Annotated in this window: 107 protein-coding genes and 1 pseudogene (1 of these 108 cut by a window edge); 56 read left to right on the forward strand and 52 right to left on the reverse strand. The window is 69.9% G+C overall.

Features of this window, described 5'->3' with window-relative positions; all coding sequences use genetic code 11:
* Positions 1 to 40: 40 nt before the first annotated feature.
* From ACSC1Q_RS28660 to ACSC1Q_RS28670, 3 genes are all read right to left on the reverse strand, one after another.
* Positions 41 to 1,267 carry a methyltransferase domain-containing protein gene (locus tag ACSC1Q_RS28660; protein ID WP_436761795.1) on the reverse strand — a complete coding sequence of 409 codons (1,227 nt, stop codon included), beginning with the start codon at positions 1,265 to 1,267 and terminating at the stop codon, positions 41 to 43.
* Between the two features lie 164 nt (positions 1,268 to 1,431).
* On the reverse strand, positions 1,432 to 2,415 hold the full coding sequence (locus ACSC1Q_RS28665; protein ID WP_436761796.1) for a Gfo/Idh/MocA family protein: 984 nt from the start codon (positions 2,413 to 2,415) through the stop codon (positions 1,432 to 1,434).
* Positions 2,412 to 3,794 (reverse strand): NDP-hexose 2,3-dehydratase family protein, encoded by a 1,383-nt coding sequence (locus ACSC1Q_RS28670; protein WP_436761797.1) that lies wholly within the window; start codon positions 3,792 to 3,794, stop codon positions 2,412 to 2,414. The genes ACSC1Q_RS28665 and ACSC1Q_RS28670 overlap by 4 nt, the downstream gene beginning before the upstream one ends.
* Before the next feature lie 285 nt (positions 3,795 to 4,079).
* On the opposite strand from ACSC1Q_RS28670, the gene ACSC1Q_RS28675 reads away from it, so the two are divergent.
* Positions 4,080 to 4,532: a sugar 3,4-ketoisomerase gene (locus ACSC1Q_RS28675; protein ID WP_436761798.1), complete on the forward strand. Its 453-nt coding sequence runs from the start codon at positions 4,080 to 4,082 to the stop codon at positions 4,530 to 4,532.
* Positions 4,529 to 5,626, forward strand: coding sequence for a DegT/DnrJ/EryC1/StrS family aminotransferase (locus ACSC1Q_RS28680; protein ID WP_436761799.1), 1,098 nt, complete (start codon positions 4,529 to 4,531; stop codon positions 5,624 to 5,626). Before ACSC1Q_RS28675 ends, ACSC1Q_RS28680 begins: the two co-directional genes overlap by 4 nt.
* A 312-nt stretch (positions 5,627 to 5,938) precedes the next feature.
* On the opposite strand, the gene ACSC1Q_RS28685 is transcribed toward ACSC1Q_RS28680, so the two are convergent.
* The 6 genes from ACSC1Q_RS28685 to ACSC1Q_RS28710 form a co-directional block, all read right to left on the reverse strand.
* Entirely contained in the window at positions 5,939 to 6,919 is a 981-nt protein-coding gene (locus tag ACSC1Q_RS28685; protein WP_436761800.1) for an NAD-dependent epimerase/dehydratase family protein, read from the reverse strand.
* A gap of 5 nt (positions 6,920 to 6,924) precedes the next feature.
* Positions 6,925 to 8,277, reverse strand: a complete 1,353-nt coding sequence (locus ACSC1Q_RS28690) for a nucleotide sugar dehydrogenase (protein ID WP_436761801.1) — start codon at positions 8,275 to 8,277, stop codon at positions 6,925 to 6,927.
* Positions 8,278 to 8,298: 21 nt separating this feature from the next.
* Positions 8,299 to 9,453, reverse strand: a complete 1,155-nt coding sequence (locus tag ACSC1Q_RS28695) for an ABC transporter permease (protein ID WP_436761802.1) — start codon at positions 9,451 to 9,453, stop codon at positions 8,299 to 8,301.
* A complete protein-coding gene (locus ACSC1Q_RS28700) occupies positions 9,450 to 10,619 on the reverse strand; it encodes an ABC transporter permease (protein WP_436761803.1) in 1,170 nt (389 codons plus the stop codon). Before ACSC1Q_RS28700 ends, ACSC1Q_RS28695 begins: the two co-directional genes overlap by 4 nt.
* Positions 10,620 to 10,664: 45 nt before the next feature.
* Positions 10,665 to 11,606: an ABC transporter ATP-binding protein gene (locus ACSC1Q_RS28705; RefSeq protein ID WP_436761804.1), complete on the reverse strand. Its 942-nt coding sequence runs from the start codon at positions 11,604 to 11,606 to the stop codon at positions 10,665 to 10,667.
* Between the two features lie 254 nt (positions 11,607 to 11,860).
* A complete protein-coding gene (locus tag ACSC1Q_RS28710; RefSeq protein WP_350974439.1) occupies positions 11,861 to 11,956 on the reverse strand; it encodes a class III lanthipeptide in 96 nt (31 codons plus the stop codon).
* Between the two features lie 345 nt (positions 11,957 to 12,301).
* Here ACSC1Q_RS28710 and ACSC1Q_RS28715 point away from each other — a divergent pair, with 345 nt between their 5' ends.
* From ACSC1Q_RS28715 to ACSC1Q_RS28740, 6 genes are all read left to right on the forward strand, one after another.
* Complete coding sequence (locus tag ACSC1Q_RS28715) at positions 12,302 to 13,111, forward strand: helix-turn-helix transcriptional regulator (RefSeq protein ID WP_436761805.1); 810 nt, start codon at positions 12,302 to 12,304, stop codon at positions 13,109 to 13,111.
* 125 nt (positions 13,112 to 13,236) lie between these two features.
* Entirely contained in the window at positions 13,237 to 13,860 is a 624-nt protein-coding gene (locus ACSC1Q_RS28720) for a GNAT family N-acetyltransferase (protein WP_436761806.1), read from the forward strand.
* A complete protein-coding gene (locus ACSC1Q_RS28725; RefSeq protein WP_436761807.1) occupies positions 13,857 to 14,543 on the forward strand; it encodes a flavoprotein in 687 nt (228 codons plus the stop codon). The genes ACSC1Q_RS28720 and ACSC1Q_RS28725 overlap by 4 nt, the downstream gene beginning before the upstream one ends.
* A gap of 75 nt (positions 14,544 to 14,618) precedes the next feature.
* Positions 14,619 to 17,393 (forward strand): class III lanthionine synthetase LanKC, encoded by a 2,775-nt coding sequence (gene lanKC / locus ACSC1Q_RS28730; protein ID WP_436761808.1) that lies wholly within the window; start codon positions 14,619 to 14,621, stop codon positions 17,391 to 17,393.
* 1 nt (position 17,394) lies between these two features.
* Complete coding sequence (locus ACSC1Q_RS28735) at positions 17,395 to 18,582, forward strand: ATP-binding cassette domain-containing protein (RefSeq protein WP_436761809.1); 1,188 nt, start codon at positions 17,395 to 17,397, stop codon at positions 18,580 to 18,582.
* Positions 18,569 to 19,426 (forward strand): ABC transporter permease, encoded by an 858-nt coding sequence (locus ACSC1Q_RS28740; RefSeq protein ID WP_436761810.1) that lies wholly within the window; start codon positions 18,569 to 18,571, stop codon positions 19,424 to 19,426. Before ACSC1Q_RS28735 ends, ACSC1Q_RS28740 begins: the two co-directional genes overlap by 14 nt.
* Positions 19,427 to 19,506: 80 nt before the next feature.
* Here ACSC1Q_RS28740 and ACSC1Q_RS28745 read toward each other — a convergent pair whose 3' ends face one another.
* Positions 19,507 to 19,950 carry a MarR family winged helix-turn-helix transcriptional regulator gene (locus ACSC1Q_RS28745; protein ID WP_436761811.1) on the reverse strand — a complete coding sequence of 148 codons (444 nt, stop codon included), beginning with the start codon at positions 19,948 to 19,950 and terminating at the stop codon, positions 19,507 to 19,509.
* A gap of 96 nt (positions 19,951 to 20,046) precedes the next feature.
* On the opposite strand from ACSC1Q_RS28745, the gene ACSC1Q_RS28750 reads away from it, so the two are divergent.
* The 3 genes from ACSC1Q_RS28750 (at position 20,047) to ACSC1Q_RS28760 (ending at position 22,712) form a co-directional block, all read left to right on the forward strand.
* A complete protein-coding gene (locus ACSC1Q_RS28750) occupies positions 20,047 to 21,780 on the forward strand; it encodes an ABC transporter ATP-binding protein (RefSeq protein WP_436761812.1) in 1,734 nt (577 codons plus the stop codon).
* 279 nt (positions 21,781 to 22,059) lie between these two features.
* The gene (locus ACSC1Q_RS28755; protein WP_436761813.1) at positions 22,060 to 22,305 is read left to right on the forward strand and encodes a hypothetical protein; all 246 of its coding nucleotides are present in this window, start codon (positions 22,060 to 22,062) and stop codon (positions 22,303 to 22,305) included.
* Positions 22,305 to 22,712 (forward strand): hypothetical protein, encoded by a 408-nt coding sequence (locus tag ACSC1Q_RS28760; protein ID WP_436761814.1) that lies wholly within the window; start codon positions 22,305 to 22,307, stop codon positions 22,710 to 22,712. Before ACSC1Q_RS28755 ends, ACSC1Q_RS28760 begins: the two co-directional genes overlap by 1 nt.
* 51 nt (positions 22,713 to 22,763) lie before the next feature.
* Here ACSC1Q_RS28760 and ACSC1Q_RS28765 read toward each other — a convergent pair whose 3' ends face one another.
* The 5 genes from ACSC1Q_RS28765 to ACSC1Q_RS28785 all read right to left on the reverse strand — a co-directional run bounded on the left by ACSC1Q_RS28765 (position 22,764) and on the right by ACSC1Q_RS28785 (position 26,853).
* Positions 22,764 to 23,534, reverse strand: a complete 771-nt coding sequence (locus ACSC1Q_RS28765) for an arylamine N-acetyltransferase family protein (protein ID WP_436761815.1) — start codon at positions 23,532 to 23,534, stop codon at positions 22,764 to 22,766.
* Between the two features lie 153 nt (positions 23,535 to 23,687).
* Positions 23,688 to 25,112 carry an MFS transporter gene (locus tag ACSC1Q_RS28770; protein ID WP_436761816.1) on the reverse strand — a complete coding sequence of 475 codons (1,425 nt, stop codon included), beginning with the start codon at positions 25,110 to 25,112 and terminating at the stop codon, positions 23,688 to 23,690.
* Between the two features lie 683 nt (positions 25,113 to 25,795).
* Entirely contained in the window at positions 25,796 to 26,149 is a 354-nt protein-coding gene (locus tag ACSC1Q_RS28775; protein WP_436761817.1) for an ArsR/SmtB family transcription factor, read from the reverse strand.
* The gene (locus ACSC1Q_RS28780) at positions 26,146 to 26,592 is read right to left on the reverse strand and encodes an SRPBCC domain-containing protein (protein ID WP_436761818.1); all 447 of its coding nucleotides are present in this window, start codon (positions 26,590 to 26,592) and stop codon (positions 26,146 to 26,148) included. The genes ACSC1Q_RS28775 and ACSC1Q_RS28780 overlap by 4 nt, the downstream gene beginning before the upstream one ends.
* Before the next feature lie 99 nt (positions 26,593 to 26,691).
* The gene (locus ACSC1Q_RS28785; RefSeq protein ID WP_436761819.1) at positions 26,692 to 26,853 is read right to left on the reverse strand and encodes a hypothetical protein; all 162 of its coding nucleotides are present in this window, start codon (positions 26,851 to 26,853) and stop codon (positions 26,692 to 26,694) included.
* A 349-nt stretch (positions 26,854 to 27,202) separates the two neighbouring features.
* On the opposite strand from ACSC1Q_RS28785, the gene ACSC1Q_RS28790 reads away from it, so the two are divergent.
* A complete protein-coding gene (locus tag ACSC1Q_RS28790) occupies positions 27,203 to 28,000 on the forward strand; it encodes an alpha/beta fold hydrolase (RefSeq protein ID WP_436761820.1) in 798 nt (265 codons plus the stop codon).
* Positions 28,001 to 28,123: 123 nt separating this feature from the next.
* Here the strand turns inward: ACSC1Q_RS28790 and ACSC1Q_RS28795 are convergent, their stop codons facing one another.
* The gene (locus ACSC1Q_RS28795; RefSeq protein ID WP_436761821.1) at positions 28,124 to 28,723 is read right to left on the reverse strand and encodes a TetR/AcrR family transcriptional regulator C-terminal domain-containing protein; all 600 of its coding nucleotides are present in this window, start codon (positions 28,721 to 28,723) and stop codon (positions 28,124 to 28,126) included.
* 183 nt (positions 28,724 to 28,906) lie between these two features.
* Here ACSC1Q_RS28795 and ACSC1Q_RS28800 point away from each other — a divergent pair, with 183 nt between their 5' ends.
* From ACSC1Q_RS28800 to ACSC1Q_RS28850, 11 genes are all read left to right on the forward strand, one after another.
* A complete protein-coding gene (locus ACSC1Q_RS28800; RefSeq protein WP_436761822.1) occupies positions 28,907 to 30,076 on the forward strand; it encodes an alkaline phosphatase PhoX in 1,170 nt (389 codons plus the stop codon).
* A gap of 178 nt (positions 30,077 to 30,254) precedes the next feature.
* On the forward strand, positions 30,255 to 30,818 hold the full coding sequence (locus ACSC1Q_RS28805) for a hypothetical protein (RefSeq protein ID WP_436761823.1): 564 nt from the start codon (positions 30,255 to 30,257) through the stop codon (positions 30,816 to 30,818).
* A complete protein-coding gene (locus ACSC1Q_RS28810) occupies positions 30,815 to 31,702 on the forward strand; it encodes an SDR family oxidoreductase (RefSeq protein ID WP_436761824.1) in 888 nt (295 codons plus the stop codon). The genes ACSC1Q_RS28805 and ACSC1Q_RS28810 overlap by 4 nt, the downstream gene beginning before the upstream one ends.
* A 42-nt stretch (positions 31,703 to 31,744) precedes the next feature.
* On the forward strand, positions 31,745 to 32,578 hold the full coding sequence (locus tag ACSC1Q_RS28815) for a helix-turn-helix transcriptional regulator (protein ID WP_436761825.1): 834 nt from the start codon (positions 31,745 to 31,747) through the stop codon (positions 32,576 to 32,578).
* Positions 32,579 to 32,956: 378 nt separating this feature from the next.
* Positions 32,957 to 34,417 (forward strand): glycosyl hydrolase, encoded by a 1,461-nt coding sequence (locus tag ACSC1Q_RS28820; RefSeq protein WP_436761826.1) that lies wholly within the window; start codon positions 32,957 to 32,959, stop codon positions 34,415 to 34,417.
* Positions 34,418 to 34,746: 329 nt separating this feature from the next.
* The gene (locus ACSC1Q_RS28825; RefSeq protein WP_436761827.1) at positions 34,747 to 35,292 is read left to right on the forward strand and encodes a GNAT family N-acetyltransferase; all 546 of its coding nucleotides are present in this window, start codon (positions 34,747 to 34,749) and stop codon (positions 35,290 to 35,292) included.
* Positions 35,293 to 35,469: 177 nt separating this feature from the next.
* Entirely contained in the window at positions 35,470 to 35,964 is a 495-nt protein-coding gene (locus ACSC1Q_RS28830) for an NUDIX domain-containing protein (protein ID WP_436761828.1), read from the forward strand.
* 71 nt (positions 35,965 to 36,035) lie between these two features.
* Positions 36,036 to 36,365 carry a DUF5709 domain-containing protein gene (locus ACSC1Q_RS28835; RefSeq protein WP_436761829.1) on the forward strand — a complete coding sequence of 110 codons (330 nt, stop codon included), beginning with the start codon at positions 36,036 to 36,038 and terminating at the stop codon, positions 36,363 to 36,365.
* A 975-nt stretch (positions 36,366 to 37,340) separates the two neighbouring features.
* The gene (locus ACSC1Q_RS28840; protein ID WP_436761830.1) at positions 37,341 to 38,465 is read left to right on the forward strand and encodes a pectate lyase family protein; all 1,125 of its coding nucleotides are present in this window, start codon (positions 37,341 to 37,343) and stop codon (positions 38,463 to 38,465) included.
* Positions 38,466 to 38,476: 11 nt separating this feature from the next.
* Positions 38,477 to 39,520, forward strand: a complete 1,044-nt coding sequence (locus ACSC1Q_RS28845) for a pectate lyase family protein (protein ID WP_436761831.1) — start codon at positions 38,477 to 38,479, stop codon at positions 39,518 to 39,520.
* 254 nt (positions 39,521 to 39,774) lie between these two features.
* Positions 39,775 to 40,809 carry a pectate lyase family protein gene (locus ACSC1Q_RS28850; RefSeq protein ID WP_436761832.1) on the forward strand — a complete coding sequence of 345 codons (1,035 nt, stop codon included), beginning with the start codon at positions 39,775 to 39,777 and terminating at the stop codon, positions 40,807 to 40,809.
* Between the two features lie 45 nt (positions 40,810 to 40,854).
* Here the strand turns inward: ACSC1Q_RS28850 and ACSC1Q_RS28855 are convergent, their stop codons facing one another.
* On the reverse strand, positions 40,855 to 41,502 hold the full coding sequence (locus ACSC1Q_RS28855; RefSeq protein ID WP_436761833.1) for an HAD family hydrolase: 648 nt from the start codon (positions 41,500 to 41,502) through the stop codon (positions 40,855 to 40,857).
* Between the two features lie 245 nt (positions 41,503 to 41,747).
* Between ACSC1Q_RS28855 and ACSC1Q_RS28860 the strand changes: the two genes are divergently transcribed.
* Entirely contained in the window at positions 41,748 to 42,365 is a 618-nt protein-coding gene (locus ACSC1Q_RS28860) for a Uma2 family endonuclease (RefSeq protein ID WP_436761834.1), read from the forward strand.
* Between the two features lie 9 nt (positions 42,366 to 42,374).
* On the opposite strand, the gene hrpA is transcribed toward ACSC1Q_RS28860, so the two are convergent.
* The 3 genes from hrpA to ppgK form a co-directional block, all read right to left on the reverse strand.
* On the reverse strand, positions 42,375 to 46,271 hold the full coding sequence (hrpA, locus tag ACSC1Q_RS28865) for an ATP-dependent RNA helicase HrpA (protein ID WP_436761835.1): 3,897 nt from the start codon (positions 46,269 to 46,271) through the stop codon (positions 42,375 to 42,377).
* Between the two features lie 357 nt (positions 46,272 to 46,628).
* Positions 46,629 to 48,929, reverse strand: coding sequence for a glycoside hydrolase family 6 protein (locus ACSC1Q_RS28870; RefSeq protein ID WP_436761836.1), 2,301 nt, complete (start codon positions 48,927 to 48,929; stop codon positions 46,629 to 46,631).
* Positions 48,930 to 49,406: 477 nt separating this feature from the next.
* Positions 49,407 to 50,138, reverse strand: a complete 732-nt coding sequence (ppgK, locus tag ACSC1Q_RS28875) for a polyphosphate--glucose phosphotransferase (RefSeq protein WP_436761837.1) — start codon at positions 50,136 to 50,138, stop codon at positions 49,407 to 49,409.
* A gap of 130 nt (positions 50,139 to 50,268) precedes the next feature.
* On the opposite strand from ppgK, the gene ACSC1Q_RS28880 reads away from it, so the two are divergent.
* The gene (locus ACSC1Q_RS28880; protein WP_436761838.1) at positions 50,269 to 50,799 is read left to right on the forward strand and encodes a hypothetical protein; all 531 of its coding nucleotides are present in this window, start codon (positions 50,269 to 50,271) and stop codon (positions 50,797 to 50,799) included.
* Positions 50,800 to 50,844: 45 nt separating this feature from the next.
* Here ACSC1Q_RS28880 and ACSC1Q_RS28885 read toward each other — a convergent pair whose 3' ends face one another.
* From ACSC1Q_RS28885 to ACSC1Q_RS28900, 4 genes are all read right to left on the reverse strand, one after another.
* Entirely contained in the window at positions 50,845 to 51,792 is a 948-nt protein-coding gene (locus ACSC1Q_RS28885; RefSeq protein WP_436761839.1) for a COG1361 family protein, read from the reverse strand.
* Positions 51,793 to 51,853: 61 nt separating this feature from the next.
* Positions 51,854 to 52,405 (reverse strand): hypothetical protein, encoded by a 552-nt coding sequence (locus ACSC1Q_RS28890; protein ID WP_436761840.1) that lies wholly within the window; start codon positions 52,403 to 52,405, stop codon positions 51,854 to 51,856.
* Positions 52,406 to 52,878: 473 nt separating this feature from the next.
* Positions 52,879 to 53,859, reverse strand: coding sequence for a LacI family DNA-binding transcriptional regulator (locus ACSC1Q_RS28895; protein ID WP_362871686.1), 981 nt, complete (start codon positions 53,857 to 53,859; stop codon positions 52,879 to 52,881).
* An 85-nt stretch (positions 53,860 to 53,944) separates the two neighbouring features.
* Positions 53,945 to 55,582 (reverse strand): ABC-F family ATP-binding cassette domain-containing protein, encoded by a 1,638-nt coding sequence (locus tag ACSC1Q_RS28900; protein WP_436761841.1) that lies wholly within the window; start codon positions 55,580 to 55,582, stop codon positions 53,945 to 53,947.
* Positions 55,583 to 55,936: 354 nt separating this feature from the next.
* On the opposite strand from ACSC1Q_RS28900, the gene ACSC1Q_RS28905 reads away from it, so the two are divergent.
* Together ACSC1Q_RS28905 and ACSC1Q_RS28910 are read left to right on the forward strand one after the other, a co-directional pair.
* The gene (locus tag ACSC1Q_RS28905; protein ID WP_436761842.1) at positions 55,937 to 56,671 is read left to right on the forward strand and encodes a hypothetical protein; all 735 of its coding nucleotides are present in this window, start codon (positions 55,937 to 55,939) and stop codon (positions 56,669 to 56,671) included.
* Between the two features lie 160 nt (positions 56,672 to 56,831).
* Positions 56,832 to 57,983: an acyl-CoA dehydrogenase family protein gene (locus tag ACSC1Q_RS28910; protein WP_436761843.1), complete on the forward strand. Its 1,152-nt coding sequence runs from the start codon at positions 56,832 to 56,834 to the stop codon at positions 57,981 to 57,983.
* 126 nt (positions 57,984 to 58,109) lie between these two features.
* On the opposite strand, the gene ACSC1Q_RS28915 is transcribed toward ACSC1Q_RS28910, so the two are convergent.
* The 4 genes from ACSC1Q_RS28915 to ACSC1Q_RS28930 form a co-directional block, all read right to left on the reverse strand.
* Positions 58,110 to 59,150, reverse strand: coding sequence for a family 2 encapsulin nanocompartment cargo protein polyprenyl transferase (locus tag ACSC1Q_RS28915; protein WP_436761844.1), 1,041 nt, complete (start codon positions 59,148 to 59,150; stop codon positions 58,110 to 58,112).
* A 51-nt stretch (positions 59,151 to 59,201) separates the two neighbouring features.
* Positions 59,202 to 60,587 (reverse strand): family 2B encapsulin nanocompartment shell protein, encoded by a 1,386-nt coding sequence (locus tag ACSC1Q_RS28920; RefSeq protein WP_436761845.1) that lies wholly within the window; start codon positions 60,585 to 60,587, stop codon positions 59,202 to 59,204.
* A gap of 474 nt (positions 60,588 to 61,061) precedes the next feature.
* Positions 61,062 to 62,261 carry a glycosyltransferase family 4 protein gene (locus ACSC1Q_RS28925; protein ID WP_436761846.1) on the reverse strand — a complete coding sequence of 400 codons (1,200 nt, stop codon included), beginning with the start codon at positions 62,259 to 62,261 and terminating at the stop codon, positions 61,062 to 61,064.
* Positions 62,258 to 63,058 carry a sulfotransferase family protein gene (locus ACSC1Q_RS28930; protein WP_436761847.1) on the reverse strand — a complete coding sequence of 267 codons (801 nt, stop codon included), beginning with the start codon at positions 63,056 to 63,058 and terminating at the stop codon, positions 62,258 to 62,260. The genes ACSC1Q_RS28925 and ACSC1Q_RS28930 overlap by 4 nt, the downstream gene beginning before the upstream one ends.
* A 306-nt stretch (positions 63,059 to 63,364) precedes the next feature.
* Here ACSC1Q_RS28930 and ACSC1Q_RS28935 point away from each other — a divergent pair, with 306 nt between their 5' ends.
* The 3 genes from ACSC1Q_RS28935 (at position 63,365) to ACSC1Q_RS28945 (ending at position 66,608) form a co-directional block, all read left to right on the forward strand.
* Positions 63,365 to 63,787 carry a hypothetical protein gene (locus ACSC1Q_RS28935; RefSeq protein ID WP_436761848.1) on the forward strand — a complete coding sequence of 141 codons (423 nt, stop codon included), beginning with the start codon at positions 63,365 to 63,367 and terminating at the stop codon, positions 63,785 to 63,787.
* Positions 63,788 to 63,919: 132 nt separating this feature from the next.
* Entirely contained in the window at positions 63,920 to 64,783 is an 864-nt protein-coding gene (locus ACSC1Q_RS28940) for an NAD(+)/NADH kinase (protein WP_436761849.1), read from the forward strand.
* Between the two features lie 358 nt (positions 64,784 to 65,141).
* Positions 65,142 to 66,608: a pectate lyase family protein gene (locus ACSC1Q_RS28945; protein ID WP_436761850.1), complete on the forward strand. Its 1,467-nt coding sequence runs from the start codon at positions 65,142 to 65,144 to the stop codon at positions 66,606 to 66,608.
* Positions 66,609 to 66,849: 241 nt separating this feature from the next.
* Here ACSC1Q_RS28945 and ACSC1Q_RS28950 read toward each other — a convergent pair whose 3' ends face one another.
* On the reverse strand, positions 66,850 to 67,086 hold the full coding sequence (locus ACSC1Q_RS28950; RefSeq protein ID WP_436761851.1) for a glycosyl hydrolase 53 family protein: 237 nt from the start codon (positions 67,084 to 67,086) through the stop codon (positions 66,850 to 66,852).
* 7 nt (positions 67,087 to 67,093) lie between these two features.
* On the opposite strand from ACSC1Q_RS28950, the gene ACSC1Q_RS28955 reads away from it, so the two are divergent.
* Positions 67,094 to 67,369, forward strand: a complete 276-nt coding sequence (locus tag ACSC1Q_RS28955; protein ID WP_436761852.1) for a type 1 periplasmic-binding domain-containing protein — start codon at positions 67,094 to 67,096, stop codon at positions 67,367 to 67,369.
* On the forward strand, positions 67,366 to 67,845 hold the full coding sequence (locus ACSC1Q_RS28960) for a LacI family DNA-binding transcriptional regulator (protein WP_436761853.1): 480 nt from the start codon (positions 67,366 to 67,368) through the stop codon (positions 67,843 to 67,845). Before ACSC1Q_RS28955 ends, ACSC1Q_RS28960 begins: the two co-directional genes overlap by 4 nt.
* Positions 67,846 to 68,101: 256 nt before the next feature.
* Here ACSC1Q_RS28960 and ACSC1Q_RS28965 read toward each other — a convergent pair whose 3' ends face one another.
* On the reverse strand, positions 68,102 to 69,343 hold the full coding sequence (locus ACSC1Q_RS28965; protein ID WP_436761854.1) for a hypothetical protein: 1,242 nt from the start codon (positions 69,341 to 69,343) through the stop codon (positions 68,102 to 68,104).
* Between the two features lie 322 nt (positions 69,344 to 69,665).
* Entirely contained in the window at positions 69,666 to 71,246 is a 1,581-nt protein-coding gene (locus ACSC1Q_RS28970; protein WP_436761855.1) for a vWA domain-containing protein, read from the reverse strand.
* Positions 71,247 to 72,250: 1,004 nt separating this feature from the next.
* On the opposite strand from ACSC1Q_RS28970, the gene ACSC1Q_RS28975 reads away from it, so the two are divergent.
* A complete protein-coding gene (locus ACSC1Q_RS28975) occupies positions 72,251 to 72,508 on the forward strand; it encodes a hypothetical protein (protein ID WP_436761856.1) in 258 nt (85 codons plus the stop codon).
* 258 nt (positions 72,509 to 72,766) lie between these two features.
* On the forward strand, positions 72,767 to 74,278 hold the full coding sequence (locus ACSC1Q_RS28980) for a pyridoxal phosphate-dependent decarboxylase family protein (protein WP_436761857.1): 1,512 nt from the start codon (positions 72,767 to 72,769) through the stop codon (positions 74,276 to 74,278).
* A gap of 277 nt (positions 74,279 to 74,555) precedes the next feature.
* On the opposite strand, the gene ACSC1Q_RS28985 is transcribed toward ACSC1Q_RS28980, so the two are convergent.
* On the reverse strand, positions 74,556 to 74,864 hold the full coding sequence (locus ACSC1Q_RS28985) for a hypothetical protein (protein ID WP_436761858.1): 309 nt from the start codon (positions 74,862 to 74,864) through the stop codon (positions 74,556 to 74,558).
* A gap of 203 nt (positions 74,865 to 75,067) precedes the next feature.
* Here ACSC1Q_RS28985 and ACSC1Q_RS28990 point away from each other — a divergent pair, with 203 nt between their 5' ends.
* Positions 75,068 to 75,322 (forward strand): hypothetical protein, encoded by a 255-nt coding sequence (locus tag ACSC1Q_RS28990; protein WP_436761859.1) that lies wholly within the window; start codon positions 75,068 to 75,070, stop codon positions 75,320 to 75,322.
* 112 nt (positions 75,323 to 75,434) lie between these two features.
* Here the strand turns inward: ACSC1Q_RS28990 and ACSC1Q_RS28995 are convergent, their stop codons facing one another.
* A complete protein-coding gene (locus tag ACSC1Q_RS28995; RefSeq protein ID WP_436761860.1) occupies positions 75,435 to 77,015 on the reverse strand; it encodes an RICIN domain-containing protein in 1,581 nt (526 codons plus the stop codon).
* A 237-nt stretch (positions 77,016 to 77,252) separates the two neighbouring features.
* Here ACSC1Q_RS28995 and ACSC1Q_RS29000 point away from each other — a divergent pair, with 237 nt between their 5' ends.
* The gene (locus ACSC1Q_RS29000) at positions 77,253 to 78,503 is read left to right on the forward strand and encodes an amidohydrolase family protein (RefSeq protein WP_436761861.1); all 1,251 of its coding nucleotides are present in this window, start codon (positions 77,253 to 77,255) and stop codon (positions 78,501 to 78,503) included.
* A 641-nt stretch (positions 78,504 to 79,144) separates the two neighbouring features.
* Positions 79,145 to 79,615 (forward strand): hypothetical protein, encoded by a 471-nt coding sequence (locus tag ACSC1Q_RS29005; protein ID WP_436761862.1) that lies wholly within the window; start codon positions 79,145 to 79,147, stop codon positions 79,613 to 79,615.
* A gap of 522 nt (positions 79,616 to 80,137) precedes the next feature.
* Here the strand turns inward: ACSC1Q_RS29005 and ACSC1Q_RS29010 are convergent.
* The 3 genes from ACSC1Q_RS29010 to ACSC1Q_RS29020 all read right to left on the reverse strand — a co-directional run bounded on the left by ACSC1Q_RS29010 (position 80,138) and on the right by ACSC1Q_RS29020 (position 83,057).
* On the reverse strand, positions 80,138 to 80,494 hold the full coding sequence (locus tag ACSC1Q_RS29010) for an MmcQ/YjbR family DNA-binding protein (protein ID WP_436761863.1): 357 nt from the start codon (positions 80,492 to 80,494) through the stop codon (positions 80,138 to 80,140).
* Between the two features lie 54 nt (positions 80,495 to 80,548).
* Positions 80,549 to 82,606 carry a phosphocholine-specific phospholipase C gene (locus ACSC1Q_RS29015; RefSeq protein WP_436761864.1) on the reverse strand — a complete coding sequence of 686 codons (2,058 nt, stop codon included), beginning with the start codon at positions 82,604 to 82,606 and terminating at the stop codon, positions 80,549 to 80,551.
* Positions 82,607 to 82,760: 154 nt separating this feature from the next.
* Entirely contained in the window at positions 82,761 to 83,057 is a 297-nt protein-coding gene (locus tag ACSC1Q_RS29020; RefSeq protein ID WP_436761865.1) for a hypothetical protein, read from the reverse strand.
* 211 nt (positions 83,058 to 83,268) lie between these two features.
* Between ACSC1Q_RS29020 and ACSC1Q_RS29025 the strand changes: the two genes are divergently transcribed.
* Entirely contained in the window at positions 83,269 to 83,577 is a 309-nt protein-coding gene (locus tag ACSC1Q_RS29025) for a hypothetical protein (RefSeq protein ID WP_436761866.1), read from the forward strand.
* A 42-nt stretch (positions 83,578 to 83,619) separates the two neighbouring features.
* Positions 83,620 to 85,623: a hypothetical protein gene (locus ACSC1Q_RS29030; protein ID WP_436761867.1), complete on the forward strand. Its 2,004-nt coding sequence runs from the start codon at positions 83,620 to 83,622 to the stop codon at positions 85,621 to 85,623.
* Positions 85,624 to 85,630: 7 nt separating this feature from the next.
* Here the strand turns inward: ACSC1Q_RS29030 and ACSC1Q_RS29035 are convergent, their stop codons facing one another.
* A complete protein-coding gene (locus tag ACSC1Q_RS29035) occupies positions 85,631 to 86,107 on the reverse strand; it encodes a hypothetical protein (RefSeq protein WP_436761868.1) in 477 nt (158 codons plus the stop codon).
* Positions 86,108 to 86,598: 491 nt separating this feature from the next.
* Here ACSC1Q_RS29035 and ACSC1Q_RS29040 point away from each other — a divergent pair, with 491 nt between their 5' ends.
* Complete coding sequence (locus tag ACSC1Q_RS29040; RefSeq protein ID WP_436761869.1) at positions 86,599 to 87,339, forward strand: helix-turn-helix domain-containing protein; 741 nt, start codon at positions 86,599 to 86,601, stop codon at positions 87,337 to 87,339.
* 77 nt (positions 87,340 to 87,416) lie between these two features.
* The gene (locus ACSC1Q_RS29045; protein WP_436761870.1) at positions 87,417 to 87,623 is read left to right on the forward strand and encodes a DUF397 domain-containing protein; all 207 of its coding nucleotides are present in this window, start codon (positions 87,417 to 87,419) and stop codon (positions 87,621 to 87,623) included.
* A gap of 39 nt (positions 87,624 to 87,662) precedes the next feature.
* Here the strand turns inward: ACSC1Q_RS29045 and ACSC1Q_RS29050 are convergent, their stop codons facing one another.
* The 3 genes from ACSC1Q_RS29050 to ACSC1Q_RS29060 all read right to left on the reverse strand — a co-directional run bounded on the left by ACSC1Q_RS29050 (position 87,663) and on the right by ACSC1Q_RS29060 (position 89,699).
* Positions 87,663 to 88,340 carry a hypothetical protein gene (locus ACSC1Q_RS29050; protein ID WP_436761871.1) on the reverse strand — a complete coding sequence of 226 codons (678 nt, stop codon included), beginning with the start codon at positions 88,338 to 88,340 and terminating at the stop codon, positions 87,663 to 87,665.
* Positions 88,341 to 88,498: 158 nt separating this feature from the next.
* Entirely contained in the window at positions 88,499 to 88,927 is a 429-nt protein-coding gene (locus ACSC1Q_RS29055; protein ID WP_436761872.1) for a PadR family transcriptional regulator, read from the reverse strand.
* A 31-nt stretch (positions 88,928 to 88,958) separates the two neighbouring features.
* Complete coding sequence (locus tag ACSC1Q_RS29060; protein ID WP_436761873.1) at positions 88,959 to 89,699, reverse strand: CPBP family intramembrane glutamic endopeptidase; 741 nt, start codon at positions 89,697 to 89,699, stop codon at positions 88,959 to 88,961.
* A gap of 148 nt (positions 89,700 to 89,847) precedes the next feature.
* Here ACSC1Q_RS29060 and ACSC1Q_RS29065 point away from each other — a divergent pair, with 148 nt between their 5' ends.
* Positions 89,848 to 90,786, forward strand: a complete 939-nt coding sequence (locus tag ACSC1Q_RS29065) for a MerR family transcriptional regulator (protein ID WP_436761874.1) — start codon at positions 89,848 to 89,850, stop codon at positions 90,784 to 90,786.
* A gap of 290 nt (positions 90,787 to 91,076) precedes the next feature.
* Here ACSC1Q_RS29065 and ACSC1Q_RS29070 read toward each other — a convergent pair whose 3' ends face one another.
* On the reverse strand, positions 91,077 to 91,298 hold the full coding sequence (locus tag ACSC1Q_RS29070) for a helix-turn-helix domain-containing protein (RefSeq protein WP_436761875.1): 222 nt from the start codon (positions 91,296 to 91,298) through the stop codon (positions 91,077 to 91,079).
* The gene (locus ACSC1Q_RS29075) at positions 91,298 to 91,789 is read right to left on the reverse strand and encodes a DUF2975 domain-containing protein (RefSeq protein ID WP_436761876.1); all 492 of its coding nucleotides are present in this window, start codon (positions 91,787 to 91,789) and stop codon (positions 91,298 to 91,300) included. The genes ACSC1Q_RS29070 and ACSC1Q_RS29075 overlap by 1 nt, the downstream gene beginning before the upstream one ends.
* Positions 91,790 to 91,995: 206 nt before the next feature.
* Between ACSC1Q_RS29075 and ACSC1Q_RS29080 the strand changes: the two genes are divergently transcribed.
* From ACSC1Q_RS29080 to ACSC1Q_RS29100, 5 genes are all read left to right on the forward strand, one after another.
* Complete coding sequence (locus tag ACSC1Q_RS29080; protein ID WP_436761877.1) at positions 91,996 to 92,706, forward strand: carbohydrate ABC transporter permease; 711 nt, start codon at positions 91,996 to 91,998, stop codon at positions 92,704 to 92,706.
* Positions 92,707 to 92,708: 2 nt separating this feature from the next.
* Positions 92,709 to 94,313: an FAD-dependent oxidoreductase gene (locus ACSC1Q_RS29085; protein WP_436761878.1), complete on the forward strand. Its 1,605-nt coding sequence runs from the start codon at positions 92,709 to 92,711 to the stop codon at positions 94,311 to 94,313.
* A 42-nt stretch (positions 94,314 to 94,355) separates the two neighbouring features.
* Complete coding sequence (locus tag ACSC1Q_RS29090; RefSeq protein ID WP_436761879.1) at positions 94,356 to 95,375, forward strand: glycoside hydrolase family 1 protein; 1,020 nt, start codon at positions 94,356 to 94,358, stop codon at positions 95,373 to 95,375.
* A complete protein-coding gene (locus ACSC1Q_RS29095) occupies positions 95,333 to 95,722 on the forward strand; it encodes a family 1 glycosylhydrolase (RefSeq protein WP_436761880.1) in 390 nt (129 codons plus the stop codon). The genes ACSC1Q_RS29090 and ACSC1Q_RS29095 overlap by 43 nt, the downstream gene beginning before the upstream one ends.
* Positions 95,723 to 95,874: 152 nt before the next feature.
* On the forward strand, positions 95,875 to 96,330 hold the full coding sequence (locus tag ACSC1Q_RS29100) for a GNAT family N-acetyltransferase (protein ID WP_436761881.1): 456 nt from the start codon (positions 95,875 to 95,877) through the stop codon (positions 96,328 to 96,330).
* Between the two features lie 231 nt (positions 96,331 to 96,561).
* On the opposite strand, the gene ACSC1Q_RS29105 is transcribed toward ACSC1Q_RS29100, so the two are convergent.
* The gene (locus tag ACSC1Q_RS29105; protein ID WP_436761882.1) at positions 96,562 to 96,993 is read right to left on the reverse strand and encodes a hypothetical protein; all 432 of its coding nucleotides are present in this window, start codon (positions 96,991 to 96,993) and stop codon (positions 96,562 to 96,564) included.
* Positions 96,994 to 97,422: 429 nt separating this feature from the next.
* Here ACSC1Q_RS29105 and ACSC1Q_RS29110 point away from each other — a divergent pair, with 429 nt between their 5' ends.
* Positions 97,423 to 98,841 (forward strand): M20/M25/M40 family metallo-hydrolase, encoded by a 1,419-nt coding sequence (locus ACSC1Q_RS29110; protein ID WP_436761883.1) that lies wholly within the window; start codon positions 97,423 to 97,425, stop codon positions 98,839 to 98,841.
* A 102-nt stretch (positions 98,842 to 98,943) separates the two neighbouring features.
* Here the strand turns inward: ACSC1Q_RS29110 and ACSC1Q_RS29115 are convergent, their stop codons facing one another.
* Entirely contained in the window at positions 98,944 to 99,312 is a 369-nt protein-coding gene (locus ACSC1Q_RS29115; RefSeq protein WP_436761884.1) for a DUF5997 family protein, read from the reverse strand.
* A 55-nt stretch (positions 99,313 to 99,367) separates the two neighbouring features.
* On the opposite strand from ACSC1Q_RS29115, the gene ACSC1Q_RS29120 reads away from it, so the two are divergent.
* A complete protein-coding gene (locus ACSC1Q_RS29120) occupies positions 99,368 to 100,114 on the forward strand; it encodes a LysR family substrate-binding domain-containing protein (RefSeq protein ID WP_436761885.1) in 747 nt (248 codons plus the stop codon).
* A 222-nt stretch (positions 100,115 to 100,336) separates the two neighbouring features.
* Positions 100,337 to 100,693 carry a helix-turn-helix domain-containing protein gene (locus tag ACSC1Q_RS29125; protein WP_436761886.1) on the forward strand — a complete coding sequence of 119 codons (357 nt, stop codon included), beginning with the start codon at positions 100,337 to 100,339 and terminating at the stop codon, positions 100,691 to 100,693.
* 27 nt (positions 100,694 to 100,720) lie between these two features.
* Here the strand turns inward: ACSC1Q_RS29125 and ACSC1Q_RS29130 are convergent, their stop codons facing one another.
* Complete coding sequence (locus tag ACSC1Q_RS29130; protein WP_436761887.1) at positions 100,721 to 101,308, reverse strand: ClpP family protease; 588 nt, start codon at positions 101,306 to 101,308, stop codon at positions 100,721 to 100,723.
* Positions 101,305 to 101,931 (reverse strand): ClpP family protease, encoded by a 627-nt coding sequence (locus ACSC1Q_RS29135; protein WP_436761888.1) that lies wholly within the window; start codon positions 101,929 to 101,931, stop codon positions 101,305 to 101,307. The genes ACSC1Q_RS29130 and ACSC1Q_RS29135 overlap by 4 nt, the downstream gene beginning before the upstream one ends.
* Before the next feature lie 247 nt (positions 101,932 to 102,178).
* Between ACSC1Q_RS29135 and ACSC1Q_RS29140 the strand changes: the two genes are divergently transcribed.
* The 4 genes from ACSC1Q_RS29140 (at position 102,179) to ACSC1Q_RS29155 (ending at position 104,041) form a co-directional block, all read left to right on the forward strand.
* Entirely contained in the window at positions 102,179 to 102,505 is a 327-nt protein-coding gene (locus ACSC1Q_RS29140) for a PadR family transcriptional regulator (RefSeq protein ID WP_436761889.1), read from the forward strand.
* The gene (locus ACSC1Q_RS29145; protein WP_436761890.1) at positions 102,502 to 102,858 is read left to right on the forward strand and encodes a DUF1048 domain-containing protein; all 357 of its coding nucleotides are present in this window, start codon (positions 102,502 to 102,504) and stop codon (positions 102,856 to 102,858) included. Before ACSC1Q_RS29140 ends, ACSC1Q_RS29145 begins: the two co-directional genes overlap by 4 nt.
* Before the next feature lies 1 nt (position 102,859).
* Positions 102,860 to 103,186: a DUF1048 domain-containing protein gene (locus ACSC1Q_RS29150; protein ID WP_436761891.1), complete on the forward strand. Its 327-nt coding sequence runs from the start codon at positions 102,860 to 102,862 to the stop codon at positions 103,184 to 103,186.
* Positions 103,187 to 103,423: 237 nt separating this feature from the next.
* Positions 103,424 to 104,041, forward strand: coding sequence for a hypothetical protein (locus ACSC1Q_RS29155; RefSeq protein WP_436761892.1), 618 nt, complete (start codon positions 103,424 to 103,426; stop codon positions 104,039 to 104,041).
* A 263-nt stretch (positions 104,042 to 104,304) separates the two neighbouring features.
* Here the strand turns inward: ACSC1Q_RS29155 and ACSC1Q_RS29160 are convergent, their stop codons facing one another.
* Both ACSC1Q_RS29160 and ACSC1Q_RS29165 read right to left on the reverse strand, forming a co-directional pair.
* Positions 104,305 to 106,374 (reverse strand): translocation/assembly module TamB domain-containing protein, encoded by a 2,070-nt coding sequence (locus ACSC1Q_RS29160; RefSeq protein ID WP_436761893.1) that lies wholly within the window; start codon positions 106,372 to 106,374, stop codon positions 104,305 to 104,307.
* Positions 106,364 to 106,729, reverse strand: coding sequence for a hypothetical protein (locus ACSC1Q_RS29165; protein ID WP_436761894.1), 366 nt, complete (start codon positions 106,727 to 106,729; stop codon positions 106,364 to 106,366). Before ACSC1Q_RS29165 ends, ACSC1Q_RS29160 begins: the two co-directional genes overlap by 11 nt.
* A 623-nt stretch (positions 106,730 to 107,352) precedes the next feature.
* Here ACSC1Q_RS29165 and ACSC1Q_RS29170 point away from each other — a divergent pair.
* Positions 107,353 to 107,934: a hypothetical protein gene (locus tag ACSC1Q_RS29170; protein WP_436761895.1), complete on the forward strand. Its 582-nt coding sequence runs from the start codon at positions 107,353 to 107,355 to the stop codon at positions 107,932 to 107,934.
* A gap of 185 nt (positions 107,935 to 108,119) precedes the next feature.
* Here ACSC1Q_RS29170 and ACSC1Q_RS29175 read toward each other — a convergent pair.
* The 4 genes and pseudogenes from ACSC1Q_RS29175 to ACSC1Q_RS29190 form a co-directional block, all read right to left on the reverse strand.
* Positions 108,120 to 108,239: pseudogene (locus ACSC1Q_RS29175) on the reverse strand (GntR family transcriptional regulator); the annotation flags it as partial.
* Between the two features lie 323 nt (positions 108,240 to 108,562).
* Positions 108,563 to 108,901, reverse strand: coding sequence for a helix-turn-helix domain-containing protein (locus ACSC1Q_RS29180; protein WP_329084198.1), 339 nt, complete (start codon positions 108,899 to 108,901; stop codon positions 108,563 to 108,565).
* On the reverse strand, positions 108,898 to 109,260 hold the full coding sequence (locus ACSC1Q_RS29185) for a type II toxin-antitoxin system RelE/ParE family toxin (RefSeq protein ID WP_436761896.1): 363 nt from the start codon (positions 109,258 to 109,260) through the stop codon (positions 108,898 to 108,900). The genes ACSC1Q_RS29180 and ACSC1Q_RS29185 overlap by 4 nt, the downstream gene beginning before the upstream one ends.
* A 571-nt stretch (positions 109,261 to 109,831) precedes the next feature.
* Positions 109,832 to 110,407, reverse strand: coding sequence for a hypothetical protein (locus tag ACSC1Q_RS29190; RefSeq protein ID WP_436761897.1), 576 nt, complete (start codon positions 110,405 to 110,407; stop codon positions 109,832 to 109,834).
* 562 nt (positions 110,408 to 110,969) lie between these two features.
* Between ACSC1Q_RS29190 and ACSC1Q_RS29195 the strand changes: the two genes are divergently transcribed.
* Positions 110,970 to 111,016, forward strand: partial view of a hypothetical protein gene (locus ACSC1Q_RS29195; protein WP_436761898.1) — the start only. Its footprint extends 256 nt past the window's final position; 47 of the gene's 303 nt are visible here — the first part of the coding sequence; its start codon is at positions 110,970 to 110,972; the stop codon falls past the right edge of the window.

The raw sequence follows: 111,016 nt of genomic DNA on the forward strand, positions 1-111,016 counted from the left end.
GAAGGGGTGGGGCCGGAGGCGGCCTCCGGGCCCCACGGGATCAGACGACGTGCACCTCGGGCACGTACAGGATCCACTTGCCGCCCGCCTCGCGGAACGCGCGCTCCTTGGCCATGATCTCCTCGGCGTGGTTCCAGGCGAACAGCAGCGCGTAGTCGGGGTACGGCTCGGCGAACGCCGACGGCTCGCGGACCGGGATGTGCGACCCCGGGGTGAGCCTGCCCTGCTTGGCGACGGTGGTGTCACAGATGAACGGGACCAGGTCCGGGCCGATGCCGCAGTAGTTGGTCACCGTGGCGCTCTTCGCGGTCGCCCCGTAGCCCACGACCCGCTTGCCGTCGTCGCGCAGCTCGCGCAGCAGGGCGGTGAGGTCGTCGCGGATCTTCTCGACGCTGCTCGCGAAGCCCGTCAGCGTGGGCATCGCCGCGAGGTTGCGCTTGTTCTCGTCCGCCAGCAGCTCGGCCACCGCCTCCGTCGGCGTCCTGGCGCCGGTGTGGGCCAGCGTGTAGCGGACCTCGCCGCCGTGCACCGGGAGCCTCTCGACGTCGACGAGCTCCAGGTCGAAGCGGGTCGCCATGGCCTGGACCGCCCGGACGGTGAAGAAGTAGAAGTGCTCGTCGTAGATCTGGTCGAAGGAGGTGCGCTCGACGATCTCGGAGAAGTACGGGTCCTCGAACACGAAGACCCCGGTCGGGGCGAGCAGCGCGGTCACCCCGCGCAGGATGGACTCCATGTAGGGGATGTGGCAGAGGGTGTTGGCGGCGTAGATGACGTCCGCCCGCCCGTCGGTGGCGAGGATGTCCCTCGCGGTCTCCTCCTCGAAGAAGGACTTGCGGACCCGGATGCCCTTGGCGTGCGCCATCTCCGCGACCCCGCCGGACGGCTCCACGCCCAGGTGCCGCACCCCGGCGTCGGCGATCGCCTTCAGCATCACCCCGTCGTTGCAGCCGAGCTCGACCACGAACGGGTCGGCGCCGGTCAGCTCGGTGGCGAGCAGCCTGCGGGCCAGCTTCTCGAAGTGCGCGCGCATCACCGCCGAGCCCGACGACACGTAGGGGTAGTCCTCGTGGAACATGCGGTCGCGGGGGATCTCCTCCATGAGTTGCACCATCGTGCACGACTCGCATATCCCGACGGCGAGCCGCACGAAGAATTCGTCCGCGAAATCGCCGGGGTGGACGAACGCGTCGGAGAGCGGCTGGCGTCCGAAGTCGAAGAATTCGGCAAGGGGACCGGCACAGACACGGCACCGCGACATGGCAGACATACTTGGCTCCTCGATTCTGGGTGGCGCGGGGATTCTGGATGGCATGGGGGAATCAGTGGTAAATCGTGTCGAGTACTGTTATGAGCACGCGAAAGAAAAGGCGGGACGAGCGTTTCCCGGCGCACGCGCGTGTGTCCGGCGGGCACTTCTTCCGCTTTTCATGGTCATATCGTTATCCGCCGGGCCCGCTCGCGGATCGCGTCGACGAGCCCGGCCTGGGCGAGGGCCGGTCTCGTGTGCTCGGCCTGGCCGCCACCCTCCCTGACGGACCGCGCGAAGGACTCCAGGATGTTGACGAACTGGCGGTCGGCGGCGAGCGTCCGCTCCTCGACCCGGTCCTGCCGCTCGATCCGCACGACGGGGCGCATCGAGTCGGGCGGGGTGTAGGCGCGGTCCAGGATGATCGACCCCTCCGAGCCCCACAGCGCGTACGAGCTGCGGTAGGAGTGCTCGAACCCGAAGCGGATCTGCGCGGTGACGCCCCCGGCCGAGCAGAGCAGCGCGCTCCCGTCGACGTCCACCCCGGTGGCGGCGTCGTAGCGCAGGAACGCGCCGCAGACCTCGATGTCGCCGCCGAGGAGGAGCTGCGCGGCGCGGATCGGGTAGACGCCGACCTCGAACAGGGCGCCGCCGCCGAGGTGGGGCTGGTAGCGGAAGTCGCCGGGGTCGCGCGGCGGGATGCCGAAGTCTCCGGAGAAGGACCGCAGCCGCCCGATCGCCCCGCCGTCGAGCAGCCGGCGTACCTCCTCGTGCTGCGAGTGGTGCGGGAAGACCAGGTTCTCGACGAGGAGCAGACCGCGCTCCTCGGCCAGGGTGAGCAGTCCCTCCGCCTCCGCGCGGCTGGTGGCGAGGGGTTTCTCGGCCAGCACGTGCTTGCCCGCCCGCAGCGCGCGGCCGACCCACTCGGCGCGCAGCCCGGTGGGCAGCGGGATGTAGACCGCCTCCACGTCGGGGCGCTCCAGGAGGGCGGCGTACCCGGTGACCGCGTCGCAGCCGAAGCGGCGGGCGAAGGTCTCGGCCTTGGCCGGGTCGCGGCTGGCGACCGCGACCGGCAGCACGGCCGGGGCGGCGGTCATCGCGGGGAGCGTGCGCCGCCAGGCGATGTCCGCGCACGAGAGCACGCCCATGCGCAGCGGTGAGGTCGTCAACGCTCCCCTCCCCAGAGTCCCTGCAGGCAGGCGACGAGCGTGCGGGCCTGGACGTTGAGGTAGTAGCTGTGCCGCAGCAGCCCGGACAGCTGGCCGACGGTGACCCAGGTGTAGTCCTCGGGCACCTCGACCGGGAAGTCCTCGCCGGCCTCGACCACCAGGTATCTGATGACCGCGCCCATGAAACGCCCGCCCTCCTCCGACAGCAGCGCCTCGAAGCGGATCCGGGACGGGTCGGCGTTCAGCACGTAGTCCATGAAGCGCGGGCGGCGGCCGGCGGGCACCCCCTCGTAGCTCTCGGGCGCGCACTGCAGGGTGGCGGCGAGCTCCACCATGTCCGGCAGGCCGCCCTCCATCCGGGCGTGGACCAGCACGTGCAGCACGCCGTGGATCCGCTTGACGACGAACGCGACCACGCCCTGGCCCACCGGCACGAACAGGGGCTGGCTCCACGAGCCGACCTCCCTGCCCGCCCCGCTCACCGCGACCGCGGCGACCGTGAAGTACTTGCCCTCCTCGTGGGCGATCTCGTCGCGGGACCGCTTCCAGCGGGTGACCTGCTCCAGGTTCACGCACCAGCGGTCGACCAGCTTGGTGCTCCTGGCCGCGGTGAACCAGCTCAGCAGGCCGGAGGTGGTGTGCAGGGCGGCCCCACCGCTCACCACCGAGCGGCGCAGCGCCCCGCGGAAGCCGCCGTCGTCGTGGTCGTCGTCGCAGTCGAGGATCGTGCCGTCGAACGGGACGCACGCCAGCACGGTCCTGGAGTCCATGTTGACGAGGTTGTCGGCGCGCAGCAGCTCCTGCAGCTGGCCGACGGTGAGCCAGCAGAAGCCGTCGCGGACCTCGACGTCCTCGGTCACCTCGACGACCATGTTGCGGTTGCGCTTGCACCAGAACCAGGCCCCGTGCTCGGACTGGAGCACGTCGACGAGCACGCCGCCGGGCCGGGGCCGGGTGAAGTACTCCAGGTAGGGGACGCCCGCGCCGTGGTGGACGCCGACGTAATTGCTGTGCGTGGCCTGCACCGTGGGCGACAGCTGCACGGAGTTGACGTTCCCCGGCTCCATCTTGGCCTGCATGAGGAAGTGGACGACGCCGTCGATCTCCTTGGCGAGGATGCCGAGGATGCCGATCTCGGACTGGTTGATGATCGGCTGCGACCAGCCCGCCGCCGGGTCCGAACGGGTGCTGACCCGCAGCCCCTCCACCGAGAAGAACCGCCCGCTGCGGTGGACCAGGTTGCCGCTGCCGGGCGCGAAGCTCCAGCCGTCCAGGTCGGCGAAGGGGATCCGGGTGACCTCTGCGCGCTCCGTGCGGTGGCGTTCGGCGAACCACTCCCTGAACTCGGCGAGCGGGAGGACGGCGCTGTCCCTGGCCATCGCCGATTTCGTCAGGCGGGCTCTGAATTCGTTATTCTCCCGGCGCAGAGAATGTGATATCTGGGGGAGGCTGGTCATATTCCGACCCTCCGGTCTTTGGATCGCACGGCCTTCGCCGGAGAGTAATTATATAAATCTCGTTAGTCCATTGCATTCGTTCTTCACGGGCAGTCCCGTGGGGCCGGGAATCGCTTGACCGCCGGGTTTCCTGAAAATAGCGTTTGTCCCGCTGGCGAGACGGAACGGGGCCGGACGACCCCTCGTCCGAGGGAGGGTGGAGGCTCGATGAGTTCTTCTGTGAACGGCGACGCGGACGTCGTGGTCGGCAGGATCGAACCGTGCCGCGTCGTCGAGCTTCCGGAGATCGTCGACGCCCGGGGCAGCCTGTGCGTGGTCGAGTCCGGCAAGGAGATCGACTTCGACGTCAAGCGGGCCTACTACATGTTCGGCATGCCGCCCGGCACCCGGCGCGGCGGGCACGGCCACCGCCGCCTGCGGCAGCTGATCATAGCGGTGCACGGCCGGTTCGAGGTCAAGGTGGACGACGGTTTCAGCACGCGCACGTTCGTGCTCGACCACCCCCGGCTGGGGCTCTACATGACCCCGATGGTCTGGCGGGACATGGTCGACTTCACCCCGGGGACGGTCGGCCTGTGGCTGGTCTCCGAGCCCTACGACGAGTCCGACTACTACCGCGACTACGACGAGTTCCTGCGCGACGCGCGGAGCGGGGCGTGAAGGTCCCCTTCCTGGACCTGCGGGCCCCGTACGAGGAGCTGCGGGCCGACCTGGACGCGGCGGTCCAGCGGGTGCTGAGCTCGGGCTGGTATCTCATGGGCCCCGAGCTGGAGGCGTTCGAGGCGGAGTTCGCCGCCTACTGCGGCAACACGCACTGCGTGGCGGTGGGCAGCGGCTGCGACGCGCTGGAGCTGTCGCTGCGCGCCATGGGCGTCGGTCCCGGTGACGAGGTGATCGTCGCGTCGCACACGTTCATCGCGAGCTGGGTGGCGGTCTCCAGGACCGGCGCGCGGCCGGTCCCGGTCGAGCCGGACGAGCACAGCACCCTCGACCCGGCGCGGATCGAGGAGGCCGTCACCCCCCGCACCAAGGTGATCATGCCGGTGCACCTGTACGGCCACCCCGCCGACCTGGGCGCCATCGAGGAGATCGCGGCCAGGCACGGCCTGCGCGTCCTGGAGGACGCGGCACAGGCCCACGGTGCCCGCGAGCACGGCCGGCGGGTGGGTTCCGGCTCCACCGCCGCGTTCAGCTTCTACCCCGGCAAGAACCTCGGCGCCCTCGGCGACGGCGGCGCCGTCGTGACGGGGGACGCGGAGCTGGCGGCGCGGGTGCGGCTGCTGCGCAACGTCGGCGCCCGCGAGAAGTACCGGCACGAGGTCGTGGCGGCCAACTCCAGGCTCGACGAGATGCAGGCCGCCACGCTGCGGGTCAAGCTGGCGCGGCTGGACGAGTGGAACGACCGCCGCCGGGCCGTGGCCGCGCGCTACCTGGACGAGCTGAAGGGCGCGGGCGACCTGGTGCTGCCCGCGCCGGCCCCGTGGGCCGAGCCGGTCTGGCACCTGTTCGTGGTACGCACCGCGCGCCGGCAGGAGCTCCAGGAGCGGCTCGCCGCCGCCGGGATCGCCACGCTCGTCCACTACCCGATCGCGGTGCACCTCTCCCCCGCCTACGCCGGCGACGGGTACGCGCCCGGATCGCTGCCGCTGGCCGAGCGGCTCGCCGACGAGGTGCTGAGCCTGCCGATGGGCCCCCACCTCGACGCCCGCGCGGTGGACGCGGTCGTCGCCGCGACCCGCGAGGCGTGCGCCTGACACCCCGTCCCGGCCGGTCCGGCGACCGGCGGCTCTGACGGCTCCATCGGCTTCAACGGCTTCAACGGCCGGAAAACGACGGCTCCGACGGTGACGGCCGACCTCGCCGGGCTCCGCCGGACGGGTCGGCGGGAAGAACCTGACCGGACCGTACGGCCCACGGCGCGCTTGAGAGACGGGCGGAGAGGGCCTGATCGGCCGGGCGGCACCCCGGCCGATCAGGCCCCGGCCCATGAGGACGTGAGGACCGTGAGACCTCAGGCCGTCCAGACCTCAGGCCATCAGACCTCAGGCCGTCAGGCCGTCAGGCCGTCAGGCCGAGCCGCTGTCGGGCTGTTCCAGCCACCAGGGGTTGGCCCGCGCCCAGGCGATCGTCCTGGCCAGGCCGTCCCGCAGGGCGGTGGTGCTGTGCCACCCGAGCACCTCGCGCGCCTTGGAGGTGTCGGGGACGCGGCGCGACAGGTCCTGGTAGGCGGCGCCGAAGCCGTCGCGCGGGTCGACCGGGACCGCCCTGTCGCCGCCCGCCAGCTCCACGACGAGCTCGATGACGTCGCGGACGGGCGTCTCGACGGAGCTGCCGATGTTGAAGCACTCCCCCAGCGCCGGGGCGGCGGTGCCCGCCTCGATCGTGGCGGCGATCGCGTCGTCGACGAAGGTGAAGCAGCGCGTCTGCCCGCCGTCGTCGTACTGGACCGGCGGCAGGCCGCGCAGGGCGCGGTGGACGCTGCGGCTGACCACGAAGCCCGGCCGCTGGCGGGGACCGTAGACGTTGAAGTACCGCACGATGGTGGCGTCGAGCCCGCGCTGGCGCATGTAGGCGAACGTCAGGTGCTCGGCCAGCGCCTTGCTGGAGGAGTAGCTCCACCTGTCGGTGGCGGTGCTGCCGAGGACGCGGTCGTCGTCCTCGGCCCACGGGACGTCCGGGTTCTTGCCGAAGACCTCGCTGGTGCTGGCCAGCACCACCCGGGCACCGGCCTTCTCGGCGAGTTCCAGGACGTTCTTCGTGCCCGACAGGTTGATGTCGATGACGTCGAGCGGCCGGTCGATGTAGCGGTCGACCCCGACCACGGCGGCGAGGTGGTACACGGTGTCGACGTCGCCGGTGATCGCGCCGGCGAGCGCGTCGGCGTCCCTGATGTCGCCGCCGACGTGCCGCCGGGGGGAGGCGCCGTTCAGGTCGGGCGGGGGCGGCCCTCCGTCGAAGACCGTCACCTCGTCCCCGCGCCTGACGAGGGCCTCGGTGAGATGGCTGCCGAGGAAACCGAAACCGCCGGTGACGACCACGTTCGCCATGACCCCTACCTCCCGATCCCGCGGTAGGCGAACCCGGTCTCGCGCAGCAGGTCTATGGTCTCGCGCGGGTAGTAGGCGCGGCCGTCGACGACCGCGCACGAGGGGGCGACCCGCTCGCGGAGCTCGGTGAAGTCGACGTCCTGGAACTCCCGGTGCCAGGCGAGGATCGCCAGGCAGTCGGCGCCGCGCACCGCCTCCTCCAGCGAGGGGGCCTGCGGCAGCCCGAAGAGCTTCTCCGCCTCGTCGCCGTCGACCAGCGGGTCGTACAGGGTGACCTCGGCGCCCGCCTTGCGCAGCTCCTCCACGACCGGTCTGACCGGTGTCTCGCGCAGGTCGCCGGTGTTGTTCTTGAAGGCGAGCCCGAGGACGGCCACCTTCGCGCCCACCGGCGATCTGCCGAGCTTGGCCAGCTCCTCCACGATGAGGTCGCTGGTGTATCCAGGCATGGAGTCGTTGACCTCGCGGGCGGCCGGGATGGTGAGCAGGTCGATGCCGCGATCCTGGGCGGCGCGCCAGACCATCCAGGGGTCCTTGGTGAGGCAGGAGCCGCCCACCCCCACGCTCGGCAGCAGGATGTTGACGTTGCCGTTGCCCTTGGGGATCGAGTTGGCCGCGGAGATGATGTCGAGGACGTCGACCTCCAGCGCAGCGCAGAGCCGGGCGAGCTCGTTGGCCAGGGCGATGTTGTGGTCGATCCACCAGTTGTCGGCGAGCTTGACCATCTCGGCCGCCTCCAGGGAGGCCACCGGGATCACCTCGACCCCGACGGCCCGGCGCCAGAACTCCACCGCGGCCTGCGTGCTGTCGGCGCACCACCCGCCGACGATGATGGGAAAGCTGCGCAGCTCGCGCAGCGCGGTCCCCTCGGAGAGGCGTTCGGGGCAGAAGACGACGCCGAAGTCCTCGCCGCAGACCAGGCCGCCGCGCTGGAGCAGCGGGAGGGCCAGCGCGCGCGTCACCCCCGGCGGGACCGTGCTCTTGAAGACCAGGAGCTGGCCCGGCCTGATGTGCCTGCCCAGCTCCTCGCAGGCGCCGCGCAGCTGGCTTTCCTTCATCACCCCGCGCTCGCCGGTGGGCGTGCCGACCGCGACGATGACGACGTCCGCCTCGGAGACGCTCTCGTAGTTCGTGGTGACGCGCAGCCGGTCGGTGCCCGCGTGGCGGGCCACGAGCTCGGGCAGCCCCGTCTCGCTGAACCGGCAGTGCCCGGCGTTCAGCTCGTCGACGAGTACGGGGTCGGTGTCCACCCCGATCACGTTCACGCCGCGGTCGGCCAGGACGGCCGCGACGCACGACCCGACGTACCCCAGGCCGAGGACCGCGGCCGTGATGTTCTCCCGCTCGGGCAGGAAACGCATGTCATCTCCAAAGGTCTGGCGTTACCGGGTGAGGACACGACGCAGGCGCCAGACGCCGAGGGCGAACAGGACGGCGGCGTAGCAGCTCAGGATGCCGAACTGGGGCAGGATGTCGACGATGGTGCCGTCGTGCCTGACCAGTTCGGCGAAGGCCTCGTAGGCCCACGCGTGCGGCGTCAGATGGGCGATGGTCCGCATCGTGCCGCTGAACGACTCCAGGGCGACCATGGAGCCGCCGAGCGCGGCGAGCCCCAGCCCGAGGACCATCGCGACGGAGATCGCCGCCCCGGGAGTCTTGAACGCCGCCCCGAGCAGCATCGCGGCCCCGCTCCCGACCAGGGAGAAGACCAGGACGAGGGCGCCCGCGGCGAACGGGTCGCCCCAGTCGACCCCGAAGATCAGGGCCGAGCCGAACATGATCAGCAGGGCCTGGGCGAGCGCGATGACCAGACGGCCGAGGGCCTCGCCCACGACGATGGAGCGCGCCGAGATCGGGGTCGCGTACATCCGGCGCGCCACCCCGAGCAGCCGCGTCTCGATGAGCCCGATCGCGGCGGTGAGCGAGGTGAGGAAGGTGAACAGCAGCAGCAGGGGCGGGGCCGAGGCGCCGAAGGGGTTGAACCCCTCGGGGAAGATGCTCTCGCCCGCGGTGGTGACGCGCACCCGGACCGTCGCGACGCTCGCCTGCCCGGCCCTGCCCAGGGCCTCGTCGAAGCTTCCCGCCCCCTCCTGCTGACCGAAGCGGGCGGCGCGCAGCAGTCCGGCCTGCTGGGGGACGACGGAGCGGATCCAGGTGCCGATCTCGGCCGCGCCGGGGTCCTCCTGGCGGGTCAGGTAGCGCACCTCGGCCTCGCCTCCCGCGCGCACCCGGGTGTCGTAGTCGGCGGGGACGACCACACCGGCCCGCACCGTGCCGCGTTCCACCCCGGTCCGCAGCGCGGACTCGTCGGCGACCCGCTCGACCGCGATGCGCTTGCCCGAGCCCAGCGCCTGGACCAGCTGCTCCGACAGCGGTCCTGAGCCGCTCACCACGCCCACCGTCAGCTGCTGGTTGCCGCCGAACATCTGCCCGAGCACGAAGACCATCAGGAACGGCGAGACGACCACGAAGAAGATGTTGGTGCGGTCGCTGAAGACCCGGCGGAGGTTGACCATTGCTATGGCGAGGGCCTTCACGCGTGCACCATCCTTCCGACGCGGGCCAGGGCGAGCGCGCCGCCCAGCACGGCGAAGCCGAGCAGGGCCGCGACCGGGACGGCCACGGCCTGCGGCGACCCGCCGCCGGCCAGGTCGGCCAGGCCCTGCATGAACCACTTGTGCGGGGTGAGGTAGCCGAGCGCGGTGAGCCCGCCGAGCTGCGCGCTGGGGAAGAACACCCCGCCGAAGATGCCCAGCACCATCGCCACCACCGACTGCCAGTTCGACGCCTGCTCCGCGGTACGGGCGAACGTGGCCAGCGCGGTCATCAGCCCGGTGGCGGCGAGCACCGCCGCGACCACCAGCGCGGCCACGCCGAGCGGGTCGCCCCAGCGGGCGCCGATCACGAGCGTGCTGACCACGATGAGGATGGCCATGCTCACGATGCCCACCAGGACGCCGCTGAGCAGCTTGCCCAGCACGATCGCGGGCCGGGAGATCGGCGCGGCCAGCATCCGGGTCAGCGTGCCGGCCCTGCGCTCGTCGAAGATGCTGCTGATGCTGAAGACCACGGCGAAGAACAGGAAGAACATGGCCATGCCGGCCGAGTAGTAGGTCGTGATGTCCAGCTGCCGCCGCACCGCGGAGGCGTCCTCGCGCAGCGAGATCGGCATCGGGAGCGAGCCCGCCCGCTCGGCCAGCTGAGCGGCCCGCTCGCCGTCGGGCGCCGTCCCCGCCGGGGAGGCCGCGACCACGGCCAGCTGGACCGAGCGCAGCCCGGCGGCGTACGACTGCCCGACCTCGCGGGCGACCTGGACCGCGACCGGGGCCGCGACGCTGCCGATGATCTCCAGGGTGGCGGGGCGTCCGGCGCGCGCGTCGGCGGAGAAGTTCGCGGGGATGACGAAGACCGCCTCCACCTGGCCACTCTGCGCCAGCGCCCGGCCCTCCTCGGCGGTGGCCACCGGCCGCAGGGTCACGACGCCCGACTCGCGCATGGGCTCCAGGACCTGGCCGACGAAGCCTGCGTTGCCCGCCCCGCTGTCGGCGTCGGCCACGGCGTACCGGGCCTTGAACTCGCCCCCGGCGCCGCCCAGGACGGCGTTGAGGATGAAGGCCATGCCGAGCGGCAGCACGATCGCGAAGACGATCAGGGTGCTGTCCTTCGCCCGCTGCCGCAGGTCCTTCACGAGGATGGTGATCATTCCGCGCACCGCGGGCCTCCGTTCCCCTCAGTCACGAGGCTTCCCTCAGTCACGGAGCGCCTTGCCGGTGAGGTGCAGGAAGACCGCTTCCAGGTCGGGTTCGCGCACCTCCGCCGAGCGGATCGCCGCGCCCGAGCCCGCCACGACCTCGAAGAGTCTCGGCAGCACCGCCCTGGCCCCGTCCACGAGCAGGTCGACCCCGGACCCCTCGCCGCTCACCTGACGCACCTGCGGCAGCTCGGCGAGCGCGTGCCGCGCGCGTTCCAGGTCCCCGTCCACCTGAAGGAGCACCTGGTCGTTCTCGCCCACCAGGTCCACCAGCTCGCGGCGGGTGCCCTCGGCCTTCATCTGGCCCAGGTCGACGATGCCGACCCGGTCGCAGAGGCGCTCGGCCTCCTCCATGTAGTGGGTGGTGTAGAGCACGGCCACCCCGTCGGCGGCGAGGCGCCGCACGCTCTCCAGGATGGAGTTGCGGCTCTGCGGGTCGACGCCGGCCGTGGGCTCGTCCAGGATCAGCAGGCGCGGCCGGTTCAGCAGCCCCACCCCGATGTTCAGGCGGCGGGCCATGCCCCCGGAGTAGCTCGACACCGCCTCGTCGGCGCGGTCCGCCAGCCCGATCGTCTCCAGCACCTCGCCCACCTTGCTCTTGCCCTGTCGTCCCCGCAGACCGTAGAGCTGCGCGAAGAACCACAGATTCTGACGTGCCGTGAGGTCCTGGTAGAGCGCGAGCTCCTGGGGTACGTAGCCGATCAGCGCCTTGGTCCTCGTGTTCCGCGCGTCGTGCGGCTGCCCGTCGATGACGACGGTGCCCTCGTCGCGCTCGACGACCCCGACAATCATGGAAATCGTCGTGCTCTTTCCGGCGCCATTCGGCCCGAGCAGGCCGTAGACTTCGCCTTCGGCGATGGAAAAACCGATGCCGTCGACCGCGACTATCTGGCCATAACGTTTACGGAGTCCTTCGCACACCAGAATGATGTCGCTCATACGGACAGATTCAACACGTCCCCTTCTCCCCGCACAAGATAATCGGAGAAGGACCGCGACGGCCTTGCGCTCCGTCCCCGAATAGTCTGCGGTGTTTGCCGCCGCGCGGGAAGCCCGCTCTCGGGACTCTTGAGGACTCTTGGAAAAAGCCCGCGAGACGCGTTCGCCCGGGGCGGCCCCGGTCACCCGTCGGGTGCGAGGGGACCGCGAACGCGGGGGAAGACACCGGGCCTCCCCCCGCGAACGCGGAGGAATCAGCAGGTGCTGCTGCTGATCGTGCTGCTGGGCAGCTCGGCGTACTCGGGGGCTACGTCGATCTCCTGCAGCTCGAGAATGTTGGACAGATCCATTAAGACACCTCCTTCGCGGGCTCGAACATCAGACCTGCCGTGTGGCGGTCCGGGCCGGCCGGAATTTTTTCCCCTGTGGTGCACCGTCGTCCTCGCCGGTTTCGGAAGGTGAACCGCTCGCATTCCACGAATTTCACGGAGTCTGCACCGTGACACCTCTACCGAAAAACGATGACGAAACGAAAGCGCCATCGAAGCGTCAATCCCGGCCGCTCCGCTGACGAAACATAGTTATGGATCCCCGGAATGCGCAACGGCCTGTCCTAAAACGGCCATCCGGCCGGTGTTTCCATAAGTCGGAAACGACGACGGGTCCGAGACTTTAGCCGTGACATTATGTTTTTCATGCACCACGCCGAGCCGAATGTGAGCGGAGACCGGATAATCACGCTCCAGGAACTGCGCGAAGTGTTTCACCGGATGGCGGAGAGCCGGTTCCGTGAGGTCCTCACGGTGCTCTCCGAGGACCCGCTGGGCCGGTTCCTGTCCGAGCGCGCGGGCGAGCTCCGCGCCGACGAGAACCGCTCGGTGTCCGTCGTACGCGCCGGCGAGGGCCGCTCGACGTCTCCCGTACGCACCGAACCCCTCGTACGCGCCGACGAGAACCGCGCGGCGCACCTCGTACGCGCCGAGGCGGGCGGCGAGGAGCAGGGTTCCCTCGCGGACGGCTCCCGGATCCGGACGCTGGCCTCGGCGCCGCTCTCCGCGCTGATCACCGACCGGCGGACGGCGCTGCTGAGCCTGCGGATCCCGCAGGGCGAGGCGGCGGGCCCGATCGTCCTGGTGACGCGGCCCGGCCACGTCTCCACCCTGCTGTCCGTCTTCGACCACCTGTGGGACACCGCGTCCGTGACGCCTTCCCCGGAGGGAGCCTCGCCGGGGGGCATGTCCCGCAGCCGGGCCGTGCTCGATCTCCTGGCGGAGGGGCTGACCGACAACGCCGTCGCGGCCCGGCTCGGCATCGCGGAACGAACCGTCAGGCGCGAGGTCAACGGGCTGATGCAGTCGGCGGGCGCGACCAGCAGGTTCCAGCTGGCACTACGGGCCCAGGAGCTCGGCTGGCTGCGTCGTCCCGCCGGCGAGACAACGCCGGACGCCGGGCCGGAAGGCGGGCCTGTTTCCGGCCGCCTACCGCTTTCCCGTGACCGTGGATAACAACGTTGACTATCCAGGAACCCCAAACCTAATGTCCAACCGTCAGCGAGATCCGACGGTTCGATCACACGGGATCATTGCGCCCCGGGACCATCGCCGCCGAGAGAATTCAAGGTGACAGAATCGTGCTCATTCCCCATGTCGAGACTCAGCGGACGACGCTCGCGATCGCGGACCTGTCGGACGGGGTCGCCCTCTACGAGCTCCTCCTCGGCCTGGGACTGCACAGCATGCCTCCGCTCAAGGTCTTCGTTGAGCAGATGAAAAAGCAGGATATTTCCGCGCTTTTTGCGATCAAGCTGCGGCACAGCGGAGAGACCGTGGGGTTCGGGACCCTGCACGAGATGGACCCCGCCGGGCACATCCAGGTCGGCATATTCACCGACACGGACAAGGCGCGATACGGTCTCGGCGGCGAGGCGATGATGCTTCTCGTCAATTACGCGTTCGCCACCTGGGAGAACGTGCGGAAGGTTTATTTCGTCACCACGGACGCCAGCATCGACCGGCTCGGCTGGGTCGGGGGCCTCATTCCCAAGGAGGCGACCCTTCCCGAGCACATGTTCTTCCGTGGATGCCTGTGGGACGTGCATTTCTACGCCATCTACCGGCAGATGTGGGAGAAACAGGGCGCCGACGTCCTCAACCGGCTGGTCGAGGGGCCGGACGCCGACCGGCCGAGGGGCCTGCGCGCGCTCGTCCGCCACCTCAGGAAACTCGTCACGAGGCCCAAGGAGTACGCGCGTTGACGGACACCCCGCCCGACCGCAGGCCCCCCGAGTTCGGCGGCGAGCGGCTGCTCGTGATCGGCACCGGCGCCATCGCCGCGATGTACCTGCCGTTCTGGCTCAACTGGCTGACCACGGCGTACAGGACCCTTGAGGTGCAGGTCGTCCTCACCTCCAGCGCGGCACGTTTCGTCAGCGCGCAGGCGTTGAGCGTGCTCGTCCGCCGGGAGGTCGTGATGGACCGCTGGCCCGAGGAGAACCGGCCGGACGCGCTGCACGTGCGGCTGACCGAGTGGAGCGACAGCGTCGTCGTCTACCCGGCGTGCGTGAACTTCATCTCCAGGCTCGCCCTCGGGCTGGCCGACACCCCCGCGCTGCTCACCCTGCAGTGCACCTCGGCCCCCATCGCGGTCGCCCCCTCGCTGCCGCCGGGCGCGATGGACAACCCGACCCTGCAGCGGCACCTCGCGACCCTCGCCGAACGGCGCAACGTCGTGGTCTCGCCGGTGCGGGCGGTGACGAGCCTGACCACCGGACGCCGCGACGCGGCGGGGGCGCCGCCGCTCTCGACGCTGATCGGCATGCTGGAGGAACTGCGCGGCTCCCTGTCCGGCGAGGGTGCACGGATGACCGAGGGCGTACGGACCGCCGAGGGCGTACGGACCGCCGAGGGTTCGCGGACCGCCGAGGCCGAGGCGGTCTGAGCCGGAACGGCACGAGCACCGGGACCGGGACGGCACCGCACGGCAGCAGCGGGCACGCGATAGGGAGCACCACGCATGCAGGACATGATGCAGATCTACACTCTGGCCGACCCGCTCTTCTTCGAGGAGCCCACGCGCTGGTCGGGAGGGGTCGGCTTCATCGGCGACGCCGGGCTCGCCGTGTCGCGCGAGGCCGTCCCCGAGGGCTGGGTGCGCAAGGAGCGCGGGGTCTGGGTCTCGCTGCGACCGGCCGGTCAGGCCACCGCCGAACAGGGCTGGAAGGTCCACCTCTCGGCGACGCTGGACAACGCCGACCGGCTCTGCTCGGCCGCCTGGGACTACTGCGTCGGGCGCGGCATCCCGTTCAAGCACCTGCGCGACCGCAACATGCTGCTCGTCTTCAACGCCAAGTACTCACCTCGCGGCTCCAGCGGGAAGCTGGTCACCATCTATCCGCGCGACGAGGAGGAGCTGCGGGCGGTGCTGACGGACCTCTCGGCCGAGCTTGAGGGCGAGCCGGGCCCGTACATCCTCAGCGACCTGCGCTGGGGCGCGGGGCCGCTGTTCGTCCGCTACGGCGGCTTCATCGAGATGACGTGCGTGGACGAGCACGGCGAGACCGTCTTCGCGATCCGCCACCCGGACGGCACCCTGCTGCCCGACCGGCGCAGGCCGGTCTTCGACCCGCCGAAGTGGGTGGAGCTGCCGGAGTTCCTCCGTCCGCACCTGGACTCCCGCCGCGACGGCGCGGGCGCCGAGCTCCCCTACCTCGTACGGAGGGCCCTGCACTTCTCCAACGCGGGGGGCGTCTACCTGGCCACCCGGCGTACCGACGGCCGGGAGGTCGTGCTCAAGGAGGCCCGCCCGCACACGGCGGTGGACGCCAACCACCAGGACGCGATCACCAGGATGGCCCGCGAGAGCTGGGCGCTCACCGCGCTGCGGGGCATCCCGGGGATTCCCGAGCTGTACGACGAGCTGGACGTGGCCGGTCACCGCTTCCTGGTCGAGGAGTACATGGACGGGCAGCCGCTGAACGTCTGGTGCGGGACCGCCCACCCCTGGGTGACCAGGGCGGAGCCGACCGAGGAGGAGATCGCGTCCTACACCCGCAGGGCGGTGCGCGTCGCCGACCGGATCGAGGCGCTGATCGGCGCCGTGCACGAGCGCGGGGTGGTGTTCGGCGACCTCCACCTGGGCAACGTCATCGTCAGGCCGGACGAGTCGGTGGCGCTGGTCGACTTCGAGCTCGCGTTCGACGCCACGGACGCCGACTGGCGGCCGGGACTGTCCGCGACGGGGTTCGGCAGCCGGAACAAGAGCGGGACCGACCGCGACCTGCACGCCCTGGCCGCGGTGCGACTGGCCATGTTCCTGCCGTACAGCAAGATCACCGCACTGCAGCCGGACAAGGTCCACGGGTTCGTCCGGATGATGTGCGACGGCTTCCCTGTCCCTCAGGACTGGGCCGGGACGATCCTGTCCCACCTGGCTCCCGGCTCCTCGGTCTCCACGGCCTCGCCCGCTGGAACGCGGCGGCCGGACGAGGACCCCGTCGGCCTGGACGAGCCGGTCGTGGACTGGGGGGCGGTGCGCGCGTCCCTGGCGAAGGGGATCCTCGGCTCCGCGACCCCCGAGCGGGAGGACCGCCTCTTCCCCGGCGACGTGCACCAGTTCCTGTCCGGCGGCCTCGGCTTCGCCCACGGCGCGGCCGGGGTGCTGTGGGCGCTGGACGTGACCGGCCACGGCCGCCACCCGGAGCACGAGCGCTGGCTGATCGACGCCGTAGGGCGTACCGTCCCGCGCCGCCCGGGTTTCTACGACGGTACGGCCGGCCTCGTTTACGTCCTCGACCACCTGGGGTACCGGGACGAGGCGGCCGAACTGCTCGACCGGCACCCGGTGCCGGATCGCGCGAACATCTCGATGTTCTCCGGGTTCGCGGGCATCGGGGCTGCGCTGGCCCACCTGTCGGGCGAGCGGGGCCTGGCACCGGGCGGGCGCGACCACCTTGCGGGCGAGCGGGACCGCGCGCCGGGCGGGCGCGACCACCTGACGGCGGCGCTCGCCATCGCCGACCGTCTGGCGGACGCCGTACGGCGCGGCGATCCCGGCACGGCCCGCGGCCCCGGCCTGCCCGCGCCCACCCGCCCGGTGGAGCCCGGCCTGATGCGCGGCTGGTGCGGGGTGGCCCTGTTCCTCATCCGGATGTTCGAACGGACCGGCGACCCCGGCCACCTCGACCACGCCGCGCTCGCCGTGGGACTCGACCTCGACCGGTGCGTGACGACCGCCGACGGCGGCCTCGTGGCCGAGGAGGCGGGCGTGCGCACGATGCCCTACCTCGACGTCGGCAGCGCGGGCATCGCCCTGGTCGCCGACGAGTTCCTCGCCCACCGCGAGGACGACAGGCTCCGCACGAGCCTGCCCGGCCTGCTGCGCGCCTGCCGGACGCGCGTCGCGCTGCAGTCCGACCTCTTCCGCGGCACGGCCGGCCAGGTGGCCGTACTCTCCCGGCTCGCGGACGGGTCGGCGGACGGGTCGGCGAACGGGTCGGCGGACGCGCCCGGGAACGACACCGGGGAGAACGCCCACCCCGGCGGCTCCCCGGGCAGCCCTCCGGACGGCTCCCGGAGCGGCCCCGAGGGCGAGGCGCTGGACCGCCGGCTGCGGGACCTGTGCCGGCACGCCGTCTCCTTCCGGGGGCACCTCGCCTTCCCCGGTACCAACGGCTTCCGGCTCTCCATGGACCTGGCGACGGGCGGGGCGGGCGTCCTGCTCGCCATGTCGCAGGCGGCCGGGACCGGCACCCCCTTCCTGCCGTTCTTCTCGTCCCGCGGGGAGCGGTGAGGTGGACGACGGCGCGGCGGTGTCCGTCAGGGGACTGCGCAAGGAGTACGGGCGGATCGAGGCCGTGAAGGGCGTCGACTTCGACGTGGCGCCCGGCGAGGTGTTCGGCCTGCTGGGCCCCAACGGGGCGGGCAAGAGCACCACGATCAACATGCTGTGCACGCTGGTCCGGCCCAGCGGCGGCAGCGCGACCGTCGGCGGGCACGACATCGTGCGGCGGCGCGACGAGGTGCGGCGCGACATCGGGCTGGTCTTCCAGGAACCGACCGTCGACGGATACCTCACCGGCGCGCAGAACCTGAGCTTCCACGCCGAGCTGTACGGCCTGCCCAAGAACGCCATCGCGGACCGGATGAGGCGGGTCCTGGACATCGTCGGCCTGTGGAAGCGCCGCGACGACCGCGTGCACACCTACTCCGGCGGCATGCGGCGGCGGCTGGAGATCGCGCGGGGCCTGCTGCACTCCCCCCGCGTGCTGTTCCTGGACGAGCCCACGGTAGGGCTCGACCCGCAGACCAGGGTGGCCATCTGGGGCTACATCGCCGAGCTGCGCGAGCTGGAGAAGATCACGGTCTTCATGACGACGCACTACCTGGAGGAGGCCGAGTACTGCGACCGCATCGCGATCATCGATCACGGTTCCGTCGTGGCGCTGGACACCCCCGAGGCGCTGAAGGCCACGGTGGGCAGGGACCGGATCCGCATCCACACCGACGACGACGAGGCCGCCGCGGCGGCGCTGCGGGAACGCTTCCAGGTGGAGGTCACGGCACGCGACGGCGGGCTCGCCTTCTCCGTGCCCAGCGGCGAGGAGTTCGTGCCGCGCCTGTTCTCCGGGCTCGGCGTGCCCATCAGGTCCGTGCAGATGACCAGGCCCTCCCTGGACGACGTCTTCCTCTCCTACACCGGCTCGACCATCCGCGACGCGGAGGACGGCGCGAACGGCACGAGCGACGACGCCCCCGGAGACCTCGAAGCCTCAGGGGAGGCCGGAGAGGCCGTGAAGGACACGACCCGCGAGAACGGCGAGAGCGGCGGCACGAGCGGTGAGAACGGCACGAGCCACGACGCCCCCGACGAGATCCGCGATGACATCCGTGACGGCACTCACAGTGGCACCCGTAACGGCCGCGACGGCACCCACGGCGACACCCACACCGAGGAGGTGACGGTCCGTGGCCGCGATTGAGACGCCCCCCGCCCGTGTCCCGCTGCGCGGCCTCGCCCACAACCTGCGCGCGGTGCGGGTGGTGCTCAGCAGGGAGATGATCCGCTTCGCCACCGACGGCAGGCGGGTCACGGCCATGCTCTTCCAGGCCTTCATGTGGATCTTCATCATCGGCACCGGGTTCGGAGCCCTGATGCCGGGGGTCCCCGACGGCGTCGACCTGAAGACCTTCATGTTCCCCGGCGTCATCTCGATGACGGTGATCCTGACCGCGATGTTCTCCGCCTCCTCGATCGTCTGGGACCGCGAGTTCGGCTTCCTGCGGGAGATGCTGGTCGCGCCGGTGAGCCGTACCGCGATCGTGTTCGGCAAGGTCCTCGGCGGCGCGCTGGTCGCGACGCTCCAGAGCCTGGTGATCGTGGCCATGGCCGGGCTGGTCGGGGTCCCCTACGACCCGGTCCTCATCGCCGGGCTCGTCGGCGTGATGTTCCTGACCGGCTTCACCATGTCGGCCTTCGGGGTGCTGGTCGCCGCGCGGATGACCAGCATGGAGTCGTTCCAGGGGATCGCGCAGATGGCGATCATGCCTCTGATGTACCTGTCGGGGGCGCTGTTCCCGCTCACCAACCTGCCCGGGTGGATGCACACCCTGACGCTGCTCAACCCCCTGACGTACGCGGTCGACCCGACGCGCCAGGTCGTCTTCGCCCACCTGTCCGTCCCGCCCGAGGTGATGGCCGTGTACGGCCCCGGGGTGTCCTGGTCGGGGTGGACCGTCCCGGTGGCGCTGGAGCTGCTGCTGGTCGGCGCGGCGGGCCTGGTCATGCTCGCCCTCGCCGTCGCCCGCTTCAACCGGAACGACTGACAACCGGAACAGGAACGGGAACGGCAGAGAGGCAGAACGGCCGAGAGGCGGACGGCGGCCACCACCCGCCTCCGGGGCGGTCAGGCGGACTGGGCGTCGACCGTGCCCAGCAGCTCCCTGAGCCTGTCCTGCTGGTCGGCGGTGAGCACCGAGAACAGCTCCTCGGCCACCCGCCTGCGCGCCTCGCGCACCTGCTCGTACCTCTCGCGGCCCTCGCCGGTGACCACGAGCAGGGTGGAACGGCGGTTGGCGGGATCGACCTCGCGGCGGACCAGCCCGGCCTCCTCCAGGGCGTCGACCACCGGGGTCACCGAGCGCGGCACGATCCGCAGCCTCTCGGCGAGCTGCACCATCCTCAGCGGCGGCTCGGAGTCGACGATGACCCTGAGCGCCCGCGCCTGGCCGGGGCTCAGGCCGAGCGGGCCGAGCCGCTCACCGTACCCCCGCCGCAGTCGATGGCCGACGCCGTGCACCAGGTCGGCCAGTTCCGTCTCCACAGCGCCGAACTTATCCCAGTGCCGCACGGAATGAATGTGAGGTAACCTCTGTTTGAGTAAACATCGTAAAGGAGTTCAATGATCAAACAAACCGAAAGTGCCGTACGGCACGAAACACCCGGTATGAACGACGAACCTCGCGCGCCCCTGCGGCGCGTCGTCGGCCTGTTCCGCCCCTACCGGGGCCGCCTCGCCGTCGTGGGCGCCCTCATCGGGCTCTCCTCGCTCGTCTCGCTCGCCTCGCCGTTCATGCTCCGCTCGGTGCTCGACGACGCCATCCCGCACGGCAGGACCGGCCTGCTGACGCTGCTCGCGCTCGGCATGGTCGCGGTCGCCGTCGTCACCAGCGTGCTCGACGTCGTCCAGACGCTGATCTCCACCGGGGTCGGCCAGCGCGTCATGCACGACCTGCGCACCGGCGTCTACGGTCACCTGCAGCGCATGTCCATGGCCTTCTTCACCCGCACCCGGACCGGCGAGGTGCAGTCGCGCATCGCGAGCGACATCGGCGGCATGCAGCTGGTGGTCACCTCCACCGCGGCCTCGATGGTCTCCAACCTGACCACCGTGATCGCGACGATCGTCGCGATGCTGGTGCTGGACTGGCGGCTCACCATCGTGTCGCTGCTGCTGCTCCCGGTCTTCGTCATGATCAGCCGCAGGGTCGGCCGGGAACGCAGGAAGATCACCTCCGAGCGGCAGCGGAAGATGGCCGCCATCTCGTCGATGGTCCAGGAGTCGCTGTCGATCAGCGGCATCCTGCTGGGCAGGACGATGGGCCGCGGCCCCGAGCTCACCGGGCGGTTCTCGGCCGCCTCGGACGAGCTGGCCGACCTGGAGGTCCGTTCCAGCATGGCCGGGCGCTGGCGGCAGTCCACCATCCAGATCATCATGGCGGCGATGCCCGCGGTGATCTACTGGGCCACCGGGCTCACCTCGGCCGTCTCCATCGGCACCGTCGTCGCCTTCACCACCCTCCAGATGAACCTGTTCCGGCCCGCCGTGTCACTGCTGCGGCTCGGCGTCGACGTGCAGAGCTCCCTGGCGCTGTTCGGCCGGATCTTCGAGTATCTGGACCTGCCGGTGGACATCCACCCCGGCACCCGCGCCCCGGAGACCGTACGCGGCGAGATCCGCTTCGAGCACGTGGACTTCTCCTACGGCGAGGTCCCGACCCTCTCGGACGTCGACCTGACCGTCCCCGCGGGCACCACCCTGGCGGTGGTCGGCGAGACCGGCTCGGGCAAGACCACGCTGAGCTACCTGCCGCCCCGGCTGTACGACGTGACGAGCGGCCGGGTCACGATCGACGGGGTGGACGTGCGCGACCTCACCTTCGAGTCCCTGGCCGAGACGGTCGGCGTGGTCTCGCAGGAGACCTACCTGTTCCACTCCTCCATCGCCGACAACCTCCGGTTCGCCAGGCCGTCGGCCTCCGACGAGGAGATCGTCGCGGCCGCGCGGGCCGCCCGCATCCACGACCACATCGCGTCACTGCCCGACGGGTACGACACCGTGGTCGGCGAGCGCGGCTACCGCTTCTCCGGCGGCGAGAAGCAACGCCTGGCCATCGCCAGGACCCTGCTGCGCGACCCGCCCGTGCTCATCCTCGACGAGGCCACCAGTTCCCTCGACACCCAGACCGAGCGCGCCGTCCAGGAGGCCCTGGACACCCTGTCGCACGGCCGTACCACCATCACGATCGCCCACCGCCTGTCGACGATCCGCGACGCCGACCAGATCGTGGTCCTCGACCACGGCCGCGTCGTCGAGCGCGGCACCCACGACGAGCTCCTCGCGGCCGACGGCCCCTACGCCGCCCTCGTCAACCGCGACCGCTCCCTCACCTCCGCCTGACCCGGGTCGCGTTCCGCCGTCCACCGGGGAGTCCGCCAGGCCGGTCGTTCCCGCCGGATTCTCACTTCGGTCACCAGGCCCGCTTCCGGTCTCGCGTGATCGACCGGACCTGTCGGCCCACTCGGCGGGGACTTCGCGGTGAAAAAATTCAGCGGCAATCTCGCGACAAAAAATGATCCGGTTGTCCTGGAATGACCGACCGTAAAGGGCGACACACCATAACGAACATGCCGACAAGGGGCATTGTCGCTGGTGGGCAAGGGGTATAGTCTGCCGCGTGTGGTGGAACGAGACGACTACGCGGCGATCCGTGACCGGATCACGGCCCTCGCCCGTGACCACGGGCTGCGTTGCGGCTGGGCCGAGACGACCAGCAGGCAGCGCTTCCTGCTGCTGTGGGATGCCCAGGGCCGCGTCGCGGCACGCGCGATCGTCCCGCTGTATCCGAGCGAGACACCTCACATCGTGGAAAATCTCGAACGCGGGCTCGCGTCCCTGTTCGGCGATGACTGGCTGGAGGACTGATGGGCGCCCAGGACAGCGTTGACGTTCACATCACCAAAACCGGCGTGTTGTGGCTCGCGGCCGTACACGGCGTGGCGGGCGGCATGTCCGCACGCTCCCTGAGGGAGCTGCACGGTGATATCGCCGAGGGATTGCCCTTCCTCTTCGCCGACCGCGACCAGCCGCCTGTTCCGGTGTTCCACTACACCCTGCCCGGTCTTACCGAGGACGACCTGAACGATTTCGCCGAGCTTCAGCGACGGGCCGCCGCGATCGCCGACGACTACACCAGAACGGCGAGGGCTCGCGTCGACCAACTCGCCGGGCTCGGCCTGACGGACCCCGACATCGGGGAACTGCTGGGCCTGAGCAAGCAGCGGATCCAGCAGATCCGCACGAGCAGGAGCGAGGGCCGCCAGAACGCCTGACATCGCGCGTCGCGACCCTCCCCCACCGCCCCGCTCTCGTCGAACGGGAGATCACGCTCCGGCGGAGGGGATCCGGTCGAGCGTGATGCCGAAGTGGTCGCGGTAGGCGGGGAGGAGTTCGGTCTCGTCCAGGACGCGTTCGGTGCGCTCGCCGTCCACGGTCAGGATCAGCTTGCGGTCGCGGAGCGTGGTCCTGCCCCGGGCCGTACGCATCGAGCAGACCGGCGCCCTGGTGAAGTGCGACCGCGGGGAGGTCGCCTGCCACCAGCACGTCGGGCCGAAGTCCGCCAGCTCGTACGGCCGGGAGGTCAGCCGGTAACCCGGGTCGCCGTTGTGCGTGATGTCGAGGTCACCGTGGCCACCGGGAGCGAGCCCGATCTGGAACACGCCCCCGCCGTCCTCCTGCTCCGCGCGCCCGTCGAGCCGCAGCGGCCCGTCGGAGAAGTCACCGAATCCGACGTCGACCAGCCACGGCTCGTCGAGATCGACGCGCAGCGCCAGGTGGTCGAAGAGCGGCCCCGGCGTAGCGCCGTTGAAGACCCGGGCGGCCAGCAACGTCACCCGGTAGCCGAGCGCGGTCAGCAACTCCGCGAACAACCCGTTCAACTCGTAGCAGAAGCCCCCGCGACGACGGCTCACGACCTTGTCGAACAGCGCGTCGGATTCGAGCGAGATCTCCTCGCCGAGATGGATGCTCAGACTCTCGAACGGCACCGCCCTCAGGTGCGCGAGCTGCAGGGCCCGCAGGCTCTGGACATCCGGCTCCGCGGGCCGGGTCGCGCCCAGCCTGTCCAGGTATTTAATGATCCGCGCCTCGTTCACAGGGCAAGTGAACCACGCCGCCGCCCGCACGCCGACGCCCGTCCGATCCCGCCACCGGCGTACCCCCTCCCCCAGGCGCGGGCACGGTGATCGCCTCGCCACCGGGCTGTCCCACCGACGCACATCGGACGGCGACGGGTCCGGCGCGCCGCCTCAGTCCGAGGACGCGGCCGGTTCCCTCCCGGCCTCCTTCGGCACCGGTACGGTCACCGCCGCCTCGCCGCGCTCGCCGCGCGGGCGCAGCCCGAACCAGATGAGGACCACGCTGACGAGGGTCACGGCCACGTTCACGCTCAACCCGAGGTGGATGCCGTCCAGCTCCACGCTCCGCGTCGCGGCGACCGAGCCCAGGATCGGGATACCGACGGTCAGGGCCACCTGCTGGGTCATCGAGGTCAGGCCCGTGGCCAGGCCCTGCTCCTCGTCCGGCAGGCCCGAGGTCCCAGTCACCGTGTACGCCACGATGCAGGTCACGTGCCCGAAGAACCCGATGAACAGCGCGGGGACCACGACCGCGAGCGCCATCGGGTCGGTGCCGAGGAACACCAGCGGCAGGGTCGCCAGGCCCTGCACGGACAGGCCCGCGGCCAGAACCCGGCGGCTGCCGAAGCGCCCGATGAAGCGCCCGGCGATCACTCCCGCGGCCACGGACGCCAGCCCGGGGATGCCGAAGATCAGACCGGTGGTCAGCGGAGAGAAGCCCAGGACCTTCTGCAGGTAGAGCGTCATCAAGAAGATCATGGCGGTCTCCATGGTGAAGACCACGAATCCCGCGTAGTTACCCCACTTCACCGTGGGCCGCTTGAGGATGCGCACCGGAACGAGCGGGGCCGGCGAGCGCAGCTCGATCATCCAGAACGCGGCCAGCAGCAGCGCGCCGACGACGGCCGAGGGGACGTTCTTCTCGATGACCGCGTAGATCACGGCCAGCAGGCCGCCGGTCACGCTCACCGCTCCGGGCAGGTCCGGCCTAACCCGGTCGGGCAGACGGCTCTCGCCGATCAGGAATGGGGTGAGCAGCAGGATGACCAGGGCGACCGGGACGTTGATGAAGAACGCGGCCCGCCAGCTCAGCAGGCTGACGAGGGTGCCGCCGACCAGGGCGCCGATGGTGAAGCCGCCGGAGAGCAGCGCGCCGTTGAGACCGAGGACGCGGTCGCGCGTCGCGCCTTCCGTGAAAGTGGTGGTGAGCAGTGACAACGCCGCGGGGATCGCCATGGCGGTGGCGAAGCCCTGCAGCACCCGGGCGGTCAGGAGCATCTCGGGGGTGAACGCGAAGCCACCGAGCATCGAGGCCCCGGTCAGCAGGACCACACCGGACAGGAACAGCCTGCGGCGGCCGAACAGGTCCGCCAGCCGGCCGAAGAGAAGCGTGAAACCGGCCGCGGGCAGCGCGTACGCGGAGGTGATCCAGGGGAGGCCGGTCAGTCCCAGCCCGACGCCCGCGCCGACCTCCGGCAGCGCGACGTTCAGGATCGAGAAGTCGACGGACATCATGAACCCGGCACCGAGCAGAACGAGCAGGATCAGCCGCTGCCTGCCGCTGAAACGCGGGGGCGCGGTCGTGTAGGTGGTCAAGAGACGATTCCTATTCCTCGAATTCCTCAAAAGCCCGAAGTCGTCAACGATCAGCACGCCGCCCGCCGACGGCCGAACCACCTGACGACGTATTCCTGTTTCCGTGGGTCGTCGCGGATCTCAGCGGATCTCAGCGGATCTCATTCGAATCCCGTCGACGCCGGGGCAGCTGCCGCCGCGGCTCACATGGCATGGCCCGGGCGATGCGGCACGACTGTCGCGGCACCGCCGATGCGGCACGACTGTTCTGGCGCGGCCGGTGCGGCACGGCCGATCGACGGCCCGGCGGGGCCGCGTGTTCTTCCCGTGTGTTCTTCCTGTCGACCGGACCGGGCGGCCCACACCCGGCCCGAAATCCGGCCCGAAGTTCGCTCCGGAGTCCAGTCCGGAGTCCGGTCCGAAGTGCGCTCCGGAGTCCGGTCCCGCGTCCGCCGCCGCGCCTCGATGCCCCCGATGGCTCATCCAGCCGCGACGGCGGCGACTCCGGCTCCCCTCCCTATGACCTCCGACCTCGCGCCGGTACGCGTTCTCGTGGCGGGCTCGACGCGCCCAGCCGGGCGGGGCGCGATCGGATGGGGCGTGACCGGATGGGGAACGACCCCTGCCGGCCGACGAGCCGTCAGCCCGTTACGCACGCGAGAAGGTGTTCCGGCCGGGGAAGACGCCGAACCCCGGCCGGAGTGCTAGCGCGAATCCCGCTCCGCCTCCTCGGCGACGCGCTTGATGTTCGCCAGCCGCCTGTCCCAGTCGGCCGCGAGCGCGGTCATCCATCGCCCCGTCGCGTCCAGGGCCGCGGGCCGCACCGCGTACCGCACCTCGCGTCCGACCCGGCCGCCGGAGACCAGCCCGGCGGTGTCCAGGACGGCGAGGTGCTTGACCACCGCCTGCCGCGAGACGGGGAGTCCTTCGGCGAGCGTCGTCGCGGTGGCCTCGCCTCGCTCGGCGAGCAGATCGAGCAGCAGGCGCCGGGTCGGGTCGGCCAGCGCGACGAGGACGCTGTCGACCGGCTCGACGGGGCCGCGACGCTCGTCCGTCACCCGGAGGGCTGCTCGACACGCGTCTTGAGCGCGTCGAGCTCCAGGGGCCAGCCGTCGGTGTTGTTCTTCAGCGCCTGGCCGCGCAGTTCCTCGGACCCGGCCAGCGCCGCGAACCCGCTCTCGACGACGCGAAGCCGCGTCTTGCCGCCCTCCGGGGTCAGTGTGAACTCCACGAGGGTGCTGTTGTCCTCGCGCAACTCCTCTCCGGGGAACGCGCTGGCCCAGCGGTACGCCAGGTACGTCGGCGGCTCGACCCTCTCCACGCGCACCGGGAAGTCGCCGTGCTCCGCGTTCTTCGCCACCATCGACTCGCCTTCCCTGGCCTCGGTGCCGGGCAGGCTCGCCTTGTCGGCCACCCAGAACCCGGGCTGGGCAACCAGCGACCAGACCCGCTCCGGGGATGCCGCGATCAGGGTTTCGCGTTCGATCCGATCCTCGCTCATGCGGAGACTCCTTCGTCGTCGCCATTCGATGCAACCCTAGAGTTGCACATCAACCCTTCAGGAGCAACCCTGGAGTTGCGCATTGATCGACCGACAAGATCACGAATCGCCTCGGGAAGGTCCGTCGGCCAGGCGGATGGCGAGCTCGACGCGCCAGCGGGTCTTCATCCGCCCTGAGCGCGGGTCGGTGAGATAGGCCTCGTACCGGCAGCCGAACCGGTCACCGGCCGGGTCCTCCCTGCCGGGCGGAGAGGCGGCCACCGTCGGCGTGACCGCCCGGGGGTTCGGCAGCTGGCGGAGCGCCGACAGCGCCGCGTACCGGCTCCACTCCGATCTCGTCTGTCTCGGAGAAAGCGACGGATGATTCGGAGTGCGTCGGCGCCGGATGGCTCACGGCGTGACCACTCGGTATCGGGAGAACGGCCGGAAGCGGACCCCGGGGCGGCGGAGCGCGTCAGCGGGCCTTGAGAGTTGGTCCGCGATGGTGGCGAGGCGCGCAGGTGGTCACCCGATCGGCTCTGGGCCGGAGATCGGGATCGTGGCGTGACGGCTCCTGGGGCCGCGATGCGAGGATGGAGGAATGGTCAGTTTTGCTTCGTATGACGGGACCGTGCTCGTCTGTCATGAGCGGGGAGAAGGGCCGGCGCTGGTCTGCCTGCCGGGCGGGCCGGGGCGGTCCTCGCGCTACCTGGGAGATCTCGGCGGTCTGACGGCCCGGCGCCGGCTCTTCCTGCTGGACAACCGGGGGACCGGCGAATCCGCGGCGCCACTCGATCCGGACACGTACGCGATGGGCCGCATGGTCGCGGATGTCGAGGCGCTGCGTGCGCGCCTGGGGCTGGAGCGGATGGACCTGCTCGGGCATTCGGCGGCCGGAGGGCTGGCGTTGCTGTACGCGGCCCGGCACCCCGAACGGATAGGGCACCTGGTGCTGGTCACACCGAGCGTGCGTCCGGCGGGGATCGAGATAACCGACGAGCAGTGGTGCGCCCAGATCGAGCGCCGAGCCGACGAGAGCTGGTACGAGAGCAGACTGCCGGACCTCAAGGCGTGGGACGAGGGCGACGAGAGCCGGCGCCCGGGGGCTCAGCCGTTCTTCTACAGTCCCTGGAACGAGACCGCCGAAGCGCACGCCGCACAGTTCGCCGAACGTTCGGCCGAGGCGGCGGAGCGCTTCCACACCGACATGCCCGCCGCCGAGAAGACCCGGGCGGGCCTGGCGAAGGTCACCGCGCCGGTCCTGGTGATCGCGGGAGAGCGGGATCCAGGACCGTTGCCCGCGCACGCGGCCGAGCTGGCCGGGATCTTCCCTCGCGGGACCAGCGTCGTGCTGCCCGGGGCCCACTACCCCTGGGTCACCGCTCCGGAGGCCTTCGCCGAGGCGGTCGGCGGATTCCTCGACGGCTAGCCGACCGGCGGCACGGGAGGACTAGCCGTCCGGCGGCACGGGAGGACTAGCCGTCCGGCGGCACGGGAGGGCTAGCCGTCCGGCGGCACGTCCGAGGGTGTCGTGGCCGGGCGGTACGACGCGTCATCGTCCGCGCACGAGGTCGTCGCCGTCCGGGCTCGCGCGGACATCGGCCAGGTTCGCGCGGAGACCGGCCAGGATCGCGCTCAGCCCGTACTCGAAGTCGGCGTCGGCGGCCTCGCGGGACTCCCCCGGTGCCGGGCGGTCGGCGTTCGCCTGCTCCTCGACGGCCCACCCGACGGTGTAGCGGCTGATGACCAGGACGGCCCGCCGGGCGTCCGCCGGAGGGAAGCCCGCCTCGCCGAGCACCTCGACCACGGAGTTGGAGATCGCGACCTGGTTCCCGACGGGCCGGCTCCCGATGTGCAGCCGGGCACCGTCGCGGCGGGCCAGCAGGCTCCGGCGCAGCGCCCGCCCCCGCTCGGCGAGCCAGCCGGACCAGTCCTGGCCCGGTCCCGGGCGGGCCAGGTGCGCGAACGCGTCCTCGACCATGGCCGCGGCCATGTGGTCGAGCAGTTCCCGCTTGCTGCCGAAGTGGCGGTACAGGGCCGGTGACTGCACGTCGAGCTCCTGCGCGAGCCGCCTGGTGGTCAGCCCGTCGAGCCCCACCTCGTCGAGCAGCCGCAGCGCCGTCCGCATCACCGTGGCGCGCGTGTGTCGCATCCACTACCTCCCCACGTCCCGTTATCGACGATAACTTCACGTGGCCGGAAGCGCTCGGACCGCGGTTCCGCACGAGCCGGGCTCCAGAAGATCACCCCGTGTTCACCCCGGGGGGTGGCCAAGGTCGCCTGGGCGATTTACGTTCCGGCTGATGACCACCTACCGGCCGACTCGGAGGCAATGATGGATCGTCGAACCGTGCTACGCGCGGCTGTCATCGGAGGCGGAGGCGCGGCGTTCTCCGGAGCGCTGTGGGGGCAGGCCCTCGGCGCCGTCGCCCAGCCGGGCCCCAGCCCGTACGGCGACCTTCTCGCCGCGGACGCGAACGGCATCCAGCTCCCGCAGGGGTTCACCAGCCGGGTGATCGCCCGCTCCGGGCAGCGGGTCGCCGGGCACACCTGGCACTGGGCGCCGGACGGCGGGGCGTGCTTCCCCGACGGCACAGGCTGGATCTACGTGTCCAACTCCGAGATCCCGCTCGCCGGAGGGGCATCCGCGATCCGCTTCGCCGCCGACGGCTCCATCACCTCGGCGTACCGCATCCTGTCCGGCACCAACCTCAACTGCGCCGGTGGCGCGACCCCGTGGGGCACCTGGCTGTCGTGCGAGGAGATCGCGCTCGGCCGGGTCTTCGAGACCTGGCCCGCGGGCGGGCGCTCCGGCGAGGAGCGCACCCGGATGGGCCGCTTCAAGCACGAGGCCGCCGCCTGCGACCCCGTACGGCAGGCCGTCTACCTCACCGAGGACGAGAGCGACGGCTGTTTCTACCGCTTCATCCCCGACACCTGGGGCGACCTGCGCACCGGGAGGCTCCAGGTGCTCTGCGCCCCGGCCGACCAGGTCACCGGCCCGGCGACCTGGCAGGACATCCCCGACCGCGACGGCTTCCCCACCGCGACGCGACGCCAGGTCGGCGCGGCCAAGCACTTCGACGGCGGCGAGGGCTGCTGGTACGACCGCGGCGTCTGCTACTTCACCACCAAGGGCGACAACCGGGTCTGGGCGTACGACACCGCCGCCTCCACCCTCGACCTGGCCTACGACGACTCGCTGGTGACCGGGGGTGTCGCCCCGCTGACCGGCGTGGACAACATCACCGGGGCGCCCAACAGCCGCGACCTGTTCGTCGCGGAGGACGGCGGCAACCTGGAGATCAACGTCATCACCTCCGACGGTGTCGTGGCGCCGTTCCTGCGGATCCTCGGCCAGTCCTCCTCCGAGGTCACCGGCCCCGCCTTCTCGCCGGACGGCTCGCGCCTGTACTTCTCCTCCCAGCGCGGCACCTCCGGATCGTCGACCGGCAGCGGCGGCATCACCTACGAGGTGACCGGCCCCTTCCGCGCCCAGCCCTGACTTCCCTGAGCGGTACCCGGTGCCCGCCCCGCCGGACGCCCCGCGTACGGTCCGGCGGGCCACGAGGAAGAGGGCGAGCGCGCCGAGGACGAGGATCACCTGGCCGGCCAGGTTGGCGGTGTTCGCGGTGCCGTGCAGCATGAGCAGCAGGAAACCGCCGAACGCGTAGGTCAGCAGCGTGCCACCCGCCAGCGCGAGCCGGTGCGCGGCGCCCCAGCCGTCGCGCCGCGACCACCGGCTGATCACGACCGCCGCCCCGGCGAGCAGCACGACGCCCGCGGCGACCCCCCACCAGTCCTCGGGGCGGAGGAAGAACCCCGCGGACGCGACGAATCCCGCCGTACCCACCACCAAGGGTCGCGGCGGCGTCCCGTCCGTCACCGGGCCGGGACGCCGTCCGGCGAGGAACGCGGCGACGACCAGGAGCACGACCACGACGGCGGCGCCGATCCGCTGCGGCGGCGACGCCAGGAATCCGCTCTCGTCGCGTGTGCCGCTGAAGAGGACGAGAGAGCCGAGGACGAACACCACGCAGGTGACGGCCAGCCCGAACCCGCCCAGCCAGGGAGTGGTGGCGCGGCGGGGCACCAGGGTCTCGACGAGGGCGATCGGGACGCCGATGCTCCAGATGGCGTGCCCGGCGGTGAACCCCACGGCGTTGCCCGCGCTGAAACCCAGCCCCGGGATGAGGGTGGCACCCCGGGAGACGTCCTCCTCGAACAGCGGGGACTCGCCGTGGTGACCGGTGCGAGTGACGGTGTCGGCCTCGGCCTGGCCGTACGCCTGGCCCGGGCGGGCGCCGAGCTCGTGCTGCCGGTCCGCAACCCCGTCAAGGGCGAGGCGGCCGTCGCACGTGTCCGCGCGGCGGCTCCCGGAGCCCTGGTCTCCCTCCGCGAGCTCGACCTGGCCTCGCTGGACTCCGTGGCGGCGCTCGCGGAGAAGCTGAACGCCGAGGGCCGGCCGATCGACATCCTGATCAACAACGCGGGCGTCATGTCACCGGCCACCCGGCACACCACGGCCGACGGCCTGGAGCTGCAGTTCGGCACGAACCACATCGGCCACGTCGCGCTGGTCGGCGGGATCCTGCCGCTGCTGCGCGCCGGCCGGGCCCGTGTCACCACCATGTCGAGCAGCGCCGCCCGCGCCACCAGGATCGACTGGGACGACCTGCAGAGCGAGCGGAAGTACTCCCCGATCCGTTCGTACGGGCTGTCGAAGCTGGCCAACCTGATGTTCGGCCTCGAACTCGACCGGCGCGGCCGGGCCGGCGGCTGGGGCGTCCTCAGCAACGTCGCGCACCCCGGCACCACCCTGACGAACCTCTACGCGTCCGGTCCCAACCTGGGACGCGAGCGCCCCTCGCCCCTTGAGGCGATCATGACGCGGCTCTCCCGCGTTGGCCTGTTCGTGCAGACCGCCGACAGAGGGGCGCTCCCCGCCCTGTACGCGGCCACCGACCCCCGGGCCCGGGGAGGCCGCTTCTACGGACCCGACGGCTTCGGCCAGTTCACCGGGGGCCCGACCGAGCTGGCCGTCTACGGGCCCGCCCGTGACGAGGCCGCCGCTACCCGGCTCTGGGACGTCTCCGAGCGGCTCGCCAGGATCGAATTCGCCGCCGCCTGAGGTCTTCACGGCGGCCGTTCCCGGAAAGGGGAGACTCACCACATGGACAGGGCCGAGCTGGCCGAGTTCCTGCGCACCCGCCGGGAGGCGCTGCAACCCGAGGACGTCGGGCTGCCTCGCGGGCGGCGACGGCGCACCGGCGGGCTGCGGCGCGAGGAGGTCGCCGCGCTGTGCGGCATGTCCGCCGACTACTACAGCCGGATCGAGCAGCGGCGCGGGCCCAACCCGTCCGAGCAGATGCTCGCCGCGATAGCCCGGGGACTGCACCTCTCCCTTGAGGAACGCGACCACCTGTTCCGCCTCGCGGGCCACGCCACCCCGAGGCGGGTCTTTCGCGGCGACCACATCAACCCCGGGATGATGCGCGTCTTCGACCGGCTGGAGGACACCCCGGCGCAGGTGATGAGCCACCTCGGCGAGACGCTCAGGCAGACCCGGCTCGCGGTGGCGCTGATGGGCGACGAGAGCGTCCACACCGGGATGGCGCGCAGCGCGCACTACCGCTGGTTCACCGACCCGACCTCGCGGCTGATCTATCCCGAGGAGGACCATCCGACGCACGACCGCCTCTTCACGGCCAGCCTGCGCGACGCGTACACCCGGGGAGGCAAGGGTTCGCGCGCGGCCGCGCTGGCCGACGCGCTGCTGGCGGCGAGCCCGGAGTTCGCCGGGCTCTGGCACGAGCACCCCGTCCTGGGCCCGTTCTGCGGGACGAAGCGCGTCCTGCACCCGCGGCTCTGCCTGCTGGAGCTGCACTGCCAGACCCTGGTCGATCCCGACCAGTCCCAGCTGCTGCTGGTCTTCACCGCCGTACCGGGCAGCGAGAGCCACGAGAAGCTCCAGTTGCTCCCGGCCGCCGGCGACCTGCGGGTCTGAGCCCGCCTCCGCCGGGACTGTTCAGAGCGCGGCACGAAGCGCGGCCGAGCAGCATCAAATCGAGCGACGCGACCTGACGCCACGTGAGCGAGTCAGTGGCGGTGGCGGCGGCGGTGGTGACAGCGGCGGCGGCGGTGGCGGCGGCGGTGGCGGCGGCGGCGGCGGCGGCGGTGGCGGCGGCGGCGGCGGTGAAAATCCACGGAGCCCTTTTTCAGGATTTCTGTTGTCCCCGGCCCGCCCGCCCGTCTCCTGTACAGGAGCGAGCACGTCCGGCACCGGACACGACCGACAGGAAATCCGCGGTCCGGCCCATCCGGCGCGCCTCCCGATACGCCGACAACGTCCGATCCCCACTCCCGTACGAAGGACCCCATCCATATGAGTGAGACTGTTCCGCGTGGTATCGCAGCAGGTCGCACGGCTGGTCGTCGCGTACGCCGCGCCGCGCTCGTCAGCGCGCTGGTGGCCGTCATGGGCGCCTCCGCGGTGCACGGCGCCCTCCCCGCGGGCGCGGCCGACGCCCCCCTGTCACAGGGCCGGGCGGCCGTCGCCTCCTCGGCCGAGCGAGGCGACCTGTCCGCCGCGGCCGCGGTCGACGGCGACAGCGGCACCCGCTGGTCCAGCAAGTTCAGCGACCCCCAGTGGCTGCAGGTGGACCTGGGCAAATCCACCGCGATCGACAAGATCGTGCTGAACTGGGAGCGCGCCTACGCCACCGCGTTCCGGATCCAGACGTCCTCCGGCGGCGGCCAGTGGAAGACGATCCACAGCACGACCGCGGGCAAGGGCGGCACGCAGACCCTCAACGTGTCGGCCACCGGCCGGTACGTCCGGCTCCACGCCACCAAGCGGTCCAGCCAGTACGGCGTCTCGCTCTGGGAGTTCCAGGTCTTCGGCAAGGGTTCGGCCACCCCCGTGCCCAGCGCCACCCCCACCCCCACCAGGCCGACGCCGAGTTCGAGCCCGAGCCGCACGCCGAGCCCCACCCCCAGCGCCACCCCGACCAAGCCGACGCCGAGCTCCACCCCGAGTTCCAGCCCGAGCGCCACTCCCAGCAAGACCCCGACCACGCCGGTCCCCGAGGTTCCCCCCACGGGCACCTCCGGCAAGAAGGGCGTGGGCGTGTGGCAGGCGCCCAACGTCAGCGCGGCCCTCGAAGCCTCCGGCGCGAACTGGTACTACACGTGGTCCACGAACCACAACGGCGTCACCACCCCGAAGGGGACGGAGTTCGTCCCGATGATCTGGGGAGCCGCCAGCGTCACCGACCAGAACCTCACCCAGGCGAAGAACTCCGGTTCTCCCTACCTGCTCGGTTTCAACGAGCCGGACTTCGCCGAGCAGTCCAACATGAGCGTGGAGCAGGCGCTGTCGCTGTGGCCGAGGCTCACCGCGACCGGCCTGAAGGTCGGCAGCCCGGCCGTCGCCTGGGGCGGTGACCGCGCGGGCGGCTGGCTGGACCGGTTCATGACCGGGGCGGCCCAGAAGAACCAGCGCGTCGACTTCATCACCCTGCACTGGTACGGCGGCGACTTCCGCGCCGACGCGGCGACCGGCCAGCTCAAGTCGTACATCCAGGCCGTGTACGAGCGCTACCGCAAGCCGATCTGGCTCACCGAGTACGCCCTGATCGACTTCTCGAACGGCGTCCGCTTCCCCACGGACGCGCAGCAGGCCGCCTTCGTCACCGCGTCCACCAAGATGCTGGCCTCCCTGCCGTACGTCCAGCGCTACGCCTGGTTCGGCCTGCCCTCCTCGGACACCGAGCCCAACAGCGGCCTGTTCCGGAGCAACGGCGTCGCCACCCCGGCGGGCCGCGCCTTCCAGGCCGCCGAGTGATCTAGATCGTCGCCAAGGACCCGGGCATGGGTCCACGGCCTCCCCGCGGTCCGGCCCGCGCGAGTCCTGTCTCGCGCGGGCCGGCCCCTTCTCGCCCGCCGATCCGGGTCCCGGCGAGCGCGGGCACGCCGCCGAACATCTCCCCGCGGACCACACCGATCAAGCGCCCGGCCGGTGCCACCGTCGGCGTCGTGGTCCCGCAGGACGACTCGATACGAAGGACTCTCGGCACGAAGAATCAGGGCAAAAAGCCTATTTAGGTATGATTCGCGAGATCGGGCGACTCGGCGGTCACCCACGTCTCACCATCTGCTGAGAGGATCATCCGCATGAACAGCCCCTCCCGGACCGCGCGGCCGACCTTCCGTGTGGCCACCGTCGCGGACGTGCCCGCCCTGGTCCTCCTGGTCGACTCGGCGTACCGGGGGGAGTCGAGCCGCGCCGGATGGACGACCGAGGCGGACCTGCTGAGCGGGCAGCGGACGAACGCCGGGAACGTCACCGCCGAGCTGGAGAAGCCGGAAAGCCACATGATCGTCATGGAGGCGGGAGACGAGATCGTCGCCTGCTGCCAGGTGGAGCACCGGGGCGGATACGCGTACTTCGGGATGTTCGCCGTACGCCCCACCCTGCAGGGCGGCGGCTTCGGCAAGGCGGTCCTCGCCGAGGCCGAGCGTTTCGCCCGCGACACCTGGGGCGTGGGCGAGATGCACATGACGGTGATCTCGGCGCGCGAGGAGCTCCTGGCCTGGTACGAGCGCCGAGGCTACACCCGCACCGGCGAGATGATCCCCTTCCCCTACGACGACGAGACCGTCGGCATGCCGAACCGGGACGACCTGGAAATGGAACTCCTGGTCAAGAAACTCGGCTGAGCGAGAGGCCGCGCCCGGCCGCGCCCGGCGGAAAGAACTTCTCCCGTACGCCCTAGTGCCTTCCCGCACGCCCTCCACGTCTTCTCGCGCCCTCTTACGGTCCCTAGCGGTCCCCGGCGGCGGACGGATCGGCGGGTTCACCCGTGACCGGCCCGTCGCGGAGGTAGCGTGACGGGGATGAGCGAGCCCTATCCCGACCCCGTCGCCTGGTACGCCACCCTGCCCAGCGTGTTCGTCTCGGCCTGCATGCTGCTCACCGACGCGGAGGACCGTGTCCTGCTGGTCAAGCCCAACTATCGGCCCGGCTGGAACTTCCCCGGCGGGATCGTCGAGGAGGGCGAGGCACCCCACGACGGCGCCATGCGCGAGGTGGTCGAGGAACTCGGCATATCCGTCAAGGCGGGCGAGCTGCTCGTGGTCCACTGGACGCCACCGGCGCGGGACCGCCCTCGCGGGCTGATCAACTTCATGTTCGACGGCGGTGTCCTGGAGGATCCCGCCCGCATCCGGTTGCAGGCCGAGGAGCTGGACGAGGTGGCGTTCCTGCCCTGGGACACCGCCACCCCCCTCCTCCCGGCGCACATCGCGCCCCGCCTCGCCGCCGGGCGCCTGGCCCGCGAGAACCAGTCCACCGTCTACCTGCCGGGCGATCTCCCGGGCGCCGACGGCTGAGAACCCCGGTCACGGGCTCCACGGAGATCTGACCTGGGGATTTAAGACGATAAAACGGGTAGGGCCGCGGTATGACCGAAACACCCCCAGACCGCGAGGGTCTGAGCGACGAGCAGGCGATCGAGGTCGAGGAGTGGACCGACGACCTCGGTCTCAACCACGAGATCGTCGAACACGACGACGAGCACCAGGACACCCTCGACGAGCGTCTCCGGCGCGAGGCGCCGGACCGCGAGCGGGTCCCGCGCGACGGGACCCGTCTGGTGGCGCCGGACGAGGGACTGAGCCCCGACGAGACCTCCGAGGAGTACGCGTCGGAGGTGGGCCTCGACGACGGCGATCTGTCCGCCGAGGAGCGCGCCGTCCACATCGAGCCCGACATCGAGTATCGCGAGACCTGAGAACCCCCTCCGGGGATCCCGGCACCTCGCGAACCGATCACGAATCACCGGGCCCGCCCCGGGCCCCACAAGCACGCCGAGGCCCGGGGCGAACGGCCTCCCGGCCGCGCACCGGCCCACCGGAACGACCTCCCGTCCCAGTCCTCCCGCGACGGCATGGCCGTCGCCCGCCCCCCCTCGCGCCGGGACGGTCTTCCTCACAGACCCTGAGTCACAAACCCCGCGTCACAAACCCCGCGTCACAAACCCCGCGTGCCGGAACGGCTTCCCGGCGGGCCTCCCGCACGCCGGAACGTTTCCCCTCCGCAACGCCCCTCGCGGACCTTTCGGAAACCCCCGCGCCCCTCGCGGACCTTTCAAGAACCCCGCGCCTCCTCGCGGCTTTCAAGAACCCCGCGCCCCCTGACGGACCTTTCAAGAACCCTCGCATCCCTTCGCGGCCCCTCCGCGCGCCTCCCGAAGACCCTCCGCACGCCCGCCAAAGCCCCTTCGCGCGCCGTGCGCCGCCCCCGCCCCCGCACCTTCCGGCGCCACCCCCGGAGCATTGACAGAAACTTGTTGGAAACATAAACTCGGGCCCGTCTGGAAAGCGCTTTCCTAGCGCCTCGCCGGGAAGCGCCCCACCCGCTGGAAGGTGGCGATGCCATAGCCGCGCACTGACCCGAGCCCTCCCTTCTCCCGAGCGCGGTGACCACTCCCGCCTCACCTCCCACGGCGCGCCACGCGGCCTCACCCCACGGGCGGACCGGCCCGGCGAGACGACGACCGCCGCGCGGTGGGAACGCACCGCCTCCCCACGCGACCCGCGCACCGTTTCCGTGCCGGAAATCCGTACCGGAGATCCGTTTCGGAGACCGGGGCCGGGGCGCCGACGAGCCGCGCACCGCGGACATCCCGTACTCCTCTCCCGGCCTAACGCTGCCGCCTGACCGCACGCCGCCGCGACCGCGACCGCGCGCAGAGAGCAGAGAACACGTGTCCCCCAGATCCGCTCCCCCTCCGCCGCCACGCCCCCTCCCCGCGAACCCGGAGCCCCCGGAGCTCGCGAAGCCGCCGCGTTCCGCCCCCGGAACCGGCCCGCGTACGGCACTCGTCCTCACGGCCGTCACGCTCCTGATCTCCGCCCTGATCGGCCCGGCCGTGGCCGGGACCGGAACCGCGCGGTACGCGGATCCGGTCAACGCCCAGATCGGCTTCTCCACCGTCAACGCCCTCGGCCAGAACGGCACCACCGGCGGCGCGGGAGGCCCCACGGTCACCGCGGCCACGACCGCGCAGTTCCTCGACTACATCGCCCGCCCCGGGCCGTACGTCATCCAGGTCACCGGCCGGATCACCCTGCCCACCGGCTCCAGCGACGGCATGCACAACGTCACGTCGGACAAGACGATCATCGGGGTCGGCGCGAACGCCGCGCTGGTCGGCGGCGGGCTGAACATCGGCCTGCCGGTCAGCGACTCCGTCACCTCGCCGCCCGCGAACGCCGTGCACAACATCATCATCCGCAACATCGCGTTCTCCGGCGCCACCGACGACATGATCAACGTGCAGATGTTCAGCCACCACGTCTGGATCGACCACAACGACTTCTCCAACGGGGACGACGGCGCGGTCGACATCAAGCGCGGCTCGGACTACGTGACCGTCTCCTGGAACAGGTTCCACGACCACGACAAGACGCTGCTGCTCTCCCACGACGAGGACGCCGGTCCGCAGGACATCGGCCGGTTGCGCGTCACCTACCACCACAACTTCTTCGACGCCTCCGACCAGCGGCACCCCCGGGTGCGCTTCGCGAACGTCGTGCACGTCTACAACAACTACTACCGGGACAACAGCTACGGCATCGCGTCCACGTACGACGCCGGGGTCCTGGTCGAGAACAACTACTTCCACAGCGTCAACAACCCCGGACGGGTGGAGTTCAGCGGGGACCTCGGGCGCCTGGTCGAGCGCGGCAACATCCTGGTCGACTGCAACCACGCCATCGAGACCCGGGGCACCGTGACCGAGCCGCGCACCTACTACTCCTACAGCGCGGATCCGGCCTCCGCGGTGCCGACCATCGTGCCCGCCGGTGCCGGCGTCGGGAAGATCTGATGGAGACGACGATGAACACCGAACACCGCCCCCGCTCCCGCCGCTCCGCCGTCACCGCGATGCTCCTGGTCGCCGCGCTCGCCTGCGCGGGTGGCGCCGCCGACGCCGCCTCGGGTACGGCCCCCCTGCCGGGTACGGCCACCGCGGGGAGGCTCGCCGCGGCCTGCGCCGGCACGCCGACCGGCTTCGCCACCGTCAACGCCCTCGGCCAGAACGGCACCACCGGCGGCGCCGGAGGCCCCGTCGTCACCGTGACCACGGCCGCGGCCCTGAAGGACTACGTCGGCAGGGCCGGCCCGTACGTGATCCAGGTGTCCGGCCGCATCCAGGTGTCCGGCATGCTCACCGTGGTCGCGAACAAGAGCATCCTGGGCGTGGGCACGACCTCCGAGATCACCGGCGGCGGGCTCCAGCTCGGCTCGACGACCCGGCCGGGCAACAACGTGATCATCAGGAACATCCGGTTCACCGGGGCGTCGGACGACTCGATCAGCGTCACGAACAAGGCGCACCACGTGTGGATCGACCACAACGACCTCTCGGACGGCTACGACGGCCTGCTCGACATCAAGCGGGAGTCGGACTTCGTCACGGTCTCGTGGAACCACTTCCACCACCACAGCAAGTCGGCGCTGCTGGGCCACTCGGACGGCTACACCGCCGACATCGGGAAGCTGCGCGTCACCTACCACCACAACTTCTTCGACGGCACCGACCAGCGCCACCCCCGGGTGCGCTTCGCCGACCCGGTCCACGTCCTCAACAACTACTACCGGGACAACGCGCTGTACGGCGTCGCGTCCACCGAGAACGCCGGGGTGCTCGTCGAGGGCAACTACTTCGAGAACGTCGCACACCCGATCTACGTGGGCTACGACAAGAGCGGCCCCGGCCGGGTGGTCGAGCGGAACAACCGCTACGTCGGCTCCGGCACCCCCCAGACGGCCGGCACCGTCGTCGAGCCGCGCACGTACTACCCCTACACCGTCGACGACCCCGCGACCGTCCCGGCGACCGTGTCCGCCGGCGCCGGTGTCGGGAAGATCGGCTGCTAGCCCCCTTCCCGGGGGCGCCGCCCGCCGCCCTCCCCCCACCGGCGGGCGGCGCCCCCTCCCCTCGCCCCCCCGAAGCCCTCCGGAACGCCCCTCGCGACCCCCGCGACCTCCGCGACTCCCCCGCAGCTCCCCGGAAGCCCTCCGGAACGCTCCTCGCGACCCTCGAAACTCCCCCCGCACCTCCCCCTGGAAGCCCTCCGGGACTCCCGTCCCGGGACGCCCGCGAAGGCTTCTCCACCAGGAAGGCAGACACCATGCCCCAGATCACCGCCGATCGCGCGACCAGGCGGGGTACGGCCCGCCGCGCCACCGCCGCCGTCTCCGCGGCCCTGCTCGCCGCCGCCGTCCTCTCCGCGACACCGGCCGGCGCGGGCGCCGCCACCGGGACCGCCGCCGCGCCGGGCGCCCCGGTCGGCTTCGCGTCGGTCAACGCCCTCGGCCAGAACGGCACCACCGGCGGCGCGGGCGGGCGGACGGTCACCGTGACCGACGCCGACACGTTCCTGGAGTACATCGACAGCAAGGAGACGCTCGTCATCCGGGTGGCGGGCACCATCGCGATCACCAGCAAGCAGGGGGTCCGGCCGAACAAGACCATCATCGGGGTGGGCACCTCGGGCCGCATCACCGGCGGCGGCCTGGACTTCTACCGGTCGTACAACGTGATCGTGCGCAACATCCGGTTCACCGAGGCCGAGGACGACGCGATCAACGTCGGCCAGCAGTCACACCACATCTGGATCGACCACAACACCTTCTCCGGCGCGGTCGACGGCTCGATCGACGTGGTGCGCGGCGCCGACTACGTCACCGTGTCGTGGAACCACTTCGACCACTCCGACAAGAGCATGCTGATCAGCCACTCCGACGGCGCCGCGGGCACCGACGTCGGCCACCTCAAGGTGACGATCCACCACAACTTCTTCGACAACAGCCGGCAGCGCCACCCGCGCATCCGCTTCGGCGAGCCGGTACACGTCTTCAACAACTACTTCCTGGGCAACGAGCTGTACGGGGTGGCCTCGACGGAGAACGCCGGGGTGGTCGTGGAGGGCAACTACTTCCAGGACGTGCCCCACCCGCTCTTCTCCGCGAGCGGTTACGCCGACAGCGGCCCGGGACGGGCGGTGCAGCGCAACAACGTCTACGTGAACTCGGGAACCCCCGAGACCTCGGGCACCGTCGTCGAGCCGCGCACCTTCTACGCGTACACGGTCGACGCCCCCGCCGGCATCCCGTCGGCGGTGCGCTCCGGCGCAGGCGTCGGCGCGCAGTGGGGAACTCCCTGACCCGTCCCGCACAACATTCCCCGTACAGGGGACGGCGTACGACGGTCAGCGGGCGAGGGCGGCGACCAGGGCGTGCAGGTCGTCGACGACATGGTCCGCCTCGGCGGCCTGGGGGCGCTCCGCGTGGAGGTGCCCCCAGGGTCCGCGCCGGATCAGGGCGGTCCGCATGCCCGCCGCCCGCGCGGGGAGCACGTCGTTGTCCAGCCGGTCGCCCACGTAGAGGATCTCGCCGGGCTCGCGTCCCGACACCGCGACGACCCTGGCGAAGAACTCCGGCGCGGGTTTGGAGACGCCCCAGCCGTCGGAGGTGTGTATCGCGTCGACGGGCAGGTCCATCGCGGCGAGCGCGTCGCGTGCCTGCGGCGGCTGGTTGCCCGCGATGATCAGCTCGTGGCCGAGGTCGCGCAGCGCCGCGAGGGCGGGCCGCACGTCCGGGTAGAGGTCGTCGGCGTCGAAATTGACGCGGAGCCCGTCCGGGTCGTCGCGCCGCCACGCCTCCTGCTCGGCCTCGACGTCGAAGCCGGGCCGCAGGAGCCGGAAGGCGTCCTCGAACGACCTGTCGAGCGCGGCCATGCCGCCGAGCACGCCGAGCATGGTGAACCGGGTGACCCCCAGCCGGTCGGCCCAGCGCGACCAGATGCGCGTCTCGTCGATCAGCGTCTCGCCCACGTCGAACACCAACGCCCGGACCACGGTGCCTCCCCTTCCGTTCGGGCTCCCGATCGTAGCCCGGCCGCCCGAGACGCCCCCGGGCGGGACCGCCACGTGTCACACGCTCTCGTACGGACACCTCCGAAGATCGGGCACCCGCGAGAAGCCGCACACCCCCGGACGCCGCACCGGCCATAACCACAGCGCATGTGCTCCACGTGCGGGCACGCCCGCGTGTGACACTCAGAGCGCCCGCCCGGACACGAAGGGATACGAGGTCGATGGTGATGACAGCGTCTCAGCGATCCGCCCAGCGCACCGCGCCCCAGCCCCCCGCCCGGCCTGCCGCTCCGGAGGACCGGCCGCTCCCCCGGACCCCGAGAGAGATCTTCGAGTCCCTTCCCCCAACCCTGTGCCTTCGCGCCGAGATCATCGACGGGAACCTCATCATGAGCCCGTCCGGCATTCCACAACACGGCCGAATCGCCATGCGCCTCGCCTTCGCCCTGCAGCCGATCCTGGAGAAGAACGACTGGGAGAGTTTCGCGGGAAGCGTCGACATCCGCATCGAGGGGCCACGTGACACCATCGTCCCCGGCTACTGCCTGGTCCCCGTGAACGCGCCGCTCTGGGGCGAGCGCGAGATCCTCTCCTCGGGGCTCGTCCTGGTGGCGGAGATCGTCTCACCCGGGAGCATGGAGACGGACCGCGCCACGAAGCCCAGGATCTACGCGGGCTGCGGTGTCCCGATCATGCTGATCGTCGACCCGGTCGCCTCCCCGCCGATGGTCACGGTTCTCAGCGACCCCGAGGAGGGCACCTACCGGACGACCACCCACACCCAGATGGGCAAGCCGCTCCGGATCCCCTCCCCCGTCGACTTCGACACCTCGATCTTCCTGTAGTCCCTGAGCTCAGAGCTTCTCCATCGCCTTGCGGATGCGCTTGTCGGAGATCGAGTACGGGGTGCCGAGGGTCTGGGCGAAATAGCTGACCCTGAGCTCCTCGATCATCCAGCGGATCTGGCGGACGTCGTCGTCGGAGCGGCGGGCCGGGGGGAGCTTCTCGACCAGCTCGTGATAGTCGTCCTCGATGTCGTGCACCTGGTTCATCCGCTCCCCGTCGCGGAACGCGTCCTCGTGGACCTTCTCCAGCCTCCGCTGGGCCCCCTTGAGATAGCGGAGCAGGTCGGGCAGGCGCTTGTGGCCGGTCTCGGTGACGAACCCCGGGTAGACGAGGTTGGCCACCTGGTCGCGGATGTCCTCGATCGCGGGGGTGGAGCGCGACTCCGGCAGCAGGGTCGAGACGGTGTGCCAGACCTTGAGGATGCTCTCGACCCTGGCGACCACCTCGGCGGTGGTGTCGAACAGCCCGGCCCGGACCTTGTCGTGCAGGGCGGCGAAGGCCGATTCGTCCCAGACCGGACCGCCGTGCTCGATCATGAGATGGTCGGCGGCGCAGGCGATGCAGTCGTCGAACAGCGCGGTGGCACCGGCGTGCGGGCTGCGGCTCAGGGCGAGCTTGGACTGGTTGCCGAGGCGGCCGAGCACCCACTTGGCCGGTGACGGGGTGTTGAGCAGCAGCAGCCTGCGGGTGCCCTCCCACATCGCCCGGCGCTGCTCGGCCTCGGTCTCGAACATCCGTACGGCCACGGTGGCGCCCTCGTCGGCGAGCGCCGGGTAGGCCTTCATCCTGCGCTGCTCGAACGTCTTGGGCAGCGCGCCCACGGTCCATCCCGTCAGGCCGGACTTCTCCAGGCCGTCGGCGGCCTTGGACAGGGTCTGGCGGAGCTTGGGGGCGAGCCTTCGTTTCAGCCCGGCCAGGTCCTTGCTCTCGGCCAGCTTCTGCTTGCGGCCGTCGATCACCCGGAAGGTGATCTTGAGGTGGTCGGGGACCAGGTCGGGCTGCCAGGCCTCGCGCGGCACCTGGACGCCGGTCAGGTTCAGCAGCTCGCGTTCGAGGACCGCGAGCAGCGGCTCCTGGGTGGGCTCGGCCCGCTCCAGCGCCTTCTTCGCGTAGTTGGGGGCGGGGACGAAATTGCGCCGGATCTGCTTGGGCAGGCTCCGGATGAGCGCGGTGAGCAGCTCCTCGCGCAGCCCGGGGATCTGCCAGTCGAAGCCCTCGACGTTGACCTGGTTGAGCAGCGCGAGCGGGATGTGCGCGGTGACGCCGTCGGCGTCGGTGCCGGGCTCGAACTGGTACGTCAGGGGGAAGCGCAGGCCGCCCTGGCGCCACACGTCGGGGTAGTCGCGCCGGCTGACGTCGCCCGCCGTCTCGCTGATCAGCATCGACTTCTCGAAGCTGAGCAGGTCGGGCTGGTCGGCCCTGACCTTCTTCCACCAGGAGTCGAAGTGGCGCCCGGAGACGACGTCGGCGGGGACGCGCTGGTCGTAGAAGTCGAACAGCGTCTCGTCGTCGACGAGGATGTCGCGGCGCCGGGCCCGCTCCTCCAGCTCCTCGACCTCTTCGAGCAGCTTGCGGTTCTCCCTGAAGAAGGCGTGGTGGGTCTCCCAGTCGCCCTCGACCAGGGCGTGCCGGATGAACAGCTCCCGGCTCAGCTCGGGGTCGATGCGACCGTAGTTGACCTTGCGCTGGACCACGATCGGGACGCCGTACAGGGTGACCTTCTCGTAGGCCATCACCGAGCCCTGTTTCTTCTCCCAGTGCGGCTCGGAGTAGGTGCGCTTGATCAGGTGCTGGGCGAGCGGCTCGACCCACTCGGGTTCGATCTTGGCGTTGACCCGGGCCCAGAGCCGGGAGGTCTCCACCAGCTCGGCGGACATCACCCAGAGCGGCTGCTTCTTGGCGAGCGCGGAGCCAGGGAAGATCGCGAACCGGGCGTTGCGGGCGCCGACATACTCCGTGAACGGCCTGCGCGGCTCGTTCGGGGGGCGACGGCCGCCTCCGGCGTCGGCGGTCTTCTTGTCGATGTCCTTGACGCCGACGTGGGACAGCAGGCCGGACAGCAGGGAGACGTGGATCCTCTGCTCGTCACCGGGGGTGCCGTTGAGGGTGACGCCCAGGGTCTTCGACATCTGGCGGAGCTGGCCGTAGACGTCCTGCCACTCGCGGACGCGCAGGTAGTTGAGGAACTCGGCCTTGCACAGCCGCCGGAACGCGCTGGACGACAACTCCCTCTGCTGCTCCTGCAGGTATTCCCACAGGTTCAGGTACGAGACGAAGTCGGACTCCTTGTCCGCGAAGCGGCGGTGCTTCTCGTCGGCGGCCTGCTGCTTGTCGGCCGGTCGCTCGCGCGGGTCCTGGATCGACAGGGCGGAGGCGATGACCATGACCTCGCGGACGCAGCCGTTGTGGTCGGCCTCCAGCACCATGCGGGCCAGGCGCGGGTCGACCGGGAGCCCCGCCAGCTTGCGGCCGAGCGGGGTCATCTGCCTGGCCTGGTCGAAGGCGCCCAGCTCAAGCAGCAGGTCGTAGCCGTCCCTGACCTGGCGCTGGTCGGGCGGCTCGACGAACGGGAAGGCCCCGATGTCGCCCAGGCCGATCGAGGTCATCTGCAGGATGACCGAGGCGAGGTTGGTGCGGAGGATCTCCGGGTCGGTGAACTCCGGCCGGGTGACGAAGTCGTCCTCCTCGTACAGCCGGATGCAGACGCCCTCGGAGACGCGGCCGCAGCGGCCCTTGCGCTGGTTGGCCGAGGCCTGGGAGATCGCCTCGATGGGCAGGCGCTGGACCTTGGTGCGGTGGCTGTAGCGGGAGATCCTGGCGAAGCCGGGGTCGACGACGTACTTGATGCCCGGCACGGTCAGCGAGGTCTCGGCCACGTTGGTGGCGAGCACGACCCGGCGGTTGGAGTGCCGCTGGAAGACCCGGTGCTGCTCGGCGGCGGACAGCCTGGCGTACAGCGGCAGGATCTCGGCGTCCTTGCGTTTCGACAGCGCCTCGGCGGTGTCGCGGATCTCCCGCTCGCCGCTGAGGAAGACCAGGATGTCGCCGGGTCCCTCCGCGCACAGCTCGTCGACGGCGTTGCCGATCGCCTGGATCTGGTCGTCGTCCTCGGCGATCGGCCGGTAGCGCACCTCGACGGGGTAGGTCCGGCCGGAGACCTCCACGATCGGCGCGTCGCCGAAGTGCTTGGAGAAGCGCTCGGGGTCGATGGTCGCCGAGGTGATGATCACCTTCAGGTCGGGGCGGCGCGGGAGCAACTGCTTGAGGTAGCCCAGGATGAAGTCGATGTTGAGGCTGCGCTCGTGCGCCTCGTCGACGATCAGCGTGTCGTACTGGTCGAGTTCGCGGTCGTTCTGCAGCTCGGCCAGCAGGATGCCGTCCGTCATGACCTTGACGAGGGTGCCGTCGCTCACCTGGTCGGTGAAGCGCACCTTGTAGCCCACGGCGTCGCCGAGCGGGGTGTCGAGCTCCTCGGCGACGCGCTCGGCCACCGTACGGGCGGCGATGCGGCGGGGCTGGGTGTGCCCGATCAGGCCCTTGACGCCCCGGCCCAGCTCAAGGCAGATCTTCGGCAGCTGGGTGGTCTTGCCGGAACCGGTCTCCCCGGCGACGATCACGACCTGGTTGTCGCGGATCGCCTCAAGGATGTCGTCCCTGCGCTGGCTGACCGGCAGCGCCTCCGGATAGGTGATCGCGGGGACACCGGCGCGGCGCTGGGCGACCCGCCGCTCGGCCCGCTCGATGTCGGAGGTGATCTCCGCGGCGATCTTCTGCTGCGCGGCGCGGTTTCTGACCCTGCGGGCCCCGTCGAGCCTGCGGCGGAGTCGCCGCTGGTCACGCAGCGTGAGCTCGGGCAGGCGCGCGTGCAGGTCGGAGAGGGGCGATGTCAAAGGAGGCGTTCCCATACTGAACCCAGGATACTTTCGGCCCACGTGTGCAGGCCCACCCGCGGCCGTGAAGGCGCGTGTGAGGCTCCACACCTGAAGGCCCCTGTGTGAAGGCCCAACCGCCCATGCTGCCCGAGCCGCCTCTCCGCCGCATCCCAATATCCGGCCGTACGGCGGCTCGCGCCCGGCCGCCGGGCAAAGGGGGTCGGACAAAGGGGATCGGGCGAGGGGCCGCTGGACGAGAGGACCGGGAAAGAGGACCAGGCTTGAGGGCGGGAAAGGGAAGCGGCCCCGCCTCCCCGGGGCCGGGGTGGCGGGGCCGTCGCGTTCGGGCCCTACCCGGGCCCCGCGGGAGCGGGACCCGGGATCAGCGGGTTACGGGAGCGCCGGGTAGGCGTTCTGGAGCAGCTGGCGGAACTGGGCGGAGAACCACTGGCCGGAGATCGGCGCGTCGGGCAGGGCGCCGCTCATGTTGTTGCCGTTGCGCCCGTTGCCACCGTAGGTCGGGTCGCACATCCGGTCGAAGCCCTTGCCCTCGTTGTTCGGGATCTCCCGGCTGGAGCCGTCGGACTCGCCCGGAGGCTTGATCCAGACGTAGGCGTCCAGACCGGTGGCGGGGCTGGCCTGCGGGCGCTCGCCCAGTCCGGCACCGCTCTGGTTGCACCAGTTGCCGGCGTGGATCCGGCGGTCGACGCGCGACTCGTTGACGAAGGTGTTCAGCACGGTGGAGGTGCTGGGAGCGGCCGGGCGGGCCGAGCCTCCCCAGCCGTTGCGGGAGGTGTCGATCAGCATTCCGATGTTGGACCGGAAGCCCTTCTGGATGAGCGTGTTCCTGAAGGCCTGGGCGAAGGACAGCTCGTCGACGTAGAAGTTCCAGTCGAGCCAGCTGGACTGGCGGACGGTCTGGCCGTTGACGGTGGTGTTGATGGTGAAGTGCGGCTCACGCAGCGCCGAGTAGTTGGCGGTGTTGGTGATGAAGCCGTCCACGCTGTCGAAGCCGGCGGTGGTGCCGGAGACGGTGCTCGCGAACAGGTCGGCGGACGGGCCGAAGTTGGTGTCCCAGCCGAGCCAGCCGTGGTGCGCGGCGTCGATGTAGGTGTAGACGTTCTGGATCGCGTGCAGCTTGTTCAGGGCGTAGCGGACACCGTCGACGTAGGCGCCGCTGTCCTTGGCCTCCTGGCACTTCGCCACGTTGAGGTTGGTGATCAGGTTCGGCAGCGAGTCGATCTCGATGATCGTCGAGATCCGCAGGCCCGCGTACTTCGACTCGGCCATGATCGCGGCGATCGGGTCGATGTACTCGGTCTTGTAGCGGTTGAGGCCGTTCTGGGCGATGAGCAGCTCACCGTTGGAGGCGAGCGCGGAGCAGTCGCGGTTGGGCAGGTTGTAGATGACGAACTGGATCGTCAGCGGCCTGCTGCCGTTGGCCGCGTCCTGCTCCAGGGCCTCGTCCAGGTGGGCGCGCAGGCCCATGGCGGAGGAGGAGCCCGCGATGGCGGCGATGCGGTCCAGCCACACGCCGGTGGAGATGTTGGCGACCGCGCTGCCGCCCGGCTCGGCGGCGGCCTTGGCCGACCAGTCGGGGTTCACGTAGCCGTCGGCTCCGGCGTAGGGGTTGTCGACGTGCCCGACCGGCGGGGCGCCGTCGTCGTCGGCCTCGGTCACGGCGACGGAGGCGCTGGTGTAGCCGGTGGCGGCGGCCGTCACGGTGGCGGTGCCGTTGGCCTGGTCGGAGTCCTGGGCCGCCGAGACCGTCACGTTCTGCGCTGTGTTCCAGTTGGCGGTGGTGAAGGTCAGCGTGGAGGGCGAGATGGTGACGTTGGTGTCACCCGTCTTGGTCAGGCTGACCGTGACGTTGCCGCTCGGCGCCTGGCTGAGCCTGAAACCGGCCGTCCTGGACGCGCCCTCGGGAACGCTGAGGGAGGTCGGGGAGGCGACGATCGACGGCGTCGAGGTGCCGCCGCCGACGGTGAAGGGGACCGCGGCGGTCTGGGTGGAGAGCGCCGGGGAGGCGTTGTCGTACGCCTTGGCGCTGGCGGTGTGGGAGCCGGACGACAGGCCGGTCGCGGAGTAGGAGTACGGGGAGCTGGTGTCGGTGTTGACCAGCGTGCCGTCGACGTAGAACTCCACCTTGCTGACGGAGCCGTCGTCGCTCGCGGTCGCCGCGAGCGGCACCGCGGCACCGGCCTGGTGGGAGGAGCCGGAGGCGGGGCTGGTCAGGCTGACCGTGGGGGGCTGGTTGACCGGGGTCTGCCCGCCACAGGTCACGCCGTTGACCGTGAAGGCGGCCGGCTTGGGGTTGCTCCCGGTCGACGACCCGTTGAAGCCGAGGCTGGTGGAGGCGCCGGTGGCGAGGGAGCCGTTCCAGGAGAGGTTCTTCGCGGTGACCTGGGTGCCCGACTGGGCCCAGGTCGCCGACCAGCCCTGCTGGAGGGTCTGCCCGGCGGTGAAGGCGAAGCCCAGGGTCCAGCTGGTGAGAGGGTCACCGAGGTTCTTGAGGGTGACGCTGGCGGTGAATCCGCCCTGCCAGTCGTTGGTGGTGTAGGCGACGTCGCAGGCGACTGCGGCGTGCGCCGTGGCGGCCTGCCCGGTGGCGAGACCGGCGGCGGCCATGAGCATGGCCGCCATGGTCGCCAGCCGGTTGCGCCAGGCATGGCGGCGCGGATTTACTGTCATTCGTGATCATCTCCAGGAGGATGGTGGGAGCGCTCCCATATTCCGGATGTTTCACGGATGTGTACAGCTTGTTGCACGTCGGAGGCCCCCGAATGGGGCCGACCCAGCCTCTGACCTCACCGAACAGATTTCGAGCGCGATGAAAGTTTCAGACCCCTCCCCGGAGCCCCTCGCGGACGGTGCGCGACGGCCGCCACCGAACCCCCGGAAGACCGGGGAGACTCCACGGCCTCCGCGCGGACACGCTCACGGGGGAATCCGGAAACTTCCAGGAACTACGCGACTCCCCGGCCTCCGCGCGGCACACGCGCCGTCCCCCGGCTCCCCCGCGCCTCGTCCTCGGAGCACGCCACCACTCCCACGCACCGGTGTACGCCCCTCGCCCTCGGCGCGGCCGGCCGTCACCCCCTTCTCGCGTCCGGCGTACGCCGGCCTCCCCGGGCCGCCTGCGCGAAGCGCGCACCCGGGCAGGAGCCGCTATCCGAGGGCCGCCATGGCGGCGCCCACGATGCCCGCCTCGTTCTGGAGACCGGCGGGGACGATCGGGGTGCGCAACTTGATCTGGGGCAGGAACTTGTCGGCCTTCTTGCTGACCCCTCCGCCGATGATGAACAGCGACGGGGAGAACAGCGCCTCGACGTGCTCCAGATACTCCTGCACCTTCTCGGCCCACTCGTCCCAGTCGAGGTCGTGCGCCTCGCGGGCGTGGTCGGAGGCGCGCTTCTCGGCCTCCTTGCCCCTGATCTCCAGGTGGCCGAGCTCGGTGTTGGGCACCAGGCGGCCGTCCATGAGCAGGGCGCTGCCGATGCCGGTACCGAAGGTCAGCAGCATCACCACACCCGTCCTGCCCTTGGCGGCGCCCGCCGCCACCTCGGCGAGACCGGCCGCGTCGGCGTCGTTGAGCACGGTCACCGGCAGCCCCGTCGCCCCGGAGAACAGCTTCCGCGCGTCCGTGCCGATCCAGTCCTTGTCCACGTTGGCGGCCGACCTGGCGACCCCGTCGACCACGATCCCGGGAAAGGTCACCCCCACCGGGCCGTCCCAGGCGAAGTGCTCGACGATCCCCGCCACCACCTCGGCCACCGCCTCGGGCTTGGCGGGGTCCGGCGTGGGGATGCGCAGCCGCTCCCGCGTCAGCCGCCCCTTGGCCACGTCCACCGGCGCACCCTTGATCCCCGACCCGCCGATGTCGATTCCCAGCGCTTCCATGTACTTACCTCCTGTTGACTCCCCCTTCCCCCTGATAGGCGGCTGATACTCGTTTGCAGCGAGCGGTCAACCCGATTGAAAGCGGTTCATCACACACTGTGGACACAGCAGCCGGAAAGGAACTCCTCCCATGACGATCAGCCGCCTCCTCACAGGACTCGCCCTCGCCACCGCCCTCGTCTCCATCGCCCCCGCGACCGCCCAGGCGGCGACCGCCCAGGCGGCGACCGCCCAGGACGGGACCGGGCCGGCCACCACCGGCACGACGGCGTCGCAGGGCGCCGGTCCGTGGGGCACCTACTACGCCCCCGGCAGGAGGGCGAAGACGAAGGGCTCGTTGACGGTCTCCGGTGAGGACCACGCGGTCATCCCCGCCGCCGAGCTCGGCAGGATCTCCGGCAAGGTCTACGACCTGACAAGGGGCCCCTCCTGCGGCTGGGCGGTCTTCCGCCTCACCTACCGGACCGCCGACGGCAAGAACCTGCCGTTCAAGCACCGCAGCGTCGTCGACTGCTCGTACGGCACCCCGAAGTCGTTCACGTTCACCCAGCGCGACCTCTACCAGGTCGAGCTCAAGGTCTGCTCCGAGGCCAGGGCTTCCAAGCCCTCCCTGAACTGCCTGTACGCGGGCAGCTGGAAGGTCCTCTACGTCTCGAAGTGACCTGAGAACGGCGGGCGGGGAGACCCCGCCCGCCCGGCGGGGGCGTCAGCTCGCCGGGGCGACGGCCCGGCGCCTGCGGCGCACCATGAGGCCGAGGGCCGTGACGGGCACGACCACCCCGGCCACCAGCCCCACCAGGGGCAGGTAGTTCTCGTCGGGCTCGACGGAACGGCCCTCGCCCATCGCCGGGAAGGTGAAGGTCGCGGTGACCGCCCGTTTCACCATGCCGCTCGTCAGGGTCAGCCGACCCTTCCAGGGACCGTCGGGCATGCGCCGGTCCATGGTCACGGTCACCGGCGCGACGGAACCCGGCAGCAGCGTGACCCCCAGGTCGGCGGGGAAAGGCCCGGCCTGCAGGCCGCCGGGGCCCTCCATCAGCGACAGCGCCCCGTTCATGTCCAGGGTCCGCTCCCCTGTGTTACGGGTCAGCGCCGTCAGTTGCACGCTGCCGTCCGAGGTGCGTGCGGGCGTCAGCTTCTCGACCCGGAAGTCCGACGGCGGCTCGCCGCCCGGCCCGACGTCGAGGTAGACGCGGATCCCGACCCGGTTGACGACGCGCACGGGGTGGGAGTCGTCGGGTTCGGCGGCGACCTCCGCCCAGACGACGCCGAACCGCTCACCGCGCGAGGCGGTGAACGGCACCTCGATCGTCACCTGGGCGGTCGCCCTGCCACCCGGTGGCAGGGCGACCGCGTCGCGATCGAGCGACATCCAGCTCACCAGCTCGTTCCTGGGACGGCCGGGCAGCGCGTCGAACCTGTTCCGCACGACGTCGGCGGCGGCCGGATACAGGCTGACGCGCTGGAGTCTCCTGGACGTGTTGGAGACCTCCACCTTCCGCCGGATGGTGGTGCCCGGATTGAGATGGTCGACGATGTAGGAGAGCGCGCGGGGATCGCCGCGGTGGCTGACCGGCGCTTCGAGCAGGCGGATGCCGATCGCGCCCCGGGGCTCGGCGGCGACCCGGCTCTCACCGGCCGACGCGCCGGTCACGCCGGTCGCTCCGGAACACAGCGTGGCCAGCAGCGTCAGCGTGAACGGTCCGGCGATCCGGCTACGCCACCTGATGTGTCACCGTCCCGGTGTAGGTGCCGGTCTGAGCCGTGATGGGGACGTTGACGATCAGGGTGGGGTTCCACGTCGCCGTACTGCCCCCCGTGCCTCCCGTGTGGGCGAAGGCGGGGATGGCGGTCGGGGCCGTGCCCGTCAGAGGGACCGCGTTGGCCGCCGTGAGCTGCCCCGGGATGAAGGTGCCGCCACCGCTGGTGGCGGTCGCCGGCCCGGACCAGTACGAGACGGCGCTGAAGGGGATGGTCAGCGCGCCGTTGATGAAGTTCGTCGCGAACACCGTCGCGGTCCAGACCGAGGTGGCCCCGCCTCGGGTGTCGGAGACCGACACGGGACCGATCTGGCCGGTGATCGTGCCACCGGGGGGAGCGGAACCGAGGTTGATCGGGCCGGCCGGCGCGACGATGTCCAGGGTGCCCGCTGTCACGGTGAACGTGACGATGGTGTCGGCGGTGGGGGCGGCTACCGCCGGTGCCGCCAGGACGACCATCAAGGCGCCTACGCCCGCCGAGGTGAGCGCGGCAAATCTCTTACGCAAGATCTCTTCCTTCCGAATGACGAGGCATGTCTTCGGGGGGCGGCAAGCGGCGGATCTTCACACTTGTCGCGTTAACTCTAAGAGATCAATAACTACTCAGCGTGACGAAAACGGCAAACGGGAGACCCCGAGATGTTCCGGCGAGAATCAAAGGGAGGGGAGTGTGATCAATCCCCCGGGGTCACCCGGGGAGCGCGAGGCCGCCCGAGAACGACTCCGCGGGCCACCCGGGGACCACTCGACGCCGCCTCCCGCCACGGAGATCCCACGGGTCTCCGTCCAGGAAGCCAAGGACATTCCAGCTTCTTGTTCGCGACATATGTTCGTAACAGTCGAATGCGAAGCCGGAAGATAGCGACGTCTGTCTGCTAGATCATCCACCGACGGAACCTCGGAGGGCGGTGGGCCGTCTTCGGGAGCGGGGACGGGATGACGCCTCCCGAGCCCGCCCCCCGCCTCCCGGCGGGCTCCTCTCAGCGCTTGACCGGGCCGGTCGAGGCCCTCACCACCAGCTCGGGCTCGAAGAGCAGCTCGTCGGCCGGGACCAGGGCCTTGTCGATCTGTGCCGCGAGCAGGTCGACGACCGCGCGGCCCATCGCGTCGATCGGCTGGCGCAGCGTCGTCAGCGGCGGGTCGGTGCAGTTCATCAGCGCGGAGTCGTCGTAGCCGATCACCGAGACGTCGTCGGGCACGGAGAGCCCCGCCCTGCGGGCCGCCCTGATCGCGCCCAGGGCCATCACGTCGCTGGCGCAGATGACGCCGGTCACGCCCCTGCGGATCAGCCGCGCGGCCGCCGCGTGCCCTCCTTCCAGGGAGAACATGGTGTGCTCCACGAACTCGGGGTCGAGGTCGGCCGCGTCCAGCTTGCGCCGCGAGGGCACGTGGTCGGGGGGGCCGAGCACCATGCCGATCCGCTCGTGGCCCAGCGACCGCAGGTGGCCGAGCGCCATCTCGGCGGCGGCCACGTCGTCGCAGGAGACCTGGGGGAAGGCGAGGTGCGCGACCGCGGCGTTCACCAGCACGGTCGGCAGGCGCCGCTCACGCAGCAGCTCGTAGTGCTCGTGGGGGGCGTCCGCCTGGGCGAACAGCCCTCCGGCGAAGACCACGCCGGACACCTGCTGCTGGAGCAGCAGGTCGACGTACTCCGCCTCGGAGACGCCGCCCAGGGTGCGGGTGCACAACACGGAGGTGAACCCCTGCTGGGCCAGCGCACCCCCGACGACCTCGGCGAAGGCGGGGAAGATGGGGTTCTGCAGCTCGGGGAGGACGAGCCCGACCAGCCGGGCCCTGTCGCCGCGCAGCTGGGTCGGCCGCTCGTAGCCGAGCACGTCGAGCGCCGTGAGGACGGCCTCACGGGTCGCCTCGGACACTCCGGGCTTCCCGTTGAGCACGCGACTGACCGTCGCCTCGCTCATCCCGACCTTCTTGGCCACTTCTGCAAGCCGTCGCGTCATGATGAAACTATAAGGCAAGGGAAGCAATTACTTGCGGCGACTTGCGAAAGTTACGTCAACAGTCAGGTCCGGCGGGTCGTGCCGGTCAGTTTTCGGTGATCCCGCCGCCGTCGACGTGGATCCGCCGGGTGGTGTGCACGGCGTCCAGCATCCTGCGGTCGTGGGTGACCAGCAGCAGCGTACCGGGATAGGAGGCGAGCGCGGACTCCAGTTGCTCGATCGCGGCCAGGTCCAGATGGTTGGTCGGCTCGTCGAGCACCAGGAGGTTCACCCCGCGCGCCTGGAGCAGCGCCAGCGCGGCCCTGGTCCGCTCCCCCGGCGACAGGGTGGCGGCCGGGCGCGGCACGTGCGCGGCCCGGAGCCCGAACTTGGCGAGCAGCGTGCGGACGTCCCCGGGAGCCAGGTCGGGCACGGCCGCGCCGAAGGCCTCCACCAGGGGTTCGTCGCCGAGGAACAGCCCCCGCGCCTGGTCCACCTCGCCGACGACCACCCCGGGACCGAGCGAGGCGTTGCCCTCGTCCAGCGGGAGCCTGCCCAGGAGCGCGGCCAGCAGGGTCGACTTGCCGGAGCCGTTGGCGCCGGTGACCGCCACCCGCTCGGCCCAGCCGACCTCCAGGTCCACCGGGCCGAGGGTGAAGGCGCCGCGCCGGACCACGGCGCCGCGCAGCGTCGCGACGACGGCCCCCGACCTCGGGGCCACCGCGATCTCCATGCGGAGCTCCCACTCCTTGCGGGGCTCCTCGACCTCCTCCATCCGCTCGATCAGCCGCTCGGTCTGGCGGGCCTTCGCGGCCTGCTTCTCGGTGGCCTCGGTACGGAAGTTGCGGCCGATCTTGTCGTTGTCGGACGCCTTGCGCCGCGCGTTCTTCACGCCCTTCTCCATCCAGGCGCGCTGCATCCCCGCGCGCTGCTTGAGGGAGGCGACGGTGCCGGCGTACTCCTCGTACTCGTCGCGGGCGTGCCGGCGGGCGACCTCGCGCTCGGTGAGATAGGCCTCGTAGCCGCCGCCGTGCACCCTGACCAGCTGCTGGGCGAGGTCGAGCTCGACGACCCGGTTCACGGTCCTGGCCAGGAACTCGCGGTCGTGGCTGACCAGGACCGTCCCGGCGCGCAGGCCGGTGACGAAGCGTTCGAGCCGCTCCAGCCCCTCCAGGTCGAGGTCGTTGGTGGGCTCGTCGAGCAGGAAGACGTCGTAGCGGCTGAGCAGCAGGGAGGCCATGCCCGCCCGCGCGGCCTGGCCGCCGGAGAGAGCCGTCATCGGCCGGTCGAGCTCCACGGCGAGGCCGAGCTCGGCGACGACCTCGGCGGCCCGGTCCTCCAGGTCGGCGCCGCCCAGGGCGAGCCAGCGCTCCAGGCCGGCGGCGTAGTCGTCGTCCGCCCCCGGGGTCCCGTCCACCAGCCCCTGGGTCGCGGCGTCCAGCGCGCGCTGCGCGGCGGCCACCCCGGTACGGCGGGCCAGGAAGTCCGCGACCGTCTCGTCCGCGCGGCGCTCGCGCTCCTGGGGGAGGTAGCCGACCGACGCCGAGGGCGGGCTGAGCCGTACGGAGCCGTGCTCGGGAGGGAGCAGCCCGGCGAGGATCCGCATCAGGGTGGACTTGCCCGCGCCGTTCACCCCGACCAGGCCGACGATGTCGCCGGGGGCGACCACCAGGTCGAGCCCGGCGAAAAGCGCGCGGTCGCCGTGTCCGGCGGCCAGGTCCTTGGCGACGATGGTGGCACTCATACGCAAACGCTATCCGCCCGCCGGCACCACGACGCCACGTCCCATATATCCGTTTTGTCCGATTGAAGATCCAGAAGCACCCCGGCCGGACACCGCCGCGCGCCACCACCCTCACCCGCCGAACCCTATTCCCGACAAATCAGACATATTTCACTTATTAGCGAAAAATTTTTGGGCTTCGGCGATCGATGACTGACCTGGTGATTCCTGTCGGAAAACGTTACCTTACGGAAACTTAAACTCCCTTTTTTGTGGACTTCAGGCAACAGCAGTCGCTTCCGTGTCGTCTTATGGAGTGGGAACGGTCAAACCTGACTGTCTCCGAATGAACGGGGAGAAGAGGAAAGCGTCTTGATGAAACGAATCGCTATCGGTCTGCTGTCGGCGGCGGTGAGCGGCTCGCTGCTCCTGTCCGCGGGAACGGCCTCCGCGGAGCGAGTCGCTCTCAGCGTGCGCATCGACAACGTCAGCCCGAACCCGGTCGTCGTGAAGGGAGACGACGACACGAGGGTCACCATCGAGGTCCGCACCACCGAGGCCACCCGCGTCGAGCTTCGCCTCAGGCCGGTCTCCGACCAGGCCCGCACCCAGGCGGCGGAGGACCCCAGGCTCCTGCACAAGGGTGACCTGTGGCGCTTCACGACCAGCTTCGACGAGAACGACTTCGAGGGCCGCTGGGTCGCGATCGCCGACGCGTACGACAAGGACGGCAAGAAGGTGACCGACGAGGTCAACTTCTCCGTCGTACACGAGGAGGCCGAGAAGGCCGACACCCGCGTCTACCGGTTCTCCGCGAACCCCGAGAACGTCCGCAAGGGTCGCTGGGTCTACTTCACCGGCCGTCTCCAGGTCGACGACGACCGCTGGAAGGGCGTTCGCGGCGAGGAGGTGGAGATCTACTTCCGCAAGCGCGGTTCCAACACGTGGAAGTTCGTGACCTCCCCCGACACCGGCTGGCAGGGCACCTTCCGCGCCAAGGCCCGCGCGTACAGCAGCGGTGAGTACCGCGCGATCTTCGACGGCACCGACGAGCTCTCCGAGAGCCGCAGCCGGACCGACAAGGTTCGCGTGTACACCCGTCGTTGGTAGTGGTCTCGCCTGACGGTCGCGGCGCGACCGGACGGTAGCCGAAACACGGAAGCCCGGGGAGACCCGGGCTTCCGCCGTTTCCGGCACCTCCCGGCGAGGTCTCCCGCTTGATCCCCCGCCTTTCGGGCAGCGAAGGGGTACGAGGACCGGAGGGAAGCCGATGACGACGGGTGATTTCTACGACTACTCCGAGCTGCTGGAGGAGCACGAGAAGGAGATCGTGCTACGGGTACGGGAGTTCATGGCGCGCGAGGTCGCGCCCATCGCGAACGAGGCGTGGACCAACGCGCGCTTCCCCCACCAGCTGATCCCCGAGTTCGCCAAGCTCGACATCGCGGGCCTGGCCTACCGGGGGGCACGGAGCCTGCTGACCGGCTTCGTGGTGCTGGAGATGAACCGGGTGGACCCGTCGATGGGCACGTTCTTCGGTGTCCACAACGGCCTGGCGATGGGCAGCGTCGACCGGCTGGGCTCGGAGGAGCAGCGGGAGCGGTGGCTGCCGCCGATGGCGGCGATGGAGAAGATCGGGGCGTTCGCGCTGACGGAGCCCGAGGGGGGTTCCGACGTCGCGGCGGGGCTGCGCACGACGGCCCGTCGCGAGGGCGACGTGTGGGTGCTCAACGGGGCCAAGCGCTGGATCGGCAACGCGACCTTCGCCGACCTGATCGTGGTGTGGGCCAAGGACGAGGCCGACGGCCAGGTCAAGGGATTCGTGGTGGAGAAGGGCACGCCCGGCTTCGCCGCCACGAAGATCGAGAACAAGATAGCCCTGCGCACGGTCCAGAACGCCGACATCACGCTCACCAACTGCCTGGTACCGGAGATCAACCGGCTGCAGGGGGCCAACGGCTTCCGCGACACCGGCACCATCCTGCGGCAGACCCGGGGAGGCGTGGCCTGGCAGGCGGTCGGCTGCATGACGGGCGCCTACGAGCTCGCGCTGGAGTACGCGAAGACGCGCGAGCAGTTCGGGAGGCCGATCGCGGGCTTCCAGCTCGTGCAGGACCTCCTCGTGCGGATGCTGGGCAACGTCACCTGCTCGCTGGGCATGGTGGTGCGGCTGGCACAGCTCCAGGACGCGGGTGTCTACAAGGACGAGCACTCGGCCATGGCCAAGGCCTTCTGCACGGCACGGATGCGCGAGGCGGTGGGATGGGCCAGGGAGATCCTGGGCGGCAACGGCATCGTCCTCGACTACGACGTCGGCCGGTTCGTGGCCGACTCCGAGGCGATCTACTCCTACGAGGGGACGCGCGAGATCAACACCCTCATCGTGGGACGGGCGATCACCGGCACGAGCGCCTTCGTCTGAGCACGCCGCCCCGGAGGCGCCCGTCCGAGCGCCCTCACCCGGGAGTTCTCGTTCGTGTGCCCTCGGCCGAGAGCCCTCGGCCGAGAGCTTTCGGCTGGCGCGCGATCGCCGTAAGACCAGCTCCGGTCAGTGGTCGCGGCGGGTGACGAGACGGGCGAGGGTGGTCAGCTCGGCGGCGGGCCTGGACAGCGCGCCCGCCGCCACCAGGTGGCGCAGGGCCCGGGCGAGCAGCTCGTCGGCCTCCATCTGGGTCCAGGCCCGCCCGCCCGCGGCCTCGACGAGCTCGGCCGCGCGGACCAGCTCGGTGTCGGAGAACGGCCGCTCCCGGTGGTAGAGCCCGGCCAGCTCCCGCCCGGCCGGGGTGCCCGAGGTCAGGGCCGCGACGACCGGGACGGACTTCTTGCGGCTGCGCAGATCCGAGTGGACCGGCTTGCCGGTCGCCTCGGGGTCTCCCCAGATGCCCAGCAGGTCGTCGACGAGCTGGAACGCCAGCCCCAGGTCCCTGCCGAAGGCGACGAAGTGCTCGACCTGCTCGGGGCCGCCACCGCCGAACAGGGCGCCGAGCCCGGAGGCGCACCCCAGCAGGGCCCCGGTCTTGCCGGCCGCCATGCTCATGCACTCGGCGGGCCCGACGTCCTGGCGCTCCTCGAAGGAGACGTCCGCGCTCTGGCCGTCCAGCAGTTCCTGGACCGCGGTGCTGAAGATCCGGGTCGCCTCGGCGGTGACCGGGTGCCCTCCGGTCGCGAGCACGTCGAAGGCGAGCGTCAGCAGCGCGTCACCGGCCAGGATGGCCGGGCTGACACCGAAGACGGCCCAGGCCGTGGGGCGGTGGCGGCGGGTCCGGTCACCGTCCATCACGTCGTCGTGCAGGAGGGAGAAGTCGTGCACCAGCTCGACGGCGGCCGCCGGCCGGAGCGCCGAGACGGCGGTGCCGCCGACGGCCTCGGCCGACAGCAGGGCCAGCGCGGGGCGGATCGCCTTGCCCCCGCCGGTCGTGGACGGCCGGCCCCGCTCGTCCCACCAGCCGAAGTGGTATCCGGCGATGCGCCTCATCGACGCGGGCAGCGTGTCGGCCGCCGGGCGCAGGGTCGCCTCGACCATGTCCCGGCTCCAGGCCAGCACCTCGCCCGCGGACCGCCCGTCCGTCGACATCTCGATGGTCGTCATGCTCGCTCTCCCTCGCTCGGCGGCCGGTCCGAGGCCCGGCCTCAACCGTCCTCAGTGCCCGATCTCGACGTCTTCCAGGATTCCGAGCGCGTCGGGCACCAGGACGGCGGCGGAGTAGTAGGCGCTCACCAGGTAGGAGATGATCGCCTTCTCGCTGATGCCCATGAAGCGGACCGACAGGCTGGGCTGGTACTCGTCGGGGATGCCGGTCTGGTGCAGGCCGATGACCCCCTGGTTGTCCTCGCCGACGCGCATGGCCAGGATCGAGGTGGTGCGGGTCTCGGTGATGGGGATCTTGCTGCAGGAGAAGATGGGGACGCCACGCCAGGCGGGCACCCCGCTGCCGCCGACGTCGACGCCCTGCGGGTAGAGGCCGCGCGCGTTGCACTCGCGGCCGAAGGCGGCGATGGCGTGCGGGTGGGCGAGGAAGAAGCTCGTGCTCCTGCGGCGGCTGAGCAGCTCGTCGAGGTCGTCGGGGGTGGGCGGGCCGGTGCGGGTGTGGATCCGCTGCTTGAGGTCGGCGTTGTGCAGCAGCCCGAACTCGCGGTTGTTGATCAGCTCGTGCTCCTGCCGCTCGCGCAGCACCTCGATCGTGAGCCGGAGCTGCTGCTCGATCTGGTCCATCGGGTCGTTGTAGAGGTCGGCCACCCGGCTGTGCACCCGCAGGACCGTCTGCGCGACGCTCAGCTGGTACTCGCGCGGGGAGAGCTCGTAGTCGACGAACGTACCCGGCAGGTCGGCCTCCCCCGCGTGCCCGGCGGCCACCTCGACGGCGGCCTCGCCGTACTTGTTCCGCGGCCCCTGGGCGGCCGTCTCCCGCTGCCGCAGGTGGGCCTGGAGCGTCTCCGCCTGCTCGGCCACCTCCAGGAAGGCCTGCCGGGGCAGGACCATCGCCGTGCCGCCGGTGGCCGCCCTGGCGGTGAACGGCCACTCGCCCCCCTCGCCGACCAGCGCGTCGTCGCCGAAGTGGTCGCCCGCGGCCAGCACGGTCAGCACGATCTCGTCGCCGTACGGGCCGGTGCCGACCTTGTTGACCTTGCCGTGCGCGATGACCACGACCTCGTCGGCGGGCCGCCCCGCCTCCACGAGCACGTCACCGGCCTGGAAGTCCCGCTGGACGAACCGGCCCGCCAGCGCGTCGAGGACGTCGGAGTCGTCGAACCCGCGCAGCAGGGGCAGCTCGCACAGCTCGGCCGGGATGACCGCCACCTGCGACCCGGAGTTGGTGAAGCTCACCCGCCCGTCGCCGATCGTGTAGGTCAGCCGCCGGTTGACCCGGTAGGTGCCGCCCGAGACCTGCGTCCAGGGGAGCATCCGCAGCAGCCACCGCGAGGTGATCTCCTGCATCTGGGGAGTCGACTTGGTCGTCGTCGCCAGGTTACGCGCGGCGTCCGTACTCAGACTCAGCTGCGACCGGCCAGCCTCGAACTCCGTCACAACACACCACCGATCCGTACTCGTACTGACAGGGGAAGAAGACATGGAACAACCAGGGGGGAACGTCAATTACCCGCGACAGAAACGGCAGAATCGTTGACCCCCCGATGCGCGGAGCCGGATGCGGCCCGCCACCGTGGACGCCCCAATTTTGGGTTGCCCTTAAATATCTTGTCAAGCATTGAATACGATCCGGCCGATAATCAACAAAGCCGCTACCGCCAAATGCCCGAAAAATAGTGAATGTCTTATTTATATCGGCGACCCGGTTCACGTGGCCGGGTTGTGAGCTGGGAATATCCGTTATTTCAGACATTGTGCTGCGTATCCTCGAAGACCGGCAGGGCGCCCCGGAAACCCCCTTCCGCGCGGCGCGAAAAATCCTCCGGATCACCCCGAAGCACATGTGACGAAAAGGCGAAAAACCGTCCTGGGCGACATGTCCAACAAAAGACGAAAAACCGGCAGAACCGATCAGCGTGGCGGTTCCGGTGCGCGGCCCAGGAGTTCGGCGAACAGGTTCTCCCAGAGCGGCATGACCACTTCGGGCGTGTAGTCGCGCGCGGTGACGACGGCGGCGGCTCCCATCCGCTCCCGCAGCCCCCGGTCCTCGATGAGCCGGATCATCGCCGCCGCCAGCGCGTCGACGTCCCGGGGAGGGACGAGCAGCCCGTCGATCCCGGGGGTGAGCACGTCGGCCGGGCCGGTCGGGCAGTCGAAGGCGACGACGGGCAGCGCCTGGGTCATCGCCTCGATCATCACCATCGGCAGGCCCTCGAACCGCGAGCTGAGCACGTAGAAGGAGGCCTTGGCCAGCTCCTCGTCGAGACGGCCGGTCCGTCCCATCAGGGTGACGTTGTCACTCAGCCCGTGCTCCTTCAGGAGCTCGCGCAGCGCGTCCTTCTTCGGGCCGGTGCCGTAGATCCGCAGTCGCCAGTCGGGGTGACGGTCGACGACCTTGCGGAACGCGGGGATCAGCAGGTCGAAGCCCTTCTGCCCGACGAGCCGCCCGGCCGCGACCACGAGCCTGTCCTCCTGCCAGGAGGGCGGCCGCCGCACGGGGCCGACCGCGTTGGGGATGCGCACGACGGGGGTGCCGGGCAGGAGCGCCTGGTACTCCCTCCTGTCGGTCCCGGTGAGCACGGCCACCGCGTCCAGGTTCCCGTAGTGGCGGGCGATCGCCGCCCGGACCGCCTCGGGGTGGGTGGCCAGGTTCATGTGCTCCTGGGCGATCCTGACGACGCTCGCGGGAGCGCGCCGGGCGGAGATGAGGTTCAGCGCGGGACGGGTGGTGACCAGGATGCCGTCCTGGAGCGCGGAGACGTGGTCGATGACGGCCCGCTCCACGCGCTCGGTGAAGTAGGAGGCCGCGAACTCCCCGGCGGGCACGATCTTGCCGCGGATCCGCCGCCAGGCCCTGCGCCCCACCGAGTCCGAGGGCCTGCCGTCCCGCTGGTCCGACAGCGCCAGCAGGCGGACGCGCGCGTCGATCGGGAACTGGGGTCTCTCCCTCCGGCGCACCACGCTGACGATCTCTACCTCGTGCCCGGCGGCGGCCATCGCGTTCGCCTGGTTGATCACCGTGCGGATCGTCCCGCCCATGCCGTACGCGTGCAGGAGCATGTAGCGGATCTTCATGGGTTCGGAGACCCCGGGGGTCCCGGGTGACGTCACGTGGGCTCCGCGGCGCGCGGCAGGTATCCCCAGCTCTCGCACATCGGCCTGAGCGACTCCGGGATCTCCCTCTCCCCCGGCAGGTCGCGCGCGGGCTGCACGCTCCCCGAGCGGATCTTGTCCTTCCAGTCGCCGAGCCCCTTCTCCAGCACGGCCTGCTCGCCGTACGCCAGCATCTCCGGCTCCCAGGGGACGCCGAGGAAGTCGCAGAGGCGGCGCGCCTCGGTCCCGGGGTCGGCGGTCAGGTCCTCGTAGCGCACGGTGCACCCGCTGAGGGCCCCCCGCGCCCGCTGTACGGCCTTCATGTAGCGCAGGGCGTCGAGCGCCGCCTCCTCGGGCGTCCTCTTGCCCGCGCCGGCCTCGTACCACGAGCTCGCGACGGACGCCGGGTGGCGCAGCAGGAAGACGAACCGGGCGTCCGGCCAGCACGCGGCGATGCGCCGGTACGCGAAGGCGTTGGCCGGCGTCTTGTCCACGACGAACGTCTTGCCGCTCCCGACCAGCTCGCGGTGGAGCACGCGGTCCCACAGCAGGTGTTCCAGGTCGGTCCGCTCGTGCCCGAGCGCCCCCATGGCCTTCTCCGCCAGCGAGGTGCCGAACTCCACCCGGAGCCTGCGCACGTGCAGCTCGTGCGGGGCGTGCAGCATGGAGTGGGCGTTGAGCAGTGCCCTCAGGAGCGTGGATCCCGACCTCACCGGCGAGAGGATGAAGATCGGGGCGACCAGCAGCCGGTCGATCCTCGGGTCGGCGGGCGGCCTGAACGACTCCTCCGCGACCGCGGGCCTCCCCGGGGCCACCGGTGGACCAACTTTCCCTACTCGGTTAAGCTGGAATCCGGTCAGCCTGACAAGGGTGTCGTTTGCCTTGCGCTGCCAGTCCATGCCCAGGGAGGGTAGTCACCTTTCCTGGCATTTCACTGTGTGTTCACTCAAGAACACCTCTCTGTCCGCGGGCGCGCCCGGTCCTTGGGACAACGGCGCGAGCGGCCGGCGATTCACCCCTCCCACGCGGGGTAGTGACACGTTCCCACAGCTCAGAGGGCATGCGGCCGATCGGCGATCACGCTGCCCCTGGCTCGTCGTGCCCCGCGAGGAGGAGATCGAGTGACCCACGACGTACGGCCGGATCCGGCCTCCTCACGGACCTCGGCGGACGCCTCGTCCCACGACGTCGACGACGCCACCGCCGAGGCCCTGGGAAAGCTCTCCGAGGCGCTGGAGACGACCGAGAGGGCCCGCGGGCACCTCTACTCCTTCCACCAGCTGACCGGCCACGCCGATCTGCAGCTCGACGAGGCCGTGGAGCTGCTGCGCGCGGCGGGCCACCCCGAGATGGCCGACCTGGTGACCCGCGAGCTGATCGGCCTCGACGTCATCCCCGGCCACTGGACCTTCCAGATCGTCGAGGAGTACGAGGACGGCTACCACGACGTCTTCACCGGCGTGGAGAGACGGGTCAGGGAACGGCTCGCGGGCGGGCGCCGCCACCTCCACGAGGCGCGGATGAAGGAACGCCGCCAGAACTGACCGCCCCCTCGCCCTCGCCGCACCCGGTCGTCCCGGCTCCGGGCACGCGCTCCGGTCCGACGGGCGGGCGGGAGATCGTCGTCCGGGAGCGCGGCGTACGGGTCCGGTGGCGGGCACCGTACAGTGTGGGGCATGGGGATGGTCAAGACCGTGGGGCTGGTTCTGCACCCGCAGCGCGATTCGAAGGTGGCCATCGACACGATCGTGGAGTGGGCCCGCGCCCGCGACGTCACGGTGCTGGGGCTGCCCGACGAGGTCGGGCGCATCGACTGCAGCGCGGTGTCGGTCGACGGCGCCACCCTGGTCGACCGCGCCGACCTGCTCGTCAGCCTCGGCGGCGACGGCACGATGCTGCGCACCATGCGCCTCATCTCGGGGCGGCAGACCCCGGTCCTCGGCGTCAACCTCGGCAAGCTGGGGTTCCTCGCGGAGATCGACGTCGACGAGCTGCCCCCCGCGCTGTCGGCCATCGACAGCCACGCCTACACGGTCGAGCCGCGCATGGCGGTGCAAGCGACCCTGCCCGACGGCACCGCGGTGACCGCGTTCAACGACATCGCCCTGGTGCGGATACCGGGGGACGGGCTGTCGGCGGTGTCGATCACCGTGGAGGGGCACCCCTTCGTGCGCTACGCGGCCGACGCGGTGATCGTGGCCACTCCCACCGGGTCGACCGCCTACAGCTTCTCCGCGGGCGGCCCCATCGTGTCGCCGACGGTCGAGGGGTTCCTCGTGGTCCCCGCGGCGGCGCACTCGTCGTTCAACCGGGCCATCGTGCTGTCGGCCGACGAGCGGGTCGTGCTCGACCTGCTGCCGACGAGCGGCCGGCTGGCCGTGGAGGTGGACGGCACGGTGGCCGCGCACCTCACGCCCGGGGACGGGCTCGGCGTCACCGCGATCCGCGCCGCCGCCTGGGTGGTCAGGCTCGGCCCGAAGAGCTTCTACGACCGCGCCCGCCGCAAGCTCCGCGTCAACGGCAGCGCCGAGGTCGACTAGAACCCTCCCGGACGCCGGCGCCGAGGCCCGCCAGGCCTTCCCGGCCACCGGCACGGAGACAGGCCGGACCTTCCCGGCCTCCGGCGCCTAGGCAGGCCGGACCTTTCCGGCATTCCATGCACGCCCGTCAGGGCTCGCTCCGCACGCCCTCCGCTGGTCGCGGGCGTGGCGAGGACGGTCGGGTGACAGCGTCCGTCATGAAACTTTCATGCCCGGCTTGACAGCGGGAAAGCGCTTACCTAACTTGTGGGTTGTTCGCTCACATGTACGCGGATCGCATATGTGAACGGCGAGTGCTCGCTGGGGGGACTCCGAACCGCAGGCGTACCGGCCTGCCGGACCAGCAAGGAGCTCGACTGTGCTGTACAGAATCAACGGGAAGGCGGCCGGCGTTCTCGTCGCGGTCGCCGCCCTCGCCCTGTCGGGAACGGTGGCCGGCGTCTCCGCCGCCTCCGCCGCCGCGCCCGCGGCGGGAAACTACAACCTGGTGAACAACGGCAGCGGCCTGTGCCTGACCGTTCCCGGAGCCAGCTCGTCCACCGGCGTCCAGCTCACCCAGAGCGGCTGCGGCGGCTCGGGGCAGTCCTGGGCCGTGACCGGGAGCGGCACCCAGCTCAAGGCCGTCCACAGCGGCCTGTGCGCGGGTGTCCAGGGCGCGAGCACCTCCGCCGGCAAAGCTGTCCAGCAGGAGAGCTGTTCGGGCGCCTCCTCCCAGACGTGGAACCTGACCGAGTCCGGCTCGAACTACCGGGTGGTCAACGCCAACGGCGGCAAGTGCCTCAACACCAAGGACAACTCCACCTCCCCCGGAGCCCTCGTCCAGCAGAACTCCTGCGACACCGTCGCCACCAAGCAGTGGCGGCTCGTCCCCGCGGGCGGCGGCCCCGGCCCGACGACCACCCCCACCCCCGGCCCGACGACCACCCCCACCCCCGGCCCGACGCCCACGGTCACCCCCACCCCCGGCAACCCGGGCGGCCTCGTCGGCTGGGCGACCCAGGGCGGCGGCACCACCGGCGGCGGCGGCACCCCGCCCACCACGGTCAGCAGCTCCTCGGCGCTGAGCAGCGCGCTCTCGTCGAGCGGCGCGGCGGTCATCCGGGTGTCGGGCACGATCTCCTGCTCCGGGATGCTCACGGTCGGCTCCAACAAGACGATCATCGGCAACTCGGGCGCCACCATCGCGGGCTGCGGCTTCAACATCTCCCGGGCGTCCAACGTCATCGTCCGCAACCTGTCCTTCCGTGACTGGAACGACGACGGCATCCAGGTCCAGTACTCGACCCGGGTCTGGATCGACCACAACACCTTCAGCAACGGCTACGACGGCGCGGTGGACGTCAAGCGGGCCAGCGACTACGTGACCATCTCCTGGAACAAGGTCACCAACCACGACAAGTCCATGCTGCTCGGCCACGACGACGGCAACGGCGGCGAGGACCGCGGGCACCTGCGGGTGACGTACCACCACAACTGGTTCGACGGCAGCACCCAGCGCCATCCGCGCGTGCGCTTCGGCAACCCGGTGCACGTCTACAACAACTACTACGGCAACGTCGGCGGCTACGGTGTGGCCTCCACCGAGGGCGCGGGCGTCCTGGTCGAGGGCAACTACTTCGAGAACACCGACGACCCGTACCACCTCGGCGAGGGTGACTCGGGGCCGGGCACCCTGGTCGCCCGCAACAACCACTTCGTCAACTCCGGCAGCGGCCAGGCCGGCGGCAGCGTGGCCTCCATCCCCTACTCCTACTCCCTCGACGGCGCCTCCAGCGTCAAGTCGATCGTGACCGGCGGCGCCGGTGCCGGCCGGATCTCCATCTGACGCGTACTCCGTCCCACGTCTGACCCGCACCTGACCCGGGTCCGATCCGGGAGGCGGCGACAGCCGAGCGTGGCCGGGCCCCGGCGGGGCCCGGCCACAAGCTTTCCGGCCGGACCCCGTGGGGTCCGGCCACCGGCTTTCGCGCCGACCCGCTTTTACGACGACCCGCTCTCACGACGACCGCGCGGAAGGGGCATCCCGCCGCGCGGTCACGAGGATCACCGCCGTACGGTCGCGAGGGTCACTGGTGGGCGAACTGGGTGAGCGCGGGCAGCGCCCTGTCGGTGAAGTCGAACAGCGCCTGGTTCTCCCGGCCGTTGCCCGAGGACGGGTCGGCCGGGTCCCAGCCGTTGCCGGCCACCGCGGTCCAGGTGGGCTCCCAGTAGACGGCGCCGAGCCCGCGCCCGCCGGGCACGGCCTGCACCACGCTCATCACGTCGCGCAGCATCGCCGACCGGCCCGCCGGTAAGGATCCCACCTACAGCGTGCTGCTGCGCACCGCCAGCCGGAGGCTCGCCGAGCGGGACGTGTCGCTGGTGATGATGATCGCCGGGAACGACGGCGACCGCGACCGGGTGATCCGCTACCTGCGCGGCGGCCACGCCGACGGGGCCTTCCTGGTCTCCACCCACGCCGGCGACAGGCTGGTGGACGCGCTGGTGGACATCCCGGTGGCCGCCGTCGCCCAGGGGGCCGTCATCGGGCGGGAGAACGTGATCCCCTACGCGGCTGCCGACGACCGCGAGGGCGCCCGCAGATGACCCGCTACCTGGTGGGACTGGGCCGCGAACGGATCGTCACCATCACCGGCCCGCTCGACACCCCCGGCGGCGCGCTGCGGCTGGAGGGTTTCGCCGACATCCTCGGCAGGAAGGCGAGCAGGAGACTCATCGAGCACGGCGACTACACCCAGCTGGGCGGGGAGAGCGCGATGGCCCGGCTGCTGGAGCGCGCCCCCGACATCGACGCGGTATTCGTCGCCTCCGACCTGATGGCCGCGGGCGCGCTCTCCGCCCTGCGCGCCGCCGGGCGGCGGGTGCCCGAGGACGTCGCGGTGGGCGGCTTCGACGACTCCGCGGTGGCGCTCACCACCCACCCGCCGCTCACCACCGTCCGGCAGTCCCTGGAACGGGTCGCCGAGGAGACCGTACGCCTGCTGCTCGCCCTGATCGACGGCGCGGAGAACCTGGAGCCGGTGATACTGCCCACGACCCTCATCGTGCGCGAGTCGGCCTGAGCGGGCGACCTGACCCGGTGAGCCGAGCGGGCGGTTCACCGGGCGGCCTCACCGGCCTCACCGGGCGAGCGGCGGGGTCGGCGCGGGTGTCGGGATCCGCAGGAACGACGGGAACGGCGGGAACGACGGGGACACGGCTCCGGGGCCCCGGCCGCGAGATCGTCGGCCGGGGTGACCCTCGTGAGGTCCGGGCGCGGGCGGAGGGACCGGCGGGCCGTGGACGACTCCCTCCACGGCCCGTTGCCCCACGGTGGGGTCAGCGACCGGGTGAGGAGCCGTTCACGGTCAGGACGTGCTCGGTCTCGATCGCGGGGAAGGTGCCGGTGTCGACGATCCCGTGCTCGTGGAAGGCGGCCTCCAGCAGCGCGTGAGCCTTGGGCTCCAGCTTCCACAGGGCCCGGTACTCGCGGGCGCTGGCCAGGGAGACGCCGGTCTCGTGGGCGATGTCGGCCGCGCGGGGCACGAACTTCCGCTCGATCTGCTTGTCCCAGTATTCCCGCGCGGCGCGCATCAGGGCCGCGCGCTGCGCCGTGTCGACGATCGGCGGCGGGACGTCCAGCACATGGAGCTCGTCGTCGTCATCGTCGACCGGGGGCCGCAGCGCCGCGGGGCCGACCGCCACCGCGGGACGCTCGGGCTCCGCCCACGGCACGGGCGGGGTCAGGTCGATCAGGGCGGAGGTGTTGTAGAGGGCGCCGATCTGGGAGAGCAGCGCCTCCTGGCGCGCGGAGTCGACCGCGAGGCCGCTGTGCTCCACCGCCCGGTCCATGGCACGGTCCAGCTTGGTGAGGGCCACGCGCATCTTCCTGTCGGACGCCCCCGAGGCACGGAGCGCGCGGGCCCGCTTGGCCGCCAGCGCGACCCGGGTCAGCCTGCGGTGGGCGTCGACCTCGCTGGCCGTACGGTCGCTGACCTCGGCCAGCCCGACGCGGACCAGCGCGCGCTCGGGGGTGATCCGCCAGTTGATGCGGGCACGCCCGGTGATGCGGTGGCGTTCGATCGCCATGCCGCGCTCCCACAGCCACGCCGCCACCAGGGGGGCGGCGAGCCGGAAGATGGCCTCGGCGGCACTGCGGGCGTCCATGCTCGACAGCACGGCCGTCAGACCGGTGAGCGCCCACACGGCGACGCCGTCGATGCCCGCGGAGAAGTTCTCCCGCATGTTGCGGCGCGCCCGGACGGCGCTGGTGATGACGGCGACCTCGATGAAGGCGAAGAGCAGCAGCCGCAGGGGGCCGTCGAAGCCGAGCACGTCACCGGAGAAACGCCACATGCCCTGGGCGGAGACACCCGTCGCGATGCTGGCGGCGACGATGGTGAGGATGTCCTCCGCCGGACGGGGCGCGACGTGACGATGGTAGAAGCGGACCGCCAGGCGCTGGATCGCGCGCAGCACGAAATACGCCACGACCAGGAGGACGAGGGCGAACACGCCGATGATGACCGTGAGAACCGGCTGGTCCGATGCGAAGGCGGTGATTTGATCGATGGGGGGCATCAGTCACTGTCCGTCAGTCTCGATGTCCGACAGGATATCCAGCGATCATTCCAGAATGTCGGCGGCTTGTTCGCGAAACGGGCGCTCACCCGCGTGACAGATGTGAACACAGTTGCGATGAAACCCAGTAAAGATCACGACGACCGGACGGCCGGGCGGATATCGGTCAGGCGGTCTCCCCCCCGATCTCTTTCCCGATCTCTTTCCTGACCTCTTGCCTGATCGACGTCGGCCCGACCGCCTCGCCGAAGCGTCCGGCCGGGCCGTGGTGACGGCCGGAGCGAGCCGGCCGCGCCCGGGAAGGGCGGACCGGCTGCCCGGGTCAGAACGGCCAGCTCGCGTCGCGTCCCCTCTCCAGCAGCGGGATCAGCCGGAACGACGCGTCGGAGAAGCCGCCGAACTCGTGGCGGTCGCCCGAGCCGGTCGGCATCGCCGCCCGCCGGTAACCTTGCAGGTTGAAGCCGTACATCGGGACGCGCTCCGGCACCGCGCGGGTGACCTCGTCGCCGTAGTGGCCGCTCATGGTCTGCATGTCGGACAGGATGACGACCCGGTCGTGCCCGCGGTAGGCGCGCCGGAGCGAGGCGGCGATCTGCGTGCCGTGGCCGACCTCGCCGACGCGCCCGCAGAACCGGTCCATCTCCCTCAGGACCGACGCGCGCCGGCCCATCCTGTGGCGGAACACGCCGTCGGCGAATCCGTACAGGTCCACCCGCTCGCCGCGGGCGGCGAGCGTCACCCCGAACAGCGCCGCCGCCTGGACGGGCGTGACGGTCGAGCGTGCCGAGACCGCGCCGGAGGTCATCGACGCCGACGTGTCCACGAGGACGAGGGTGCGCCCGCCGAACGACGGCACGTTTCCCGTGGCGAGCGTGAGCGCCCTGTCCAGGGCGTGACCCCAGCGCGTGCTCGGCGCGTTGCGGTACGCGGAGTAGAACCGGAACGGCAGCTGCCGCGACCCGGCGACCTCACCGGGGTCGGCGAGCTTCGCGGCGACTCGTCCCGCCACCTCGTCGGAGACACCGGCCTCGTCGAAGTTCCTCAGGTTTCTGATCAAGGACATGTAGCCCATCGACGGGACGATCGCCTCCCACGCCTCGCGGTCCATCGGGCCCTGGAGCCATCCGGCGAGCGCCTCCCAGGTCATGCCCGCGGCGCGCAGGCGTCCGGGGTCGGCCAGGACCGCGCGTCGCGACTCGACCGGCAGGAGCGCCAGCCCCGCGCGGGCGCGCAGCGTCGCCAGCGCGTCGTGGATCGGCTTGTCGCGGCCGTGCCTGCGATCCAGGGCGTGCGCGAACAGCTCGCCCTGCCACGCCTTGTCCGCCGCCGGGGCGGGGTGGACGAGGTCGATGACGTCGGCGAAGCGGAAGCCCCTGGCGCCGGTGTCGTACTTGAGCAGGCCGCGCTCGGTGTACAGGCGCCGGACGGCGTCGGCGACGCCGCGCTTGACCGGCTTGGGGATCGCCCGCCCGTACGTGGACGTCCAGTAGGCGAGGGCCTCGCCGGGCTCGTCGGCGCGCTGAAGGACGCCGTCCACCAGCTGCCGGTTGAGGCCGTGCAGGCCCCCGGCGAGCCGCGCCCTGACCGACTCCAGCGCGGCGACGAGCGAGGCGGTCCGCATGTTCGCCTCACCGCGCAGCCAGGGAAGGAAGCGGGCCATCCACTCGCCGTCCTCGACCGCGACCTGGTGGACGAGCCGGCGAAACCGGTCGTCGCGGTCACCGGCCTTCTCGTAGAAGGTGTTCTCGCCGACCATGTTCGACACCGCGAGGAGGAAGAGCTCGCCCTTGGCGTCGCGGGCGTATCCGGGGGCGCCCTCGTGGGTGAGCCCGGAGGGAACACGCTCGGTCCTGACCGGGCTGGAGACGGCCGGCCGGTTGGTCGCGGTGTTGAACTTGGACATGGACGGGCCTTTCTCTGCGAATTCCGTACGTCACCCGTGGGCCGCGCGCCGGGAGTGCTCCTTCTTCGTCTTCTTCGTCTGGACGTGCTTCACACGGCGTGCCCGAGGTCGAAGGCGAGGAAGGTGACAAGGTGCTCTTCCTGGCTGAGCTACGCGGCCGGAACCGCGACCGGACTCGAACCGGCGACCGCCCCGTTAACAGTGGAAGTAACCCTCCCCTGCGCACCGGGCACGTGTGTGAGGCCGTACGCCTCCCGAGATCGAGGTGACCGCGGTCGCCCGGCCTGGCGGGCGGCGGCCCCGCTGAGTGGAGCCGCCAGGAATCGAACCTGGAAGTAACCGCGACCGGCGCACCGGGAGGCGCGTGGACGTTTCACCGAACCTCCCCGAGATCGAAGCCGGCGACGGAACGAAAGCGTGCTGCCCTTACACCACACGCCGCACGAGTCGGGCGGCGCGCCGGGAGTCGAACCCGGACCACTCGGTCCCATACCGAAGTAACCGCTGCCTTCGCACCGGGGAGGTCGATATGAATTCATGGTCTTCCCCGAGATCAAGATCGGCCACGGTCTCTGACGTGCTGCCGTTACACCACACCGGCCGAGGCCGGAGCCGGGAGTCGAACCCGGACCCTCGCTTTGGAGAGCGAAGTAACCGCTGCCTTCGCACCGGGGAAGCGCGTATCCAGTTGTCGGGGCCTCGTATTCCGGAGACGGCTCCGGCGTGCTTCCGCGATGCTCTTTCATCATGCTCTTCCCACGATGTTCTTCTCGCGTTGGACGACCGGTTTCGTTTCCGAACCCCGAGGCGTTTACAACGGTAGCGACCGCCGCCGCGCATCACATCTCATTATTCGCCGGAAAACAGGGGTCCCAGGGGTCGGCTAAGGGGCGAAAATGTCAGTGCCGGGAGAGACGATAGAAGGTGAACACGGGCCGAACTACCGACGGGGACGCGATCGAGGTTCCGCAGGACCTCCGCGCCTCCCGGGAAAGGATCACGTGATGACGACCCTGATGAACGTGTCCGACCTGGCACAGCTCCTCTTCGTCTCCACGCTGCAGGCCTCCGACCACCCCTCACCGGACCAGGTTCGCATGATCATCGAAGGCCGGATCCGTGCCTGCCACGCCGATCTCTCCGACTGCGCCGCCCTCGTCGCCCAGGAGGCCGGAGACCACCCGGAGGCGTACGCGAGCCGGATGCGCTGGGCCCTGTGCGAGGCGGGCCGGGTCCGCCCGTCCATCTCCTTCCTGGCCTGACCACGACTTCTCGACACCTGACCACGGCGCGGGGCCGCGCCACCACGTACGGCCTCCGGAGCGGGTCAGCCGGGGCGAGGCGAGGCCGAAGGAGAGAAGGCCGGGCCTCGTCCCGGCCTTCCCCGTGAGGCTCTCGCCGGACGCGCCGCCGGGGCGTAGCCACGGCGCCAGGCCGTCTTGGCGGCGCAGGAGGGCGCCGTCCGCACCCGGGTCCCGGGCCGTTCGCCAGATGGCCGGCCGGCGTCGTAGCGTCGGAGAATGGACGCCAGAGACGAAGCGGGCACCCCGCGCATTCCCGGATCATCGCCCGCTGGCGACCACCTGCCCGGCATACCGGAGGGAATCGGCGCACCGGAGGAAACCGGGACATCAGGGGGAACACGCGGGTCGCTCGGGGCCGACCACGCCCGCGTCCCCGAGCTGCTGGAGGCCACCCGAGCGTACGCGGTGCGCCTCCTCGGCGGGCTCGACGATCGACCGGTGGCGCGGGCACCGGTGCGCCCCGCGCCCGCGCCCCTGCCGGAGGCGGGGATCGGCCTGGAGGGGGCGATGGAGGAGTTCGCGAAGCGGTGGGAGCCGGGCTTCGCGGCCGGTGCGGGCCCCCGCTATCTGGGCTTCGTCACGGGAGGCGTGACGCCCGCCGCGCTGGCGGGCGACTGGCTGACCGGCACCCTCGACCAGAACCCCACCTCGGGCCTCGACTCGCTCGCCCCGGACCTCGAACGGGAGGCGGTCGCCTGGCTGCGCGATCTCTTCGGCCTGCCGTCCGAGCACGAGGGGACGTTCGTCAGCGGCGCGACCATGTCCACCTTCGCGGGCCTGGCGATCGCCAGGGAGTGGCTGGGCGAGCGGCGCGGCGTGTCGGTGGCCGAGGAGGGCGTGGCCGCGCTCGGGCCGGTGACGGTGCTGTCCGGAAGCCCGCACTCCAGCGTCGTCAAGTCGCTGTCCATGCTCGGGCTGGGCCGGTCGGCGATCCGGCGGGTCGGCCTGCTGCCCGGGCGGGAGGCGGTGGACGTGGCCCGGCTCGCCGAGGAGCTCGACCGGCTGGACGGAGCCCCGGCGATCGTGGTCGCCAACTCCGGCACGGTGAACACCGTCGACTTCGACGACCTGCGCGCCATCGCGGCCCTGCGCGAGCACCACCCGTTCTGGCTGCACGTGGACGCCGCGTTCGGCGCCTTCGCCGCGCTCTCCCCGGGGCACGCCCACCTCGTCGCGGGCCTCGGCGAGGCCGACTCGGTCTGCGTGGACCTGCACAAGTGGCTGAACGTGCCCTATGACAGCGCGATCCAGTTCACCCGCCGCCGCGACCTGCAGACCCGCGTCTTCCGCAACTCCGCCGCCTACCTCGGCCCGGTGGGCGACGACCCCGACTTCGTGCACCTCACGCCGGAGAACTCCCGGCGCCTGCGCGCGCTGCCCGCCTGGTTCACCCTGGCCGCGTACGGGCGCGAGGGGCACGCGGAGATCGTCCGGCGCGACGTCGCCCTCGCCGCCGGGCTCGGCGAGCGGATCGCCGCGATGCCCGCCTACCGGCTGCTCGCCCCCGTCCGGCTCAACGTGGTCTGCTTCACCCTCACCGGCTCCCCCTCCCCCGCCCGGATCGACGAGGTGGTCGACGCGATCACCGCGTCCGGCGAGGCCTTCCTCACGCCGACCGTCCACGAGGGGGTGCCCGCGCTGCGTGCAGCGTTCAGCAACTGGCGTACTACGGAGGCCGACGTGGAACGGGTGGCGAAGATCCTCCAGGAGGTCGCTTCCCGGCCATGAGGCGGTCGCGGCGATCCTCGCGCGCGTCTGGAACCCGTGCCGAGCACGGGCGCCCACGAGGCGCCGACACCCCGGGGCGACGGGGAACCATTCGGAGGAAGCGGAGGAGGTGGAGGAATCCGTGACCTTGTGACCTCGACTCCAAGCGGGTCCTGGACGGCCGGAGACTTCGGCTCTGCGGAATGAGGTCTCCGGCCGTCCGGTGTCTATCTCGCACTACTCGGCGACAGGAGGGATCTTGTGTGTGCCTGTGCCGAGATTACGCGCGTGCCGAGCGTCAAGCTCCGGGGCATGGATTGTTTCGGGTGTTCTCGCCGAGGTTGTCCAGACGTTTGCCCCACTTCTCGCGGCCTTCGGGAGTCTTCAGGCTGTTGATCTCGTCCCGGACCTTCTTGCCCGCGTAGGCGCCGCCGAGCGCTCCGGCTACCGGTTGCCCGGTGGCCACTCCGAGGGCCACGACTTTCACCCCGACCGTTGAACCGGCGACCGTGGCCACGGCGTCGATGATGTCGTGAGCCAAGGGGGTCTTCTTTTTCTTTCCCATGTCACCCCTTACTTCCGCGACCCTTGTGGGTCGATTGAACATATCTGAAAGGTAAGACATGGGATGGTTTATGACGATGACAGGTAATGTGGTTGTAGCTTCCCAGCCATAGTGCTTGATATTGACATTGGCTGTGTAATTTACTGACAAAGATGGGATCTCGGTGAATTCTCGGTGGTGGTCGCGCTCGAAATAGGTGTCTCGGAGCTGATCGCCGGCATTTTCCGGCCTATCCCGGCACAACCTTGCTCGACCGGTCCTTCGCCGACGTCAAGGCCTCGCCGGCCGGACACGACGCCTTCACGCCGGAGCTGCGGCGGGAGATCCGTGAGCCGCTGGTCAAGACGGGCGATCGGGACAGGATCGGGAAGGATCGGGACAGGGCGCGGGCCGATCTCCGCGCCCTGCTTCCCGATCTTGCCGCCGTCTTCGGTCCCGACCATCCGGAGACCCGGCATGTCCAGGTCCTCCTGGAACACCTGGACAGCCTCGGCCGCTGAGCCCAGCTGAGCCCAGCACCTCCGATCCGGCCACCGGGGTGGCCGGATCGGGCGCAGTGGTCCCGACCTGTACGGAACCGCTAAGAAACAGGGCCGTCAGGGGACAGGACTCCTAGGGGATCGTGTCCGCGCCGCCGACTCCGGCGCCCGCCGACGGCGGGGTGGACGACGCGGATCCGGCCGAGTAGGAGTACGACGGCCGCGAGACGGCTCCGTCGGCGCGCAGCCAGTCGCTCATGGTGCTGCCGCTGCTCTGCGCCCGCCGGATCGTGGCGATGTCGTAGTAGTTGCTGCCCGCCCAGGTGAGGCTCGCGTTGCCGAAGTCCTCGGTGATCGTCTTGGCGCCCTTGACGTGGTTGCTCTCGGCGTAGATCCTGCCGTTCACGCCCAGGCCGATGAAGTAGTCGTTGACGTCCACGTAGTTGGCGAACACGTGGGCGTACCCGAACCGCACCCTCGGGTGGCGGGTGTTCGACCCGTCGAACCAGTTGTGGTGGTAGGTGACGTTCAGGTAGCCGGTGTCCTGGGAGCCGTTGCTGTCGCTGTGGCCCAGCAGCATCGACTTGTCCGTGCCGACGTAGCGGTTGTACGAGACCGTCGCCAGGTCCGATCCCCGCTTGATGTCCACCGAGCCGTCGGCGGCCGGGTAGAACGTGTTGTGGTCGATCCACACGTGGTGGGAGTAGCACTGCACGTTGACGGAGTCGTCCGGGGAGTTCCTGAACGAGAGGTTCCGGATGATCACGTTCTGCACGTGGGTGAACCTGTCCCGCTCGGCGGGGTCGCAGAGGTCGCCGCCCCAGGCGACCTCCTCCGGGCCCCACCCGTTGACGTCGAGCCCGAACCCGCTGATCGTCGCGTTCGTCCCGACGCCGATGACGGTCTTGTTCGACCCGACGTCCAGCATGTCCGCGCCGCCACCGGTGATCGTGCCCGACACGCGGACGATCCGGGGGGTGTCGTCGGCGACGGCCGCCGCCAGCTGCGCGTAGTTTCCGACGGTCACCGTCTGGCCGCCCGCGCCGCCGTTCGTGCCGTTGCGGCCATACTTGTCGAGGGTCGCGAAACCCACCAGGCCGCTCGCGTTGCCCGGGTTCCCGGGGGTGGGGGTGATCGTGGGCGTCGGGGTCGGGGTCGGGCCGGGGGTGGGGGTGGTCGTCGGGCCGGGGCCGCCGCCCGCGGGGGCGAGCCGCCACTGCTTGGTGGCGACGGTGTCGCAGGAGTTCTGCTGGACGAGGGCTCCGGGGGAGGTGGAGTTGTCCTTGGTGTTGAGGCACTTGCCGCCGTTGGCGTTGACCACCCGGTAGTTCGAGCCGGACTCGGTCAGGTTCCACGTCTGGGAGGAGGCTCCCGAGCAGCTCTCCTGCTGGACAGCTTTGCCGGCGGAGGTGCTCGCGCCCTGGACACCCGCGCACAGGCCGCTGTGCGCGGCCTTGAGCTGGAATCCGCTTCCGGAGGCGGTCAGGTTCCAGGTCTGGCCGGTGGCGCCGCAGCCCGACTGCGTGAGTTGCACGCCGTCGGAGCCACTGGCACCGGGGACGGTCAGGCACAGGCCGCTGCTCGCGTTGACGAGGGTGTAGGCGCCGGGTGCCGGATCGACCGCGGCGGCGGAGGTGCCGAACGCCCATCCGGACGCGGCGGCCGCGCCGACGATGACGACGGCCGCGACCCTCATGACGAATCTGCTCTTCACAGCCGAACTCCTTGCTGGTCCGGCAGGCCTGGGTGACCTGCGCTCCGGATTCCCCCCAGCGAGTGCGCACCGCTCACATGTGTGAACACGTCCGTGTCGGCGGACAAGCAACACCATAGGAAAGCGCTTTCCAGCTGTCAACGATCCCGGAAACTTTCACCTGGACAGCCGGTTACGGGCGACGGCTTGGCAGGTCTGGCCGTCACGGTCCTCGCGGCATGCTTCTACCGTGCTGTCATGGACACTCCGGACCTCCTCATCAGGAACGCCACCCTGCGCGGCCGTCCCGGCAGGTGGTCTCTGGCCGCCACGGGCGGGCTCATCGGCCTCGTCGCCGAGGACGACCCCGATCTCGGCCCGGCGACCGGCGTGACCCTCGACGCCGACGGCGCCCTGGTCACCGAGCCGTTCGTGGACGCCCACCTGCACCTGTGCAAGGTCCACACCCTCGACACCGCCGGGCCCGCCGCGCTCTCGGAGTACACCGGGGGCGCGATGGGGGCCGCGATGGGCGCCATCGAGACGGCCGCCGCCGTCAAGACCGGCCAGACCGTGCGATCCGTCCTCGAACGCGCCCGGCCGGTGCTCCTGGAATCCGTACGGCACGGTGTCCGGGCGGTGCAGGCCTTCGCGGACATCGACCCGAAGGCGGGGCTCACCGGGCTGGAGGCGCTGCTGGCGCTGCGCGAGGAGTTCCGCGGCCTGGTCGACGTGCGGGTGGTGGCGTTCCCGCAGGACGGCCTGCTCCGCGAACCCGGGACCGAGGAACTCGTCACCGAGGCCGTACGGCTCGGCGCGGACGTGGTGGGTGGCATCCCCTGGATCGAGTGGACCGACGCCGACGCCGCCGAGCACGTGAGGCGCATGGTCGACCTCGCCCGGCGGCACGGCCTGCGCGTCGCCATGCTGGTCGACGACGCGGGCGATCCGGGGTTGCGCACGGCCGAGATGCTGGCGCGGGAACTGCTGGAACGGAACATGATCGGACGCGGCAGCGCCCAGCACGCCAGGGCGATGGCGCTCTACCCGGAGCCGTACCTGCGCCGCCTGGCCGGGCTGTGCCGCGCCGCGGGACTCGGTTTCGTCAGCGATCCGCACACCGGGCCGCTCCACCTGCCGGTCTTCCGGCTGGCCGACGCCGGGGTCCCGGTCGCCCTCGGCCAGGACGACATCGAGGACGCCTACTACCCGTTCGGGAGGCACAATCTCCTGGAGGTGGCCTTCCTCGCGGCACACCTGCTCGACGCCCGCACCGACGCCGCCCTGGAGCGGCTGTACGACATGGTGACCGTCGACGCCGCCCGGGTCGCCGGGCTGCCCGTCAACCGCCTGGAGCCCGGGGCACCCGCCGATCTGGTCGTCCTGGAGGGACGAACCCTCCGCGAGGCCCTGACCCGGCACGCCCCGCCCCGGCACGTCGTCGTCGCGGGCCGGGTCGTGGCCTCGTCCACCCTGCACACCTCCTTCGGCCCCGGCGTTCCCCGCTGACGGGCGCGGACGCCGGACACCGGGGCCCACCGGCCCGAACGCCACACCGGCCAGGGACGGAGAGGCCGGCACGACGACGAACGGGCGGAGACAGGCGGAGACGGCGGAGACGGCGGAGACGAGCGGGGACGAGCGGGGACGGGCGGAGACGCGAAGACGGGCGGGGACGGGCGGGGACGGGCAAGGCCAGGGAAACCAGCACGATGACGAACCCGCGAAGCCGGAAAAACCAGCAGGGCGACGGACGCGCGAAGCCGGGGAAACCGGCACCCGGACGCCGCGCAGACCCCGGATCAACGGGATTCTTCCCGCGAAAACAGGCGCTCGGACGAAGGTGATCTACTGAACCCTGGCGGTTCCGCCGCCTATGGCATCCTTTCGGGGCGCGAGCCTTCGGCGGGCACCGGTAGCCGAGTGTCACCGATCGTCCCCTTCCCGTTCCTTTCCGCTACCCCCGGGTAATCTGACCGCCCCAAGGCTTTGGGCTCCACTAGCAGACTCCCGCGACTCCCCCCACTTACCGTGAGGGTAGGTTACGCATCGTGTCGACGTCGTCCTTGGCGCGGCACGGCGCTCCGCCAGCCCGGGCATCGCCCAGGGCTCGACCGATTCGACACCGATTCGACGTGGAGTGATCTGCCATGACCATGATCAGGAACGCCCTCGCAGCCGGAGCCATGATGGCCTCCGCTCTCATCGTCCCCGCGGCGATGCCGACCTCGTCCGCCCTTGCTGGCACCGTGGCCACGAGCACCCCGGCCAGTACCTCCTCCGTCCTGAAGCCCTGCCGTGAGCACAAGAACCCCGACAGGTGCCGCGCCCGGCGCGAGTACCGGCGCGAGTACGGACGGGACTACCGGCACGAGGACAGAGGCGAGCGCAGGCGCGAGAACATGCGCGAGGACAGGCGCGAGCGCGGGCGCGAGAACATGCGCGAGAACAGAGGCGAGCGCAGGCGCGAGAACACGCGTGAAGACAGGCGCGAGCGCGGGCGCGAGGGCATGAGCGAGCGCGGGCGCGAGCGTGTCGGTACCGGCAGGGGCGCCGGTGTCGGCGGCGGCATCAGCGACAGCATCGGCGGCAGCGGCACTGGCCGCGGAATCAACAACTGACGGGCGGCCGGCGGGTGACCGACCCGGCCACCGGCCACCGGCCACCGGCGGCCAGGAGGCCGGAAGGCCGTCACCGTAACCCGTGACTCATGACCCGTGGGCACACGCTCACCTCACCGTGAGGCGGATCCGGTCCGCAGACCCGCGCCCTCACAGGGCAGGCCAGGACCGCACGCTCGCCTCACCGTGAGGCAGGCCGGATCACACGATCGCCTCCCCGCGAGGTAGGCCCGGCCAGGCTCGCGGAAAATCCTTCCCGACGACGGGCGACCCGCCCACCGAGCATTCGGGGGCGGGCCACCCGTCGCTCCGTGCCCGGCGTCGCGGCACCTGTCGCCTCATGCCCGGCGTCGTGGCACCCGTCGCCTCGCGCCCAGTGTCGCGGCACCGTGGCACCCCGTGCCCGGCGAGCTCGCCCGCGTGCGGCGTCGCCGCGAAACGAAACCGGTCACCGCGGAATCCCCCGCGCCTTCGCACGCGCACGCCGTCGAATCCCCGCGCCTCCCGTACTCCTCCCGCTCCTTACGCGTACGGCTGGTGCGCGGCTTCGTGAGCGTCGACGAGCCGTTTAGGGGCCGTCAGGCACCAGGCCTCGGTGACCAGCTCGAACAGCTCATCCGCGTCGATCTTCGCGAGGTGCACCACGACCCAGCCGAACCGGCCGATGGTGAACTGGACCTCGAACACCTCCGGCCGCTCCGCCACCAGCGCGATCTGCTCGTCGATCGTCGCCTTGAGCCCCACGGTCTCCGTCTTCTCCCACAGGTAGCCGAAGCCCTTGCCGCGCACCTTCAGCGAGACCCAGTCTCCGCCGTCGCTCTGCTGGGTCTCGGGCAGCTGCTTCAACATCTCCAGGAATTCATCCACGCTCACACCCATGGCCCACGGTCTACCAGAGCGCACCGACATTTCTCCCTGAATCCCCGGCGGCCGTCAGCCCGTGATTCCGGGTTCGCCGTTCTCGATGTGTCCCATCAGGCGGCGGGCGAAGCCGGTGTCCCCGGCGACGGTGAGCCACAGGTCGTACCATCCGGTCGCGGCCCGCCACGGCACCCGCGCGGTCTCCCCTGCCGCGAGCCGCAGCGTCCGCGCCGTCCCGCCGTAGGCCAGGGGCGAGATCGTCACGTCGGCCGGTTCGTCACCGATGTTGACGACGGCGATCTCGATCGTCCGCGTGGCCGCGTCGATCAGGCTGGACGTCTCCACCGGGTCGTCCGTCCCGCCCCGGAACTCCCTGCGGAAGCCGTTCGGCCCGGTGAGGACGAGGGCGTAGGTGGGACACGGGAAGTAGACCACCTCGCGGGCATGGCCGAGCACGTCGAAATGCAGCGGCCGGACGAGCTCCCCCATGTAGCCGTACAGCGCCAGGTGCGCGCTCTCCGTACCGGTGTTGCTCATCGCGATCTCGACGGCGCGGCCACTGGTCCGCGCCGAGGCCTCCGGCCGGTACGGCAGCGCGCGAGCGGGCCTGACACCCGGTTCCCTGCCGGGCATCCGCTGCTCGGCGGGGGCCTCGGGGTACCAGCGGCCGGTCAGGGCTCCCCGGGTGGGCGCCGGCACCCCGGCGCTCTCCGGGACACCGGAAACCGGCACTTCCCACACTTCCGGCGCTCCCGGCGCTCCTGGTGTTTCCGGCGAGTCCGGTGTGGGCCACGCCGCCGGGCGGGCGAAGTCGAAGGCGGAGGTGAGGTCCCCGGCGACGGTCCGCCGCCAGGCGCTGATGTCGGGGGCCCTGATGCCGAGCCAGGTCTCCAGGAACCGGACCGTCGAGCTGTGGTCGAACGTCTGGGAGCAGACATGGCCCCCCACGCTCCACGGCGACACGACGATCATCGGGACGCGCATGCCCAGCCCGATGGGCCGTCCGGCGACGAACTCCCCCGGAGTGCCTTCCGGCGGGACGGGCGGGGGTACGTGGTCGAAGAAGCCGTCGTTCTCGTCGTAGGTGATGAAGACCGCGGTACTCGCCCACACCTCCGGGCTCGACGCCAGCGCGTCGAGGATCCGGTAGACGACCTTCCCGCTCTCCACGGCCGAGGACCCCTCCGGGTGTTCGGAGTCGGCGAGCGAGGTCACGACGTACGAGACGGCGGGGAGGCGTCCGGCCGCCACGTCGGCGGCGAACCAGTCGCCCAGCCCGCCCGTCCGGGTGCGGCGCAGCGCCCGGTCGTGGAGCAGCCGGTCGGCCGGATCGAGGCGTGCCACCCTCTCCTCCAGCTCGGCGAGCATCGGCGCGGGGTCCTCGGACGCGCGCACCTTCTCGTAGAAGGAGTGCATGCTGCTCTGTCCCAGTTTCGCCATGACCACCTTGAACGCGGCGAAGAACTCCAGGTTGTTGCACTGGTAGTTGTCCCACTCCTGGTAGACCTGCCAGGAGTGTCCGGCCCGGGTCAGCAGCTCTGGCACCGTGGTCCAGGAGTATCCGGGGTGCCCGTCCTCCTCGCAGGCGCCGTTGTCGACGGCCCGCTGTTCGGTACCGGGCTCGTGGCCAGTGTGGCCGGAGACGTGGTAGTTGCGGTTCGGCGTCGTGGAGCTCAGCACCGAGCAGTGGTAGGCGTCGCAGATCGTGAACGCGTCCGCCAGCCCGTAGTGGAACGGGATGTCCTGGCGGTCGTGGTACGCCATCGTGGACGGGCCCTTGTTGGGCACCCAGGCGTCGTTCCAGCCCATCGCCCAGGCGTTCTGGGTGCCGAGCCAGCTGTGGTCGTGGGTGTCGAGCAGCATCGGGTCGGCTCCCACGCGCCCGGCGGCCTCCCTCAGGGAGAAGGGCAGGACCCCGTCCTGCTCGAAGACCGGCCGCAGCGCCCGGGTGGACACCGCGTTGCGGTCCTCGTAGCCACGCACCCCGCGCATCCGGCCGAAGTAGTGGTCGAACGACCGGTTCTCCTGCATGACGAAGACGACGTGCTTGAGGTCGGAGAGGGTTCCGGGAGGTACGGGCCGCGCCAGCAGGCGCACGAGAGAGGGGGGAAGTACGGACGGTGCCGACATTGAGCATCCCTTTAACGGCATTTCAGGCAAGCCTCAACCTAACAACCCGGCTTCCTCCTTCCTACACCTGGGACGCGGCCCCGCCGCCCTGTCCGCGCTCATCGCCGCGGTGGCGCGGGCCCGGTCGATGGATGACCGGGACGGCCGCGTGTGATCAATTGTCCGGTCGCCGCGGCCGCCGGATCTGGAGGCGCAGCTCTCGTTCACGGTACTCACGCCGCTGCTCGCGGCGTAGTTCCGACTCCTCGGCGCTCCTGCGGTCCCAGCGCGTCCGGGTCCGCCGAATCTCGTACAAGGTGAGGCGGGACAGCCAGATGACGCCGATCGCGATGGCCATGAGCATGGTCACGTGACCGGCGAGAAGTAGCACGAAACCGACGATGAAACACATCCAGTACGCGGTCTTGACGGCGATTTCTATCGCGTCGATATGCTTTTCGAACAGCGACATGCGTTACTCCGATGGTGTTGGGTGGAGTAGCCACTCCAGCATGAGAGGGAATGACCGAAATACCAGTTCCGTCCGCTCGTATGGCCGTGGCCACAGAGGAAGGAGCGCTATGCCGGCCAAGTACGGGACTTGCCGACTTAGACGATCAATACCTACTCTGGTATGCGACTTTTTCCTTCTTCACGGGGTCAAGATAAAGGGCGGGGGTGGCGTGACCGAGCGGATGGTGCCCAGCCCCCGGCACGAACGGCTGCGGCAATTGCTCGCCGAAGCCGAATACCGGGCCAACGAGGTACGGCAGGCGTACCAGCGCGCCTCTTCGGCGATGCGGTCGGGACAGGTCTGGACGGGGCCGACGGCCGCCACCTGGACCACCGAGCTGGAGGACCGGCACCAACGGCTCGGACGGCTCGCCCAGAGCGTGGTGGACGCGGTCGAGGAGGAGCTGCGCCGCTCCCCTCCGCTGGTGACCGAGGCCGAGGCGAACGCCATGCGCAGGGAGATGGCCGGACGCACGTGACCGTCATGACCGTGAGGTCGTGATCTTGAGGGGGAACGTTCCATGACACCGAACGCCGAGTTCTGCGGCATCGACCCCGAACAGATGGGGCAGCTCGCCACCTCCCTGCGCGGCGCCGCCGACCGGCTGACCGCGTTCAGCAGGGAGTTCGAGGGAAAGCTCCGCCAGAACGGGGTCGAGACCCCCGCGCTCCGGGAGATCACCGACATCGCCGACTGGGGCGGGAGGCAGGTCTCCATGCTCCACGGCCGGATCGACCTGATCAAAGCCCTGGGCGACGGCGCCCCGGAGCTGGGCGGAGCGGGCGGCACGGCGTCGACGGCGGTCGGCGGGCAGGGGCTCATCCGCCTCCCCGACGAGCTGAAGGACTACGACCTCGCCCAGGGCCTGGCCAGGATGTACGGCGACGACATCCTGGTGAACTTCCACAGCGACCTGCAGGCCAAGCTCATCCACGAGCACATCGACGACGTCGCCAAACTCGCCGAAAACCCCCAGGCCGCCGCCGCCTTCTTCGCCCTCCTGTCGCCGAAGATCCGGGACGCGCTGCCCAGCATCATCGCGGCCAGCGGCAGCAAGACCGCCCAGAAAGACCTTTCCACCTTCAGCAAAGCCCTCGGCGCGGCCCTGAACGCCCCCACCCTCGTCCCGGCCTTCGCCAAGGTCAAAGAAGATCTGGTCAAACCGGTCGACGGCAATATCGTCGCGTGGAACCGGCTCGCGCTGCTCAAGGGCGCGAACGTCCCCTCGTCCATCCGCAGCGCGGCGGCCCGCGCACTGGTCCTGGACGAGTTCGCGAAGAGGCCCGCGCAGGAGTGGCGCGCCGGATCCCTGGGCGGCAAGAAGTACGACCTGCCTGACGACCTGGTCGCCATGGGCCTGGAGATGCTCGACGGAGACGGTGCGGCCGTACGGGACACCTTCGCCAAGATGGGCGGGGCCGACGTCAAGCTCAGCCAGGCCGACAAGATGAAATTGTTCCTCGACTACGCCAAGGGCGTGGGCACCGGGGATGAGGTGGCCGACGCATTCGGGCGCGCAATGGAGGCGGGCACCGAGGCCAAGACCGAGAAGGCCGGCCAGCACAGCCCAGAGGCCGCTGCCTTCGCCTTCGATGCCATCCGCGCCGCTGCTTCCTTTGGCGCAGACCTTCCGAGACCGGCCATGGACTCCATGAGCGTGATAGCAAAGTCGTATGTCCATGAACTGGCCTCGGGCGCCCGTTTCGACAAAGCCGTGGACCGGACCTCCGGAATGGGCGTCCCGGCAAACTGGACCCTCCTTCCCAATGTGACCCCATCTTTCTACCTCAGCCCTGGCGATACCTATCGCTTCATGCAGACCTTTGTAGGAGAAAAGCATCTTACAGATGATTTCGATACGACCGCCGGTAAGTTCCAATACGACATGCTGACAGCCGCCGCTCAACTTGACGCGCGAGCAGAGAGTGACCGCTTCCAAAAAATTGCAAAAATGTTCGGTGATCTCGCCGCTCTGGAATTCAAAGCCACGCTGGACGTACGTGGTGAGATGGACGCCACCGACGACCTGGTCCGTGACATCGCTAAGAACACCGTCTCCCTCGGGATCGACAGCGTTCCATTAGCGGGCCCCCTCGCACATTACGCTATCGAAACGGGATGGGAACTGACCAAGGCGTACGGTGTCAGTACTCTGCTCGACGGCTGGGCAGACGATCTCGGGACACGAGTCGAGGAAGCTACTGGAGCACGGTCAGACTTCGTCTTGCGCCAGAAGTACGACATGGCACATCTCCTTCACCAAGCCGGTTACCCGGCGAGCGAGCCTCCTGCCGAGCTCATCAGCAAGCGCACCGGCGACCTCAAGACTTACGACGAACTTCTTGCAGAAGCAAAGCTGGAAGCCCAGAAAGGCAGCAAAGAGTGGGAGCAGGCACTGCGAGAGAAACTAGTTCCTTACGAACGTTGGATGGATGGCAACGGCAAGCTTGATGACAAGATCGAAGACGCAACACGATTCCATACAAGCGAACACGCCAAGGAACAGATAAGAATCTGGAAGTAACTATTCCTTACCGCGGCAGGCAAGCAGTCATCGCATGTAGCCGCCAAGTGGGGGCGTCAGGAGTTACATACACAGTCACCTTAATCTCCGGATTCTCCTTTTCGCCGTAGATAAATCGCCCATCCTCTGCATCCGTCTGACTGAAATCAAAATTAAGTTTGTATCCAAGCACTTGCACAAGTGTGTTCTCCATCAACCCTTGAGCCAAATCAAGATGGCCGTCTATATCAGAAGACTTGCGCTCATAGTCTGCCGTAACTCGAAGTACTCTTTTAAACTTATCCTTATCGCAAGGGATGTCCTTGTCAGGACGTTGCAGAATACGCAGCTTCTTACTTGAGTTCTTAAAAACGTCGTCGATTTCCAGTCGCTGCGTGTCCTTTTGCAACTCCGCTGCCGCGTCCTTCAGAGAAGGATCGGAAGCACACCCTGAGGCTGCCACCACTAGCGCCAGACCGACGGCGAGTAACCGGGTGAAGCGCATTCGGGACCTCCGGGGGCAGTGAACGCCGGGACGTACCAATCTTTACCCACCTGGCCCGCCTTCGCCACACCCTTCCCATACTCGTTCGTCAAACAAGGGGAGTTGCCAGGTCACGCCGATCACCGTCGCCAGCCAGGGGAGGAACACGCCTTCGCGGGGTGGAGTCGTGATCCGTGCGGTCGGCGGCTCGCTCGTCGTCATGGTTTCACCTTTCGAATGCTTTCCGATCCCTGCGGCGGGAGATCGAAAGAGGGCTTTCTCATTCATGTCCGGCCCGATTCGCCTCTGGTCAAGAAAATGGTTTGCCGATTTCCGGACAACACTTTCATGGCGAGGATTGCTGTGCCTAGAATGCCCTGTCGGTAGTCGACCGACTACCGAATCGACCGTCCAGGGCAGAGCGGACGGTGACAGCTCCTGGTCTATCCGGACTGGATTCGATATCGCCGGCTGACCATTAGATCCGATTTTCTAATTCGAGAGGAAATGCGATGGAAGGTGCGCCGCCCCTCGACCCTGGATCCCCTCGGATACGGTTCGGCGCCGAGATGCGTCGGCTGCGGGAGGCCGCGCAGCTCTCGCAGTCCGCCGTGGCCAGGCGCCTCGGCTGCACCCAGACTCAGGTCAGCCGCCTGGAGGGGGCGACCCGCACACCGTCGAAGTCCGACGCGGAGAAGCTGGACCAGCTCTTCGGGACCGCTGACGGCAACGCCTTCACCCGCCTCCGTCAGCGCATCCTGGCCCAGCCCGGTGGCCCGATCTGGTTCCAGAGCTGGGTCGAGGAGATCGAGCCGACCGCCCTCGTCCTTCGCTCCTGGGATCCTCTCCTCGTTCCCGGCCTTCTCCAGACGGAGTCCTATGCCCGTCACGTTCTCAGTCAAGAACCCCGCATGACCTCTCAGGAAGTAGAGGAGCGCATTGAGGCCCGGATTCAACGTCGCTCCATCCTGGAGCGGGACAATCCGCCACTGTTCCTGACTCTCATCGATGCCAATGTGGTGCGCCGTCCGGTTGGGGATTCTGAAGTTACGCGCGGTCAGCTCGACTACCTGCTGGAGGCTGGCCGGAATCCCGCTGTTTCCATCCAGCTCGTCGATCAGCGATGCATGTCAGGCCTGCTGGGAGCGTTTATGATCGCTGAGCTTCCGGATGGGCAGCCGGACGCGATCCACGCTGACTCCTCAGCAGAGGGACATGTCTCAACCGATTCGAGTCTTGTAGCCTCTATATAGGACCGATATGAGGCGATACGACGATGGGCTTATCCTGATCACATGTCCCTCAAAATGATTGCAGATGTGAGGCAGGAATGGACCTGAGTGCCGCTGTGTGGCAGAAGTCATCACGTTCGGGGTCGAACGGCGGCCAGTGTGTGGAAGTGGCCGCCAACCTGCCTGGGGTGGTCGCCGTTCGTGACAGCAAGAATGCCGGCGGTCCCAAGCTGCTCTTCGCTCCCGCCGAGTGGAAGTCGTTCATCGGTGGCGTCAAGACCGGCGAGTTCGACTCTCTGGCCTGACCTTTGCGACCACGCCGGAGAGCAGGTCCGGGGTGAGGCTCAGGACCTTCGGCCGCGTCGCTGGACGATCCACAGCACGGTCAGCGAGATCAGGGCGCCCACGGTCGCGCCGGTGAGCAGGCCCAGGACGGTGCTCACGTCACCGTCCAGCACACCGAACCGGAACAGGGCCGCCACCACCAGCGCCAGCACGACGAGAATGCCCGCGACGAAGGCGTAGAAACCGGGGCTGAGGAAGATGCCGCGATCGGGAGCCCGAGGTGGGGCGGTCAGTTCGGCGGCGGGTCCCAGGCTGGCGGCCCTGGGACGCTTGAAGTATTCGAAACCCACCCAGGTGCCGCACGGTTCCCAGCCGTCCGGGGCGAGCCGGTCCAGCACGCTCCGGCGGCGGCCGCCCGTGACCACCTCCCTGCGGTACTCCCACTGCTGCGGGTGCTCGGGGTCGCGGGCACAGACGAACAGGCCCCTCGCGTCGACCCTGTCGACCTCCCAGCCCTGCGCTCCGTACTCGTTGAGCATCTTGACGTCGTGGAACAGGTCGGCGGTCCAGCTCCAGGTGCGGGCGTCCGCGGCGGGCTCGGCGAGCGGGACCGCGGTGCCGGTCAGCTCCCTGACCAGCTCGGCCGCCGGGCCGAACTCCTCCTCCGGGTCGCCGCCGCTCTCGGCGAGGTAACCGGCGAGCTCGCCGACCGTGGCAGCGACCCGGTCGGCCGACATGCCCGCCTCGGCGAGGAGTACGGCGAGGTCGTCGAAGTAGGCGCGGGTTGTCTCATCAGAGCCGGAGCCGGAGCCGGGGCCAGAGCCAGAACTCGGGCCGGAGCCAAAGCCATAACCTGGGCCGGGGGCGGAGCCTGGGTCTGGGGCTGGGACGGGGTTCATCGGAGTTCCCCTTCACGTTCTCGTTCCTGGTTCTGGGGCTGGTTCTGGGTCTTTTGGTTCCGTTCGTGCGAGGCCGTGGGGGCGGGGGCCTCGACGCCGCCTCTGACCAGCGCGGCGCGTACCGACTCGTCGAAGCTCAGCCAGAGCCCGCCCTGCTCGGCGAGTGTCTGCCTGCCCTGGTCCGTGAGCTGGTAGTAGCGGCGGCCGGGCCCGCGCTCGGTCACCCGGAACTCCGCGACGACCAGCCCCGCCTCCTCCAGCCGGTTGAGCACCGGATAGAGGGTGCCGCCCTTGATCTGGCCGAGGCCCGACTCGGCGAGGTCCTTGACGATCTCGTAGCCGTAGTTCTCACCGGCCGTCAGGCTGGCGAGAACCAGCAGGTCGAGCACGCCCTTGAGCCAGCTCGCGCGTCGGTCGCTCGTCATGGTGGCGATCCTACTTAGACGGCGTTCCCAACTAGTCTCCGCTAGTTCCCGACACGAGTTCCCGGGCCGGTTCACGCCGCGGGGCCGGGGAGAGCAGCAGGCCGCGAAGATCGATCAGGGCGTGCAGCAGGATCGGCATGAGCAGGCTGCCGGTTCTCAGATAGAGCGCGGTCAGGGCGAATCCGATCAGGGTGACCGTGAACATGCCGCGCCACCCCTGGTAGAGGTGTCCCGCGACGAACACCGCCAGAGCGGCGAGGGCGGCGACCTCCTCGCTCAGACCGAGCGCGCCCGTGCCGACCGCGATGAGCAGCCCCCGGTAGACGATCTCCTCGGTGACACCGGCGGTCACCGACAGGCCCGCCGCGTACCAGCGCTCGGCCGTGGTACGCGGCAGCAGGTGGACGACGGCCTCCGCTCCGGGGATGGGCCCGCCTCTGGCCGCCAGCCGTCTGAACACGAGCACGCTGACCGTGGCGGCGACCAGGAAGCCGGCGATCATCCCGAGGAGCTCGCTCGGCGGCGCCTTGATCACCAGGCCGACGTCCGCGCCGTCGAGGCCCGGCTCCACCGCGACGATGAGCAGCGCCACGGCGGCCAGCACCCACAGCTCCGCGCACCAGAACGCGCACATCCGTCGATAGGCCATCGGGTCCCGATCACGCGAGCGGGCCAGCCTGTCGTATGTGCGCTTGCCGAGCAGGGGACTGACGACGGCCAGATAGCCGACGAGAACGGCCGACAGGACGAGCGCCAGGAGGGTGAACGACATCGGGACCTCCTTAGATGCTGCGCTATCTAGAAGGTAAAGCAAGCTAGTTAGATATACAACCTAGCTCGCGATCCAGCCCATCCTGGATTACACCCTGTGGAGCGGGCGGGCTTGCATCTCCCCCGGAGGGAGGCGCCAAGGTGGGGGCATGGACGGCGACACGCTCTACTCGATCGGTGATCTGGCCCGGCGGACCGGGCTCACGGTCAAGACCGTTCGGTTCTACTCCGACCGCGGGATCGTGCCGCCGACCGGCCGCAGCCCGGCCGGTCACCGCCTCTACGGCATCGACGCCGTAGCGCGCCTGGACCTCGTACGGACGCTGCGCGATCTGGGAGTGGACCTTCCCGCGATCCGCAGGGTCGTGGACCGGGAGGTCTCGCTTCCCGAGGTGGCCGCGGCGCACGCCGAGGCGCTGGCGGTGCAGATCCGGACGCTGCGCCTGCGGCGTGCGGTGCTGACGGCGGTGACCAGGCGCGGGTCCACCCCCGAGGAGATGGATCTCATGCACAAGCTGGCCAAACTCTCCGAGGACGAACGCCGACGCCTGATCGGCGACTTCCTCGACACCGCCTTCGGCGGCCTGGACGCCAATCCCGAATTCGCGGGGATCAGGCGCTCGATGACCCCCGAACTACCCGACGACCCCGAACCCGAGCAGGTCGAGGCCTGGGTGGAACTGGCCGAGCTGTCCCAGGACCCGGAGTTTCGCGGCGTCATGCGGCGCCTGGCCGAGCAGCACGCGGCCGAGCGCGCCCTGGGCGGCGCCACCGGCCCGCGCCGCGATCCCGTCGCGCTGGTCCGCGACCAGGCGGGCCCCGCCCTGGCGGCCGGCATCGCCCCGGCCTCGTCCCGGAGCGATCCGGTCGTCGCGGCGGTCACGGCCCGGTACGCGCACGTCGTCGGCCGCCCCGACGACGCCGACCTCCGGCGCCGGTTGCTGGTCCGGCTGGAGAGCGCGAACGACCCCCGCAGGGAGTCGTACCTCCGGCTGCTCGCGGTGATCAACGGCTGGCCGGCCCCGGAAAGCCTGACGCCGGTGCTCGACTGGTTCGTCCAGGCCCTGAGTGCCCGGATACCGGCGTAGCGAGCCGCTCACGACGGCGTAACCGGACCGGTTCGCTTCGTACGACGCTTCGTACGACCTCGCGGGGGCGCGCGCGGGTGAAGCCCCGGCGGCCGACGTCGACCTCCTGGAGGCCGCTGCCCGGTCGAGGGTCGACCGTCGGGCCGGCACCGCAACCTGGTCGTGCATCCCGGCCTCCCGCCCAACGAGGCCGGAACGGTGCCGCGGGCGAGCGGTGATCCACGCCCACGCGGTCGACGTGCCGTGTCAGGCCGGTGGTGTCAGGCGTTCTCACGCCCGCTGTGGGCGTGTCATCCGCTCGCGGCGTCTTCGGCCTCCCAGCGCAGCAGGTCGCCCGGTTGGCAGTCGAGTGCCTCGCAGAGCGCGGCGAGTGTCGTGAAGCGCACCGCCTTGGCGCGGCCGTTCTTGAGTACCGCCAGGTTGGCGGGTGTGATCCCGACGCGGTCCGCGAGGTCGCCCACGGACATCTTCCGCCTGGCCAGCATCACGTCGATGTCGACGACGATCGGCATCAGATCGTCTCGTCCAGCTCGGCCTGCATCCGCGCCGCCTCGACGTCGCGCGCGACGGCCTGGGCGAGCAGCATCCGCAGCACGAGCACGATGAGCGCGACCCCCAGGATGGCCAGGCCGACACCGCCCATGATGACGGTGACGCCCGGGTCGGCCCGCTGGCCCGGTGCGTTGAGGGCCGTGACCGCGAACCACAGGAGGGCGGCCGCCACGATCGCGCCTATCACGGCGTCCACGTACCGGAAGGCGGCGGAGGAGAACACGGTTTCGCGCCGGACCATCGTCACCAGCCGCCATACGCCGAACAGGGCGACCTGGGCCGACACCATGCCCAGGATCGTGATCACGCGCAGCGGGGTCAGCGGGAGCGACCCGTCCTCGGGGTCGTTCCCGCTGACCAGCGCCCACACCGTCAATGCCTGTACGAACACGGTGCCGGCGAGCACCACCACGAGCACGGCGCGAAGCGCGTGCACTGTCAGCTTTCCCATGCCCCATCCTTCTATCGAGTTGCGATGAGAAACTATCGAATTTCGATAGCCTAGGCAAGGGTTCGAGGAAGTGGACCGGACAGGGACGGGCGAGACCGTGAATGCCGGATTTCCCGATGGAACAGTCAGCGCCCGGAATCTCGTACCGGGGATTGGCCAGCAGGATCGCGAGGTAGGCCATCCCCAGGCTGCTGCCGCGGAACCCGGTGCTCGACAACTTCTCGACCGCCCTGGACGCGGGCAACCTCGGCACCGCGATGACGAACTCGCTGATCGTCGCCCTGCTGGTCGTCGTCGCCAACTGCGTGTTCGCGCTGCTCGCCGGATACGCCTTCGCCAAGCTGCCCTACCGGGGAAGCAACGCGATCTTCATGACGGTCGTCGCGACCACGATGGTGCCGGTGGCGGTGACCCTCATCCCGCTGTTCCTGATCGCGAAGGGGATCCCGCTGGCGGGCGGGAACGACATCACCGGGCAGGGCGGTTCCGGGCTGCTCGACTCGCTGGGCGGGCTCACCCTGCCGCACCTGCTCGGGCCGCTCAACGTCTTCCTCGCCCGGCAGTACTTCCTCGGGCTCCCCGACGAGCTGGGCGAGGCCGCCCGGGTCGACGGCGCGAGCGAGTTCAGGCTGTTCTGGAAGATCTACCTGCCGCTGGCGAGACCGCTCGTCGCGACCGTCGCGGTGTTCGCCTTCACCGCCGTCTGGGACGACTTCCTCTGGCCGCTCGTCGTGACGAGCTCGCCCGGGACGCAGACCGTCCAGCTGGCGCTGAGCAAGTTCCTGACCGGCGGGAACGTCGCCTACGGGCCCGCCATGGCCGGTTCTGTGCTGGTGCTGCCGCCGATCCTCGCCGTCTTCGTCCTCGACCAACGCAGTTTCGTCGCCGGCCTGTCCGAGGGCGGCGTGAAGGGATGATCATGCAGGAGACGCACACGCCGGTGCTGGTGGTCGGAGGGGGTCTCGGCGGTGTCGCCGCGACGCTGACCGCCGCGAGGCTCGGCCGGCGGGTGGTGCTCACCGAGGAGACCGACTGGCTGGGCGGCCAGCTGACCAGCCAGGCGGTCCCGCCGGACGAGAACCCGTGGATCGAGTCGCGGTACGCCTCGCCGAGCTACCGCAGGCTGCGTCAGGGCGTCCGCGAGTACTACCGCCGCGACTACCCGCTCCGCGCCTCGGTGGCCGCGCAGCGCCTGCTCAACCCGGGCCTCGGCGTGGTCAGCGGGCTGTGCCACGAGCCCAGGGCGGCGCTGGCCGTGATCGAGGAGATGCTCGCGCCGTACCGGACCGCCGGGCTGGTCACCGTCCTGCTACGGCACACGCCCGTGTCGGTCGAGGTGACGGGCGACCGGGTCGAGGCGGTCACCTTCACCCGGCCCGACGGGACCGAGCTGGTCGTGACGGCCGACTACGTCGTGGACGCCACCGAGCTCGGCGACCTGCTCCCGCTGGCCGGGGTCGAGCACGTGGTGGGCGCGGAGGGCGTCGACGACACCGGGGAGCCTCACGCCGCGCCCGTGGCGACCCCCCTCGACCAGCAGGCCGTCAGCTGGTGCTTCCCGCTGGAGCACCGGCCGGGCGAGGACCACACGATCGACCGCCCCGCGGGCTACGACTACTGGAGCACCCGGCGGGCCCGGTTCTGGCCGGGCTCCCAGCTGTCGTGGACGGGCGTGGAGCCGATCGACCTGTCCGTACGCTCGCGCGGCCTGTTCCACGACAACGGGCACGTCCCAGGAAAGCACGACCTGTGGCATCTCCGCCGGATCGTCGCCGCGGAGCAGTACGAGCCCGGCACCGTCCCGAACGACGTCACCCTGGTCAACTGGCCGCAGATCGACTACTGGGACCGGCCGCTGATCGGCCCCGGCGCGGACCGGGAGGCCGCGCCGGCGGGGGCCCGCGACCTGTCGCTGTCGTTCCCGTACTGGATGCAGACCGAGGCCGGATACCCGGGCCTGCGGCTGCGTCCCGATCTCGTCGGGACCGCGGACGGCCTGGCCAAGGTGGTGTACGTCCGGGAGTCGCGGCGGATCGAGGCCGAGTTCACCGTGCTGGAGCAGCACGTCGGGGTGGAGGCGCGCGGCGCGCTCGCCGGGTCCGAGGTGTTCGCCGACTCGGTCGGGCTCGGCTCCTACCGGATCGACCTGCACCCCAGCACGTCCGGCCGCACCTACGTGGACGTCGACTGCTACCCCTTCCAGATCCCGCTCGGCGCGCTGCTGCCCCGGCGCGTCGACAACCTGCTGCCCGCCAACAAGAACATCGGCACCACCCACGTCACCAACGGCTGCTACCGGCTCCACCCCGTCGAGTGGAGCATCGGCGAGGCCGTGGGCGCGCTCGCCGTCCAGGCCCTCGACGCCGACCTGCCGCCGCGCGAGATCCGCGCCGATCCGGCCAGGCTCGCCGACTTCCAGCGGACGCTCACCGACACCCTCGGTGTCACCCTCGCCTGGTCGCAGGAGATCAGGACCACCCCGTGCGGCCGCCAGCCCGCCGTGCCCCAGCTCGTAGAGGACTGACATGACCGCGGCAAGCCGTACCCCAGCTCGTGGAGGACTGAGATGACCGCGGCAACCGGCCCGGCCTTTCCCGCCGGGTTCGTCTGGGGCGCCGCCTCCGCCGCGTACCAGATCGAGGGCGCCGCCCGCGAGGACGGGCACGGGCCGTCGATCTGGGACACCTTCTCCCGTACGCCGGGATGGGTGCTCTCCGGGCACACCGGCGACGTCGCCTGCGACCACTACCACCGCCACGCCGACGACGTCGAGCTCATGAGGTCGCTCGGCCTGGCCGCCTACCGGTTCTCCGTCGCCTGGCCACGGATCCAGCCCGACGGCTCGGGCCCGGTCAACCCGCGCGGCCTCGACTTCTACGACCGTCTCGTCGACTCCCTGCTCGCGGCGGGCATCGACCCGTACGTGACGCTCTACCACTGGGACCTGCCCCAGGCGCTGGAGGACCGGGGCGGCTGGGCGGCCCGCGACACCGCGTACCGCTTCGCCGACTACGCCTCCGCCGTGCACGCCCGCCTCGGCGACCGCGTCCGCACCTGGACGACGCTCAACGAGCCCTGGGTCGCGGCCTTCCTCGGGTACGGCAGCGGCGTCCACGCCCCCGGCAGGACCGGCGCGGGCGACGCCTTCCGCGCCGCCCACCACCTGCTCCTCGCGCACGGCCTCGGTACCCGGGCGCTGCGCGAGGCCGGTGCCCGCGAGCTGGCCCTCACCCTCAACCTCTCGCCCGCCGTCGGCGACCCGGCCGCGGCCGAACGCGTCGACCTGCTGCTCAACCGCCCGTTCCTCGACCCGGCCCCGCGCGGGGAGATGCCCGAGGACCTCCTGAAGATCGTCGACCGGCACGCGGGTCTCGACCACCTGCGCGACGGCGACCTCGCGCTGATCCACCAGCCGATCGACCTGCTCGGCGTCAACTACTACTGCCCCCAGTACGTCGCCGACGCCCCCGCACCCCCGCCGACCCCGCCTGGCCGGGCGGCGAGGACATCTCGTTCGTCCACCCCGGCGGCCCCAGCACCGCGATGGGCTGGCCCATCGGCCCGGCGGGTCTCACCGCCCTGCTGACCCGCCTGTCGCGCGACCACCCCTCCGTGGGCCTGCTCATCACCGAGAACGGCGCGGCCTTCGACGACGACGCCCCCTCGGGCGGCCGGGTCGCCGACCCGGACCGCGTCGCCTACCTCGACGCCCGCCTCAGGGCGGCCCACGCCGCGCTGGCCGAGGGCGTGGACCTGCGCGGCTATCTCGTCTGGTCCGTCCTCGACAACTTCGAGTGGGCCGAGGGCCACCACAAGCGCTTCGGCATCGTCCACGTCGACTTCACCACCCGGCGACGCGTGCCGAAGGACAGCGCCCTCTGGTACCGCGACCTCGTCACCACCGGGGTGATCCCCGACGTGACCCCCGGCTGACCCCCGGCCCGGCCTCGTCGGCCCGGTGGGTCGATCGCCGGAACCGGTGCCCCGTCCGTGGCTCCCCCCTCCAGGCGGCCGGGAAAAGCTCCAGATGACCAAGAATGTGAGGTGGAACCCGCAGGAACGAAGCCCCGCAGAAAGGCCGGCACATGAGAATCGTGCTCGACGACCTCTCCGGTCCGGAGATCGCTGGATTTCTCGACGAGCATGTCCAGGAGATGCGATCCACCACGCCCCTGGAGAGCAAGCACGCCCTCGACCTGGACGGGCTCCGCAAGCCCGAGATCACCTTCTGGTCGGTCATGGACGGCGACACCCTGGTGGGCTGTGGTGCGATCAAGAGGCTGGACGTGAACCACGCCGAGGTGAAGTCGATGCGCACCGCGCCGTCGCGCAAGCGGAGCGGGACCGCGTCCCTGCTGCTTGAGCACATCATCACCGAGGCGAGGCGCATGGGATTCACCCGGCTGAGCCTTGAGACCGGCGCCACCGAGTTCTTCCTGCCCGCCCGGAGGCTGTACGAGAAGTTCGGGTTCGACTACTGCGAGCCGTTCGCGGACTACCGGCCCGACCCGTACAGCGTGTTCATGACAAGGGTGCTTTGAAAGATCCTGATCCACGGGAGACGTCGTCCCCGCGGACCGGCCCCGTACGGCCTGGTCGTCGAGACAGAGGCGGAAGGGATGAGCGGCCGGGTCGAGGAGCACCCGGACGTTCTCCCGCGGCCGGTCCGCGAAGCCGGTCACCGGCGTACGAGCGCGCGAGGCCGTTTCGAGGGCCTGGGCGCGGGAGGCGGGGCGGCGGCTCTTCCAGGGCGCCGGATCTCCGGAGCCGCGTCACGAAGGGAGCCAGGACGGCCACCAGGGCGGTTCGCAGTCGCCGGTGATCCCTTCGGTGGCGACGTCGTGAACGATCACGACTATCGGCCCGGCGATCGAGACCAGGACGGCCAGAGGCGTCAGGATCGCCTTCGGCAGACCGTTGTCCGCGACCCACGGCAGCCGGGCGAGCAGGATGACCGGCAACGAGGCGAGCAGCGAGAGAGCCGAGATGACGGGAAAGACAACGAACCGGCTCGCCGCCCAAATCAATCCGGCGAAACTCTCTCCGGCGCTCAAATCGCCAAGACAGTAACCCTGCGCCCTGGCCACCAGAACGATATCCAGGAAAGTTCCCAATGTCGCGCACGTCAACGCGATGACAGCCGAGACCCCACAGCCCGTGGCCCAGATCACATCACTCTTCCCTGACGAATTTCGCTCGGTCACGGCGCCATCAAAACAGACGCCCATGCTCTTCGCGCGCAGAGAATGTGAGGATACGGTGCAGATCCCTCTTGACCGTCTCCCACGGATGTCCTTGTGCGCCTGAGCCGGACACGATCCCGAGGAGCCGGCCCGCTGGTCTCCACCCATCAGACGACGGGAAAGACTTCGCCCCGGGACAGGAATTGACACCCACACCCCGGAGGGCACCGCTTTTCACCCATAAGCGGTGTCACGGCCCCCGGAGAAAAGCGCGGCGGCGTCGACACGAAGCGATCGCCCTTTCGGCAGGAAATCATTGTCAGGCCCGAACCGGTGAAAATCATTTACGAGAGCTCGCCGGTCCGCCGATCCCGGTGATCATTGTGTGCGGGCTTCTCGGCGCCCTGCCCCGGCGGAACCCTCACCGATCCCAGGCACCATAATTCGGCCATGGATTACGGAAGAGTTCACGAGGTCGTCGCCAAGAGCTGGACCGAGGACGTGCTGCCCAGTCTTTCCGGCCTGGTGGAGATACCCGCGTTGTCGGCCGCCTTCGACGTCGGCTGGGAGCGGAACGGCCATCTGCGAGCCGCCGCCGACCACGTACGGGACTGGATCGCGGCGCGCGGCCTGCCGGGCGCGCGGTGCGAGGTCGTCCGGTTCGACGGCCGCGCCCCGCTGCTTCTCGTGGACGTGCCCGCGACCGCCGGCACCACGGCAGGCGGCACCGTGCTGCTCTACGGTCACCTCGACAAGCAGCCCCCGCTCGGCGACTGGTCCGAGGGGCTGGGCCCGTGGCGGGCGGTGGTGCGTGACGGACGGCTCTACGGTCGCGGCGCGGTCGACGACGGATACTCGGGCTACGCGGCGACGACCGCGTTGACCGCGATCCGGGCGGCGGGCGGCGAGCACGCCCGGACGGTCCTGCTGCTGGAGACCGGCGAGGAGTCCGGCAGCCCGGACCTGCCCTCGTACCTGGAGCACCTGTCCGACCGCCTCGGTGACGTGTCCCTGGTGATCTGCCTGGACGGTGGCGGTGGCGACTACGAGCGGTTGTGGCTGACCGAGAGCCTGCGTGGCGCGGTGCAGGCGACCGTCACGGTGCGGGTCCTGGAGACGTCCGCGCACTCCGGGGTCGCCAGCGGTATCGTGCCGAGCTCCTTCCGCGTCATGCGCCGGCTGCTCGACCGGGTGGAGGACTCCGCGACCGGCGAGATCACCGTCCCCGAGATGAACGTGCCGATCCCCGAGGAGTCGCGGGCCAGGGCCGAGGCGCTCGCCGCGCTGGAGCCGGGAGCCGCCGCGCGCCGGTATCCCCTCGTCGACGGGATGCGCGCGGTCTCGGACGACGACGTCGAGCTCATCCTCAACAACACCTGGCGGCCGACGCTGTCGGTGATCGGCGCGGCCGGGCTCCCGGACCCCGCGGTGGCGGGAGCCGTGCTGCGCGCCTCGACCTCCCTGCGGCTGAGCTTCCGGACCCCGCCGACGGTCGACGCCGAGGTCGCGCGAGCCGCGCTGGTAAGGATCCTGACGACCGACGTGCCGTACGGCGCGCGGGTCGAGGTGGGCGACTTCCTCGTGCTGAACGGCTGGCAGGCCCCGGCGGCCGCGCCCTGGCTGGCCGCGGCACTGGAGGAGATCGGCGGCCGGGTGTTCGACAGGCCGTGCCGCGGTTTCGGCATCGGCGGCGGGATCCCGTTCATGGAGATGCTCGGCCGCCGCTATCCGGACGCGCAGTTCGTCGTCACCGGCGCCCTGGGGGCCGACTCGAACATGCACGTGCCCGACGAATGGCTGAACATCACGTTCGCCGAGAAGGTGACCGAGGCCGTCGCCCACATCCTCGACGCGCACGCCCGCACCTGACCGGTCGCCGCGGGCGACCGGCGCCGGGAGGGCGGCAGACCCGGGTCGGCCGCCCGGCGGGAACGCTTGCCCCCGGCCGGAGGCGTGCGAGATCTCGGCCGTCTAGCGCTGCTTGAGGCGGGCTTCCTTGCGGACCTCGACCTGGAGGGACTGCTCGCGCTCCAGCCACTCCGGGTTCTCCGCCTTCAGCGCGTCGATCTCGGCGGTGGTGAGCGGTCCGGTGATCCCACCTCTGAGCAGACCGGCGATGGAGACCTTGAGCTTCGCGGCGATGACCTGCTTGGTGTGCGGGCCGTTGAGGCGCAGGTCGGCGAGCCAGGCGGGGGGCGTCGACCGCAGCTCGTTCAGCTCGTCCCTGGAGATAACACTCGCCTGGAACTCGGCGGGAGTGGCCGAAAGGGGGACACCCAGCTTCTTCGCCGCGGTCGCGGGCTTCATCGTCTGGATGGTCTTCGGTTTGGGCGAGGTCATGGCGTCAAGAGTAGTCAGCCGGAACGGGTTCTCCTGACATCGGTACTCTGGGGAAGTGACTGATGGAGAGATCGGCAGGATGTTCCGACTGGCCTACGTGCCCGGGGTGACACCCGCGAAATGGGTCGACATCTGGACCGAGAGAACGCCCGACGTGCCGGTCACCCTGGTCGCGGTCCCCGCCGCCGAGGCGGTGGCGCTCCTGCGGGACGGCGGCGCCGACGCCGGATTCGTCAGGCTGCCGGTCGACCGGGACGGGCTCAGCGTGATCCCTCTCTACGTGGAGACCACGGTGGTCATGGTGCCCAAGGACCACGCGGTGGCCGCCGCCGACGAGGTGAGCATCGCCGATCTCGCCGACGACGAGGTGTTCCATCCTCTGGACGACACCGTCGAGTGGACGGTCCGGCCGGGGCAGCCCGCCTTCACCCGCCCGGCCACAACGGCGGACGCGGTGGAGCTTGTGGCGGCCGGCACCGGGATTCTCCCGGTGCCGCTGTCGCTGGCACGCCTCCACCACCGCAGGGATCTCACCTACCGGCCGGTCTCGGACGCGCCGCAGTCCCAGATCGCGCTGGCCTGGCCCACGGACGCGACCACCGACCTGGTGGAGGATTTCATCGGCATCGTCCGCGGCCGGACGGCGAACAGCTCGCGTGGCCGTACCCCCGCCCCGCCCGCCTCCCCCGCCTCCCCCGCGAAGAAACCGACACAGCGGCAGGCACAGAAACCCGCGCAGAACGGCTCCGGTCGCCGGGCCGTACCGGCCGGTCGCAAGAAGAAGGGCAACCGGCCTCGGTGACCCGCGGACGGACGCGCCGATGTGACGCCGCTGGGAAGCGGAGCAGGTGTCCCACACTTGACCCCACGGCCTGATCGGCCGATCACGCCGCGCCCCCGACGAAGGGCTCCGTTCGAGTCGTGATCCTCACCGACCCCGGGGGCCCGGACGGAGGAGACGGGGACCGTTCAGCTCTGCGCGAAGCCTGCGGAACTCGAACGCGCCGTCTATTTATGGTGAGGCATGGCCTCCTCTGTCCCGCCGCCGCGTCCGGCGATCGATCGGACCGCCCCCAAGCCGTCTCCGGTTCGTGAGCCGCTGTGGCGGCACGCGCTCGGTGGATGTCTCAGAGGTCTTCGTCACGAGCGGGGCGAGAAGCTGAGCGAGACGGCGCGCCGCGCCGGCGTCTCGCCGCAGTATCTCTCCGAGATGGAACGAGGCCTCAAAGAGCCGTCGAGCGAGATGATCGCCGCGGTCGCCGGCGCGCTGGACGTCACCCTGGTCGATCTGACCCTCGCCGTCGCCGAGAGCCTGCGGTCCGCCCAGGGCAGCACGTCGAGAGGCGCTACCTGCTCGGTGGCGTACGCCCTGGCCGCGTAGCGCGGCCTGCCGGGACCGTCCGCGGGCCTACCGCTCCTCGATGATCTCGTCGAGGAGCCCGTACTCCAGGGCCGCGGTCGCGGTGAACACGCGATCGTGATCGGTGTCGGCACGCAGGGTCTCGACGGTCTGACCCGTGTGCCGCGACAGTATGCGCTCGATGTCCGCCCGGACACGTACGACCTCGTCGGCCTGCAGGATGAGGTCGGGGATCGTTCCGCGCCCCTGGGCGGCCGGTTGGTGCAGGATCACCCGCGCGTGCGGGAGAGCGGCACGTTTCCCCTCGGCCCCCGCGGCGAGAAGAACGGCACCCACCGCGATGGCCTGTCCGACGCAGGTCGTCTCGACCCGCGGGCGGATATAGCGCATGGTGTCGTAGATCGCGAGCATCGCGCTCGGGTCCCCGCCCTCGCAGTTGATATAGAACTGAATGGCGCCATCGGGATTGTCCGACTCCAGGAAAATAAGCTGTGCGACGAGCGCGTTCGCGACGCCCGCGTCGATCGCGGTCCCCAGATAGACGATTCGCTCGGTGAGCAGGTGCGAGTAGACATCCATGATCCGCTCGCCACGTGGATTCCGGGCGATGACATTGGGAATCGTGTATGTGCTCACTGGCCGGCTCCTTCGGTGACGCCGAATCCGAGTCGCGGGCGATCGGGTGGTGCGATTTCATGGAAATTCTGGACGATCGAGTCTATGAAGCCGTAGTCAAGTGCCTCTTGCGCCGTGTACCAGCGATCATGCAGAGAGTCCTCGAATATGCGCTCCACGGGCTGCCCCGTGTCCCCGGCGATAAGACCGAGCACCGTGTCGCGAGTGTGCCTGAGGTCGTCGGCCTGCAGCTCGATGTCGACCGCGGTGCCGCCGATCCCGGCCGAGCCCTGGTGCATCAGGACACGTGAGTGCGGCAGGGCGCGGCGCTTCCCCTTGGCCCCCGACGAAAGCAGGAACTGCCCGGCGCTGTAGGCGATGCCCAGCACGAGGGTCGACACGTCACAGGGAATGAGCCGCATGACGTCACGAATCGCGAGCATCGACGGAACCGAGCCGCCCGGAGAATGGATCCACAATGCGATGTCGGTCGACGCGTCCTCCGTGGCGAGCGCCATCAATTGCGTGGCGAGCAATGTCCCGTTGTCATCGTCGAGAGGGCCGTCGAGAACGAGAACACGCCGCTCGTAAAGCTGATTTCTCACCCGCGCGCTGAACTGTGGAAGTTTCGATTCTTCACCCATGCGCCCATCATGTGGGGCGGTCCGGATCGGCGTCGACCCGATCTGCCCGGGGCGGATCCGCTCTGAGCAGACGAACTCGGTTTCCGGCCCGTGCCGTCGGGCTCTTCCGGACGGCACGGGCGTGGCGGCGTGGGATCCGGAGAGACCCGATGGCGCCACGCCCCTGTCATCGCGGGCCCGCTACTCCGTGGTACCGTATAGTAGTACTCGGTAGTACGGAGTACCAGAAGACCGAAGAGGACCCACGATGGACGACCTGACGGAGATGCTGAAGGGCACGCTTGAGGGCTGCGTGCTTGAGATCATCGGCAGCGAGGAGACCTACGGGTACGCCATAACGCGTCGGCTGAACGAGCTCGGCTTCGCCGACGTCGTCGAGGGGACCGTCTACACCATCCTGCTGCGACTGGAGAAGAACGGGCTCGTCCAGGTGACGAAACGACCGTCCGGGCTGGGCCCGCCACGCAAGTTCTATGCGCTCAACGACGCGGGACGCGAACAGCTCGCGACGTTCTGGGCGAAATGGGAGTACGTCACGTCCCGGATCGACAAACTCAAGGAGGGCGGGAGATGAATTTCTGGGAGACCATCACGGGCAGTGATCTCACCAGGGAATGGAAGGCGTTCGAAGTTCGGGCCGGGGCATTGCCGGCCGACCACCGGGCGGCGTGGGAAAAGATCAAGGGTCATCTTTTTCTCTACGGGAACTTCACGGGTCGAAACCTGATGCCGATCCTCGACGGCGCCCTGGGGCTGCTCGAAGAGACGGCGGCCGACGGGCAGAGCGTCCACGAGGTGCTGGGTGACGACATCGGGGGCTTCTGCGCGGCGCTGGCCGGCGAAGAAGGGGCCCGGAGCTATCGCGACCGGTGGCGCGAGCAGCTGAACACGAACGTCGCGAGGAAACTGGGCCGGCTGGGAGGCTGACGTGGGCATCCAGGACATCATCGAGGGCAAGAAGCAGTGGCGGGCACACATGGCGCGGGTCAAGGCGCTGCCGCCGGACTACCAGATCGTCTACAAGGAGATCCAGAGATACCTCTTCAAGGTCGGACCGGTCGACCTGCTCGACGGGCCCCTGCTCTCAGGGATCCTCGACTTCTTCGAGGAGGGCGCCGTGGCCGGCAAGGGAGTCCTGGAACTCATCGGCACCGACGTCGCCGCCTTCTGCGACGACCTGATCAAGGACTCGCGCACCTACGCGGACGTCTACCAGGAGTCCATCAAGGGGAAACCCGGCACGGCCGAGAAGTGAACCGCGCCGGGTTGACGCACCCCGACGGCCTGGTTGACTCTCATACCGGCTGGACGTTCGGATGAAGCATCCCGTACTCGATGGGGGTGAGCCTCACCGCGGGAACAAGATCCTCGGTGACCTTCCGGGCGTTGTGCGGAGTCGTGGCCGATCTGGACGCGCGGCCTCGGCCCGGGCCGCGGTGGTGAGGCCCGGCCGCATGCCGGAGTCTCATGAGCTCGGGTGAAAGGACACCACATGGCGCCTTCCCGTAACCGGGTCACCCCCATGGGGGACATCGTGGCGATCCCGCTGCGCGGCGCCTGGACGGGTAATCGCGGCATCGTCCATTCGGGCGAGCGCGTCGTCCGCTTCCACGCGGGCGACCTGTGGATCACCTGTGCGCTCAGGTTCAGGGAGCGGCGGCAGGAACAGTGGCGACCCGATCACTACACCTTCCTGTACTTCCACGACGAGGCCGTCTCGCTGGCGGCCGGGCATCGCCCGTGCGCGGAATGCCGCAGGGACGGCTACAACGCCTACCGCTCCGCCTGGGCCGAGGGCCTGCGGGTCGACATACCGTCCGCCCGGGCGATGAATCGGCAGCTGCACGGTGAGCGGCTCGTCCGAGGCACGCATCGGAGGCGTGTCCACGAGGTGCCCTGGGCCGGCCTGCCCGACGGCACCTTCGTCCGGCTCGGCCCCTCCCCCGCCGTCGTCATCGGCCCTCGGCTGGTCGAATGGACGTTCGAGGGATACCGGACCCGCCACCCACGGCCCACACGGGGACTGGCCGACGTCATCACCCCGCCCTCGACCGTCGCCGCGTTGAACGCCGGATACCCGGCGCAGATCGACGACTCCGCGCGTGATTGACGTCGTCCCCGCCTCGCCGCTTCAAGGTGTTCCGCCCCGCCCGGGGTCTTTGTCACCCGGTTAGTCACCCGGTTGGTCACCCGGAACCTGTGCTCTCCGCAGGCTTTCCCGGCTCCTCCGCCCAGACGTCCCGGCCGTTGCCTCACAGTTCTGAGGCGTGGTAGCCGAACCGGTCGACCGGCCGTTGCCTCACAGCTCTGAGGCGTGGTAGCCGAACCGGTCGAACAGCGCGTCGTCCTGATACCAGGCGGGTCGTCTCGGGGTCACTGACGGGAGAGAGCGCGAGTGATGCCGGTGGCGATGGTGGTGGCCAGCACCCAGCCCGCGATGACGAGCCCGTAGGCGACCCACTGGCCACCGCCAGTGGGTTGGTACGCCTTCTCCTGCCCAAAGTCGATCAGCGGGAACAGCAGATCCAGGGCGTAAACAAAGGCGTTGAAAGCAGGACCCTTGCCAAGCTCGGCACGGGGCGGGGTGTCCAAGGTGAAAACGACGGCACCGGTGATGAGCAGGATCAGGAACCACAGGGCGGCGCGGATGGGACGGTAGCCGTATCCGACGGTGATGTCCTGCAGCCACCCCCAGGCGCGGGCGTGCCACGGGAGCCTGGGACGTTGCCGCCGCTGCCGCCGCTGCTTGACCAGTAGGACGGTACGGGCATCGACATCGTGCCCCAGCCTCCGATAGACGGCGGCAAGTTGTTCGTACGGCTGCGGCACGTACCCGTCGAGGTCGTCCTTCAGCCAGGTCAGGCGTTGGGTGACGGACAGCATCGGATCCAGCGCGTCGTAGACAAGACCGTTCTGACAGCGCGGCGACCAGGTGGCGGGGGCGTCATAGAGAACGCCGACTCGGGCGTGCCGCAGATCGACGACGCCTTCCGGCGTCCGCTTCGGGCGCAGGTACAGCTCCCGGGCCTCCAGTTGCCGGGCTGCCAACGCCTGACCGCCCGGCGCGGACAGGGTCGCGCCGGTGAGGTCCAGGTGCCGGCCGAGACGAGCCCCGACCAGGATGAACTCACCTTCCGCGGTGAAGCCGCGCCCACACTCCAGCCCACCGCCGATGCTCGTCCTGGCAAGGTCGAGTGCCCTCTCGCCGGGGTTGCTGAGGCGGGCACCGTTGAAGTCGGCGAACGTACCGATCCGCGCGTCAGCGAGACGAACCGCACCCTCGGCACGGAAACCTTCGGTGCACGACAGCCTGCCGCCGATGCTCACACCGTCGGCGTCGAGGGCGGCTCTACCGGACGCGCCGGAATCCATGGCGGCCAGGCTCGCACCGGCCAGGTTCAGTGATCCCGCGATGCGGGCCTGGGAGAGATTCACCCGCCCCTCGGCGGTGAGCCCGCGTGCGTCGATACTTCCCTCGACCTGTAGCTCCGCGGCCTGAAGCGCGTGCCCCTCGGGATGGGTCAGGTGGGCGCCTTTCAGGCTGAGCTCCCGGTCGATCCGCGAGTCGGCCAGCCGTACCGTGCCGGTCGCGGCGAACCCGTCACCCAGGTACAGGCCCCCCTCGGCGGTGATCCGGGAACCGCGAAAAGCCATCTGGCCCGGATGATCGATCGTGGTTCCGGTGAAGCTGAACGGTCCGGTCACGCGGGCGTTGCGCAGGCTCACCATCCCGGCGACGGCCATCCCCCGGCAGAGGACGCTCCCATCGGCGACCAGCCCGTCCAGGTCGAGCGGCAACCCCATCGCGTCAGCGAGGCGGGCCCCATCCAGGATCATCGCGCCGATCACTCGCGCGCTGGACAGCCGGACCTGGCCTGTGACATGGAGACCTTTCGCGGACAGGCCTCGGCCGGTCTGGAGCCGATCACAGTCGATCGCCATGCCGGGAGCGGAGATCCGCGCACGGTTCATCGTGAGGCTTCCCGCGAGCTGGGCCCCACGCAGTTCCAGCAGGCCGGTGGCCACGCAACCGTCCAGTCGCAGGTGCCCGTCCATGTGCACGTTGGAGGCCGACAGGCCCGGCAGGTGAGAGCCCTTGAAGCTCATCTGCTGGCACCGCGCCCAATAAAGGCCTGGCCCCTGCTCAAAGAAGCAGGAGAGAAACCGTGCTGAGTGGTAGATCGTGGAATAGGCCAGATTTATCCGTTCGGTGATTCGAGCTCCCCTGATCCGAAGAGCCGGAATCCGGTGCGACCGTGGCGCCTCCTCCCTCATCAGCAGCGCGGCGATCACCCGAGCGCGAACCGTGCGCTCCGTCCCCCAGCCCGCACCCGCCACCGGGTCGTCCTCATCTGGCTTCCCGGTTGCGAAATCGACCTCTTCCCCATGCGGGAATGCTTCCCACACCCGGCGCTCAGCGTCAGACAGGTCCTCAATACGCACATCGTTCCCCTCGTACGAACATGCTCTCCCTTTGATCGTTTGCTTCGCATAGGGGGTTACCGAGCTTGAGAGTTCGTGTTCTCCGTACGCTCTCTCGGCTCCTTCCCTCAGACGTCTCGGAGGTGTGGTAGCCGAACCGGTCGAACAGTCCGTCGTCCTGGTAGCGGCGCAGGTGCATCATCGGCGAGTCGTGGCCGACGAGCCTGGCCAGGTGCGGCGTCACGAGCATCTCGGAGTCGAAGCGGAAGACGCTCATCGCGATGTGCTCGTCCCCGAAGCGTGCCTCGATGCCGGGCACGTTCCGAACCTGCTCGATCTCCGAGAGGGTGATCCGGATGCGGGTGGAGACGGTCAACGGGACGTTCTCCACCTCCTAGCGCCGACGGGTGACCGCGCTGTCCGGGGCGCCGATCAGGAATCGGATCTTGCACCCCTGCCCGGCCTTGCGCTTGAGGACCTTGGCGAGGTGGGGTGTTCCAGCCACAGGAAGTAGTTGGCATTGGCCGATCAACGAAGCTTGGGCGGCATGGACGGCGTCGCTATCCGGAAGAGCCCGATAAGACAGGCGTGGCGACCTGAAATCCAAAGAAACCCCTGCGGCCACCTCCTCCAAAAAGGGCAGAAAACCTAGTAGCGGACGAATACGCAAAATTCAGACTCGGACTCTACGCAGACACGACCGCCTGATCGCAAACGGGGGCCAGTCACGAGACAGAGGGCTCCTCGCCCTGCTCAAGCGGTAGATGAAGGTCGTCGGGATGTGATGCGGTGAGACGGTCGCTGTACTTCTCTGCTGTAGTGCAGCAGGCGATGAGCAGATGTCGTAGATTTGATGACGGGCGCCGATCTGGGCGGCTTCTGGGATCGCGTCGTTGACCTGCCGCTGCGGCTTCCGTTGATTATCGACGTTTCGCAGGGCTTTTCACGGCTCGCGTACCCTGGATAAGCCCCGACCTCTTCCTTATCAAGGACCCGGAGGTGGTTGTCATTTGGATGCAGTTAGTGCCAACCGTTGTCGGTCTTGTTGGCGTTGTGATCGGAGTGCTTGTCGGCGCCTGGCGGGAATCACGGCTTCAGCAGGGAAACTGGCTGCGTGACGACCTGAGGCGCTGGCAGCGGGACCGAAGGGGTTCGTACCTCAGGCTCGTCCAGGCTGACGACGAACTGTATCGTTGTGTGATCCGGGACTTGCCCGACCCGCCGCCCGGGCAGCCGGTGACCGATAGTCGATCAGCAGGTCTTGACGAAGTGATCCCGCCACTCGCCACGAATGAACGTACCGAGCTGCTCCGGGCATTTGACCGCCTCTGGCGTGCGAAGCGCGAAATCGAGCTTCACCACTTGACGGACGACGCACTCTTGGTCGCAACCAACAGGCTCACACTCAAGGACGCCGAACTGGTGAGCCTTACGCTATTCGACTTGACTCACCGCCCTGAGGACGCGCAAGAAATAACGACACAGATCCGAGATGCACTGAAGGTGCGGCGCGACTTGATCGACCAATTCGTGCAGGAAGCACGGACAGCTCTGAACGTCCCGCGTGATCGGAATGCTTGATTCGATTTCGGGCCTGTTCGCCTGTCCGTGTCTCGCCAGGGTCGCAGAGGTAGGCGTGATCTCCGCCATCGAGTAACGCCACGCCGCTTGTCGGCGGGATCGCAGGCAGGGCTGAGCAGGTCTTCGCGCTCTGAGCCGCCCATGAGGATGAGGCGGCGGTCAGGGGTGAGGCGGACGAAGGTGCCCCGGCCGTGGGCGACGGCGAGCAGCCCTTCCCCGACGAGCTGGGCGATGGCCTTGCGGATCGTCGGGCCCGAGGTGGCGTACTCGTTGGCGAGGAACGCCTCGCCCGGGAATGCCTGTCCTGTCGGGAGTCGGTCACCCGATCAGTCGCTCACGCCCCGTTCCGAAGATCGGATACGGGGCGTTCTGGCTGGTGGGCACTACTGGGTTCGAACCAGTGACATCTCGCCTGTAAGGCGATCCGAACGGGGTCACGACCAAGGCCGATATTGCCTCTGACCTGGGCGTACGGTCCACGACCGTCCACCGGTGTCCGCTCTCGTCCCACGTCGTTGCCATCCAGTTGGTCACTCAAGTACGACACGCAGCCAGACGGCGCGGCAGCAACGCGAAAGCCCTCAAGGAGAGAAGAACACGGGAACCACAGCGTCCGTCATGAACAGGATCACCCAGTACGGCGACCGCGAGGCATATCGAGCACCATGGCCGAGTCGCCGAAATCTGCCACGATCTTGAGCTGACCTCCGAGCGCCGTTACGTAAGCGGCCAGGGTGGCGACTTCGCTGATCACTCCACTCTCGATCTGCGAGATGCGGGCCTGTGACACACCCATCGCCTGAGCGACATCCTCCTGCCGCAGGCCAAGCTTGCGTCTGGCTTCAGCAAGTTGGTAGGCGCGCTGGCGAGCTACGAGCCCATCGCGGAGTTGGGCAACCTCCTGCTCATCGCTGGGCTGGACAAGCTCAGCACGCAGTTCCTCCCATGTCACCGCCTGATCGCTCATTGTTCCCTCTCCTTGAGGTACCGGGCAAAACGCACCTCTGCTGCCTTGATCGCCACGTCATACCAACCACTCCAGTCACCCGACTTGTCTCCGGCGACCAGGAACACAGCTTGACGCCAAGGGTCGAAAACGAAGAGCAGCCGCACCTCGCTCCGCCCGCTGGATCCAGGTCTCAGCTCCTTGAGGTTACGGATAGTCGACCCTTGAAGCGTGTCCACCAAGGGCCGCCCCAAACCGGGACCTTCCTCGGCGACCCGATCCAAGGCCGCAGCGATCAGCAAGAGTGTCTGCCGATCCACCTTCCGTAGCTCGTGAAGCCAGTCACGGACCTCTGGAACGATCACTATCTGCCAGTTCACTCCATCATAATAAATTTCTTATGTTGATCCAAGAGGAACTTTGGCAACTCAGCGTATCGCCAACGTCACAAATCTTGAGGCATGGACCATGAGTGGATCAGGGGAGAACCCTGCCGGAGTCACCCACGTGGCTGACTAACCCCGGGCGGCGACGCGATCGGAGTGCTCTTCCAGTTCGATCACGATGCTTGCGGGTGCACCTTCGCCGTGTTCGCTCAGCCCGGTCCGACTAGCGCCCCCGTCGAAAACACCTCTCGCCTCGTCAATCATCGCAACGCGGTCATCACGGAAACTGCGTATCGCGAGTAGGCCCGCCCAGCGCACCTACCGGCGGAGGCGTTAGACGAAGCCTTCAGAAGTTAGTCACCCAGTAACCGCTCTCGCCCTGCGCCCAAGTGTAGGGATGGGACGTTTCGCCTGGTGGACACTACTGAGTTCGAACCAGTGACATCTCGCTTGTAAGGCGATCCGAGCGGGGACGCGACCAGGGTGGATACCGGCTCTGACCTGGGCGCATAGTCCGCGACCGTTCATCGTTGTCCGCCCCCGGCCGGGGTCGTCACCCAGTTGGTCACCCAGGACTGGCGCTTTCCGCAGGCTTGCGCGGCTCCTCCGCCCAGACGTCCCGGCCGTTGCTCCACAGCTCGGAAGCGTGGTAGCCGAACCGGTCGAACAGTCCGTCGTCCTGGTAGCGGCGCAGGTGCATCATCGGCGAGTCGTGGCCGACGAGCCTGGCCAGGTGCGGCGTCACGAGCATCTCGGAGTCGAAGCGGAAGACGCTCATCGCGATGTGCTCGTCTCCGAACCTCGCCTCGATGCCGGGCACGTTCCGAACCTGCTCGATCTCCGAGAGGGTGATCCGGATGCGGGTGGAGACGGTCAACGGGACGTTCTCCACCTCCTCCCGGCGGCGGGTGACCGCGCTGTCCGGGGCGCCGATCAGGAACCGGATCTTGCACCCCTGCTCGGCCTTGCGCTTGAGGACCTTGGCGAGGTTGGGGTGTTCCAGCCACAGGAAGTAGTTGGTGTACCCGGCGAAGACGATCTCGTTGCGGGCCGAGGTGATCAGGTTGCGCCAGATCGACTTGGGACACGCCGACCGATAGGGGTAAACGGTCAGAACCTCTCGATCCGGACCGGTCTTCACGGTGTTACGGATAGCCTCTGGCCACAACACGGACGTATCAACTCCTAATGCCTCGGCGGCGGCCAACTGGTGCCGGAGGTGCGGAACTCGTGCCTCATCCTGTAACCAGCGTTCCACCGTCTTAACATCCACCTCGCAGCGATCCGCCAGGTTCTGGTTGCTCAGCTTCGCATCGAGCATGGCGCGGCGTAACGGGACGTTGGCCACGGTGCACCTCGGGGCGTGAGGACGTCAAGGACGTTTTCGACTCTAACGTTGAAACGTCCTGGACGTCTCTGGAACGCGGCGGGTTCGTCACTCGAATGGAATGACGCTTACTCCATGTCAACCCCCATAATTCTGGAGGACCTCCAGGCGGCCTTTCCTGGATGGTGCATTTGGCGTAGTTCTGCGGGCCGTTTGTGGGCCACCCGGAACGGCCGACACCTTACCGACGAAGAGGTGGGTCGTGGCCTCTATCAGACGATCGACGCCGACGACGTTGCCGAACTTGCCCGGCAGCTCCGCGACCAGGAGGGGCTGGAGTCATGAGCACCCTCGGCTGGAAAGAGTCGGCTCAACGATGCCCGGCCGCCCTGGCTGCCGAGGCCTGCGGATCGGCCTCGAACA

Source organism: Streptosporangium heterodermiicola, from assembly GCF_051390675.1.
In the GTDB taxonomy this organism is placed as follows: domain Bacteria; phylum Actinomycetota; class Actinomycetes; order Streptosporangiales; family Streptosporangiaceae; genus Streptosporangium.

What these genes read in the sequence shown, in the direction of transcription:
- ACSC1Q_RS28660 (WP_436761795.1), bottom strand. Translation starts at nt 1,267, where the DNA reads ATGTCTGCCATGTCGCGGTGCCGTGTCTGTGCCGGTCCCCTTGCCGAA.
- ACSC1Q_RS28670 (WP_436761797.1), bottom strand. Translation starts at nt 3,794, where the DNA reads ATGGCCAGGGACAGCGCCGTCCTCCCGCTCGCCGAGTTCAGGGAGTGG.
- ACSC1Q_RS28675 (WP_436761798.1), top strand. Translation starts at nt 4,080, where the DNA reads ATGAGTTCTTCTGTGAACGGCGACGCGGACGTCGTGGTCGGCAGGATC.
- ACSC1Q_RS28685 (WP_436761800.1), bottom strand. Translation starts at nt 6,919, where the DNA reads ATGGCGAACGTGGTCGTCACCGGCGGTTTCGGTTTCCTCGGCAGCCAT.
- ACSC1Q_RS28690 (WP_436761801.1), bottom strand. Translation starts at nt 8,277, where the DNA reads ATGCGTTTCCTGCCCGAGCGGGAGAACATCACGGCCGCGGTCCTCGGC.
- ACSC1Q_RS28700 (WP_436761803.1), bottom strand. Translation starts at nt 10,619, where the DNA reads ATGATCACCATCCTCGTGAAGGACCTGCGGCAGCGGGCGAAGGACAGC.
- ACSC1Q_RS28705 (WP_436761804.1), bottom strand. Translation starts at nt 11,606, where the DNA reads ATGAGCGACATCATTCTGGTGTGCGAAGGACTCCGTAAACGTTATGGC.
- ACSC1Q_RS28710 (WP_350974439.1), bottom strand. Translation starts at nt 11,956, where the DNA reads ATGGATCTGTCCAACATTCTCGAGCTGCAGGAGATCGACGTAGCCCCC.
- ACSC1Q_RS28715 (WP_436761805.1), top strand. Translation starts at nt 12,302, where the DNA reads ATGCACCACGCCGAGCCGAATGTGAGCGGAGACCGGATAATCACGCTC.
- lanKC (WP_436761808.1), top strand. Translation starts at nt 14,619, where the DNA reads ATGCAGGACATGATGCAGATCTACACTCTGGCCGACCCGCTCTTCTTC.
- ACSC1Q_RS28750 (WP_436761812.1), top strand. Translation starts at nt 20,047, where the DNA reads ATGAACGACGAACCTCGCGCGCCCCTGCGGCGCGTCGTCGGCCTGTTC.
- ACSC1Q_RS28760 (WP_436761814.1), top strand. Translation starts at nt 22,305, where the DNA reads ATGGGCGCCCAGGACAGCGTTGACGTTCACATCACCAAAACCGGCGTG.
- ACSC1Q_RS28780 (WP_436761818.1), bottom strand. Translation starts at nt 26,592, where the DNA reads ATGAGCGAGGATCGGATCGAACGCGAAACCCTGATCGCGGCATCCCCG.
- ACSC1Q_RS28795 (WP_436761821.1), bottom strand. Translation starts at nt 28,723, where the DNA reads ATGCGACACACGCGCGCCACGGTGATGCGGACGGCGCTGCGGCTGCTC.
- ACSC1Q_RS28800 (WP_436761822.1), top strand. Translation starts at nt 28,907, where the DNA reads ATGGATCGTCGAACCGTGCTACGCGCGGCTGTCATCGGAGGCGGAGGC.
- ACSC1Q_RS28815 (WP_436761825.1), top strand. Translation starts at nt 31,745, where the DNA reads ATGGACAGGGCCGAGCTGGCCGAGTTCCTGCGCACCCGCCGGGAGGCG.
- ACSC1Q_RS28820 (WP_436761826.1), top strand. Translation starts at nt 32,957, where the DNA reads ATGAGTGAGACTGTTCCGCGTGGTATCGCAGCAGGTCGCACGGCTGGT.
- ACSC1Q_RS28825 (WP_436761827.1), top strand. Translation starts at nt 34,747, where the DNA reads ATGAACAGCCCCTCCCGGACCGCGCGGCCGACCTTCCGTGTGGCCACC.
- ACSC1Q_RS28830 (WP_436761828.1), top strand. Translation starts at nt 35,470, where the DNA reads ATGAGCGAGCCCTATCCCGACCCCGTCGCCTGGTACGCCACCCTGCCC.
- ACSC1Q_RS28835 (WP_436761829.1), top strand. Translation starts at nt 36,036, where the DNA reads ATGACCGAAACACCCCCAGACCGCGAGGGTCTGAGCGACGAGCAGGCG.
- ACSC1Q_RS28845 (WP_436761831.1), top strand. Translation starts at nt 38,477, where the DNA reads ATGAACACCGAACACCGCCCCCGCTCCCGCCGCTCCGCCGTCACCGCG.
- ACSC1Q_RS28850 (WP_436761832.1), top strand. Translation starts at nt 39,775, where the DNA reads ATGCCCCAGATCACCGCCGATCGCGCGACCAGGCGGGGTACGGCCCGC.
- ACSC1Q_RS28860 (WP_436761834.1), top strand. Translation starts at nt 41,748, where the DNA reads ATGACAGCGTCTCAGCGATCCGCCCAGCGCACCGCGCCCCAGCCCCCC.
- hrpA (WP_436761835.1), bottom strand. Translation starts at nt 46,271, where the DNA reads ATGGGAACGCCTCCTTTGACATCGCCCCTCTCCGACCTGCACGCGCGC.
- ACSC1Q_RS28870 (WP_436761836.1), bottom strand. Translation starts at nt 48,929, where the DNA reads ATGACAGTAAATCCGCGCCGCCATGCCTGGCGCAACCGGCTGGCGACC.
- ppgK (WP_436761837.1), bottom strand. Translation starts at nt 50,138, where the DNA reads ATGGAAGCGCTGGGAATCGACATCGGCGGGTCGGGGATCAAGGGTGCG.
- ACSC1Q_RS28880 (WP_436761838.1), top strand. Translation starts at nt 50,269, where the DNA reads ATGACGATCAGCCGCCTCCTCACAGGACTCGCCCTCGCCACCGCCCTC.
- ACSC1Q_RS28895 (WP_362871686.1), bottom strand. Translation starts at nt 53,859, where the DNA reads ATGACGCGACGGCTTGCAGAAGTGGCCAAGAAGGTCGGGATGAGCGAG.
- ACSC1Q_RS28900 (WP_436761841.1), bottom strand. Translation starts at nt 55,582, where the DNA reads ATGAGTGCCACCATCGTCGCCAAGGACCTGGCCGCCGGACACGGCGAC.
- ACSC1Q_RS28905 (WP_436761842.1), top strand. Translation starts at nt 55,937, where the DNA reads ATGAAACGAATCGCTATCGGTCTGCTGTCGGCGGCGGTGAGCGGCTCG.
- ACSC1Q_RS28910 (WP_436761843.1), top strand. Translation starts at nt 56,832, where the DNA reads ATGACGACGGGTGATTTCTACGACTACTCCGAGCTGCTGGAGGAGCAC.
- ACSC1Q_RS28915 (WP_436761844.1), bottom strand. Translation starts at nt 59,150, where the DNA reads ATGACGACCATCGAGATGTCGACGGACGGGCGGTCCGCGGGCGAGGTG.
- ACSC1Q_RS28940 (WP_436761849.1), top strand. Translation starts at nt 63,920, where the DNA reads ATGGGGATGGTCAAGACCGTGGGGCTGGTTCTGCACCCGCAGCGCGAT.
- ACSC1Q_RS28960 (WP_436761853.1), top strand. Translation starts at nt 67,366, where the DNA reads ATGACCCGCTACCTGGTGGGACTGGGCCGCGAACGGATCGTCACCATC.
- ACSC1Q_RS28965 (WP_436761854.1), bottom strand. Translation starts at nt 69,343, where the DNA reads ATGCCCCCCATCGATCAAATCACCGCCTTCGCATCGGACCAGCCGGTT.
- ACSC1Q_RS28970 (WP_436761855.1), bottom strand. Translation starts at nt 71,246, where the DNA reads ATGTCCAAGTTCAACACCGCGACCAACCGGCCGGCCGTCTCCAGCCCG.
- ACSC1Q_RS28975 (WP_436761856.1), top strand. Translation starts at nt 72,251, where the DNA reads ATGACGACCCTGATGAACGTGTCCGACCTGGCACAGCTCCTCTTCGTC.
- ACSC1Q_RS28980 (WP_436761857.1), top strand. Translation starts at nt 72,767, where the DNA reads ATGGACGCCAGAGACGAAGCGGGCACCCCGCGCATTCCCGGATCATCG.
- ACSC1Q_RS28985 (WP_436761858.1), bottom strand. Translation starts at nt 74,864, where the DNA reads ATGTTCAATCGACCCACAAGGGTCGCGGAAGTAAGGGGTGACATGGGA.
- ACSC1Q_RS29000 (WP_436761861.1), top strand. Translation starts at nt 77,253, where the DNA reads ATGGACACTCCGGACCTCCTCATCAGGAACGCCACCCTGCGCGGCCGT.
- ACSC1Q_RS29005 (WP_436761862.1), top strand. Translation starts at nt 79,145, where the DNA reads ATGACCATGATCAGGAACGCCCTCGCAGCCGGAGCCATGATGGCCTCC.
- ACSC1Q_RS29010 (WP_436761863.1), bottom strand. Translation starts at nt 80,494, where the DNA reads ATGGGTGTGAGCGTGGATGAATTCCTGGAGATGTTGAAGCAGCTGCCC.
- ACSC1Q_RS29015 (WP_436761864.1), bottom strand. Translation starts at nt 82,606, where the DNA reads ATGTCGGCACCGTCCGTACTTCCCCCCTCTCTCGTGCGCCTGCTGGCG.
- ACSC1Q_RS29020 (WP_436761865.1), bottom strand. Translation starts at nt 83,057, where the DNA reads ATGTCGCTGTTCGAAAAGCATATCGACGCGATAGAAATCGCCGTCAAG.
- ACSC1Q_RS29030 (WP_436761867.1), top strand. Translation starts at nt 83,620, where the DNA reads ATGACACCGAACGCCGAGTTCTGCGGCATCGACCCCGAACAGATGGGG.
- ACSC1Q_RS29035 (WP_436761868.1), bottom strand. Translation starts at nt 86,107, where the DNA reads ATGCGCTTCACCCGGTTACTCGCCGTCGGTCTGGCGCTAGTGGTGGCA.
- ACSC1Q_RS29040 (WP_436761869.1), top strand. Translation starts at nt 86,599, where the DNA reads ATGGAAGGTGCGCCGCCCCTCGACCCTGGATCCCCTCGGATACGGTTC.
- ACSC1Q_RS29045 (WP_436761870.1), top strand. Translation starts at nt 87,417, where the DNA reads ATGGACCTGAGTGCCGCTGTGTGGCAGAAGTCATCACGTTCGGGGTCG.
- ACSC1Q_RS29050 (WP_436761871.1), bottom strand. Translation starts at nt 88,340, where the DNA reads ATGTCGGCCGACCGGGTCGCTGCCACGGTCGGCGAGCTCGCCGGTTAC.
- ACSC1Q_RS29055 (WP_436761872.1), bottom strand. Translation starts at nt 88,927, where the DNA reads ATGACGAGCGACCGACGCGCGAGCTGGCTCAAGGGCGTGCTCGACCTG.
- ACSC1Q_RS29060 (WP_436761873.1), bottom strand. Translation starts at nt 89,699, where the DNA reads ATGTCGTTCACCCTCCTGGCGCTCGTCCTGTCGGCCGTTCTCGTCGGC.
- ACSC1Q_RS29065 (WP_436761874.1), top strand. Translation starts at nt 89,848, where the DNA reads ATGGACGGCGACACGCTCTACTCGATCGGTGATCTGGCCCGGCGGACC.
- ACSC1Q_RS29070 (WP_436761875.1), bottom strand. Translation starts at nt 91,298, where the DNA reads ATGCCGATCGTCGTCGACATCGACGTGATGCTGGCCAGGCGGAAGATG.
- ACSC1Q_RS29075 (WP_436761876.1), bottom strand. Translation starts at nt 91,789, where the DNA reads ATGGGAAAGCTGACAGTGCACGCGCTTCGCGCCGTGCTCGTGGTGGTG.
- ACSC1Q_RS29085 (WP_436761878.1), top strand. Translation starts at nt 92,709, where the DNA reads ATGCAGGAGACGCACACGCCGGTGCTGGTGGTCGGAGGGGGTCTCGGC.
- ACSC1Q_RS29090 (WP_436761879.1), top strand. Translation starts at nt 94,356, where the DNA reads ATGACCGCGGCAACCGGCCCGGCCTTTCCCGCCGGGTTCGTCTGGGGC.
- ACSC1Q_RS29095 (WP_436761880.1), top strand. Translation starts at nt 95,333, where the DNA reads ATGGGCTGGCCCATCGGCCCGGCGGGTCTCACCGCCCTGCTGACCCGC.
- ACSC1Q_RS29100 (WP_436761881.1), top strand. Translation starts at nt 95,875, where the DNA reads ATGAGAATCGTGCTCGACGACCTCTCCGGTCCGGAGATCGCTGGATTT.
- ACSC1Q_RS29110 (WP_436761883.1), top strand. Translation starts at nt 97,423, where the DNA reads ATGGATTACGGAAGAGTTCACGAGGTCGTCGCCAAGAGCTGGACCGAG.
- ACSC1Q_RS29115 (WP_436761884.1), bottom strand. Translation starts at nt 99,312, where the DNA reads ATGACCTCGCCCAAACCGAAGACCATCCAGACGATGAAGCCCGCGACC.
- ACSC1Q_RS29125 (WP_436761886.1), top strand. Translation starts at nt 100,337, where the DNA reads ATGGCCTCCTCTGTCCCGCCGCCGCGTCCGGCGATCGATCGGACCGCC.
- ACSC1Q_RS29135 (WP_436761888.1), bottom strand. Translation starts at nt 101,931, where the DNA reads ATGGGTGAAGAATCGAAACTTCCACAGTTCAGCGCGCGGGTGAGAAAT.
- ACSC1Q_RS29140 (WP_436761889.1), top strand. Translation starts at nt 102,179, where the DNA reads ATGGACGACCTGACGGAGATGCTGAAGGGCACGCTTGAGGGCTGCGTG.
- ACSC1Q_RS29145 (WP_436761890.1), top strand. Translation starts at nt 102,502, where the DNA reads ATGAATTTCTGGGAGACCATCACGGGCAGTGATCTCACCAGGGAATGG.
- ACSC1Q_RS29155 (WP_436761892.1), top strand. Translation starts at nt 103,424, where the DNA reads ATGGCGCCTTCCCGTAACCGGGTCACCCCCATGGGGGACATCGTGGCG.
- ACSC1Q_RS29180 (WP_329084198.1), bottom strand. Translation starts at nt 108,901, where the DNA reads ATGAGCGATCAGGCGGTGACATGGGAGGAACTGCGTGCTGAGCTTGTC.